General features: G+C 34.7%; 114 protein-coding genes and 1 pseudogene (2 of these 115 cut by a window edge). 67 read left to right on the top strand and 48 right to left on the bottom strand.

Annotated elements, in window-relative coordinates:
- Both BC962_RS01090 and BC962_RS01085 read left to right on the top strand, forming a co-directional pair.
- A protein-coding gene (locus BC962_RS01090) for a DUF5689 domain-containing protein (protein ID WP_121344091.1) crosses the window boundary here: on the top strand, positions 1 to 234 show its end. The gene continues 1161 nt to the left of window position 1, outside the view; only the last 234 of its 1395 coding nucleotides appear in the window; its start codon lies off the left edge, out of view; its stop codon occupies positions 232 to 234.
- A 344-nt stretch (positions 235 to 578) separates the two neighbouring features.
- Positions 579 to 1409 carry a hypothetical protein gene (locus BC962_RS01085; protein ID WP_121344090.1) on the top strand — a complete coding sequence of 277 codons (831 nt, stop codon included), beginning with the start codon at positions 579 to 581 and terminating at the stop codon, positions 1407 to 1409.
- A 237-nt stretch (positions 1410 to 1646) separates the two neighbouring features.
- Here the strand turns inward: BC962_RS01085 and hflX are convergent, their stop codons facing one another.
- The 12 genes from hflX to BC962_RS01025 form a co-directional block, all read right to left on the bottom strand.
- Positions 1647 to 2888: a GTPase HflX gene (gene hflX, locus BC962_RS01080; protein ID WP_121344089.1), complete on the bottom strand. Its 1242-nt coding sequence runs from the start codon at positions 2886 to 2888 to the stop codon at positions 1647 to 1649.
- 138 nt (positions 2889 to 3026) lie between these two features.
- The gene (locus tag BC962_RS01075) at positions 3027 to 3926 is read right to left on the bottom strand and encodes a DUF3078 domain-containing protein (protein ID WP_121344088.1); all 900 of its coding nucleotides are present in this window, start codon (positions 3924 to 3926) and stop codon (positions 3027 to 3029) included.
- Between the two features lie 4 nt (positions 3927 to 3930).
- Positions 3931 to 4443, bottom strand: a complete 513-nt coding sequence (locus BC962_RS01070) for a DUF2480 family protein (protein ID WP_121344087.1) — start codon at positions 4441 to 4443, stop codon at positions 3931 to 3933.
- Positions 4444 to 4475: 32 nt separating this feature from the next.
- Positions 4476 to 4799, bottom strand: a complete 324-nt coding sequence (locus BC962_RS01065; protein ID WP_121344086.1) for an SUF system Fe-S cluster assembly protein — start codon at positions 4797 to 4799, stop codon at positions 4476 to 4478.
- A gap of 1 nt (position 4800) precedes the next feature.
- Positions 4801 to 5223, bottom strand: a complete 423-nt coding sequence (locus tag BC962_RS01060; protein ID WP_121344085.1) for a SufE family protein — start codon at positions 5221 to 5223, stop codon at positions 4801 to 4803.
- A 38-nt stretch (positions 5224 to 5261) separates the two neighbouring features.
- Positions 5262 to 5693: a hypothetical protein gene (locus BC962_RS01055; protein WP_147405600.1), complete on the bottom strand. Its 432-nt coding sequence runs from the start codon at positions 5691 to 5693 to the stop codon at positions 5262 to 5264.
- A gap of 158 nt (positions 5694 to 5851) precedes the next feature.
- Positions 5852 to 7090 (bottom strand): aminotransferase class V-fold PLP-dependent enzyme, encoded by a 1239-nt coding sequence (locus BC962_RS01050; protein ID WP_121344083.1) that lies wholly within the window; start codon positions 7088 to 7090, stop codon positions 5852 to 5854.
- Between the two features lie 48 nt (positions 7091 to 7138).
- Entirely contained in the window at positions 7139 to 8455 is a 1317-nt protein-coding gene (gene sufD, locus BC962_RS01045) for a Fe-S cluster assembly protein SufD (protein WP_121344082.1), read from the bottom strand.
- Between the two features lie 51 nt (positions 8456 to 8506).
- On the bottom strand, positions 8507 to 9259 hold the full coding sequence (gene sufC / locus BC962_RS01040) for a Fe-S cluster assembly ATPase SufC (protein WP_121344081.1): 753 nt from the start codon (positions 9257 to 9259) through the stop codon (positions 8507 to 8509).
- A gap of 39 nt (positions 9260 to 9298) precedes the next feature.
- On the bottom strand, positions 9299 to 9673 hold the full coding sequence (locus tag BC962_RS01035; RefSeq protein ID WP_121344080.1) for a hypothetical protein: 375 nt from the start codon (positions 9671 to 9673) through the stop codon (positions 9299 to 9301).
- Positions 9674 to 9681: 8 nt separating this feature from the next.
- Entirely contained in the window at positions 9682 to 11127 is a 1446-nt protein-coding gene (gene sufB, locus BC962_RS01030) for a Fe-S cluster assembly protein SufB (RefSeq protein WP_121344079.1), read from the bottom strand.
- 67 nt (positions 11128 to 11194) lie between these two features.
- Positions 11195 to 11524 (bottom strand): HesB/IscA family protein, encoded by a 330-nt coding sequence (locus BC962_RS01025; protein ID WP_121344078.1) that lies wholly within the window; start codon positions 11522 to 11524, stop codon positions 11195 to 11197.
- 244 nt (positions 11525 to 11768) lie between these two features.
- Between BC962_RS01025 and thiL the strand changes: the two genes are divergently transcribed.
- On the top strand, positions 11769 to 12827 hold the full coding sequence (gene thiL / locus BC962_RS01020) for a thiamine-phosphate kinase (RefSeq protein ID WP_121344077.1): 1059 nt from the start codon (positions 11769 to 11771) through the stop codon (positions 12825 to 12827).
- On the opposite strand, the gene BC962_RS01015 is transcribed toward thiL, so the two are convergent.
- Both BC962_RS01015 and BC962_RS01010 read right to left on the bottom strand, forming a co-directional pair.
- Entirely contained in the window at positions 12824 to 13084 is a 261-nt protein-coding gene (locus tag BC962_RS01015; protein ID WP_121344076.1) for a hypothetical protein, read from the bottom strand. The genes thiL and BC962_RS01015 overlap by 4 nt on opposite strands.
- A 69-nt stretch (positions 13085 to 13153) precedes the next feature.
- Positions 13154 to 13915 (bottom strand): alpha/beta fold hydrolase, encoded by a 762-nt coding sequence (locus BC962_RS01010; RefSeq protein ID WP_121344906.1) that lies wholly within the window; start codon positions 13913 to 13915, stop codon positions 13154 to 13156.
- Between the two features lie 132 nt (positions 13916 to 14047).
- Here BC962_RS01010 and brnQ point away from each other — a divergent pair, with 132 nt between their 5' ends.
- On the top strand, positions 14048 to 15337 hold the full coding sequence (gene brnQ / locus BC962_RS01005; protein ID WP_121344075.1) for a branched-chain amino acid transport system II carrier protein: 1290 nt from the start codon (positions 14048 to 14050) through the stop codon (positions 15335 to 15337).
- Positions 15338 to 15544: 207 nt separating this feature from the next.
- Here brnQ and BC962_RS01000 read toward each other — a convergent pair whose 3' ends face one another.
- The 3 genes from BC962_RS01000 to BC962_RS00990 all read right to left on the bottom strand — a co-directional run bounded on the left by BC962_RS01000 (position 15545) and on the right by BC962_RS00990 (position 18185).
- Positions 15545 to 16837: an aminopeptidase P family protein gene (locus BC962_RS01000; protein WP_121344074.1), complete on the bottom strand. Its 1293-nt coding sequence runs from the start codon at positions 16835 to 16837 to the stop codon at positions 15545 to 15547.
- 137 nt (positions 16838 to 16974) lie between these two features.
- Positions 16975 to 17265 carry a chaperone modulator CbpM gene (locus tag BC962_RS00995; protein ID WP_121344073.1) on the bottom strand — a complete coding sequence of 97 codons (291 nt, stop codon included), beginning with the start codon at positions 17263 to 17265 and terminating at the stop codon, positions 16975 to 16977.
- Positions 17262 to 18185 (bottom strand): DnaJ C-terminal domain-containing protein, encoded by a 924-nt coding sequence (locus BC962_RS00990; protein ID WP_121344072.1) that lies wholly within the window; start codon positions 18183 to 18185, stop codon positions 17262 to 17264. Before BC962_RS00990 ends, BC962_RS00995 begins: the two co-directional genes overlap by 4 nt.
- A gap of 304 nt (positions 18186 to 18489) precedes the next feature.
- Here BC962_RS00990 and BC962_RS00985 point away from each other — a divergent pair, with 304 nt between their 5' ends.
- The 3 genes from BC962_RS00985 (at position 18490) to BC962_RS00975 (ending at position 21982) form a co-directional block, all read left to right on the top strand.
- Positions 18490 to 19152, top strand: a complete 663-nt coding sequence (locus BC962_RS00985) for a succinate dehydrogenase cytochrome b subunit (RefSeq protein WP_121344071.1) — start codon at positions 18490 to 18492, stop codon at positions 19150 to 19152.
- Positions 19153 to 19164: 12 nt separating this feature from the next.
- Positions 19165 to 21168, top strand: a complete 2004-nt coding sequence (locus tag BC962_RS00980) for a fumarate reductase/succinate dehydrogenase flavoprotein subunit (RefSeq protein ID WP_121344070.1) — start codon at positions 19165 to 19167, stop codon at positions 21166 to 21168.
- A gap of 70 nt (positions 21169 to 21238) precedes the next feature.
- A complete protein-coding gene (locus BC962_RS00975; protein WP_121344069.1) occupies positions 21239 to 21982 on the top strand; it encodes a succinate dehydrogenase/fumarate reductase iron-sulfur subunit in 744 nt (247 codons plus the stop codon).
- Between the two features lie 54 nt (positions 21983 to 22036).
- On the opposite strand, the gene BC962_RS00970 is transcribed toward BC962_RS00975, so the two are convergent.
- Positions 22037 to 22555 carry a DUF1440 domain-containing protein gene (locus tag BC962_RS00970; RefSeq protein ID WP_121344068.1) on the bottom strand — a complete coding sequence of 173 codons (519 nt, stop codon included), beginning with the start codon at positions 22553 to 22555 and terminating at the stop codon, positions 22037 to 22039.
- A gap of 104 nt (positions 22556 to 22659) precedes the next feature.
- Between BC962_RS00970 and BC962_RS00965 the strand changes: the two genes are divergently transcribed.
- The gene (locus BC962_RS00965; RefSeq protein WP_121344905.1) at positions 22660 to 23436 is read left to right on the top strand and encodes an amidohydrolase; all 777 of its coding nucleotides are present in this window, start codon (positions 22660 to 22662) and stop codon (positions 23434 to 23436) included.
- Here the strand turns inward: BC962_RS00965 and BC962_RS00960 are convergent.
- Together BC962_RS00960 and BC962_RS00955 are read right to left on the bottom strand one after the other, a co-directional pair.
- The gene (locus BC962_RS00960) at positions 23423 to 25033 is read right to left on the bottom strand and encodes an Ig-like domain-containing protein (RefSeq protein ID WP_121344067.1); all 1611 of its coding nucleotides are present in this window, start codon (positions 25031 to 25033) and stop codon (positions 23423 to 23425) included. The two genes, BC962_RS00965 and BC962_RS00960, sit on opposite strands and share 14 nt — an antisense overlap.
- Positions 25034 to 25078: 45 nt before the next feature.
- Entirely contained in the window at positions 25079 to 25759 is a 681-nt protein-coding gene (locus BC962_RS00955) for a ComF family protein (protein WP_121344066.1), read from the bottom strand.
- Between the two features lie 59 nt (positions 25760 to 25818).
- On the opposite strand from BC962_RS00955, the gene BC962_RS00950 reads away from it, so the two are divergent.
- From BC962_RS00950 to BC962_RS00930, 5 genes are all read left to right on the top strand, one after another.
- Positions 25819 to 26703, top strand: coding sequence for a hypothetical protein (locus BC962_RS00950; protein ID WP_245983950.1), 885 nt, complete (start codon positions 25819 to 25821; stop codon positions 26701 to 26703).
- A gap of 63 nt (positions 26704 to 26766) precedes the next feature.
- Positions 26767 to 28305, top strand: coding sequence for a glycine--tRNA ligase (locus tag BC962_RS00945; RefSeq protein ID WP_121344064.1), 1539 nt, complete (start codon positions 26767 to 26769; stop codon positions 28303 to 28305).
- Positions 28306 to 28438: 133 nt separating this feature from the next.
- A complete protein-coding gene (locus BC962_RS00940; protein WP_121344904.1) occupies positions 28439 to 31423 on the top strand; it encodes a GEVED domain-containing protein in 2985 nt (994 codons plus the stop codon).
- 95 nt (positions 31424 to 31518) lie between these two features.
- On the top strand, positions 31519 to 32298 hold the full coding sequence (locus tag BC962_RS00935; RefSeq protein WP_121344063.1) for an exodeoxyribonuclease III: 780 nt from the start codon (positions 31519 to 31521) through the stop codon (positions 32296 to 32298).
- Positions 32299 to 32338: 40 nt separating this feature from the next.
- Positions 32339 to 33373, top strand: coding sequence for an aldo/keto reductase (locus BC962_RS00930; RefSeq protein WP_121344062.1), 1035 nt, complete (start codon positions 32339 to 32341; stop codon positions 33371 to 33373).
- Here the strand turns inward: BC962_RS00930 and BC962_RS00925 are convergent.
- Genes BC962_RS00925 through panC form a run of 6 tightly spaced genes read right to left on the bottom strand, consistent with a single transcriptional unit; the run spans position 33370 to position 39318 of the window.
- Positions 33370 to 34503 (bottom strand): M23 family metallopeptidase, encoded by a 1134-nt coding sequence (locus tag BC962_RS00925; RefSeq protein ID WP_121344061.1) that lies wholly within the window; start codon positions 34501 to 34503, stop codon positions 33370 to 33372. The genes BC962_RS00930 and BC962_RS00925 overlap by 4 nt on opposite strands.
- A gap of 43 nt (positions 34504 to 34546) precedes the next feature.
- Positions 34547 to 35911 carry a DNA repair protein RadA gene (gene radA / locus BC962_RS00920; protein WP_121344060.1) on the bottom strand — a complete coding sequence of 455 codons (1365 nt, stop codon included), beginning with the start codon at positions 35909 to 35911 and terminating at the stop codon, positions 34547 to 34549.
- Between the two features lie 41 nt (positions 35912 to 35952).
- Positions 35953 to 37101, bottom strand: a complete 1149-nt coding sequence (locus tag BC962_RS00915; RefSeq protein ID WP_121344059.1) for an alpha/beta hydrolase — start codon at positions 37099 to 37101, stop codon at positions 35953 to 35955.
- Between the two features lie 36 nt (positions 37102 to 37137).
- Positions 37138 to 38103 (bottom strand): lysylphosphatidylglycerol synthase transmembrane domain-containing protein, encoded by a 966-nt coding sequence (locus BC962_RS00910; RefSeq protein WP_121344058.1) that lies wholly within the window; start codon positions 38101 to 38103, stop codon positions 37138 to 37140.
- Positions 38104 to 38106: 3 nt separating this feature from the next.
- Positions 38107 to 38457, bottom strand: a complete 351-nt coding sequence (gene panD, locus BC962_RS00905; protein WP_010227529.1) for an aspartate 1-decarboxylase — start codon at positions 38455 to 38457, stop codon at positions 38107 to 38109.
- Between the two features lie 9 nt (positions 38458 to 38466).
- The gene (gene panC, locus BC962_RS00900; RefSeq protein WP_121344057.1) at positions 38467 to 39318 is read right to left on the bottom strand and encodes a pantoate--beta-alanine ligase; all 852 of its coding nucleotides are present in this window, start codon (positions 39316 to 39318) and stop codon (positions 38467 to 38469) included.
- A gap of 101 nt (positions 39319 to 39419) precedes the next feature.
- Here panC and BC962_RS00895 point away from each other — a divergent pair, with 101 nt between their 5' ends.
- From BC962_RS00895 to BC962_RS00875, 5 genes are all read left to right on the top strand, one after another.
- Positions 39420 to 40232 carry a glycogen/starch synthase gene (locus tag BC962_RS00895; protein ID WP_121344056.1) on the top strand — a complete coding sequence of 271 codons (813 nt, stop codon included), beginning with the start codon at positions 39420 to 39422 and terminating at the stop codon, positions 40230 to 40232.
- Positions 40233 to 40246: 14 nt separating this feature from the next.
- Positions 40247 to 41836 (top strand): DUF4270 domain-containing protein, encoded by a 1590-nt coding sequence (locus tag BC962_RS00890; protein WP_121344055.1) that lies wholly within the window; start codon positions 40247 to 40249, stop codon positions 41834 to 41836.
- Between the two features lie 3 nt (positions 41837 to 41839).
- On the top strand, positions 41840 to 43690 hold the full coding sequence (gene glmS / locus BC962_RS00885) for a glutamine--fructose-6-phosphate transaminase (isomerizing) (RefSeq protein ID WP_121344054.1): 1851 nt from the start codon (positions 41840 to 41842) through the stop codon (positions 43688 to 43690).
- Positions 43691 to 43979: 289 nt separating this feature from the next.
- Positions 43980 to 45491, top strand: coding sequence for a F0F1 ATP synthase subunit beta (gene atpD, locus BC962_RS00880; protein WP_121344053.1), 1512 nt, complete (start codon positions 43980 to 43982; stop codon positions 45489 to 45491).
- An 84-nt stretch (positions 45492 to 45575) separates the two neighbouring features.
- Positions 45576 to 45863 (top strand): FoF1 ATP synthase subunit delta/epsilon, encoded by a 288-nt coding sequence (locus BC962_RS00875; protein WP_121344052.1) that lies wholly within the window; start codon positions 45576 to 45578, stop codon positions 45861 to 45863.
- A 162-nt stretch (positions 45864 to 46025) separates the two neighbouring features.
- Here the strand turns inward: BC962_RS00875 and BC962_RS00870 are convergent, their stop codons facing one another.
- Positions 46026 to 47798 carry a M61 family metallopeptidase gene (locus BC962_RS00870; RefSeq protein ID WP_121344051.1) on the bottom strand — a complete coding sequence of 591 codons (1773 nt, stop codon included), beginning with the start codon at positions 47796 to 47798 and terminating at the stop codon, positions 46026 to 46028.
- A 132-nt stretch (positions 47799 to 47930) separates the two neighbouring features.
- Between BC962_RS00870 and BC962_RS00865 the strand changes: the two genes are divergently transcribed.
- From BC962_RS00865 to BC962_RS00790, 16 genes are all read left to right on the top strand, one after another.
- The gene (locus BC962_RS00865) at positions 47931 to 50237 is read left to right on the top strand and encodes a putative monovalent cation/H+ antiporter subunit A (protein ID WP_121344050.1); all 2307 of its coding nucleotides are present in this window, start codon (positions 47931 to 47933) and stop codon (positions 50235 to 50237) included.
- A gap of 30 nt (positions 50238 to 50267) precedes the next feature.
- The gene (locus BC962_RS00860; protein WP_121344049.1) at positions 50268 to 50681 is read left to right on the top strand and encodes a Na+/H+ antiporter subunit B; all 414 of its coding nucleotides are present in this window, start codon (positions 50268 to 50270) and stop codon (positions 50679 to 50681) included.
- A 3-nt stretch (positions 50682 to 50684) separates the two neighbouring features.
- Positions 50685 to 51038: a Na+/H+ antiporter subunit C gene (locus BC962_RS00855; RefSeq protein WP_121344048.1), complete on the top strand. Its 354-nt coding sequence runs from the start codon at positions 50685 to 50687 to the stop codon at positions 51036 to 51038.
- Positions 51035 to 52567 carry a proton-conducting transporter transmembrane domain-containing protein gene (locus tag BC962_RS00850; protein WP_121344047.1) on the top strand — a complete coding sequence of 511 codons (1533 nt, stop codon included), beginning with the start codon at positions 51035 to 51037 and terminating at the stop codon, positions 52565 to 52567. The genes BC962_RS00855 and BC962_RS00850 overlap by 4 nt, the downstream gene beginning before the upstream one ends.
- Complete coding sequence (locus tag BC962_RS00845; protein WP_121344046.1) at positions 52557 to 53033, top strand: Na+/H+ antiporter subunit E; 477 nt, start codon at positions 52557 to 52559, stop codon at positions 53031 to 53033. Before BC962_RS00850 ends, BC962_RS00845 begins: the two co-directional genes overlap by 11 nt.
- A complete protein-coding gene (locus tag BC962_RS00840; protein ID WP_121344045.1) occupies positions 53030 to 53302 on the top strand; it encodes a cation:proton antiporter in 273 nt (90 codons plus the stop codon). The genes BC962_RS00845 and BC962_RS00840 overlap by 4 nt, the downstream gene beginning before the upstream one ends.
- Positions 53299 to 53718: a monovalent cation/H(+) antiporter subunit G gene (gene mnhG / locus BC962_RS00835; protein ID WP_121344044.1), complete on the top strand. Its 420-nt coding sequence runs from the start codon at positions 53299 to 53301 to the stop codon at positions 53716 to 53718. Before BC962_RS00840 ends, mnhG begins: the two co-directional genes overlap by 4 nt.
- Positions 53719 to 53903: 185 nt before the next feature.
- Positions 53904 to 55067, top strand: a complete 1164-nt coding sequence (locus BC962_RS00830; protein WP_121344043.1) for an aminotransferase class I/II-fold pyridoxal phosphate-dependent enzyme — start codon at positions 53904 to 53906, stop codon at positions 55065 to 55067.
- Positions 55064 to 55480: a putative signal transducing protein gene (locus BC962_RS00825; RefSeq protein WP_121344042.1), complete on the top strand. Its 417-nt coding sequence runs from the start codon at positions 55064 to 55066 to the stop codon at positions 55478 to 55480. Before BC962_RS00830 ends, BC962_RS00825 begins: the two co-directional genes overlap by 4 nt.
- Entirely contained in the window at positions 55473 to 56096 is a 624-nt protein-coding gene (bioD, locus tag BC962_RS00820) for a dethiobiotin synthase (RefSeq protein ID WP_121344041.1), read from the top strand. Before BC962_RS00825 ends, bioD begins: the two co-directional genes overlap by 8 nt.
- 22 nt (positions 56097 to 56118) lie before the next feature.
- Positions 56119 to 57384, top strand: coding sequence for an adenosylmethionine--8-amino-7-oxononanoate transaminase (gene bioA / locus BC962_RS00815; RefSeq protein ID WP_121344040.1), 1266 nt, complete (start codon positions 56119 to 56121; stop codon positions 57382 to 57384).
- A gap of 60 nt (positions 57385 to 57444) precedes the next feature.
- Positions 57445 to 58038 (top strand): SET domain-containing protein, encoded by a 594-nt coding sequence (locus BC962_RS00810; protein ID WP_121344039.1) that lies wholly within the window; start codon positions 57445 to 57447, stop codon positions 58036 to 58038.
- Between the two features lie 88 nt (positions 58039 to 58126).
- Positions 58127 to 59281 carry a beta-ketoacyl synthase N-terminal-like domain-containing protein gene (locus BC962_RS00805; protein WP_121344038.1) on the top strand — a complete coding sequence of 385 codons (1155 nt, stop codon included), beginning with the start codon at positions 58127 to 58129 and terminating at the stop codon, positions 59279 to 59281.
- Positions 59282 to 59379: 98 nt separating this feature from the next.
- Complete coding sequence (bioB, locus tag BC962_RS00800) at positions 59380 to 60471, top strand: biotin synthase BioB (RefSeq protein WP_121344037.1); 1092 nt, start codon at positions 59380 to 59382, stop codon at positions 60469 to 60471.
- Between the two features lie 12 nt (positions 60472 to 60483).
- Positions 60484 to 61377: a cupin-like domain-containing protein gene (locus tag BC962_RS00795; RefSeq protein WP_121344036.1), complete on the top strand. Its 894-nt coding sequence runs from the start codon at positions 60484 to 60486 to the stop codon at positions 61375 to 61377.
- On the top strand, positions 61349 to 62230 hold the full coding sequence (locus BC962_RS00790; RefSeq protein ID WP_121344035.1) for a cupin-like domain-containing protein: 882 nt from the start codon (positions 61349 to 61351) through the stop codon (positions 62228 to 62230). The genes BC962_RS00795 and BC962_RS00790 overlap by 29 nt, the downstream gene beginning before the upstream one ends.
- On the opposite strand, the gene BC962_RS00785 is transcribed toward BC962_RS00790, so the two are convergent.
- The 4 genes from BC962_RS00785 to BC962_RS00770 form a co-directional block, all read right to left on the bottom strand.
- Positions 62220 to 62702, bottom strand: coding sequence for a regulatory protein RecX (locus tag BC962_RS00785; protein ID WP_121344034.1), 483 nt, complete (start codon positions 62700 to 62702; stop codon positions 62220 to 62222). The two genes, BC962_RS00790 and BC962_RS00785, sit on opposite strands and share 11 nt — an antisense overlap.
- 8 nt (positions 62703 to 62710) lie before the next feature.
- Positions 62711 to 63127, bottom strand: a complete 417-nt coding sequence (locus BC962_RS00780; RefSeq protein ID WP_121344033.1) for an ExbD/TolR family protein — start codon at positions 63125 to 63127, stop codon at positions 62711 to 62713.
- A 123-nt stretch (positions 63128 to 63250) separates the two neighbouring features.
- Positions 63251 to 64789 (bottom strand): Rne/Rng family ribonuclease, encoded by a 1539-nt coding sequence (locus tag BC962_RS00775; protein WP_121344032.1) that lies wholly within the window; start codon positions 64787 to 64789, stop codon positions 63251 to 63253.
- A 295-nt stretch (positions 64790 to 65084) separates the two neighbouring features.
- The gene (locus BC962_RS00770) at positions 65085 to 65396 is read right to left on the bottom strand and encodes an HU family DNA-binding protein (protein ID WP_261376885.1); all 312 of its coding nucleotides are present in this window, start codon (positions 65394 to 65396) and stop codon (positions 65085 to 65087) included.
- Between the two features lie 123 nt (positions 65397 to 65519).
- Here BC962_RS00770 and mutY point away from each other — a divergent pair, with 123 nt between their 5' ends.
- From mutY to BC962_RS00735, 7 genes are all read left to right on the top strand, one after another.
- A complete protein-coding gene (gene mutY, locus BC962_RS00765; RefSeq protein ID WP_121344030.1) occupies positions 65520 to 66569 on the top strand; it encodes an A/G-specific adenine glycosylase in 1050 nt (349 codons plus the stop codon).
- 112 nt (positions 66570 to 66681) lie between these two features.
- On the top strand, positions 66682 to 67140 hold the full coding sequence (locus BC962_RS00760; protein WP_121344029.1) for a single-stranded DNA-binding protein: 459 nt from the start codon (positions 66682 to 66684) through the stop codon (positions 67138 to 67140).
- 21 nt (positions 67141 to 67161) lie between these two features.
- Positions 67162 to 68499, top strand: a complete 1338-nt coding sequence (locus BC962_RS00755; protein ID WP_121344028.1) for a gliding motility-associated protein GldE — start codon at positions 67162 to 67164, stop codon at positions 68497 to 68499.
- Positions 68500 to 68547: 48 nt separating this feature from the next.
- A complete protein-coding gene (gene gldD / locus BC962_RS00750; protein WP_121344027.1) occupies positions 68548 to 69108 on the top strand; it encodes a gliding motility lipoprotein GldD in 561 nt (186 codons plus the stop codon).
- Between the two features lie 126 nt (positions 69109 to 69234).
- Positions 69235 to 72195, top strand: a complete 2961-nt coding sequence (locus BC962_RS00745) for a SusC/RagA family TonB-linked outer membrane protein (protein ID WP_121344026.1) — start codon at positions 69235 to 69237, stop codon at positions 72193 to 72195.
- A 12-nt stretch (positions 72196 to 72207) separates the two neighbouring features.
- A complete protein-coding gene (locus tag BC962_RS00740; protein WP_121344025.1) occupies positions 72208 to 73536 on the top strand; it encodes a RagB/SusD family nutrient uptake outer membrane protein in 1329 nt (442 codons plus the stop codon).
- Between the two features lie 129 nt (positions 73537 to 73665).
- Positions 73666 to 74574, top strand: coding sequence for a DMT family transporter (locus BC962_RS00735; protein WP_121344024.1), 909 nt, complete (start codon positions 73666 to 73668; stop codon positions 74572 to 74574).
- A 31-nt stretch (positions 74575 to 74605) separates the two neighbouring features.
- On the opposite strand, the gene BC962_RS00730 is transcribed toward BC962_RS00735, so the two are convergent.
- Complete coding sequence (locus BC962_RS00730; RefSeq protein WP_121344023.1) at positions 74606 to 76672, bottom strand: M16 family metallopeptidase; 2067 nt, start codon at positions 76670 to 76672, stop codon at positions 74606 to 74608.
- Positions 76673 to 76691: 19 nt separating this feature from the next.
- A complete protein-coding gene (locus BC962_RS00725; RefSeq protein ID WP_121344022.1) occupies positions 76692 to 78017 on the bottom strand; it encodes a M16 family metallopeptidase in 1326 nt (441 codons plus the stop codon).
- Positions 78018 to 78210: 193 nt separating this feature from the next.
- Between BC962_RS00725 and BC962_RS00720 the strand changes: the two genes are divergently transcribed.
- The 4 genes from BC962_RS00720 to BC962_RS00705 all read left to right on the top strand — a co-directional run bounded on the left by BC962_RS00720 (position 78211) and on the right by BC962_RS00705 (position 79846).
- A complete protein-coding gene (locus BC962_RS00720) occupies positions 78211 to 78681 on the top strand; it encodes a DUF4199 domain-containing protein (protein WP_121344021.1) in 471 nt (156 codons plus the stop codon).
- A gap of 100 nt (positions 78682 to 78781) precedes the next feature.
- Positions 78782 to 79258, top strand: a complete 477-nt coding sequence (gene rplU / locus BC962_RS00715; RefSeq protein ID WP_121344020.1) for a 50S ribosomal protein L21 — start codon at positions 78782 to 78784, stop codon at positions 79256 to 79258.
- A 24-nt stretch (positions 79259 to 79282) separates the two neighbouring features.
- The gene (rpmA, locus tag BC962_RS00710; protein WP_121344019.1) at positions 79283 to 79543 is read left to right on the top strand and encodes a 50S ribosomal protein L27; all 261 of its coding nucleotides are present in this window, start codon (positions 79283 to 79285) and stop codon (positions 79541 to 79543) included.
- Between the two features lie 84 nt (positions 79544 to 79627).
- Positions 79628 to 79846 (top strand): putative signal transducing protein, encoded by a 219-nt coding sequence (locus BC962_RS00705; RefSeq protein ID WP_121344018.1) that lies wholly within the window; start codon positions 79628 to 79630, stop codon positions 79844 to 79846.
- A gap of 88 nt (positions 79847 to 79934) precedes the next feature.
- Here the strand turns inward: BC962_RS00705 and ahcY are convergent, their stop codons facing one another.
- Positions 79935 to 81251, bottom strand: coding sequence for an adenosylhomocysteinase (gene ahcY / locus BC962_RS00700; protein ID WP_121344017.1), 1317 nt, complete (start codon positions 81249 to 81251; stop codon positions 79935 to 79937).
- A 64-nt stretch (positions 81252 to 81315) separates the two neighbouring features.
- On the opposite strand from ahcY, the gene BC962_RS00695 reads away from it, so the two are divergent.
- From BC962_RS00695 to BC962_RS00655, 9 genes are all read left to right on the top strand, one after another.
- Entirely contained in the window at positions 81316 to 81963 is a 648-nt protein-coding gene (locus BC962_RS00695; protein ID WP_121344016.1) for a 4'-phosphopantetheinyl transferase family protein, read from the top strand.
- 3 nt (positions 81964 to 81966) lie between these two features.
- Positions 81967 to 82680, top strand: coding sequence for a geranylgeranylglyceryl/heptaprenylglyceryl phosphate synthase (locus BC962_RS00690; protein WP_121344015.1), 714 nt, complete (start codon positions 81967 to 81969; stop codon positions 82678 to 82680).
- A gap of 74 nt (positions 82681 to 82754) precedes the next feature.
- On the top strand, positions 82755 to 83015 hold the full coding sequence (locus BC962_RS00685; RefSeq protein ID WP_121344014.1) for a thiamine-binding protein: 261 nt from the start codon (positions 82755 to 82757) through the stop codon (positions 83013 to 83015).
- Positions 82999 to 83637 (top strand): nicotinamide riboside transporter PnuC, encoded by a 639-nt coding sequence (gene pnuC, locus BC962_RS00680; RefSeq protein WP_121344013.1) that lies wholly within the window; start codon positions 82999 to 83001, stop codon positions 83635 to 83637. Before BC962_RS00685 ends, pnuC begins: the two co-directional genes overlap by 17 nt.
- Complete coding sequence (locus BC962_RS00675) at positions 83592 to 84155, top strand: AAA family ATPase (protein WP_121344012.1); 564 nt, start codon at positions 83592 to 83594, stop codon at positions 84153 to 84155. The genes pnuC and BC962_RS00675 overlap by 46 nt, the downstream gene beginning before the upstream one ends.
- A gap of 2 nt (positions 84156 to 84157) precedes the next feature.
- Positions 84158 to 85708 (top strand): DUF4301 family protein, encoded by a 1551-nt coding sequence (locus BC962_RS00670; protein WP_121344011.1) that lies wholly within the window; start codon positions 84158 to 84160, stop codon positions 85706 to 85708.
- A 6-nt stretch (positions 85709 to 85714) separates the two neighbouring features.
- A complete protein-coding gene (gene arfB, locus BC962_RS00665) occupies positions 85715 to 86119 on the top strand; it encodes an alternative ribosome rescue aminoacyl-tRNA hydrolase ArfB (RefSeq protein WP_121344010.1) in 405 nt (134 codons plus the stop codon).
- A gap of 190 nt (positions 86120 to 86309) precedes the next feature.
- The gene (locus BC962_RS00660; protein WP_121344009.1) at positions 86310 to 86654 is read left to right on the top strand and encodes a hypothetical protein; all 345 of its coding nucleotides are present in this window, start codon (positions 86310 to 86312) and stop codon (positions 86652 to 86654) included.
- Positions 86655 to 86778: 124 nt separating this feature from the next.
- Positions 86779 to 88140, top strand: a complete 1362-nt coding sequence (locus BC962_RS00655) for a sigma-54-dependent transcriptional regulator (RefSeq protein ID WP_121344008.1) — start codon at positions 86779 to 86781, stop codon at positions 88138 to 88140.
- On the opposite strand, the gene BC962_RS00650 is transcribed toward BC962_RS00655, so the two are convergent.
- Positions 88130 to 90550, bottom strand: a complete 2421-nt coding sequence (locus BC962_RS00650; protein WP_245983947.1) for an ATP-binding protein — start codon at positions 90548 to 90550, stop codon at positions 88130 to 88132. The genes BC962_RS00655 and BC962_RS00650 overlap by 11 nt on opposite strands.
- Positions 90551 to 90878: 328 nt before the next feature.
- Here BC962_RS00650 and BC962_RS00645 point away from each other — a divergent pair, with 328 nt between their 5' ends.
- Positions 90879 to 93059 (top strand): TonB-dependent receptor, encoded by a 2181-nt coding sequence (locus tag BC962_RS00645; protein ID WP_121344007.1) that lies wholly within the window; start codon positions 90879 to 90881, stop codon positions 93057 to 93059.
- 110 nt (positions 93060 to 93169) lie between these two features.
- Here BC962_RS00645 and BC962_RS00640 read toward each other — a convergent pair whose 3' ends face one another.
- Positions 93170 to 93604, bottom strand: coding sequence for a hypothetical protein (locus BC962_RS00640; RefSeq protein WP_121344006.1), 435 nt, complete (start codon positions 93602 to 93604; stop codon positions 93170 to 93172).
- 263 nt (positions 93605 to 93867) lie between these two features.
- Between BC962_RS00640 and greA the strand changes: the two genes are divergently transcribed.
- The 3 genes from greA to BC962_RS00625 all read left to right on the top strand — a co-directional run bounded on the left by greA (position 93868) and on the right by BC962_RS00625 (position 95239).
- Entirely contained in the window at positions 93868 to 94344 is a 477-nt protein-coding gene (gene greA, locus BC962_RS00635; protein WP_121344005.1) for a transcription elongation factor GreA, read from the top strand.
- A gap of 95 nt (positions 94345 to 94439) precedes the next feature.
- A complete protein-coding gene (locus tag BC962_RS00630) occupies positions 94440 to 94829 on the top strand; it encodes an HIT family protein (protein ID WP_121344004.1) in 390 nt (129 codons plus the stop codon).
- Entirely contained in the window at positions 94829 to 95239 is a 411-nt protein-coding gene (locus BC962_RS00625; protein ID WP_121344003.1) for an acyl-CoA thioesterase, read from the top strand. Before BC962_RS00630 ends, BC962_RS00625 begins: the two co-directional genes overlap by 1 nt.
- On the opposite strand, the gene BC962_RS00620 is transcribed toward BC962_RS00625, so the two are convergent.
- The gene (locus BC962_RS00620; RefSeq protein WP_121344002.1) at positions 95236 to 96384 is read right to left on the bottom strand and encodes a sensor histidine kinase; all 1149 of its coding nucleotides are present in this window, start codon (positions 96382 to 96384) and stop codon (positions 95236 to 95238) included. The genes BC962_RS00625 and BC962_RS00620 overlap by 4 nt on opposite strands.
- Positions 96385 to 96493: 109 nt before the next feature.
- On the opposite strand from BC962_RS00620, the gene BC962_RS00615 reads away from it, so the two are divergent.
- From BC962_RS00615 to aat, 3 genes are all read left to right on the top strand, one after another.
- Positions 96494 to 97372 carry a flavin reductase family protein gene (locus tag BC962_RS00615; RefSeq protein ID WP_121344001.1) on the top strand — a complete coding sequence of 293 codons (879 nt, stop codon included), beginning with the start codon at positions 96494 to 96496 and terminating at the stop codon, positions 97370 to 97372.
- A 1-nt stretch (position 97373) separates the two neighbouring features.
- Positions 97374 to 97748, top strand: a complete 375-nt coding sequence (locus tag BC962_RS00610) for a DUF3127 domain-containing protein (RefSeq protein WP_121344000.1) — start codon at positions 97374 to 97376, stop codon at positions 97746 to 97748.
- Positions 97749 to 97924: 176 nt separating this feature from the next.
- Positions 97925 to 98563 (top strand): leucyl/phenylalanyl-tRNA--protein transferase, encoded by a 639-nt coding sequence (aat, locus tag BC962_RS00605; protein WP_121343999.1) that lies wholly within the window; start codon positions 97925 to 97927, stop codon positions 98561 to 98563.
- 14 nt (positions 98564 to 98577) lie between these two features.
- Here aat and BC962_RS00600 read toward each other — a convergent pair whose 3' ends face one another.
- From BC962_RS00600 to BC962_RS00565, 8 genes and pseudogenes are all read right to left on the bottom strand, one after another.
- Complete coding sequence (locus BC962_RS00600) at positions 98578 to 99513, bottom strand: endonuclease/exonuclease/phosphatase family protein (RefSeq protein WP_121343998.1); 936 nt, start codon at positions 99511 to 99513, stop codon at positions 98578 to 98580.
- Positions 99514 to 99534: 21 nt separating this feature from the next.
- Positions 99535 to 100101 carry a DNA-3-methyladenine glycosylase I gene (locus tag BC962_RS00595; protein WP_121343997.1) on the bottom strand — a complete coding sequence of 189 codons (567 nt, stop codon included), beginning with the start codon at positions 100099 to 100101 and terminating at the stop codon, positions 99535 to 99537.
- A 5-nt stretch (positions 100102 to 100106) separates the two neighbouring features.
- Entirely contained in the window at positions 100107 to 100823 is a 717-nt protein-coding gene (locus BC962_RS00590) for an energy transducer TonB family protein (RefSeq protein ID WP_121344902.1), read from the bottom strand.
- A gap of 37 nt (positions 100824 to 100860) precedes the next feature.
- Positions 100861 to 101562, bottom strand: coding sequence for a tRNA pseudouridine(55) synthase TruB (gene truB / locus BC962_RS00585; protein ID WP_121343996.1), 702 nt, complete (start codon positions 101560 to 101562; stop codon positions 100861 to 100863).
- Entirely contained in the window at positions 101552 to 102346 is a 795-nt protein-coding gene (locus tag BC962_RS00580; RefSeq protein WP_121343995.1) for an undecaprenyl-diphosphate phosphatase, read from the bottom strand. Before BC962_RS00580 ends, truB begins: the two co-directional genes overlap by 11 nt.
- Positions 102347 to 102352: 6 nt before the next feature.
- Positions 102353 to 102610: a DUF3098 domain-containing protein gene (locus BC962_RS00575; protein WP_121343994.1), complete on the bottom strand. Its 258-nt coding sequence runs from the start codon at positions 102608 to 102610 to the stop codon at positions 102353 to 102355.
- A 51-nt stretch (positions 102611 to 102661) separates the two neighbouring features.
- Positions 102662 to 103036 (bottom strand): annotated as a pseudogene (locus BC962_RS00570) (GxxExxY protein).
- Positions 103037 to 103109: 73 nt separating this feature from the next.
- The gene (locus tag BC962_RS00565; protein WP_121343993.1) at positions 103110 to 103988 is read right to left on the bottom strand and encodes a cell division protein FtsX; all 879 of its coding nucleotides are present in this window, start codon (positions 103986 to 103988) and stop codon (positions 103110 to 103112) included.
- Positions 103989 to 104102: 114 nt separating this feature from the next.
- Between BC962_RS00565 and BC962_RS00560 the strand changes: the two genes are divergently transcribed.
- The 6 genes from BC962_RS00560 to BC962_RS00535 all read left to right on the top strand — a co-directional run bounded on the left by BC962_RS00560 (position 104103) and on the right by BC962_RS00535 (position 113003).
- A complete protein-coding gene (locus tag BC962_RS00560; protein ID WP_121343992.1) occupies positions 104103 to 105041 on the top strand; it encodes a ketopantoate reductase family protein in 939 nt (312 codons plus the stop codon).
- Between the two features lie 83 nt (positions 105042 to 105124).
- Positions 105125 to 108343, top strand: a complete 3219-nt coding sequence (gene leuS / locus BC962_RS00555; protein WP_121343991.1) for a leucine--tRNA ligase — start codon at positions 105125 to 105127, stop codon at positions 108341 to 108343.
- A gap of 55 nt (positions 108344 to 108398) precedes the next feature.
- On the top strand, positions 108399 to 109013 hold the full coding sequence (locus tag BC962_RS00550) for a DUF4230 domain-containing protein (RefSeq protein WP_121343990.1): 615 nt from the start codon (positions 108399 to 108401) through the stop codon (positions 109011 to 109013).
- Positions 109014 to 109220: 207 nt separating this feature from the next.
- A complete protein-coding gene (locus tag BC962_RS00545) occupies positions 109221 to 109580 on the top strand; it encodes an MmcQ/YjbR family DNA-binding protein (RefSeq protein WP_121343989.1) in 360 nt (119 codons plus the stop codon).
- Between the two features lie 16 nt (positions 109581 to 109596).
- Positions 109597 to 111366: a MutS-related protein gene (locus tag BC962_RS00540; protein ID WP_121343988.1), complete on the top strand. Its 1770-nt coding sequence runs from the start codon at positions 109597 to 109599 to the stop codon at positions 111364 to 111366.
- A 257-nt stretch (positions 111367 to 111623) separates the two neighbouring features.
- A complete protein-coding gene (locus BC962_RS00535) occupies positions 111624 to 113003 on the top strand; it encodes a mannosyltransferase (protein ID WP_245983943.1) in 1380 nt (459 codons plus the stop codon).
- Here the strand turns inward: BC962_RS00535 and BC962_RS00530 are convergent.
- The 3 genes from BC962_RS00530 to speB form a co-directional block, all read right to left on the bottom strand.
- The gene (locus BC962_RS00530; protein ID WP_121343987.1) at positions 113000 to 113623 is read right to left on the bottom strand and encodes a lipid-A-disaccharide synthase N-terminal domain-containing protein; all 624 of its coding nucleotides are present in this window, start codon (positions 113621 to 113623) and stop codon (positions 113000 to 113002) included. The two genes, BC962_RS00535 and BC962_RS00530, sit on opposite strands and share 4 nt — an antisense overlap.
- Before the next feature lie 147 nt (positions 113624 to 113770).
- Positions 113771 to 114742 (bottom strand): deoxyhypusine synthase family protein, encoded by a 972-nt coding sequence (locus BC962_RS00525; protein ID WP_121343986.1) that lies wholly within the window; start codon positions 114740 to 114742, stop codon positions 113771 to 113773.
- Positions 114735 to 115343, bottom strand: partial view of an agmatinase gene (gene speB / locus BC962_RS00520; RefSeq protein ID WP_121343985.1) — the 3' portion only. It continues 270 nt past the right edge of the window; the window shows 609 of its 879 coding nt (coding positions 271–879); the start codon falls outside the window, past its right edge; the stop codon is at positions 114735 to 114737. The genes BC962_RS00525 and speB overlap by 8 nt, the downstream gene beginning before the upstream one ends.

Raw genomic sequence — 115343 nt, 5'->3', positions numbered from 1 at the left:
TCTGTTCTAATTTCAAAAGCATTTACTGGGAATCCTCGTACTACAGAATGGCAACTTCTGGATGCCAATATTCCCATAGGGCCAAGTAACCAATATGGGCCTAGTTTCAAAAAATCTATGATAGATATTTCCTGCTTGGAAGGAACCATTCATGTTGCATTTAAATATCTTGGTGCGGCACCAGATAAAACCACCACTTACGATATAGATAATATTCGGATAACTGGAAATTAAACCCTTATTGAATTCAAATTCTTGACATGGCACCTGAGTATTTATATTTCTATTTGAAATTTCATTAGTTGAGGTACTTTAAGATTAATATAAATACTTAAGTAGTTTATATATTCCATGGTATTTACATAGGTTATTATTAATTATTTGTTAGATTCGCAATCGAAGGACCTTACTCCCTACTTCATTTTGACTTTCCTCTTTTCAATTATCCTAACAGAGGGTAAATGAATAATATTTTAGAATCAAGTTATAACCAACTAAACTCACCAGAACGTGTCCCTACTCCACGCTATTTCCATTAACCAAGACTTTTGGTAGCAATGCAAAACAAATAAAATGACATGAAAAATTTTTTGAGATTGACAATTATAAGTTTGCTTCTTTTTGGATGTAAATCCTATGTACAAGTTTTCAATACGAATTCATCCATCAAAACAGACGAAAAAGGATTCTATATTTCGGAAAACGACTCCGTAAAAATAACTTACAGCTTTTGGAAAGCTAAAGGTCTTATGACTTTCTCAATTTTCAACAAATTGGATAAACCACTATACATAGATTGGAAAAAATCAGCTTATATCGATAATTCTGTCAAATTAAAATATTGGAACGACGAAGAAAAAAGTAAATCAATAAGTAGCTATGGAAGTTACCTTTATGATGGTCCATTATTGAAACCAGGTTACGCAGTTAGTGCTAGTAGGGGCGCTTCAGTTTCTTCTACTGTGAAAGTTGAAAGAATCACCTTTATACCTCCAGCCTCAAATTACAACAGATCCCAATTTTTTATCTTACCAATACCCTTTTTCAAAATTGACACGAAAGCACGCTTTGAAGAAGTTACTAGAAATGACAACTTGAAAAAGACTACAAAGGTTTATAAAGTTGATTACACAAAGGAAAATTCGCCACTTGTATTTAGAAATTTCCTAACTTTTTCTACAACTGAAGATTTTGAAACGGAATTCTATGTTGATAATGAGTTTTATGTAGATGAAATATTAGAAATGGACGAGAGGCATTTTGGGCAATATAGGAAGGACGAAACAAAAAAAGGTGGTTATGATATTCGTGATGAAAACGGTGAATTACTACTGTTTTCAGATTACGAAAAACCAAGTTCATTCTATTTGCTAATTCCTAAAGAAGGGAGTCTTAAAAAAAGAAAATAAAGCCAAGATTTTCGGCTCTCAACCAGGTTTGTTTTAGTCGGTAAGAAAAGTACTTCGATAACCGACATAAGTCATATTAGTAACCGTTATAATTTGCGTTTAATTTAACCTTCGCAATTTGTGTTCCTTCGCAAGATCAAATATTCGCAATGATATAGATAATATTCGGATTACTGGAAATTAAAAGACCTGCTACAATATTAGTAACAGGTCTCTTATATAAGTTGTAAATAAAATTTATTCTTCCTCTTGATCCTCGGTGATTTCCTCGGTAATTGCTTCGTATTCAGGGTATAAGAGATTGTTGTAAGGAAATCTTTTAATATGGATCTCTCTTACGGTTTCGTAAACTTTCTTTCTGAATTCTTCCATGTTGTCATTATTCAATGCAGAAATGAATAAGACGTTATCACCCATTCTATTCATCCAGGTACGTTTCCATTCTTCTAAAGAGTAATGGGCTTCAGTATGCTCTGTAATAAGATCATCTTCTTCTATTTTATCTTCAACAAAAGCATCTATCTTGTTGAAAACCATAATAGTTGGTTTGTTATTACTCTTAATATCTGCCAAAGTCTGATTTACAGATTCTATGTGATCTTCAAAATTTGGATGTGAAATATCTACAATATGTAATAAAAGATCTGCTTCTCGTACTTCATCTAATGTAGATTTAAAGGATTCTACTAATTGAGTTGGCAGTTTTCTTATAAAACCTACTGTATCTGTTAAAAGAAAAGGCAAATTCCTGATAACAACTTTTCTAACTGTAGTATCTAAAGTCGCGAATAATTTATTTTCAGCAAAAACCTCGCTTTTGCTTATAACATTCATTAAAGTAGATTTCCCAACATTCGTATAACCAACCAATGCTACCCGAACCAAAGATCCACGGTTGCCTCGTTGCACGCCCATTTGCTTATCTATAGTCTCCAATTTCTTTTTAAGCAAGGAGATCTTATCACGAACGATACGTCTATCTGTCTCGATCTCTGTTTCCCCTGGCCCACGCATACCAATACCACCACGTTGACGCTCTAAGTGAGTCCACATACCTGCAAGTCTTGGTAATAAATATTGATATTGTGCTAGCTCTACCTGAGTTCTTGAATTACTAGTTTGAGCTCTTTGTGCAAAGATGTCCAATATGAGATTCGTTCTGTCAAGAATCTTACAATTAAGGATCTTTTCTATATTCTTTTGTTGTGCAGGAGAAAGCTCATCGTCAAAAATAGCAGTTCCCACATTATTAGCTTCAATAAATTGCCTAACATCTTCTATCTTTCCAGTACCAATAAATGTTTTTGGATTTGGCTTTTCCATTTTCTGGGTAAAGCGCTTTAGAACTTCACCACCGGCAGTATATGTTAGAAATTCAAGTTCATCTAAATATTCATTTAATTTATCTTCACTTTGCTTTTGGGTAACAACTCCAATAAGCACCGCTTTCTCGTATGTTAAATCATTCTTTTCTATCATAATCACAAAGTTACACAATAGATCGTAACCTAAATCTTAGAGAGCATTATTCAACAAAAATTTAACTATCAGTTTTAATCAAAAAAAAGATCCGGAGCAAGAGTTGCTCCGGATCTAATAATATTTTTATTTCTAGTATTAAAACTTATGGTTGATCCCAAGTCCAAAAACTTCTCTAATTTGAAAAGCTCCAACCGTGTTATCGTCATAAATTGCTTGGAAGATCACGTTCGCCGAAAGATATTTGTTAATGCTCATATTCACATTCAACAAATAATCTATATCTACGTTTCCTGGTTTATCTAAGTAATTAGAATATAAATTTAAACTGTGTTCAGCAGTTACATTTTCAAATAAAAACATTTTAGCTTGCACACCAATGGCTGCGCCAAATTCGAATCTAGTAGATTTTCCTTGGTCTACACCAAAATAATCTCCATCTACATAGCCTGGTAATGAGGTAAATTCATCATCTACAAATATAAGTCTGGCAGTTGCTGGAGCTATATTCACACTTAAATACTCATTATATTTCCATAAAAGTCCCGGCCCCGTTTGCAAGTATCCTGGAGAAAGAAAATGAGTGGTTTCCGTTCTTATTGTTTCTCCTGTCTCTGCATCTTCACTAAAGTCATATCCTTTTGTAAATTGTGATCTGAAGTTTAAGAAATAAGAATAATACCATTTACTTTCTTGGATCTGTTTTCCTGCAATAGAATTAAACTCAATTCTATCACTGGTCTTTCTTGCGAATTCATCATCCTTTAATTTGGTAAGACCGTAATTTGCAAGGATTCTGTTGTCCCAAGTGAAACCATCCATTCTATAGTTGAAATCATAATTCAACGTTAGATTTCCAGCAATACTAGATGTACCTCCGCCAGTCCATTCTTTATTGAAGGCAGATTGATTTAGTAGAAGCTGAATATTTCCTGTTTTATTCCACCCATTAGGTGGAACTTCTGGTGCTGTGTCGTCTTGTGCTTTAACAGTAGAGGAAGTAATTAGCACTAATAATGCAAGTAATAATCTTTTCATAATATCAAACGTTTTTGTTTTTAAACAACGGAACGGAAGAACATGCTTCCCCATATAAAATACTTTTTGCAACAGGTTGCAATTTCTCTATCAATAATAAGTAGGCGTTTTGTGGTACAGGTTTATGAGAACAACCTTTTACAATTATTGGTTTTCCTTTAAGGTCTGAGACATCGAGATCTTTAATGATCTCTGTATAAAGAATTGTTTCTAAAGTGTCCAGATCTCCAGTAACTACTTTTTTTGCATAGGCTTGCAAATGTGTAGAAAGCAGCATATATGCCCAAGCCGGAATTATAGCGTCTGTAGAACAGGTTAGTGCAATATATTTATCTTGATATTGGCTCCAATCGTGTGCCAATGCTTTTTCTCTAAAAACGGTTTCTCGCAAAACTAAACCTTCTAATAACCAATCTTTGATATCAAATAATGCACGCTCTCCTTTCGGATAAAAATCTTCTAAATCGAAGGTTACTAGCTTGCTATTCGAAACTCTATTTATAATTTCTGTAGACATAGTTATTTTGAAAAATTAATTAGTGGCAGATATTAAAGCATCCCTAGTTCTAATTTAGCTTCTTCACTCATTAGCTCCTGTGTCCATGGTGGATCGAAGGTGATCTCAACCTCACAATCTTTAACAGAATCTAAGGTTTTCACTTTATCTTCAACTTCTCTTGGTAAACTTTCTGCAACTGGGCAATTAGGTGTTGTAAGGGTCATTAAGATCTTAACTTCATAATCTGTATTTACCATTACATCGTAAATAAGCCCTAATTCATAAATATCTACTGGGATCTCTGGGTCGTAAATAGATTTTAAAACTCGTACTATTTTTTCTCCTAATTCCTGAGTGTTTATTTCTGTTTCCATCTTAATCTAATTGCGTTTGATATGCGATTGCATACATTTTTAATTGCTTGATCATGCTTACTAAACCATTCGCTCTTGTAGGAGAAAGATGTTCTTTAAGCCCTATTTCATCTATAAATTTATTGTCTGCTTCTAAAATATCTGTAGGATGCTGATTAGAATATGCACGAACAAGGATAGCTACAATTCCTTTTGTTATAATTGCATCACTATCTGCGGTAAAAGCAAGCTTATCTCCTTCGAGATCGGCATGTACCCAAACTTTACTCTGGCAGCCTTTAATTAAATTCTCGTCTACTTTATATTTTTCATCTATTAAAGGCAACGACTTTCCTAGCTCGATCATGTACTCGTATCTCTGCATCCAGTCATCAAACATAGAAAATTCATCTACGATCTCTTCTTGTATTTCCTTTATTGTCATTCCAGTAATTTTATGCAAAAGTACGATAACATGAGTTGCTATTCAACTGTTTCTCCCAATCTTAGTATAGCTTTAACCAATGATTTTAACTGGGAAGGGGGATTGCCATGATCAAATGAATTTGATGTGTAAACCTTATCTCCAATCTTTATTGTTAGAATAGCGTGGGCTGCACCATCAAATGTTCTTTTATCGCTTGGGGGTTTTAATTGGTTGATGTTAGGAACATCAATTTCTTTCATTTTCTCTATTAAATTATCCCAATCTTTTGCGGTCATTTTTGCTGAAGCTTTGGTTTCTGTACCCAAATTTTTTACCGCTTTGATCTCTTCTTTATTCAACGTGTAATTAGCTCTTGAGCCTCGGGTCATCGTTTCATATGTGAAACTGATGTCTTTGTTCTGTTCATTATTTTGAGAACAGGTTTCAGCCATTAAAATTGGAAATAGGAGTACGAATATAAATTTCATTGGAAGTGGTTTTAAATTGAAAATCGTAAAAATTAAGCAGGTAAAATACAAAAACTTATAGCTACTATTTTAACCCAAAGATTAAAAGTTACAATTTTAGCAGATATCAATTTATAATAAGAGTGTAAAAATGGAAGTAAATCTATTTAAAGTTCTATCTACTGAAGCATCATTTTGGCCTTTTTAACAGCGGCTATAAAAAGATCTACTTCTTCAAAAGTATTGTAAAAAGAAAAACTAGCACGAACAGTACCAGGGATTTTATAGAAATCCATTATGGGTTGTGCGCAATGATGTCCAGTACGTACAGCAATTCCTAATTTATCTACTATAGTACCAATATCGTAAGGATGAAGCCCTTCAATATTAAAGGAGAGCACAGCGGTTTTATGTTTTGAAGTTCCATAAATTCGTGCTCCTTCTATTTCTAATAACTTCTCTGTTGCATATGCTAATAATTGCTCCTCGTAAGTCGCAATATTTTCAAAACCTATGGTATTCATATAATCCAATGCGGCACCAAAAGCGATCCCTCCACAAATATTTGGAGTTCCGGCTTCAAATTTATGCGGAAGATCTGCGTAGGTGGTTTTCTCGAAACTCACCGTAGCAATCATTTCGCCACCACCTTGGTAAGGAGGTAATTTATTCAGCCATTTTTCTTTTCCGTATAACATTCCAACTCCTGTTGGACCACACATTTTATGAGCAGAAACCACATAAAAATCTACGTCTAAAGCTTGAAGATCTGCTTTTATATGTGGAGCAGCTTGTGCTCCATCTACAAGAATTGCAGCGTCCACTTTATGGGCAGCTTCAATTATTTCTTCAATAGGATTAACGGTTCCCAGCGCATTAGATACATGGTTTACAAAAACTATTCTTGTTTTTGTTGAAATCAATTTATGAAAAGCATCCATGTCCAGTTCTCCTTCCTGGTTCATTGGGATCACTTTTAAAACAGCGCCAGTTTTTTCACATAGCATCTGCCAAGGCACAATATTAGAATGATGTTCTAATGCAGACACAATAACTTCGTCCCCTTTTTTTAGTTCTTGAGCAAAGCCATTTGCAACCAAATTAATACCATGCGTGGTTCCAGAAGTAAATATGATCTCGTGAGATTTGGCTACATTAAAATGCTGCTGAATTTTCTTTCTGGCAGTTTCATACTTATCTGTAGCTTCCTGAGAAAGACTATGAACTCCTCTGTGGATATTAGCGTTGTAATTGGAATAATAATCTACAATTACATCTATAACTTGTTGTGGAGTTTGTGAGGTCGCGGCATTGTCCAGATAGACTAAAGGATAGCCATTTACTTCCCTCTTTAAGATCGGGAAATCCAAACGGATGGTCTCTATATCTAATGGCAATTTATTTGCAACAACTTTCATATGCTTTCAATTTAAATCTTCAGAAATAATAATTTGAAGTTTTAAGAATTAAAGATCAAAACCTAAATTCACTCCTAATTTAAGCGCAATTTGATGTGTAATTCTCTTTTTGATCTCTGGGATCTTCACACTTTCCATCACATTATTAGCAAAGGCATACATTAATAATGCACGGGCTTCTTTTAATGGAATTCCTCTTGAACGCATATAAAATAAAGACTCTTCATCTAATTGTCCAATAGTACAACCGTGACTACATTTAACGTCATCTGCAAAAATTTCCAGCTGAGGTTTAGAGTTAATAGTTGCCTTATCGTCTAAAAGAATATTATTGTTAGATTGGAAAGCATTGATCTTTTGTGCTTCTTTATCTACCAAAACTCTTCCATTAAATACACCAGTAGAATTCTCGGCGAAGATTCCTTTATAATCCTGGTGGCTTTCGCAATTTGGAGAAGTATGATGAACAAGCGTGTTATGATCTACATGTTGCTTATCTTCAATTATAGTAATTCCTTTTAAAGTAGATTCAGAACGTTCTCCTTTTTGATAAAAGTTTAGATTGTTTCTGGTTAATTTTCCACCGAAAGAAAATGTATGCATAAAACAATAACTTTCTTCTTTCTGCTCCACAAAAGTATTATCTATTAAAGAAGCAGAATGTCTGTCATTCTGGATCTTATAATAATCTACAATAGCTCTTTTCTCAACAAAAACTTCTGTTACAGAATTAGTGAAAACAGGATGATCTGTTAAGCTCTGATGTCTTTCTATAATCTGAACCTGAGAATTTTCCCCAACTACAATAAGATTTCTAGGTTGCACCAATAATGCCGATTCATTACCTGTAGAAAAATTGATAATTTGAATTGGCATATCTGCCGATTTATTATCGTGAATATGAATAAACGCTCCTTCTTTAGAAAATGCAGTGTTTAAGGCATTTAATCCACTATTTTTTGGAACTATCTTGTTGAAATAATTCTCTATAATCGGCTTGTACTTAGACTTGCTTAATGCAGAAGACATTAAACAAACATCAATCTTATCGTGTGTGGTTTGCGATAAATGAGATGAGTAAATTCCATCTATAAAGATTAATTTATACGAATCTATATCGTGAATTAGATATTTTTTGATATCCTTATAATCTATAGCATCTTCCTTATTTGGAAATACGCTATAGTCATGTTTTAATACCGAATTTAAAGAAGTGTATTTCCAGGCTTCATCTTTTTTAGATGGAAAACCTAGAGTTTCAAATTCCTTAATGGCATCACTTCTTAATTGATGTATATCTGTATCCACATCGAAGGCTTCTTCAAAAGCCATAAAAGAGGATAATAATTTATCTTTTAATTCCATTGTGTGCGTTTCTTTATCTTGGTTAATACTCGGGTAACTTCAAAAATAGTCTTAAACCGTTTTTTCTGGTTTAACCCAATCATAACCTCTTTCTTCCAATTCGTAAGCCAATTCTTTTGTGCCAGATTTCACGATTTTCCCATCTACCATTACATGAACAAAATCTGGAACTATATAATCTAATAAACGTTGGTAGTGTGTAATTAATAAAACTGAATTATCTGCGCTTCTCAATTTATTTACACCATTGGCAACAACCTTAAGAGCATCGATATCTAAACCAGAATCAGTTTCATCTAAAATTGCCAACTTTGGGTTTAACATTGCCATTTGAAAGATCTCATTTCTCTTTTTCTCACCACCAGAAAATCCTTGGTTTAAAGAACGAGACAAGAACTTACGATCTATTTCTAATAATTCAGATTTATCACGAATCATCTTCAACAAATCCTTTGCTGGCATATCTGCTAAGCCTTGAGCTTTTCTATGAGCATTAATAGATGCTTTCATAAAATTTGTTACTGAAACTCCTGGGATCTCAACTGGATATTGAAAAGACAAGAAAATTCCTTTATGAGCTCTTTCTTCAGGGTCTAATTCTGAAAGATCTTCTCCTTCAAACAAGATCTCTCCGCCTGTCATTGTATACTCTTCCTTACCAGCAATAACAGAAGAAAGTGTACTTTTCCCTGAACCATTAGGTCCCATGATAGCATGTACTTCTCCTGGGTTAATTTCCAGATTAATTCCTTTAAGGATTTCTTTATCCTCTATGTTGGCCTGTAAATTCTTTATTTTAAGCATGTGTCTATTATATTTTTCCGAAAAAATCGGATAAATTATTTATTCGTTTTCTGTAATGGGTTTCGCCATTATTTCTAGCACTTCGGTTATTTCAATTAATTTTGAATAGCCTTCTGCTTTTACATTATCTTTTACTTGTCCTTTAACTTTTATTGGAACAATGCTATTTTCATCTTTTTTGAAAGCATTTAAACTGTCGGTTAACTGTGAAGCAACAGAATCCATTTTTACCTGATAAATGAATTTATCACCTTTTAAAACTGCCGATTTTCCCACAGAAATAAAATCCCCTTGATAAACAAGTATGCTATCAGCTACCTTTTCAGCAACCTGCATTTCTGGTTGCTTTTCAGGTTCATTGTCACAAGCTGAAGCAAGTAAAATAACGCTTATTAAAAATAGAAATTTCTTCATTCTTCAATTTATCCAACTGATCCCTCAAGGGATATTTCCAATAATTTTTGAGCCTCTACAGCAAATTCCATTGGTAGGTTGTTCAGTACTTCTTTACTAAAACCATTTACAATAAGAGCAATTGCTTTCTCTGTATCTATACCTCGTTGATTGCAATAAAAGATTTGGTCTTCCCCAATTTTACTCGTAGTTGCCTCATGCTCTACCTGAGCGGTTTTGTTTTTCACTTCAATATAAGGGAAGGTGTGCGCACCGCATTCATTCCCCATTAAAAGAGAATCACATTGTGAGAAATTTCGAGCATTGTCTGCTCTACTATTTATCTGAACTAATCCTCGATAAGAATTCTGGGATTTCCCTGCAGAGATCCCTTTAGAGATAATAGTACTTTTAGTGTTCTTTCCTAAATGGATCATTTTAGTTCCAGTATCTGCTTGCTGAAAATTGTTGGTTACAGCAATAGAGTAAAATTCACCAATAGAATTATCTCCTTTTAAGATACAAGAAGGATATTTCCAAGTAACAGCAGATCCAGTTTCAACTTGTGTCCAAGATATCTTTGCGTTTTTCTCGCAAATTCCACGTTTGGTCACAAAATTATAAACTCCACCTTTTCCTTCTTTATTACCAGGATACCAGTTTTGTACAGTAGAATATTTTATCTCTGCGTCATCTAGGGCGATAAGCTCCACAACTGCAGCGTGTAATTGATTTTCATCTCTTGAAGGAGCAGTACATCCCTCAAGGTAACTCACATAACTACCTTCATCTGCAACTAAAAGAGTTCTTTCAAATTGTCCTGTTCCTGCCTGATTTATTCTAAAGTATGTTGAAAGTTCCATTGGGCATTTTACACCTTTTGGAATGTAACAGAAAGAACCATCGCTAAATACAGCAGAATTTAATGCTGCATAAAAATTATCTTTTTGCGGAACAACAGTTCCAAGGTATTTCTTCACAAGTTCTGGATGCTCTTTAATAGCATCTGAAATACTCATAAAAATAATCCCCTTCTCGCCTAAAGTCTTTTTGAAGGTTGTTGCAACCGAAACAGAATCTACTACAATATCCATTGCAACATTATTCATCTTCTTTTGCTCATCTACAGAGATCCCTAGTTTCTTATACATCGCAAGTAGATCTGGATCTACATCGTCTAATGTTTTATTAGGATCTACAGTTTGCGGAGCCGAGTAATAAGAGATAGCTTGAAAATCTGGTTTTTTGTAATGAACATTAGCCCATTCAGGCTCGATCATTTTTTCCCATTCTCTAAAAGCTTCCAATCTCCAGTTCGTCATCCATTCTGGCTCATCTTTTTTCTTAGAAATAGCTCGAACGATATCTTCATTTAAACCAATAGGGAAAGTATCCGATTTAAAATCGGTATAAAAGCCATACTCATACTCTTTGGTTTCAAGCTCCTTCTTTAAATCGTCTTCAGTATATGCCATATTTGTATTTTGTAAAAAAGCAACAGGTTAATAAAACACCTATCCTTATTCTTTTTTTATTTTTAAACTATAGTGAAAAACTTTCACCACATCCACAAGTTCGTTGTGCATTCGGATTATTGAACACAAAACCTTTGCCGTTTAGCCCGCCAGAATATTCAAGAATTGTTCCTGCTAGATATAAAACACTTTTTTTGTCGACAACGATTTTTACATCATTATCTGTAAAAAGCTTATCGTTTTCCAGTTGGGATTTATCAAACTTCAATTCATAAGATAATCCTGAGCAACCTCCACTTTTCACACCAACGCGTACAAAGTCAATTGTTGCATTATAACCTTCATCGGTCATAAGCATTGCTATCCTTTTTTTTGCGTCTTCGCTTACCTTTATCATACTTAAAAGATTAGTCCTAATTTGCTGCAAATATACTACAAAACAAGCGGTTTACCATAGCAGCTAGATATGTTTTAAGAATAGGGATATAGGCAAGTCTAATGAGCTTATTCAGTTTTTTCAGTTGAATAAATCAATTATAAATATTGCTATTTTACGATATCTTAAAATCACAAATGCTATTAAAACAATGCTTTTTGAGAGAATATTCAGTTATTTTGCACATTCTAAAATTTAAAAGATCATGCTAGAAGATAGTCAACAAAGTAGAACAAAACTTTCAGAGTTAGGGGAATTTGGTTTGATAGACCTGTTAACCAAAAATCTAGATAGTAAATTACCATCCACTATCAAAGGAATTGGAGATGATGCGGCAGTTTTAAATTTTGAAGGGAAACAAGCTATTTTAACTACAGATCTTTTAGTAGAAGGAGTGCATTTTGATCTTGCTTATATGCCATTAAAACATTTAGGCTATAAGGCAGTGATGGTAAACCTATCTGATGTTTATGCTATGAATGGCGTCGCAACTCAAATTACTGTTGGAATTGCATGTTCTAACAGATTTCCGGTGGAGGCTTTAGAAGAATTATACTCAGGAATAGAGTTAGCAGCTAAATTATATAATATAGATGTAGTTGGGGGTGATACGACTTCTTCTACAAAGGGGCTTTTAATTAGTATTACTGCCATTGGTGTTGCAGATAAAGAAGATGTTGTTTATAGAACTGGGGCAAAACCTAATGATCTTTTAGTGGTTACTGGAGATCTGGGCGCTGCCTACATGGGTTTACAGATCTTAGAACGTGAAAAAGAGGTTTTTAAAGTGAATCCAAACTCACAGCCAGATCTTGATGCCTACACCTACTTAATTGAAAGACAATTGAAACCGGAAGCCAGAAGAGATGTTTCTGGATTGCTGAAATCTTTAGAGGTTAAGCCTACTTCTATGATAGATATAAGTGATGGCTTATCTTCGGAAATCATGCACTTGTGTAAAAATTCTAAAACTGGAGTTAACTTATTTGAAGACAAAATCCCATTAGATCCTTCTATGATTTCTGTTTGTGAAGAATTCGAAATAGATAGCACCACCATAGCATTAAGTGGAGGGGAAGATTATGAATTGCTGTTCACAGTGTCACAAACAGATTTTGAAAAGATCAAGGCAAATCCTAATTTTTCAATTATAGGTCATATGACTGAAGAAAATGAAGGAATGCATTTAATTACCAGAGGGAACACTAAAATTCCATTAATAGCTAAAGGTTGGAACGCTATGGAAAACGATGCAGAAGACTAGGAAGCATTTGCAAACTGACGCTGCTTTGTTCGGCGTCTTCTTTTGTAAAAATTTGCTAAATATTTATTTGTCTCTTTAAACTTCGGGGTTAATCTCGCCAAAAGACCATTGGCTGTATCTGTCATTTCCACTTTACACTTAGCGCATTGGTATTCGTGGATGTGATCTGTTACATTTTTAGACACCTTTAATTGATGTCCGAAGATGCTGCAATAGGCTTCTGCGAACGAAAAGGATTTTTTAGATTTGGTATTCATAAGCTTAATTTTCTTTGTTGCAAATTTAAAAGTATTAAAAAAAAGTTAATTATCGACGTAATGTGTTAATTAATCGATGAAATGCATTAATTCAATTAATTCTCTTTTGTTTTCTATAAACGAAAGATGACCACCATCGAGTGATAAAAAGCTAGAATTTGTTGCCTCCGCAATGGTCTGAATATCAGAAAATTTAAGTATAGGATCACTCATACCAGCAATTATATGTTTTGGTCCATTATAAAGAGTTAAAGTGGATGTAAGATCTGTACGAATTTTCATACCTTTTAATGCTGCGATAATTCCATCTTCAGAAAAATTTAAAGCCTCATTCTTTAATTTTTCGAGCTCTTTAGGAAAACAGGTCCTATTTTTTTCACTTAACAAATTGGAGATCGCCATACTCACATAGCTCTCTTTATTATTTTTTATAATTTTAATGGCTCGATCTCTGTTCTTTTTCCGGTCCTCATTGTCAGGTTCAGGAGTAGAATTTAGAAGCACAAGTCCTTTGGTTAGTATAGGGAATTTTTTACAGAATGCCAAACTTACATAACCACCCATAGAATGCCCAATTATGGTAACCTGCTCAGTCTTAAGTTGCTGTAAAACATTAAAGACTGCATCTGCCATTAAATCCATGCTGTGTACCTCTTCCAAACTACCTGATTTTCCATGACCGGGAAGGTCTATCGTAATCACTTGTCGTCTTTTTGATAGTTCTTCAACAAAAGGATCCCAAATAGAACTACTTTCTAAAAATCCGTGTAAAAGTAATAATGGATTTCCTGTTCCTATAGAACGGTAAAAGAGCTTGGTATTTTTATACATTTGCATCATTTCTATAATATATTATAATAATTTAATTGGCAATATGAAATTCGCCTTATCTAGTTATATTTTTCGATAGAAAAGTATTTATAATAATCTAAATAGAATCCCCAGTTACAAACATTTAAAGAAATGAAATTTAATAATGAAAGTTTAATTGTTGGCTTCGCGCTATTTGCATTATTCTTTGGAGCCGGGAACTTAATTTTGCCTCCATTCTTGGGGTTTCTAGCGGGTTCGGAATGGTATTTAGTGGCATTAGGTTTTATAATCTCGGCTGTAGGTTTGCCTTTGCTAGGGATTTTTGCACATGCAAGACTTCAAGGAAGTATGTTTAGTTTTGCTGAAAAGATCTCACCAATCTTCAGTATGATCTTTTGCGTCTTGATCTATATAATAGTTATAGCTCTCCCAAGTCCTAGGACTGCAGCTGTCACTCATGAGATTGCAATTGCTCCATTCTTCAACATTTCACCCCTTATAACGAGTATTGGTTATTTTTTGCTGGTTTTTATTTTTGTGATAAAACGCTCTACCGTAATTAATAATATCGGTAAGTACTTAACACCTGCAATTTTAATATTGTTGTTGGCTATAATTTTTTCAGGGTTTTTTACTGAATATAAACCTATGAGTACCAATTTAGCCGAGCTCCCAATCCTTTTAGGTTTCTTTGAAGGTTATCAAACCTTCGATGCTATCGCGGCCTTAGTCGTAGGAGGGGTAATTATAATTTCAGTGAAATTGAAAGGATATAGCTCTACAATAGAAATTCGTCAGCTAATTTCTAGCGCAGCCGTATTGGCTGGCTTAAGCTTATTATTGGTCTATGGAGGTTTAATTTTTAATGGAGCACTGGTAAATTCCGAATTTCCTCAAGATGTAACTAGAACAGAATTGTTATTGGGTATTAGTCTTCTTAATTTAGGTGGTGTTGCTCAGGTTTGCCTTGCTATCTTGGTAGCGCTTGCTTGTTTTACCACAGCTGTAGGAATTGTTACTGGAACTGCAGATTTCATGGCAGAAAGAATAAAAAAACCACATGTTTATTCCATTACGGTGATCATGGCTTGTGTTGTGGGTATTGCGGTAGGAGCTTTATCTGTAAATGCTATAATAGAAATTGCCCTGCCAGTTTTATTATTAATCTATCCTTTAACTATTGTATTGATCTTGTTAAATGTGATGCCTATTAATTTTAGAACGAAGTTTATAATGAAAGCTGTGGTGATTGCAACCTTGATTTTTAGTCTTCCCGATGCTTTAAAATATGTGATTTCTGAAGAGCTATTTGCTAATATTCAACTATATATACCATTATCTGAATATGGCTTAGGATGGGTGATTCCTGCAACTCTAGCTTTTTTCGGAAGTTATTTTTATGAGAAGAGTATTTCAAATCGCTCACCACAAACTGAGTAAGCTTTAAACTTTGCGAAGACATCTCGATCCCGATAGGTTTCGGAAAGATCGATGGGACAGGTTGAATATAATTGAGCAATTGAAATAATGTGATTTGTAACCCTGAGCGGAGTCGAAGGATCTTTGACAATTCTGAATATGCTGAAAAAAAAAGCCTGCCGAAAATTAAATTCCAGCAGGCTCATTTTTATAATAATTTATGGAACTCTAAGAATTCATAAGATCTTCTATCTCTTCAACTTCAATAGGAATGTTGCGCATTAAATTGAAAGGCTCTCCTTTTTCTTGAATCACAAGATCATCTTCTAATCTAATTCCGAAACCTTCAGCAGGGATATAGATACCCGGCTCTACGGTAAATACTTGATTCGCCTGCATTGGCTCTGTTAATATCCCGTAATCGTGAGTATCCAAACCAATATGGTGAGAAGTCCCGTGCATGAAGTATTTTTTATATGCAGGCCAGTCTGGATCTTCATTTTTTACATCAGCCTTATCTAATAATCCAAGACCTAGTAACTCTGAAGTCATTAATTTTCCTACTTCTACATGATAATCGGCCCAAATAGTTCCTGGAATAAGCATTTTTTGAGCTTCATTTTTCACTCTATTTACGGCATTGTAAACATCCTTTTGTCTTGCATTGAATTTTCCTGAAACAGGTATCGTCCTTGACATATCACTAGAGTAATTAGCATACTCTGCTCCTGTATCTAATAAAATTAGATCTCCTGCTTTACATTGCTGATTGTTCTCTACATAATGCAACACATTTGCGTTATTTCCACTAGCAATAATTGGTGTGTATGCAAATCCTTGAGAACGATTATTCAAGAATTCGTGCATCATTTCTGCTTCTATCTGGTATTCCCATACTCCTGGCTTTACAAAACCTAAAGTTCTACGGAAGGCTTTTTCGGTAATATTACATGCCTTCTGCATTTGATCTAATTCTATTTGATCTTTTACAGAACGCAATCTCTGAAGAATTGGATTACTCTTTGCAACTTGATGCGCAGGGTACTTTTGCTTACACCAATCTATAAATCTAGCTTCTCTTGTCTGTGTTTCCACATTTGCACGATAATGCTCATTAGTATTAAAATAAATAGTTTCACATTGTGTCATGATCTCGAAAAACACTTTTTCGAATTCCTTTAGCCAGTACACTGTTTTAATGCCACTAGTATCAAAAGCTTTTTCTTTAGTTAATTTTTCACCTTCCCAAACGGCTATATGGTCATTGGTTTCAGTAAGAAAAAGGATCTCTCTATGCTTCTTATTTGGAGCATCTGGAAATAAAACTAAAATGCTTTTATCTTGGTCTACACCGCTTAAATAAAAGATGTCTCGAGCTTGTTGAAACGGCATCGTGCTATCTGCACTTATCGGATAAATATCATTAGAGTTAAAAACCGCAAGGCTGTTTGGCTTCATTTTGGACATGAAGTTTTTGCGGTTCTTTGTATAAAGTGAGTTGTCTATTAAATCGTATTTCATAAAAATGTATTTAGATTTTGCCGAATAGAGAATAGAATCTAATTCTAATCAGCTTTGGAAAGTTCAAAAATAAAAAACATAAGTTCAAATGCTGTTAAACTAAGCGTAAAAGACTTTGGTTTTCTTTAACAATTGGATTATTCGTAAAGACCTAGTCTATTTCTAAGAGCCATATTTTCTTCCTTTAAATTACTAAGCTTAACCAATAAATGTTTAATGGCTTCAATTCCTTCGAGATTGATCTCTAGATCGTTGTGAAGTCGCAAAATTTTCTCGAATTCTGCCATCTTATCACAGTGAACATATTCTCTTTTTTCAATTGTGATCACTTCCAAAAGTCCGCTATTGTTCAAAGACCTAATAAAGGTGTGCTCTACACTATAGCGCTCGCAAAGTTCTTCGGTTGCAATTAATTCATCTAAGTTCATGAGCGTAATTTTTGTAATTCGGTATACAATTCCTTTTCTTTTGAAGATAAATTTGTTGGAACTTTAATGTTGTAAGTAATGAACAGATCTCCAAATTGTCCTTCTTTTTTATATTTAGGAAAACCTTTTCCTTTTAACTTTACACGAGTAGCATTTTGAGTTTCTGGTTTAATATTGAGTTTGACTTTTCCGTTAAACGTGTCTACTGTGATTTCTCCCCCTAAAATCGCAGTGTAAAAATCCAGATCTACCGTGCTGTATAAATTTTCTTTTTCTCTTTTAAATTTGGTGTTATTGACAATTTTAAATGTGATCAAAAGATCTCCTTTTGGTCCTCCCTGTGCTCCTGGGCCACCATGCCCAGCTATTTTAATGGTTTGTCCATTCTCCACTCCGGCGGGAATAGTAAGACGTATGTTTTTCCCATTTACGGTAAGAGTTTGTTTGTGGCTAGTGTAAACATCAGATAGATTTAGCTGTAGTTCTGCATTAAAATCTTGTCCTTTAAATTGTGGAGATCTTCCAGTGCCACGAGATCTGGCGCCACCTCCAAACATTTGTTCAAAAAAGTCTGAGAAGTTGTCATTATCAAAATTGCCAGAATACGCTTGGCCTTGACCTCCAAAACCTCCATAACCTCCAGATGCTCCACGCGCGCTTTTTCTTTGTTGTTTTTGTTGTTCAAAATGATCTGCATGTTGCCAATCTTTCCCGTACTCATCGTATTTTTTGCGTTTTTCAGGATCGCTTAATACCTCATTAGCCTCGTTTATCTGCTGAAAACGCTTCTTGGAGCTATCGTCATCTGGGTTGAGGTCGGGATGGTATTTACGGGCAAGTCTTCTATATGCCTTTTTAACATCTGCTTTTGTGGCAGATTTGTCTAATTCTAAGGTTTTATAATAGTCTATAAATTCCATTGAAATTGAAATAAGTATCGGTTTGATTTATGAGATACTGAAATTACTAAAAATGAATCGTACAATGAGTTAAGTTTATGTAAAAACCAAATTTTGATATGAGAATTTAATAGGAGTTCTAATAACAGAGCAAATCCAAACATTGATTTATTTCGCCAAGGCGCGCTATTGATGCAGTTGGTTCAACAATTACTAAAGTACTTGTATTAGTTCTAAATTGGTAGTGAAAAACTAGTTAAAGTTTGTGTGTAACTAATTTCAGATGTACTTTTGCTCTTAAAATTTCACAAAAATAATCAAACCAATGGGTGGATTACTTAAATCTTCAGTAGCAAAAAAGTTTGCTATGGCCTTATCGGGACTTTTCTTAGTCCTATTTTTAGCTCAACACTTTACTATTAATTTAACTTCGGTAATTAGCCCCGATACTTTTAATGAGATCTCCCATTTTATGGGAACCAATTTCTTAGTGCAGGCAATCTTACAGCCAGTGCTTATTTTTGGTGTGGTGTTCCATTTTATAATGGGTTTTGTATTAGAAATTCAAAACAGAAACGCTAGAGCTAAAAATTATGTGCGTTATAACGGTAGCGCAAATTCTAGTTGGATGTCTAGAAACATGATCTATTCTGGAGCGGTAGTATTGGCCTTTTTAGGACTTCACTTCTACGATTTTTGGGTACCAGAATTGGTTCATAAATATGTTGAGTCTCACCCAGCAGATGCCACAAGGTATTATGGTGAGTTGGTAGCGAAATTTGTAAGCCCTGTAAGAACTGGTCTTTATGTAATTTCATTCGTATTTTTAATGTTACACTTACTTCACGGATTTTCTTCCTCTTTCCAATCTATGGGAATTAGAAATAAATATTCTGAAGGAATAAGAAAATTCACTGTTGGATATGCTATCATAATTCCATTAGGATTCATTTTCATAGCCTTGTTTCATTATATTAATAACCTTTAAAAGGTAAGATTTATGTCAATTTTAGATTCAAAGATACCAAAAGGGCCACTAGAAGATAAGTGGAGCAACTATAAGAATAATATTAATCTAGTAAACCCCGCCAATAAACGTAATATAGATATTATAGTTATTGGAACAGGTTTAGCAGGAGGTAGCGCAGCAGCTACTTTGGCAGAACTAGGATATAACGTAAAAACATTTTGCTATCAGGACTCTCCAAGACGTGCGCATTCTATTGCGGCTCAAGGTGGAATTAATGCAGCAAAGAATTATCAAGGAGACGGTGATTCTAATTTTAGATTGTTTTACGATACTGTAAAAGGAGGAGATTACCGTTCTAGAGAAGGAAACGTTTACCGTCTAGCGGAAGTTTCAGGAAATATTATAGATCAATGCGTTGCTCAGGGAGTACCATTTGCAAGGGAATATGGTGGAATGTTAGATAACCGTTCTTTTGGAGGGGTATTGGTTTCACGTACGTTCTATGCAAAAGGACAAACAGGACAACAGTTATTACTCGGGGCATATTCAGCAATGAATCGCCAGATAAACCGTGGAAAGATACAAGCTTTTAACCGTCATGAAATGATGGACGTAGTTCTAGTTGGTGGAAAAGCCAGAGGAATTATAGCTAGAGATATGGTAACAGGAGCAATAGAGCGTCATTCTGCTCATGCAGTTGTTCTGGCCTCAGGAGGATACGGTAACGTATTTTTCTTATCTACCAATGCAATGGGAAGTAATGTAATGGCAGCGTGGAGAGCACACCGTAGAGGTGCATATTTTGCAAATCCATGTTATACGCAAATTCACCCAACTTGTATTCCTGTTTCTGGAGATCATCAGTCTAAATTAACACTGATGTCTGAATCTCTTCGAAATGATGGTAGAATCTGGGTTCCGAAGAAATTAGAGGATGCAGAAGCGATTCGTACTGGTAAGAAAAAACCAACTGATCTTTCTGAAGATGAAAGGGATTATTACTTAGAAAGAAGATATCCTGCTTTTGGAAACCTAGTACCACGAGATGTAGCTTCTAGAGCTGCAAAAGAGCGTTGTGATGCTGGTTTTGGAGTAAATAAAACAGGAGAAGCTGTGTATTTAGATTTTGCTAGTGCAATTGAGCGCTACGGAAAAGAGAAAGCATTTACTTCTGGACATAAAAACCCTTCCAAAGAGGAAATATATAAATTAGGTAAAGACGTTGTTGAGTCTAAATATGGGAACTTATTCCAGATGTATGAGAAGATCGTAGATCAAAATCCATATAAAACTCCAATGATGATCTATCCTGCAGTTCACTATACTATGGGAGGACTTTGGGTAGATTATAACTTACAAACTACCATTCCTGGATGTTATGCAACAGGAGAAGCTAACTTCTCAGACCACGGTGCAAATAGACTTGGGGCTTCCGCTTTAATGCAAGGTTTAGCAGATGGATATTTTGTACTGCCTTATACTATTGGAGACTATCTTGCTCAAGATATTAGAACAGGAAAGATTCCAACAGATACATCAGAATTCGATTCTGCAGAAAAAGAGGTTACAGATAAGATCAATAAATTGATGAATGCTGGTGGACAACATTCCGTAGATTCCTACCATAAGAAATTAGGTAAGATCATGTGGAACAAATGTGGAATGTCTAGAAACGCTGTAGAGTTAAAAGAAGCTATTCATGAAATAGCTGAATTACGTGAGGATTTCTGGAAGAATGTAAAGGTTCCAGGTACTGCAGATACTAAGAATGCCGAATTAGAAAAAGCAGGTAGAGTTGCAGATTTCCTAGAACTAGGAGAACTTTTCGCAAAAGATGCTTTACATAGAGAAGAATCTTGTGGAGGGCATTTTAGAGAGGAATACCAAACTCCAGATGGGGAAGCGCTTAGAGACGACGAAAACTTTAAGTATGCAGCAGCATGGGAGTACACAGGGAAACCGAGTGAAGCAATTCTTCATAAAGAGGAATTGATATTCGAAAACATTGAATTGAAAACCAGAAGTTATAAATAGTACAGAGCTTAAAGTGTTGAGAAATTAAAACTCAATACCCAATACTCACTACTCAATACTTTAAAAGATTATGAAGCTTACATTAAAAATATGGCGTCAAGAAAATGCCACAGCTAAGGGTAAAATGGTAGATTATACCATTGACGGAATAGACGGAGATATGTCTTTTCTGGAAATGCTAGATGTGCTTAACGAGGAGTTGGTTAATAAAGGTGAGCAGCCAGTAGAATTTGATCACGATTGTCGTGAGGGAATTTGCGGTTCATGTTCATTACAGATCAACGGAGAACCACATGGTCCAGATAAGTTGATCACCACTTGCCAATTACACATGCGTACTTTTAAGGATGGAGACACTATCGTTATAGAGCCTTTTAGAGCAAAAGCATTTCCTGTAATAAAAGATCTTATTGTAGATCGTACCGCCTTCGATAGAATACAACAAGCATATGGATATATTTCTGTAAATACTTCTGGAAATACTATAGATGCAAATACAATTCCTATTAAAAAGGAAAATGCAGACGATTCGTTTAACGCAGCAACCTGTATTGGTTGTGGTGCTTGTGTAGCTGCATGTAAGAATGCAAGTGCTATGTTATTCACTTCAGCAAAGGTTAGTCAATTCGCATTGCTTCCTCAAGGAGAAGTTGAAGCAGATAGACGTGTTTTAGCGATGGTAGAACAAATGGACAAGGAAGGATTTGGAAATTGTTCTAATACTGGAGCTTGTGAGATAGAATGTCCTAAAGGAATTTCTTTAGAGAACATTGCAAGAATGAACAGAGAATATTTAAAAGCAAGTGTGAAGTAAATTCATATTTGATACATAATAAAAAAATCCCGAAGTTCTGCTTCGGGTTTTTTTTTATAATCTATTTTGAGATCGTTTCATTCGTACATTTATAAAGCTTCTAACAACTTCAGTTGTAATTCCAAATGCAATATGGGCAAATAATTCATTTGCCTGCATTTTTATAGGAATATCAGTTGGTTTAGATTCTAATCCAACAAGAGGAAGAGATGTTTCATGTGTAGAAACCCAAGTAGTGGCTCCAAAAATAACTCCATCCGCGATATTCATAGCATCCTTATCTTTTTTACCATAACCGTAGGCCGCAGCGATACTTGCTCCAAATGGAAAGTTCACCAGTTGTTCTGCTAAAGCCTCGTTTTCTACACTTATAGGTGTTCCTGTGATCTTTGTAGAGAGATCATCCACTATTTTTAATTGAGCAGATTTTTGCTCTATCTTTCTAACTGGTAAAAAATGTTCTATCAAAGATTTAACCGCGGTTCCAGCTAGACCTCCAACAAATCCAGAAATTAAACCTCTGGAGGTATTAGACAGATAAGAGTCTTTTTGTAAAAAAGTATCTAGGTTCATAAGTGTTTCAGTTTGATGATAAAGCTATTTATATTCTCTTTTTCTTACAAGCTTTTAACACGTATTTAATAACGATCATTTTATTTTTTATAATTTTACTAGACATGAAAAATTTAAATATAGCCCTTATTCAAGCCGATTTATATTGGGAAAATTCCAATCAGAATTTGGAGCATTTTGCAGAAAAAATAGCTAAAATAAATTCGAAAGTTGATTTATTTATTCTTCCAGAAATGTTTAGCACTGGTTTTTCCATGAATGCTGAAAAGTTAGCTGAACCTCCAAATGGTCTTACTTTAAAATGGATGCAACGAATAGCAAACGAAAAGAGTGCAGCAATTACAGGTAGTGTTATTATTGAAGAAGATGGGAAGTATTTTAATAGACTCTATTTTGTTTTTCCAGATTCTACATATAAGGTATACGATAAACATCACACTTTTACTTTAGCTAAGGAAAACGAAACCTATACGGCTGGGAAAGAGCGTTTAATCGTTGAGTATAAAGGCTGGAAGATCTGTCCGCTAATATGTTATGATCTTCGATTTCCTGTATGGGCTAGGAATACTGTGGACTACGATCTTTTGATCTATGTAGCCAATTGGCCAAAAACTAGAATTCAAGCTTGGGATATACTTTTGCAAGCTAGAGCTATAGAGAATATGACTTATTGTGCTGGAGTTAATAGAACTGGCTTGGATGGCAATAATTATGAATATACTGGCCACTCTGCAGTTTATGATAGCTTGGGTCAAGCTATGTTCGATCATGAGTTAGAAACAGAATTCACGAAAGTAATAAGCTTAGATAAGGATCATTTAACTGAGTCTCGTGATAAATTAAAGTTTTTACAGGATAGGGATAAATTTACTTTAGATTAAAAGATTGGTTGATGTCCCAATTTGGTCTTACTTCTAACAATTCTGGAAAATAAATGATCTCTTCGGCATTAGTTTTCTTTAAATAGTTTCCAGTATCCCATTGGCCATTTGCATTAGAATCATAGATCACTCGAATAAGATATTGCCCTGGAGAAACTAATTCGAATGCGATGTTACTTTGATCTTCAGATTTTTTCTCAGCTTTAATCACCCCTTTTTCATCTGTTAATTGAACGATGATTGGGTAACTCTGAACATTCTGTAAACTCAAGCGAACATTCCCATAATCTGACAGTGTTTTTGTTTTCAATGTTTTTGAGATCGTATCGTTTTTCGAATCAAAAAAATCTAAGATCGCTCCAGGAAGTATTTTTATGAGATAAGTTTCATTTTCATTTTTTGGAAACTTGACGTGAACAGAATTCTCCAAATTCTTTAATTCTATAGTAAAAGCAACTTCGAGAGAATCCTTATCTAGTATCTTAATTAGAGAATCGTCTGTAGCTATTAATGGGGTATTTGCTTTAATTACAAAATCTTTATTGAATTCCAACGTTCCTGATGGTTCTGTAGAGATCATTAAAGAATCTGCTTTCATTTCAGAAATCCTCGCGATTAAACTCACCGTATCTTTTTGAGAATTGAAGTTAAATCTTAAACTATCCGTTTCTACAAAGGGTTTGTACCATAAGTATAAACTGTCTTTATCTATCACTTTAGTAAATCGATAATCAAATCCTGATGGAACCGTGTTTATAGGTTCTATTGAGAGACTGTCTAGATTTGCTTTTCCTTTATAACCAACTAATATTTTTTGTTTAGCTACTTGTTTAGGTCGTTCTGGTTTAAATGCATTGTTTTCTTTAAACAGTTGTAAATTATAAGAAGTGTCTGATGGCACAGAAATAGTTTCTTTTAAAAATGCTATTTTTTCCTTACCAGGATTGTATTTATAGTCATTATTTAGATCTCTAACAGCTACTAAATGATAAGTGCCTTCTTTAATATTGGTAAGTTCAAAACTTCTAAGACTATCTAATGTATTGGTAATATATCTAGGCGGGGTATTGTAAACTATAGAATCATTGTAAGTTGCGTCTGCATCATATAACATTACAGAAATAAAAGGATCTGCTTCTTTAAGTAGTGCATCAGAAACCGTTCCCGAAACCGACAAAGAATCTATATAATCTCCTGTAGAGAATACATATTTAAAGTATGGCAAAGTGTTACCTTCATTATTATCTACAACGCTATTTCCAAAATTAATAGCGTAGGTAGTGTTTTTCCTAAGCGTATCCTTTATCCTAATTCTAATATACTTACTTGGAGAACCCAGAGGTGTGATCTCTGGTTTATTCGCCATTGGAGGGGAGATAATGATCTGTTTTTGCGCATCGTCTAATTTAATATATTCATTAAAATAGATTCTGATCTCATCTTTATTGAAATTGGTTGAATAATTTTCAGGTGTTGCTCTTAAGAATTTTGGAGGTTCAACATCTAAATCCCCGCCTTGTGGAGTTCCTTTTTTTGCACATTGTATAAATGTGAGTGTAAGAAGCAGCAGTATTAATCCTGAAAAATATTTTTTCATTTAAACTGAAATTTTAAACAAAGAAACAATTATTTTTTGTTTTAATCATGCTGTAAAAGCCATAGTAGCGATGCTAATCTTTACATTTTCGGCTTCCAAGAGAACATCTGCGCAAGCTTCCAAAGTGGCGCCAGTAGTAATTAGATCGTCCACAAGTAAAATGTGTTTATTTTTAATTTTTTCTGAATTAACCAGTACAAAACTTTCTTCAATATTTCCCCATCTGGCAAACCTGGTTTTAAGAGTTTGGGTATTAGAGAAAGAAGTTTTTAATAGCACATCATCTTCATAATCTATTTTTAATGCTGAAGCGATCTCTTTTCCGAATTTTTCCACCTGATTAAAACCTCTCGCTTTAAGTTTCTTTTTATGTAGCGGCACAGGAATTACAAGATCTATATTTTTAAATGAATCTGATTTTACTATTTCTGCTCCTGTCCAAGCACCTAAATAAGCACCAATTTCTTGATGCCCTCTATATTTTAATCGATGTATTAGTTTCTGAACGCTACCTTTTTTCTTGAATGCTAAAAGGGAAGTAGCATTTTCTATAGGTACTCGTCCATAAAATACTTTTAATACAGGATTATCGTTATCTAAATGGAAATTGGTAATAGGAAGTTCATTTACGCATCTGGTGCACAGAATATTTTGATTCTTATGCAATTCAGTATCGCATATTTGGCAAATATTAGGATAAAATATATTGATTAAATCTTGAAACATTAGTTAATGTATTGTAATTTCGCTAATTAAACCATTAATTTACAAACTAAATCACATTTATGATGACCGAAACAAAAAGTAATACGGCCCTTAAGATTTTAACGGGAATTTTGGCCGTTGCCCTAGTGGCGCTAGGTATTTATACGGTTAAATTTTATAACGAAGAAAAAGAGAATAAGGCGATACTTCAAAAGGAAAAAACTGTTATTGAAGATGAGCTGAATGATCTTATCGTAAAATATGATGAAGCTATTGCAACCAACGAAGTAATGGACCAGGATATGGTAAATGCAAGAGAGCGTATTTCTAGATTGTTAGATTCTGTAAAAGATTCTGAAGCAAATCTTGTGTTGATCTCTAGATATAGACGAGAGATCGGAGCTTTAAAGAGTGAAAAAGATAGGTTATTTAGAGTGGTAGATAGTTTAAGTAATCAAACTCGAATGATGGCAATGACTATAGATAGTACTAATACAGTATTGGCTCAAAAAGTTCGTTTATCAGATTCATTACAAGTTAATAACCAAAGCCTTTCTACTAAAGTAGATAAAGCCTCACAATTAAAGATTACTTCTCTTAAAGGTGAAGGAGTAATAGTGAGGAATAGCGGGAAATTAGTAGAGAATGATAAGACACGTAGAATAGATCAAATAAGAACCTGTTTCACAATTAGTTCTAACGATCTTGCTCCTTCTGGAGAAAAAACCATGTATGTACAGGTTTATAATCCAGATAATGAGTTGGTAGGAGATCAAATTGCTGTAAAACATGAAGGTGGAGTAATGATGTATAGTGCAACTTCTACAGTTTTTTACGAAAAGGAAGAATTGGATGTATGTATACTTTCAAAAACTCAAGGAGATAAATTAATAGATGGTTCATATAAGGTTTATGTTTACGAAGGTGCTCAGCTAATTGGTACTTCATCTTTCAACCTTAATTAATAAAATAACAAATTATATAAACCGCCTTGAGATTAATCAAGGCGGTTTTTTTATTTTTGCGCTATGGCAAAACAAGAAGATTTATTTAAAAACGTGGTTTCCCATGCTAAAGAGTATGGATATATTTTCGCGTCTAGTGAAATATACGATGGTTTAAGTGCTGTTTATGACTATGGTCAGAATGGAGCTGAACTAAAAAAGAACATTAAAGATTACTGGTGGAAAAGTATGGTGCAACTGCATCAGAATATAGTTGGAATAGACTCTGCCATCTTAATGCACCCAAAAACTTGGAAAGCTTCTGGTCACGTAGATGCATTTACAGATCCTTTAATAGACAATAAGGACTCTAAAAAAAGATATCGTGCAGATGTTTTGGTAGAAGATTATGCCGAAAAATTGAACATTAAAGCATTAAAAGAAATTACTAAAGCTAAAAAACGTTTTGGCGAGGCTTTTAATGAAGAAGAGTTTGTTACTACCAATCCTAGGGTTGTTGGATATTTGGCAGATAGAAAAAGAATTCTTGAGCGTTTAGCTAAATCTTTGACCGATGAAGATTTGGATGATGTAAAGGCTTTAATTGAAGAATTAGAGATCGCAGATCCAGATACGGGTTCCCGAAACTGGACAGAAGTGCGTCAGTTCAATTTGATGTTTGGAACCAAAATGGGAGCTTCAGCAGAAACTTCTACAGACCTTTACCTAAGGCCAGAAACAGCTCAAGGGATCTTCGTGAATTTTGCTAATGTTCAGAAAACGGGAAGAATGAAAATTCCATTTGGGATCGCTCAAATAGGAAAAGCTTTCAGAAATGAAATTGTTGCAAGACAATTTATCTTTAGAATGCGAGAATTCGAACAAATGGAAATGCAATTTTTTGTACGTCCAGGAGATGAGATGAAATGGTATGAGCACTGGAAAGAGCAGCGTATTAAATGGCATTATTCCTTGAATTTAGGACAAGAAAATTATAGGTTTCACGATCACGAAAAATTAGCGCATTATGCTAATGCGGCAGCAGATATTGAATTCGATTTCCCATTTGGATTTAAGGAATTGGAAGGAATTCATTCTAGAACAGATTTCGATCTTAAAGCACATGAAGAATTTTCGGGTAAAAAACTTAGATTTTTCGATCCGGAATTAAATGAGAATTATGTGCCTTATGTAATAGAAACATCTATAGGTTTAGATAGAATGTTCCTATCTGTGCTTTCTTCATCATTAAAAGAAGAAACTTTAGAAGATGGTTCTACAAGAACGGTATTAAAATTACCAGCAATTTTAGCGCCTACCAAAGCTGCTATTTTACCACTTGTTAAAAAAGACGGTTTACCAGAGATGGCTCAAAAAATAATAGATGACCTTAAATGGGATTTTAAAGTTCAATATGACGAGAAAGATGCTATTGGAAGAAGATATAGAAGACAAGATGCTGCTGGAACGCCTCTATGTATTACTGTAGATCATGATTCTTTAGAAGATAATTCTGTAACTGTAAGATACAGAGATACTATGGAACAAAAACGTGTTGCGATCTCAGAATTACCTAAACTAATAAATGCTGAGGTAGATTTTAAGCACTGGATGAAAGATTAGTGAATTTTACACGTTTATATTTTATAAATAAAAGAGGCAATTAATATATTAATTGCCTCTTTTATTTATTTTATTTTTATAAATGACTATTTTTAATGTTAGAAATAACAAGAAGCTTTCCTGGAACCATAATATGATTAAAACTATACAATATTTCACTTTTTTCATTCTTCTATTTTCACTGCAAGTTTCAGCGCAAAAAAGAGAAACATCTGGGCCGGTTTATATAGATTCTGCCACGGCAATTCCAGTATCTGCAGTGTCTGCTAGAAAAATGAAGGCACCTTCAACCCAATATAAATTGGTGAATCCAAGAAATAGAGGAATTAATACAGTAGTTCCTGGTAAAGGCTTACCAAAAACGCAAGATGCTGCGCTTCAATCTAAAATGGGAAAATTGCCTGCCAAAACTCCAATTTTATCTTTTGATGCTGCGATAACAAGAGCTACACCCACAGACCCTACGGGAGCTGCAGGACCAAATCATTATGTGAATGGTTATAATTCTGCATTCTCTATATTCGATAAAAACGGAAATCAAATTGTTCCTCCAGCAGCACTTTCAAGCATTGGCGGAGAATTTACCAATGAAAATTTAGGAGATCCAATAATTGTTTATGATGAATTTGCAGATCGATTTTTGATCACTCAATTTAGCGATACACCAGAAAGTTTTTTAGTTGCAGTTTCACAAACATCAGACCCCGTGAATGGAGGTTGGGATACTTACAGATTTCCTACAAATGGGGCTTTGCCAGATTATCCAAAAATTTCGGTTTGGAGTGATGGATATTATGTAACTACTAATAAAAATTCGAATTCAGCCAGTACTAGTCAAGTGGTTTATGTTTTTGAACGCGATAAAATGTTAATTGGAGAAAGCGCTAAAGTAGTATCCTTCCCACTGCCAGGCGTAAGAACGAATGGTTTTTATAGCCCTGCTGGATTTCATGCTATGGGTGGGGAAATGCCGCCTAGAGGAAATTCACCAATTATTTTTTTACAAGATGATGCCTGGGCTGGTGTTTCTGAAGATCATTTAAAACTTTGGAATATTAATATAGATTGGAATACTCCAGAAAATTCTACAATTGCTGAATCTCAGGAACTAGGTACTAATAATGGAGTATCTCCATTTATAGCCACTTTTGATGGCGGTGCATTTTCTAATCTCGCGCAGCCTGGAAATGCTCCAGATTTGGATGTTTTGCAGGCTACGATGATGTACATGACTCAGTATAGACGATTTCCAACGTATAATACGGCAGTTATGAATTTTGCTGTAGACATAGATGCCACCGCAGCGGAACATGCAGGGATTCGTTGGTATGAACTTAGGCAACCTTCTGAAGGCGGTCCATGGTCGGTATATCAAGAAGGAACATATGCACCAGATAAAAGCGATAGATATTCTGGAAGTATTGGAATGGATAAAAACGGAAACATAGGTTTAGGTTTTACTGTTTTAGACGATAGTCCGGAAACACCTATTTATCCTTCTATTAGATATACAGGTAGATTTAACAACGACCCTAAAGGTGAAATGACCGTTAAGGAAGAGGTTATAATAAATGGGATTAGTGCCGATCCTTCCTCTAGATATGGAGATTATGCTCACTTAACAGTAGATCCTGCAGATGATCTAACTTTTTGGCATAATGGAGAATATTTTGATGGTCCAGATAGAAAGAACAGAGTGGGAGTTTTTAAACTTGCTCCAGATTTCACAAACGACGTGGGTATTATAGCTTTAGTAACGCCTACCAATGCTACTTTAACTTCCTCGGAAGTAGTAACTGTGACTATTAGAAATTTCGGAATTAGCTCACAAACAAATATTCCCGTTAGTTATTCAGTAGATGGAGGAACTGTTATAACGGAAACTTTTACAGGTACTATTCCTGGAACTAGCTCTGTAGATTTTACATTCTCTACAAATGCTAACCTTGGTACTATTGGTCAAAACTATACGTTTGTGGCTTCTACAAATTTAGATATAGATGAGAATGAAAATAATGATTCTCTTACTATAGAAGTAAAGAATCTATTTGCGAAGGATGTTGGTATCACTTCCATAGACTCTCCAAGAACAGGGCTCAATTTATCGGCTTCAGAACCGGTTACCGTTACAATTGAGAATTTTGGGGGAGAACCACAATCTAATATTCCTGTAGCTTATAGAATTGGAAATAACCGTAAAATTAATGAGGTGTTTCCTGAAACTATACCAGTTGGAGAAAATGCCGTTTATACTTTTTCTCAAACAGCCAACCTCTCTACTTCTGGTAGATATCTAATGTTCGCAGAAACTAGGTTAGAGGGAGATCAAGACAACACCAACGATTCTAAAACAAAATCTGTTGCAAATTTAAATTGCATTCCTGTCGGTTCCGACTGTGCTAGTTTTGGAGACGGGATTTCCTATTTTCAGCTTGGTGATATTTTAAATGAGCGTATTCCATGTACAAATGGCTATGCAGATTTTATAGGTTTCTCTACCGATCTAGATCGCTCAACCGGTACCTATACGGTTACAGTAAAAACACTTTTTGATAATCCGCAAGACGAAAAATTTTCTATGTGGATAGATCTAAACGATAATGGGGCTTTCGATGATTCTGAAATTTTGATCTCGGCCCAGAATCTTGCAGCTGCTAATACTGCTTTTTCATTCGATTTTACATTACCAAAGGATGCTCCTTTGGGACAGCATTTATTAAGAGTTCGCGCAGGTGATACTTCTTTTGGAGGAGATTTAAACAATCCTTGTAGCGTGATGGACTTTGGTACTACTCACGATTATACAGTAAGAATTACAGATTCTGATTTAAATATCGATGATTTTCTTCTGAATGAAGCAAGTCTTGAGATCATTGAACAAAATCCGGAAGCAAAAGATGGTGTTTACAGAGTATTCCTAGAAACTCAATTTAACCAACCATTACGGATTACAATTCATAATTTATTAGGTCAGAAATTGATCGAAAATCAAGTTGATAACACAAATGGGCAAGGATATTTATATGAAATAGATATGTCTTACGCAGCAAGTGGTGTTTATCTATTAAGAATTGGAACTCGGGATGTTGGTATTGTAAAACGATTTCTGGTTAAATAATTCAACAGCTATTCTAGTTTAAAATCACATTAATTCTATCTTCAAAATAATTGAGAGTATTTGCTATTCCTACTTTTTGAGAAATTTTAAAATTCATGAAAATAATATCCTATAACGTTAACGGAATTCGAGCAGCAATTAGAAAGGGATTTATAGAATGGCTTTCTGCCGCGAACCCCGATGTTGTTTGTCTACAAGAAATTAAAGCCTCCCCAGATCAATTGGATCTAAGTGTTTTTGAAAATGCTGGTTATAAATATAATTATTGGTATCCAGCACAAAAGAAAGGATATAGCGGTGTTGCGATTTTGAGTAAGCATAAACCAAAGCATGTAGAATATGGTACAGGAATAGATTATATGGATTTTGAAGGAAGAAACATCCGAGCAGATTTTGATGGATTTTCTGTAATGAGTTTATACCTGCCTTCAGGAACTAATATTAATAGATTGGAGTTCAAACTTCAATTCATGGCCGGTTTTCAAGAATATATAGATAATTTAAAAACGCAAATCCCAAATTTAATTATTTGTGGAGATTATAATATTTGCCATGAAGCTATAGACATACATGATCCTGTGAGGTTAAAAAATACTTCAGGATTTTTACCTGTAGAAAGAGAATGGATAGATGGATTTATGCAAAGTGGTTTTATAGATTCTTTCAGGCATTTTAATAAAGAAGCAGTAGATCAATATAGTTGGTGGAGTTATAGGGCTAATGCTAGGGAAAATAATAAAGGTTGGCGCATAGATTATAATTTGGTATCAAAGCCTATGGAAGAGAAGCTTAAACGTGCTGTGATACTTCCAGATGCAATGCATAGCGATCATTGTCCTGTATTATTAGAAATTGAATCTATTTACGCAAACTAAAATTCCTGAATCTTCTTCAATTAAACTTTAAACTTTTATAATGAAATATACGAGCCTCCCAAATTCCAATATTAAAGTCAGCAAAATATGTTTAGGCTCCATGACTTGGGGTGAACAGAACACCGAAAAAGAAGGTCATGAGCAAATAGATTATGCTTTGGAGCAGGGTGTAAATTTCATAGATACTGCAGAGATGTACTCCACTCCTGCAAATAAAGACACTCAGGGAAGTACAGAGAGGATCATTGGGACTTGGTTTAAGAATTCAGGAAGAAGGGAAGATGTAGTACTCGCAACAAAAATAGCTGGTCCAGGGAAAGCAGTGGCTCATATAAGGCCTAATCTAGGTTTTTCTAAGGCTGCGATGAATGATGCACTTTCTAAAAGTTTGAAGCGATTACAGACAGATTATATAGATCTTTATCAATTACACTGGCCAGAACGAAATTCTAATTTTTTCGGAAAAAGAGGATTTGTAAATGATCCAACTGAAGAATGGGAAGATAATTTTAAAGAGATCCTCTTCAATTTAAACGAGTTTGTGAGAGATGGTAAAATCAGAAAGATCGGACTCTCCAATGAATCTCCTTATGGAGTGATGCGATGCTTGGAAGAAGCGAGAAATGGTGCGCCAAAAATAAGCACAGTTCAAAACCCTTATAGTTTACTTAATAGGAAAGATGAAATAGGTTTAACTGAAATTTATCATCGGGAAGATGTTGGTTTATTTCCTTATTCCCCTTTAGGAATGGGTTCACTTAGCGGGAAATATTTAAAGGATAAAAATGCAAAAGGAAGATTAACCTTATTCCCTCAGTACAGTAGATATGGAAATGCCCAGGCAATAAAAGCTATCGAAAGATATGTGAAGATAGCAACAGATCATCAACTAAAACCAGCACAAATGGCCTTAGCTTTTGTAAATATGCAGCCGTTTGTTACCAGTAATATTATTGGGGCAACTACTTTAGATCAATTAAAAGAAAATATTGGGAGTATAGATATAGAACTTTCAGAAAAAATAATTCAGGAAATAAATGAGGTGCACGAACAAATTCCCAATCCTGCTCCCTAATTTATTGGACTAGCCAGAGAAGAATGAAGAAAAGATGAATTCTTAGAACTTGAGGTTTTAATATGAAACCATTCTTCGGTTTTTCCTAAAATATTTACTGTATCACCTGCGGAAAGTTTTTGAATAATTTTTGAATTTTTCAATGAACTGGAGTTGCGCAAATTTGCGACGTTATTAACCACTGCCAATTGGGCCTTGGGATAAAATGAACTTTCTACAGGAACCTTATATTCATTTTGCTTTATAAAATGGTAAGGATTAATTGCACCATTATAACCTTGATAAATACCGAAATGTAAATGCGGTGCAGTGGTTCTAGCATTTCCAGTATTTCCGACATAACCAAGTGTGTCTCCAGCCTTAACCTGATAATTTATTATTGGCGCTATACTATCTAAATGTGCATAATATAAAGATTGACCTCTTTTGGTATCTCGCAACCAAACTTGTTTTCCTCCCAAACCTTTCTCGCCGCTAGAAGTGATCCTTCCATCCACACTTGCAATTACCGGTGTCCCGCGTTTGGCAAAAATATCAATTCCTTCATGTGATCTTTTTCCTCCATCTCGTTGAGCACCCCAAAAACTTTGGGCATCCCTATTCTTGCCGCCGGAAACTGGGAAAAGATATACTGGAGACCTATTTATTTCAATATTAAAAAATGAACCAGCTTCAATTTCCGGCTGAATAACAATTTTATAAGAATTGTCTTCTTCAACTTCCAATTGCATAAACTGTTCTCCAAACTCTGAAGCTTTAATATTTTTAAAAATTGAGTCCTCCTTCGAGTAAACATCTATAAACGTAAGAGATGAGGTAGAATCTTGCTTAATTTTTATGGAAAGTAAATCTCCCCTATGTAGGTCCATTAGATAAGAATAAACTGAAAAACTTTTCGGGAAAAACTTGCCAGATTCACGGTAGGGCAAATTAATAAAAACACTGTTATTCTCTATTGCTTTAATTTTTTCTATCTCCCAGATTTTATATAAATCATCATTTATATTTAACTCTCTTTTATAGAACTCTTGGGCAGATGGCTTATTTATTAAATCTTTGGCTTTATTAATTTCAGAACAGCCTTCTAAAATAAGAATTAGTAAAAGAAGCCAAAAAAATCTACTATGCATTATATCAATTTTTCGAACTTTGAAGAGCAGTAATTATGCCATGTTATTCAAATAAATAGCTAACCACATCTTCAATTTTCGCTACTTTTTGGATTTTAATAGCATAGTTTGCTTTAGGAAGTTTAGTTTGAGTAGAGATCATAATACTGGAAAAACCTAGTTTTTCTGCTTCCAAGATACGTTGTTCTGCTCTTGGCACCGGTCTTATTTCGCCCGCCAATCCAATTTCAGCAGCAAAGCAAATATCTTTAGGAATGGCAATATCTTCATTAGATGAGAGTATAGCTGCAATAACTGCAAGATCTATCGCAGGATCGTCTACACTAATTCCTCCGGTAACATTGAGGAAAACATCTTTTGCTCCTAATCTAAATCCAGCACGTTTTTCCAACACCGCAAGAAGCATATTTAATCGTTTAGAATTGTAACCCGTAGTAGAACGCTGAGGGGTTCCATATACCGCAGAGCTTACTAATGCTTGTATTTCGATCATTAAAGGGCGCATGCCTTCTAAAGTGGCAGAAATTGCCGTTCCACTTAAGCCTTCATCATTTTTAGAGATCAAAATTTCTGAGGGATTGGAGACTTCCCTCAATCCGCTACCCAACATTTCATAGATCCCTAATTCATGAGTAGATCCAAATCTATTTTTATTGGCTCTTAAAATTCTATAGACATGGTTTCTGTCGCCTTCAAACTGTAAAACAGTATCTACCATGTGTTCCAATACTTTTGGGCCAGCAATGCTTCCTTCTTTGGTTATATGTCCAATTAAAATTACAGGCACTCCAGTTTCTTTGGCAAATTTTATTAGTTCTGCAGTACATTCCCGAACTTGAGATATGCTACCCGGTGAACTTTCTATATAATCGCTATGAAGGGTCTGGATAGAATCTACAATTACTATTTCCGGTTGTAAAGCCTCAATTTGCTTAAATATATTCTGGGTTTTGGTTTCTGTGAGAATATAACAATTAGCAGGATTGGGGTTAATTCGTTCTGCACGCATTTTAATTTGCTGCTGACTTTCTTCTCCCGAAACATATAAAGTCTTATGGCTTAAATGAAGGGAGATCTGTAGTAACAAAGTACTTTTCCCAATACCTGGTTCTCCTCCTAATAAAGTAAGAGATCCGGGAACAATTCCTCCACCTAGAACCCTATTCAATTCAGCATTATTGGTATCTAATCTTATTTCTGAAGAAACTTCGATCTCTGCGATTTTTAAAGGTTTAGAAACCTTTTTAGCTTCCCTAACAGTTGGAGATTTCCAGTCTATTTTATCTGGAGTTTGAATTACTTCTTCTACCAGTGTATTCCACTCTTTACAGGCAGAACATTGTCCCTGCCATTTAGAATGTTGAGTGCCACAATTCTGACAATAAAATGTGGTTTTTACCTTTGCCATAATTCAATTGAAATGAAAATTTGATCTTTGCTTAGAAGCGGTTAATATCCGAAATCTTGCTTGATTTTGTCTGCTTTATCAAGCATAAAATCTGTTGTTAAAAAAGAAATAGGTTCTTGTCCATAGCCTTTTTGATAACTCCGCATGGCTTTCTTGGGGCTTCCCGTTTCTTCCTCAAATCGAGCTTCAAAATAAGTAGCTAGCATAGTTTTAGGATAATGCTTTTCTGCAAGTTTGGAGAGATCATGTAATTCTTCCCATTTTTCAGTTTTTTCTATGGCATTATAAACTGCCATAAAATCGTTTAGTCTAATTTGTTTATTAACATGAAATAAGGTCTGGATAGTCTCATATTTTTCAACTAAGTAGTCATAAGAAGAAACGGAAGTTTGTAGAAGGGTTCTATTATAATCGAAAATAGAAATAGGTCCGTATACCTCGAAGATTTGTTCTATAGCTTTTGGAATGGCATTTCCAGCTAAGGTATAATGAGAACCTTTTGGGAAATTATCGAAATTATATTTTAGATTTTTATTTTCTATAATTTTTAACTGGTTGTCGAAACTCAAAATATCCTCTTTTAACGATGGGATATCCTCTTCAGCAGTGGCAAGGTAATACCAGATCTTACTTTCAGATTTTGTTAAGGCTGCTGCAACTCTATTCGCCATTTCTGGTGCTAGATCGGGGCTTATATTAATATATCCTTGAAAAAGAGGGTTTTCTTTAAGCAAATAATAATTAATGAAATTAGAGGTGTAGTCATGTCCCATTATAACTCGAAACGGAGCTGTCCGGTATTGAGAGTCTAAATAGGTCATTAATTCCATACCTATAAATTCAAAAAATTTCGCGCCATTTTCTGAAGGGAGAAATCGTTCGCTGTCATAAAACGCATCTGAATCTCTAGTATCGCTTTGATTAATTCCTACAACAATCATCTCAGGAATATCTTCCCAATATGAATAGAAATCTACATTTCCGGCAACTGGTTCGAATAAATAGTCACCATCTAAAACTATGAGTACGGGATAAGATTTTTCCTTATTTTTCTCGTAATTTCTAGGGAGTTGAATTTTTAATTCTCTTTCTTCGCCTAGTTTTAAAGAGGTTAAGGATTTGTAAACAGTTTGTGCTGTAAATAGGTTAGGGGCAATTAACAGACAAATTAAAAGTAGTTTTTTGTGCATACATTAAGTTTAAATTGTCAGCCACAATATAGGATTTTATTTTTTACGGTTATAAATGGGAAGAAATAAGAAAGATAATCCTCCTACAATTATAATAAGTAAAGTTTGTGTTCCCCAGGTGATCCAACCAAAAGCTTCTCCCCCTTGTTTGCTAATTCCAAAAAGCATGAGACTTGCTCCAATTGCTATGGGATATACTCCAATTCCACCATTGGTGGCAGAAATTGCAAAGGAACCCACTACAAAAGCTAATAATACTACTCCAAAGGAAAGGTTTGAAGTTTCAGGCACTGTAAATATTAGGGCATAGAACATGCAAATGTACATGAGCCAAATGAAAAGTGTATGAAATATAAAGGCTCCTTTTTGCTTCATTTTAAGGATGCTTCGCATTCCTTCTAGGAGACCTTTAGCGAATTTTTTAATTTTTTTGAAGATCTTAATTTTAGAATTTCTAATCAACTTTAAAACAAAGACCCCAATGGCTAAAAGGCCTAAGAGAATAGCAATCGTGAAAAACGGATTGATGTTGTTGTCTTCAAAATACGCAAGTAAATTTTCTGTTTGGAGGATCATTGCAGCTGCTATTACCAGTAATAGCATCATGAAATCGGCAATCCTTTCAGAAATAATTGTTCCAAAAGCTTTTTCAAAAGGCACATTTTCATAACTAGAAATAGTGACTCCTCTTAGTACTTCCCCAGATCTTGGAATCCCAAAATTTGCAAGGTAAGCAACCATAACCGCCATAAAACTGTTTGCGAATTTTGGCTTATAGCCTAATGGTTCGAGCAGAAATTTCCATCTATACGCTCTTGAAAGATGCGATAATAAGCCACATATCAAGGAGATCATTATAAAAATTGGGTTCGCCGATTTAATATTATCTAAAAGCTCTTCCCTTTCTACAGGAGTGGAATTTCTAATTGAAAACCAGATCAAAAAAACTCCCAGCAAAAGCGGGAGTATGATCTTTAAAATTTTGATGGTGGTTTTCTTCAAGAATTAATTTAAAAGATTGTTTTCTTCATTAGGGAAAACCAAGGCGGGCTTAAAAGATTTAGCTTCCTCTAACTCCATAATGGCATATGTAATAAGAATAAGTATATCTCCTTTTGCAACTCTTCTCGCTGCGGCACCGTTAAGAGTTATCTCTCCAGAATTCCTAGGACCAGGGATTGCGTAAGTTTCTATACGCTCTCCATTATTATTATTTACAATTTGAACTTTTTCGCCTTCAATAATGTTAGCAGCATCCATAAGATCTTGATCTATGGTAATACTCCCAATATAATTAAGATCGGCGCCCGTGCATTTTACGCGATGGATTTTAGATTTTACTACGTGAATCAACATATAATTTATTTAATAATTTAAGGCTATATTATCTATAAGCCTAATGTCTTCCGAATATACCGCGATAAAGGCGCGAACTTTTTGATTGATAATTTTATTTGATATTGGCTTTAAAGTCTCACTATCTGCAATTTCAAAATATTCTAATTTAAAATATGGGTTAGCTTTAAATTCATTTTCTACCCAATTTGTTATCTGATTTACACTTTCTATGCCAAATTTATTTTTAGCTTTTAAAAGCGTTTCATGAATAAAAGAAGCTTTATTTCGAATTTCTGTACTTAGTCGTTCATTTCTAGAGCTCCTTGCTAAACCGTTGCTTTCCCGATATATAGGGCAACCAATTACTTCTACGGGAAGATCGTGATGCTGAACAAGTTTTTTAATTATTTGTAGTTGTTGATAATCCTTTTCGCCAAAAAAAGCCTTGTCGGGCTTTACAATTTCAAAAAGCTTTTTCACTACCGTTCCAACTCCGTCAAAATGTCCGTTTCTATATTTTCCTTCCATTTCATATTCCAAACCGTCAAATTGAAAATGTTCAGAAATCACTTTATCATTGTAAAGCTCGGCAGCAGTTGGAGTGAAAATAATTAGATTTAGGTTCAATTCTGCTAATTTTTGAGTGTCAGAATCTAGAGTTCGAGGGTAATTATCGAGATCTTCAGCGTTATCGAACTGGGTAGGATTAATAAAAACACTCACTACAACCACATCGCAAACGGCAGCTGCTTGTCTAACTAAAGACAAGTGCCCATCATGCAATGCGCCCATTGTAGGCACGAAGCCGACGCTGGAATCTTCAAATTTTAATTTAGAAATAACCTCTGTTAAGGTCGCTTTCTCTTTAATAATCTGCATTTTATTATAAAATTAACAGCGTGCAAACTTAATATATTACTGGCAAACTGCATAAAATTTCGTAATTTTGCGTGTTTTTTATTCGCAAAAGCAAAATATTTATGAAAGATAAGAGGATATTATACGTATCATCTGAAGTTATACCTTACTTGCCCGAAACCGATATATCATCTATGTCTTTTGAAGCTGCTAGAATGGTAAATGGTTTAGGAGGTCAAATCAGGATTTTTATGCCACGTTATGGCAACATCAACGAGAGAAGGCATCAGTTGCATGAAGTGATTAGATTGTCTGGGATGAATTTGGTGATTGATGATTTGGATATGCCATTGATTATTAAAGTTGCATCTATTCCAAAAGAGAGAATGCAGGTTTATTTTATAGATAACGAGGATTATTTCAAAAGAAAAGCAACACTTACAGATGAGGAAGGGAATTTATTTCCAGACAATGATGAGCGAGCAATTTTCTTTGCAAAAGGAGTTATAGAAACAGTTAAGAAATTAAACTGGTCTCCAGATATAATCCACGTTCATGGATGGTTGTCTTCATTATTGCCGCTGTATCTAAGAAACTACTACGGAAACGAGCCATTATTTTCTGGCGCAAAAATTGTTACCTCTGTGTACAATCAAAGTTTCGATGAGTCGTTAGATACAAGTATGCATAAGAAAATTCTTTTTGATGGGTTGGAGACAGAGAATGTTAAGCATTTGAAAAAACCAACGTATGTTAATTTGATGAAAACTGCAATAGATAACTCTGATGCAGTAATAATTGGTGGAGATGATATTCCAGCAGAATTATCAAAATACCTAAAGAAATTAGAAAAACCAGTTTTGGATTATAAAACTCCTGAGGAATTTTCTACGGCTTATCAAGATTTTTACAACACTCAAGTTTTATCACAATAAGTAATTTATACCGAATGATTTTTTTGAAAAGAGCACGTCTAGCCCCAATAGCATTGCTGTTGGTTTTGGCATTTACCTCATGTGATAACGATTATAATACCATTGGTGGCCGGCTTATTGGTCAGTTTGATTCCATCCCATCATACGAGGCTGGAGTTTCTGGTTATAGCGCTAAGCTTGGACCAGTGCAAACAAATGCGCTTCCTGTAAATTTATTAGGAGTTTATAATGACCCAGTTTATGGGCAACAGGTAGCGAACGTTTTAACACAATTATCTCTAAGTAGTAACAACCCACAATTTGGAACACAAGCTGTTGTAGATAGTGTGGTATTAACTCTTCCATATTTTAGTACCGAGTTAGAAACCTTAGAAAACGGAAATATTTCTTATCAGTTAGATTCATTATTTGGTAGTTCTCCTTATAAATTAACGGTTAGTAGATCTAATTTTTACTTAAATAATTTCGATCCAGATGCCGATTTTGCAGCTGCTCAGAAATACTATTCAAACCAAGGATCAACATTCGAGAATAGTTTAATTGGAACTCCTTTATATACAAATGAAAATTTTGTTCCATCAGAGCTAGGAGTTGTTTATGAAGTAATTAATGAGCAAGGTGAGCTTGATACTATTAATGCTTCACCAAGGCTTAGAGCTAATTTACCAGTACAATTCTTTCAAGATAATATTATTAATAAGGAAGGTTCTTTAGAACTTTCTAACAATAATAACTTCAATAATTTTATAAGAGGGCTTTATTTTAAAGCAGAGCCAGTAAATTCTAAAGGGAATATGCTGTTGCTTAACTTCGCTAATGCAGACGCTGGAATAACAGTTTATTATACTTCTCAAGTAGAAGATTCTTCAGATTCTGATGAAGATGGTGATACTACAGATTTGATAGCGCGACCTTCTTCATTTAAATTGAGTTTCGGGCCAAATACGGTGAACACGTTTTCTCAGGATTTCCCAGAAGGAATAACTTCAGAAATTTCTCAATCGAATGCAGAGATTGGAGCAAAGAATTTATTTTTAAAAGGAGGCGAGGGAACAGTTTCAGTTATCGAATTATTCGAAGATGAATTGGAATTAGAAGAGTTGAGAACAAAAAACTGGCTGATAAATGAAGCTAATTTAACCTTTTTTGTAGATCAGGAAAGAGTGCAGAGTGTTGATTCTGAACCAGAAAGAATTTATTTATACAATTTAAAAACTAACGAACAATTGTTCGATTACTTAGTAGATCCTAGCTTAAGTGCAGAAAATCCATTAAACTCTCTAATCTCACATTCTAGTAGATTAGTTAGGGATGACAGCGGTGCAGGAGTGAGCTATAAAATAAGAATTACAGAGCATGTAAAGAATATTTTAAACAAAGATTCTACCAATGTGAAATTAGGATTGGTAGTTACAAAAAACATTAATCTAGTGTCGAGCTCCGCTTTAAAAACCCCGGTAGCGATTGATACTGATAATAAAATTACAAGAGTTCCAAGAGCGGCAGTAATTGAGCCTAAAGGAACTGTCTTACATGGGAATTTATCTCCTGATGTGGATAAGAGAATAAAATTTAATATTTATTATACAGAAACAAACAATTAGAATATGTGCGGAATTGTAGGTTATATAGGGCATAGAGAAGCTTACCCTATAGTGTTGAAAGGATTACATAGATTAGAGTATCGAGGTTATGATAGTGCGGGAATTGCATTATTTGATGGAAATGAACTTAATCTTTGTAAGACTAAAGGTAAAGTAGCAGATCTTGAAGCAAAATTTAATGCTACGACTTCTACTAGTGGTCATGTTGGTATAGGACATACAAGATGGGCAACTCATGGGGTTCCTAATGATGTAAATTCACATCCACATTATTCTAATTCAGGGAATCTTGTAATTATTCATAATGGGATCATAGAGAATTATTCTTCTCTTAAGAAAGAATTAATTAAGAGGGGTTACACATTTCAATCTGATACAGATACGGAAGTATTGGTGAATCTTATTGAAGATGTGATGATCAATGAAGATGTTATGCTAGGGAAGGCGGTTCAAATTGCCTTAAATCAAACTGTTGGAGCCTATGCAATTACCGTCTTTGATAAAAGAAAACCCAATGAACTTGTGGTTGCTAGATTAGGTAGTCCATTAGCCATTGGAATTGGTGAAAATGAATTTTTTATTGCCTCTGATGCTTCTCCTTTTATAGAGTTTACAAATAATGCTATTTATCTTGAAGATGGAGAAATGGCTGTAGTAAGGCTTGGTAAAGAAATTAAAGTAAGAAAGATACAGGATGACTCTTTAGTAGATCCATATATTCAGGAATTACAACTGAATTTAGAGCAGATCGAAAAAGGAGGTTATGAGCATTTTATGCTAAAAGAGATCTATGAGCAGCCTAATGCTATTACAGACACCTATAGAGGTAGAATGTTAGTAAATGAGGGTATCATTAGAATGGCCGGGGTGGATGACAATATTGAACGTATTTCAAAAGCAAAGAGAATTCTTATTGTTGCTTGTGGAACCTCATGGCATGCAGGTTTAGTTGCAGAATATATATTTGAAGATCTTGCAAGAATCCCTGTTGAAGTAGAATATGCTTCAGAATTTAGATACAGAAATCCTGTTATCAATGAAAATGATGTAGTAATTGCTATTTCTCAGAGTGGAGAAACTGCAGATACTATGGCAGCAATAAAGTTAGCTAAGGAAAAAGGTGCTTTCGTTTTTGGAGTATGTAATGTTGTAGGCTCTTCAATCTCTAGAGAAACTCATGCAGGAGCTTATACTCATGCAGGACCAGAAATAGGTGTTGCTTCAACTAAAGCATTTACTACGCAAATTACAGTGCTTACTTTAATGGCGTTAAAATTAGCGAAACATAGAGGAACGATATCTGATACAGATTTTAGACATCATTTACAGCAGTTGGAAGCAATCCCTGCTAAAATCGCTAAAGTTTTAGAAACTACTAATGAACATATTAAGGATATCGCCTTTAAATATAAAGAAGCTACAAATTGTCTTTATTTAGGAAGAGGTTATAATTTCCCGGTTGCATTAGAAGGAGCCTTGAAGTTAAAAGAGATCTCTTATATTCATGCTGAAGGTTATCCTGCTGCAGAAATGAAGCACGGACCTATTGCATTGATAGATGAGCAAATGCCGGTAGTAGTAATAGCCACTAAAATGGGTCATTACGATAAGGTTGTTAGTAATATTCAAGAAATTAAATCCAGAAAAGGAAAAATAATTGGAATAGTTACGGAAGGTGATGAAGAAGTGAGGGATATTGCAGATTACGTAATTGAAATTCCAGATACTATAGAATCATTAACTCCTTTATTAACTACCATTCCTATGCAATTGCTTTCTTATCATATTGCAGTGATGCTTGGTAAAAATGTGGATCAACCAAGAAACTTGGCGAAGTCTGTTACCGTAGAGTAATTTATAGTATTAAATAATTTTTAAGATCCTCTTTTCTAAATGAAAAGGGGATTTTTTTTGTTAAGTTCATATTGTAAGACAACTTCCTGAAAACATTGTTTTTAGGCTATTTTCTCAAGATTTTACTTCAGAATTAAATATTTTAAAAAAGTTGAGAAAAAGTTGAGCCTTAGGCTATATGATTTTATAAAGAAAAAACTATATTTGCAGCCTGAAAATAGGTTTAGATAAAATCAATTTTATCCAACTTATTTTAAAGATTTCAATATTAAACATAAAGAATTAGATAATGTCTAAAATCACAGGTAAAGTTGCACAAATTATAGGCCCTGTAGTTGATGTAGTTTTCAACTCAGATAACGCTGATTTGCCAAATATTTACGATTCCCTAGAAATTACCAAAAAGGATGGTACTCTTTTGGTTCTTGAAGTACAATCACATATTGGTGAGAATACAGTAAGAACTGTAGCTATGGATTCTACAGATGGATTAAGTAGAGGTGTAGAAGTTGTTGCAACAGGAGCTCCAATTCAAATGCCAGTAGGAAAAGATGTTTATGGGCGTTTGTTCAATGTGATAGGTGATCCTATCGATGGATTGGATGTTTTGCCAAAAGCTGGTGAAGCTGGTATGCCAATTCACCGTGAGGCTCCAAAATTTGAAGACTTATCTGTATCTACAGAAGTACTATATACAGGAATTAAAGTAATCGATCTAATCGAGCCTTATGCAAAAGGTGGTAAGATTGGTTTATTTGGTGGAGCCGGAGTAGGTAAAACCGTATTAATTCAGGAATTAATTAACAATATTGCAAAAGGTCACGGTGGACTTTCAGTATTTGCTGGAGTTGGAGAAAGAACTCGTGAAGGAAATGACCTTTTAAGAGAGATGTTGGAATCTGGTATTATTAAATACGGAGATGAATTCATGCACTCTATGGAAGAAGGTGGATGGGATCTTTCGAAAGTAGATAAAGCTTCTTTGAAAGAATCTAAGGCAACTTTCGTATTCGGACAAATGAATGAGCCACCGGGAGCACGTGCACGTGTTGCACTTTCTGGACTTACAATTGCTGAATATTTCCGTGATGGAGCAGGAGAAGGACAAGGGAAAGATGTACTTTTCTTCGTAGATAACATTTTCCGTTTTACACAAGCGGGATCTGAAGTATCTGCACTTCTTGGACGTATGCCATCTGCGGTAGGATACCAACCTACATTAGCAACAGAGATGGGTGCGATGCAGGAACGTATTACTTCAACAAAAAATGGATCTATTACATCTGTACAAGCGGTTTACGTACCTGCAGATGATTTAACAGATCCAGCACCAGCAACAACTTTTGCTCACTTGGATGCTACAACAGTACTTTCTCGTAAAATTGCAGAGCTTGGTATTTATCCTGCAGTAGATCCTTTGGAATCTACTTCAAGAATTCTTACTGCTGGAATTTTAGGTGATGAGCATTACAATTGTGCACAACGAGTTAAAGAATTGTTACAACGTTATAAAGAATTACAGGATATCATTGCTATTCTTGGGATGGAAGAACTTTCTGAAGAAGATAAGCAAGCGGTATATAGAGCGAGACGTGTACAACGTTTCTTATCTCAGCCATTCCACGTTGCAGAACAGTTTACTGGACTAAAAGGAGTTTTGGTAGATATTAAAGAAACCATCAAAGGATTTAACATGATCATGGATGGGGAATTAGATAAATATCCAGAGGCTGCATTTAACCTTAAAGGTTCTATTGAAGAAGCTATCGAGGCTGGAGATAAAATGTTGGCTGAATCGTAAAATAGTAGTGAGCATTGAGATGTTAGTATTGAGAAATAATTCTTTAACTCACATCTCAATACTCAATACTCAATACTAAAAAATATGTATTTAGAAATAGTTACTCCAGAAGCAGTTGTATTTGGCGCCGAAGTCTTGTCAGTTAGAGTTCCAGGAATGGATGGCGAATTTCAGATGTTAAATCATCATGCTGCAATTGTTTCTCTTTTGGTAGAAGGAGAAGTGAAGATAGATTTAACTGCAGCCACTCCGGAAATGCTAAAAAGTCTTCCTTCAGCTTTTAGAAAGGAAGCTAACAATGTACTTTTCTACCCTATTAAAGGTGGCGTGCTGGAAATGAAAGATAATAAAGCGATCGTATTAGCTGATTAATTAGCTATTAAATTATATTTAAAAAGCCTGTTGAATTTCAACAGGCTTTTTTGTGTTTTGTAGTTTTTTGAAAACAAATTTCGACAAGCTCAATTTGACAATAGATCTGTCACCCTGTCCCGATAGCTATCGGGACTGTTGAAGGATTTGGTTGATTGAATTTTATTTCGTGGCTAACCAAGATTCTCTCGCTTTTACCGCTTTTTTGTCGGCATTCTCATCGATGCTAATGGTATAAGTTGGATCCATAGTGAGTGTAACTTTGGTTTCCCCTTCTTTGGCATCCCTTGTATAAGATATATTCAATTCAGTTCCAGGTTTGCTTTCATTAATGATTGTTTCCCAATCTTTCATGGAAGAAATAGCCTTTCCATTTACAGAAGTAATAATATCTCCACTGCTTAACTTTGCTTTATAAGCAGCGCTACCAATTTTAGGATTGCCGCTTATTTCTACTAAATTTTCATTCTTTTTTAATGATGCTCCAAAGTATCCTTTTTCAGAATCCTGCTTAAATTTTAAACCAACCGATTTAAAAAGTTCAGCGTACTTAGGCATTTCACTTTTGTAGATGTAATTCCCAAAGAAGTTATCTCCAATTTCTGCACCTGCATATTTATTTAGACTTTCATGAAGATCTTCTATTGTATAAGAAACCTCTGATTTTCCGAAGGTATTCCAAACCTGCTTCATGAAATCGTCTAGATTTAATCCCTTGCTTCTAAGCTCAAGATCTAATGCTAAACCAAGAACGCTTCCGTAGGAATAATAGGAGATAAAAGTGTTTTCTCTATTTACTGGATCTACAGAAGTTGCAGCATCTACAAACGGGGCTTGATAGCTCATCTCTATCGGGTTAAAAAATTGGTGTGCAGGAGAATTCCAAACATAGTTAAAAGTGCCATTGAGACTCTTTATATACTCTTCTGCAGTCAAGACTTTTGCTCTGTGAAGGATTAGGTTGGTGTAATAACTCGTAAAACCTTCAGCAAACCATAAAGAACCGGACATGTTTGCTTTAGAAAAGTCAAATGCTTCCAAATCGTTTGGTCTTATGCGCTCTACGTTCCAAGAGTGGAAAAACTCATGAGAAACGGTGCCTATATTTCCTTTCATCCCACCTTTTGCTAGTCCTTCGGTATCGGTTAGAATTGTGCTATTTCTATGCTCCATTCCATCTCCAGAAACATTTGGTAGATAACAGGCTATAAATGTATATTGTCCATAATCGTAATCTGGTAATTCTCCAAACACCTGTTTTTCCTGTTCTACAATTCGCTTAACTTGATCAAAATACTCATCAAATTCAGCATCAGTACCATCGTGATGTAATGCAAAGCTAATATTCTTTCCATCCATCTTGAATTCTCTTAAACTGAAATCACTCAACTCTGTTGGGCTATCCATGAAATAATAAAGATCTGGTGCCATATAGGTGTTTGCCTTTGTTGGCTTGAGTTGGGTTGCAATTTTCCAACTTAAATCTTCAGGCATATTGAAGGTTATTTCTATGGGTCTATGTTGAAGTTCTTCTGCATACATAAAAGTTGCAGGCATATTTAAATGCGCATGGGTGTTGTCTATTTGGGAATACGTACCATCTGCACGATTGCCAAAAAGAATATATTCTACATTCACGGTTCCGTCATGGCCTGTGATATTCCAGGAATAAGGATCTTTTCTGGTCACTTCCAGTTTATTTCCTTTACTGTCTTTAGCCACGAAGCCATAAACGTTCTTCGCAAATTCATGAACAGCATATCTTCCAGGGGATGATCTACTCATGGAAACAACAAGCTCATGAGATTTTACATTAGGAAAAGTTGCTTTAATCCTAGCTTCATGATGAGTGGCATTTTCAAAAGAGATCTCATATGAGTTGGTTTGAGCAAAAGATAAAGTTGAAATAAAGAAGAGTAAAATGAATTTAGGCATAGTTTATTATTGATTTAGGCTCTAAATTAAGAAAAATAAAAATTGATGTTATAGTTATTAAACTAAATCCGACGTTCTTATTCCTCAATAATAACTATTATATTTGCCGGACACTGAATTTTGAAGTTGCTCATGCTAATAGCTATACTCTTAGGTTTTATTTTTTCTCTTTTTCTGGTAATTACCGGGAAGTTTTTTAAAGGGAAATTTTCCATCCTTGCAGCAGGGGTCCCATTGGCGCTCTTTATTTATTTCACTCAGTTCATTAGCAGAATTTCTAATGGAGAGGTAATAACTCAATTTCATTCTTGGATTCCAGCTTTTGGTGTAAATCTCGGATTTACCTTGGATGGACTTTCACTTTTGTTTTCATTAATGATCACCGGAATTGGTTTTCTGGTATTTGTATATACTTCAGCATATTTAAAAGGTCATAAATATCTTGATAGATTTTATGGCTACTTATCTATGTTCATGGCAGCGATGCTAGGCCTTGTACTTTCAGACAATCTTATTTCCCTTTTCGTTTTCTGGGAATTAACCAGTATCACATCGTTTTTCTTGATTGGATTTAATAATACTAGCCGAGAATCTAGAAAATCAGCTTTAATTGCATTAGCAATTACTGGAATTGGAGGTCTTTCCTTATTGGTGGGCGCTTTATTCTTAGGATCTATAACTGGAACATATAGCATTGCGGAAATGTTAACAATGAATCCGGAGATAGCTTCTAATCCATATTATATATTAATTGTGCTCCTGATTTTTGGAGCTGCTTTTACAAAATCTGCACAATTTCCTTTCCATTTCTGGTTACCTGGAGCTATGAAAGCGCCAACTCCTGTTTCTACTTATTTGCACTCTGCAACCATGGTAAAAGCAGGGATATATCTTCTTATGAGGTTAACGCCTGTTTTGGGAGATCATGAATTTTGGAATACTACCTTAATAATTGTTGGAGCGGTCACTATGGTTTACTCAGCCATTCATACTCTCTTCAGGACAGATCTTAAAGGTGTTTTAGCATATTCAACCATTTCAGCATTAGGGATTTTAGTGTTTTTAATAGGTCAAGGTACCGTTGAAGCACTTACCGCTGCGGCTGTATTTGTTATTGTGCATGCCTTATATAAAGCTACACTTTTCCTAGTTACGGGAATTATAGATCACCAAACGGGAACAAGAGACACTACGGTTTTGCGTGGACTAAGAAAGGTTTTATTACCAGTTGCGATCGCAGGTTTTTTAGCTGCACTCTCTAGTGCAGGAATTCCGCCAACTATTGGGTTTATTGGTAAAGAACTCACCTATGAGTCTACATTTCATTTTGGTAACATGGCAATCCTATTAATGGGATTAATTGTGATCACTAAGATATTGTTGCTTTATGCTGGTTTTGTTGCTGGAATAAAACCATTCACAGGAGTTCTTCCTGAAAGATTTGAGAATACAAAAATGCCAAGTTTTTTAATGTGGCTCCCTCCGGTGCTTTTAGCACTTGGCTGTATAGTTTTCGGGATTTTCCCCGGGCTAATTGAAGGTTCTCTCGTAAAACCTATGGTTAGTTCTATGGGATTGGACGGGAAAGAAATTCATTTAAAATTATTTCACGGTTTTAATATTATTTTATTGCTTAGTGTTATTACTATAGCTGCCGGAACAGTGCTTTATTTTATGATTGAGCCAACAAAAAAACGGGAAAATTGGGTAGCTAAATTTGAGAAAATATCTCCACAAACCGTTATCACGAATTCGTGGACTAATTTTATTAAATTTTCCAATGGCTGGACCAATTTGTTTCAGAATGGATACTTAAGGAATTATGTATCCACAATAATGATATTTCTTATCGCTTTAACTGGCTATTCTTTATTCAGCAAAGCAAACTTTGCGGTAGATTTTAATTCCTTTTCACCCATTACGGTTTATGAAGCTGCAACATCTGTAGTAATGCTTATAGCAATTGGATATACTGTATTTACAAGGTCTAGATTGGCTGCGGTGGCATCAATGGGAATTATTGGTTATGCCATATGTATCTTATTTGTAATTTATAGCGCTCCAGATCTAGCAATGACCCAGTTTTCTATAGATACTCTTACTGTTATTCTTTTTGTTTTAGTACTTTATAAATTACCGAAGTACTTAAAATTGTCAGATTATAAGATGAGGATTCGTGATGGTATACTTTCACTAGCCTTCGGAACTATAATAACCTTGCTGATTTTAGAGGTTTTAGCTGAGCCAAAAAGTAGTGAAGTAAGTGATTATTATGCTGCAAACGCATATATTCTGGCACACGGAAAAAATGTAGTAAATGTGATTTTAGTTGATTTTAGAGGATCAGATACTATGATAGAGATATCGGTTCTAGCAATTGCTGCTATTGGAGTATTTGCATTGTTGAAATTAAGATTAAAAAAATCTGATCAGCGATAATTGAACTGAAATAATTAAAAACGATTAAAGATGAAAACAATAATTTTAAGAACGGCATCTACCTACCTGTTACCGGTATTGCTGTTGTTTTCAATATTTATACTTTTAAGAGGACATTATTCTCCAGGAGGAGGATTTGTAGGCGGATTAATTGCATCTATCGCTTTTGTTCTACATTCATTTGCTAGAGGTTTAGATAATACAAAAGAATTACTTAGAATACATCCCGGTTTTTTAATGCCAGTAGGTTTAGCATTGGCTTTTTTAGCTGGAGTAACGCCCGTGTTGTTTTTCGATTTGCCATTTATGACAGGATTATGGTATCCGGAGCATTTACCTGTCTTAGGTTCATTAGGTACAGCATTATTCTTTGACCTTGGAGTTTACTTGGTAGTTGTTGGGGTAACTTTAACTATAATATTTACAATTTCAGAATCTGCTTAAACTATGGAAATACTTTTAGCGATAATGATCGGAGTTTTATATGCAGCAGGTATCTACATGATTTTACGTAGAAGTCTGGTTAAGTTAATACTCGGAATAATAATTTTAGGGAATGGAGCAAATTTGCTCATATTTCTACTTGGAAGAGTAGTAAAAGGAAGTCCCCCAATTATACCTGCAGATTCAGATGTATTTCAATCTGTATATGCCGATCCTGTTCCACAGGCACTTATATTAACGGCAATTGTAATTAGTTTTGGATTGCAATCTTTTGCTATTATTTTGGTGAAAAGAGCTTATAAAGTGGTTAAAACAGACGATTTAGATGAAATGAACGCAATAGATAAAGATTCATGACACAACAGTTAGTATTATATCCCCTATTGCTTCAAATGTTTTTAAGCATCCTTTTGATGTTTTGTTGGAGAAAGATCTCGTGGCAACGCGTGATAAGTATTGTAGGAAGCATCATTAGTGTTGGGGTTTCTATTTGGTTATTCAGTTATATCTGGGAAAATGGAACACAAATCGTTCTCGCAGGAAATTGGAAACCGCCATTCGGAATTATATTCGTTGCAGATACACTTTCGGCCACATTAGTATTGTTAACAGCGATCTCGGGGCTTGCAGTAGCGAGTTTCTCATCGGCTTCTGTGGTTGCAGCCAGATTAAAATTTGGTTATTTTCCTATCTTTCATTTCCTGCTTTTAGGTTTGAATGGAGCATTCTTAACAGGAGACATTTTCAATTTATATGTTTGGTTTGAGATCATAATAATTTCCTCTTTTGTACTTATTACTCTTGGTGGAGAAAAAGCACAATTGGAAGGTTCAGTAAAATATTTTACACTTAATATTTTGGCATCTATGATCTTTCTTACTGCTATTGCAGTATTGTATGGGTTAACAGGATCGCTAAATATGGCCGATCTGGCCTTAAAAGTTGCAGCAATAGAGAATCGAGGATTGGTGGAGATCACTGCGATATTATTTCTGGTCGCCTTCGGAATTAAGGCTGCTGTATTTCCTCTTTACTTTTGGTTGCCAGATTCCTATCATACCCCGCCATCTGCAGTCGCGGCAATTTTTGGAGGCTTATTAACCAAAGTTGGGGTCTATGCCCTTATTAGGGTTTTTACTTTGATATTTGTGGGGGACATGTTCTTAGAAAATATCATATTAATAATTGCGGTACTCACACTGTTTAGTGGAGGCCTTGGGGCATTAGTACAGAATAACCTTAGAAAAGTATTTTCATATTTAATTATATGTCATATTGGTTATATGATAGCAGGTTTAGGTTTGTTTACTGAAGTTGCCATAGCAGGAACAATATTTTATTTAATCCATGACATCATAGTAAAGACGAATCTTTTTATGGTGGGAGGATTGATTTTTAGAATACGAGGAACAAATAGCATTCGAAACTTAGGAGGCTTGTATGCAGATCATCCAATGTTAAGTTTGTTAATAGCGATCCCGTTATTCTCATTAGTGGGAGTGCCCCCTTTGTCTGGGTTCTGGCCAAAAATTTCTTTGATTATCGCTGCCTTCGAATCGGAGCAATGGTGGGTTGTAGGAGCGATCATTTTTGCCAGTTTAATTACACTTATTGTTATTGCGAAAGTTTGGGCAAGCGTTATTTGGAAAGAAAAGAAAGAATTACCGGTAAGATTGAATTTTAGATATTTTGATAAGTTAAAAACTATTAGAAAGGCTCAAATGATTGCACCTATGATATTTTTATCATTGGTATCTTTGTATATTGGATTTGGAGCAGAGCATATACAGCAAGTGTCTTCTCGGGTTGCTGGTGAACTGATGGATAATACGCAATATATTGAAGCAGTACTGGGAAAAGAACAAATTATAGATCATGAAGAATAGATTTTTATCCAACATAATTTTAATGGGTATTTGGGTAGCTCTTACGGGAGATTTTACCTTCGCTAATTATTTGTTCGGATTTGCATTTAGTTTCTTCACCATGAGAATGATCACTACAGGATCTGGAAATGCAAAATATTTCAAGATCCTACCAAAGGTGATCGCGTTTGTATTCTTCTTTTTATATGAACTTATAAAAGCGAATGTGCAAGTGGCATACGAGGTAATGACACCTCATTATAACATGAGTCCTGGAATTGTGAAAATTCCGCTTTCAGCAAAGACGAATGTAGAGATCACTCTTCTTGCAAATATGATAACACTAACTCCTGGAACTCTTAGTTTAGATGTTTCAGATGATCGCAAAGTATTGTATGTGCATTCTATGTATATAACTTCAAGAGAGAAATTTATAGATAGTATCAAGAACGGATTTGAAAAACGTATACTAGAGATATTAAGATGACATTACACGAGTTTATATTTTACATCGTAACTCCTATTCTATCAATTTCGGTATTGCTTATTCTATATAGGTTTTTAAAAGGCCCGAGTATTGTAGACAGGATTATAGCTTTAGATCTAATTATAACTACAGGAATTGGGTTTATTGCCGCATATAGTATACTAACCAATAGGCCATCTTTTTTAGATGTTGCAATGATCTTGGCGCTAATCGCATTTTTAGGCACTGTAGCCTTTTCGTATTATATTCAAAAAAGAAACAAAAAATGACAGATATTTTTGTTGCAATATTTTCCCTTTCCGGCGCTATATTTATTCTGTTAGCAAGTATAGGATTAATTAGAATGCCAGATTCCTACCTAAGGATTTCTGTTACTACTAAGGCAGCGACTTTGGGCATAGGATTATTGCTTTTAGCAGCAGCAATACATTTTCAGGATTTTTCTATTACTACGAGAGTCCTGGCTATTATTCTTTTTATTCTCCTTACCGCTCCTATAAGTGGACATTTAATTGGAAGAGCTAGTTATTTTTCTGGCGTGAAATTGTGGAAGCATTCTATTATGGACGATATGGATGGAAAATACCATAAAGCCACTCAGGAATTAAAAAGTGAAGATGTAGAGGAGTTAAAGAAGCTCGATAAAATTGAAAAAAAATTGGTCAAGAAAAAGAATTCTAAATAAACCAGATCTTTTTAATTTAGTTCTCTTTTTTTCTTCTGAATACCTTTTCGTTTAAAAACCCAAAAAGAATAGTTTATTGTGATAATTATCACACAAACCACTGCTAATTCTTTAAGCGTTTCTAAAGTTGCCAAACATCCATCGACAGCAGTAAGTTAGATTTTTGAATGTCGTAATTTAGCACGATGCATAAATTCCCTTTAAAATTAGAGAAAAGCCTTGAGAAAAGAAAGCAGCAAAATGCTTTCAGAGAGCTGGGATCTTCAAATAATTTAATAGATTTTGCTTCTAATGATTATTTAGGATTTGCAGCAAATTCAGAATTATATTTTAAGACCCAGAAGATTTTGGAGGAATGTAATATAGTCCAAAATGGGGCAACTGGATCGAGGTTGCTTTCTGGAAATCATAAATTATATCCACTAGCTGAAGAGCAAATAGCCAATTTTCATAAAGCTGAATCTGCTTTGATATTTAATTCTGGTTACGACGCGAATATTGGATTTTTCTCTGCAGTTCCACAAAAAGGAGACCTCATTTTATACGATGAATTTGTACACGCTTCTATTAGAGATGGCATAAAAATGAGCAACGCAAAAGCTTATAAATTCAAACATAATGACCTTGAAGATCTAAAGAAAAGATTGAATTTGGTTGCTTCAGAAAAAAACTCTGATATATATATTGTTACAGAATCCGTATTTTCTATGGATGGAGATAGCCCGGATCTTAAAGCTTTCGCAAATTTTGCCGAAACGGGAAATTATCAATTGGTGATAGATGAAGCCCATGCGGTAGGAGTATCGGGAAATACAGGAACAGGGCTGGTTCAGGATTTAGGATTAGAGAGAATGGTGTTTGCCAGAATTGTCACTTTTGGAAAAGCACTTGGTGTGCATGGGGCTGTTATTTTAGGGAGCGAGCTTTTAAAACAATTTTTAGTGAATTTTAGTAGAAGTTTTATTTATACCACCGCGCTTTCCCCGCATTCTATTGCCGCAATTATCGCTTCTTATGAGGGATTAAACAAATTCGATTTCAATGAAATTAATTCAGAATTAAAAAGTCTTCAGGAGAACATCTTGTTTTTTAAAAATGAAGTAAGTAGACTAGAGCTTCAGAGCTTCTTCATATCTAGCGAATCTGCAATTCATTCTTGTATTGCTTCTGGGAATGATGAAGTTAAAAGTATTGCGACTCAAATTCAGAATAAAGGATTTAATGTAAAACCTATTTTAAGTCCTACCGTTCCAAAAGGTTTAGAGCGTCTTAGGTTTTGTTTACACAGTTACAATACTAAAGAGGAGATTAAGGATCTTCTTGAACTATTAGCTACTTTTATAAAATGAAAGAAACCTTCTCTAAAATTGCCGTATTTCAATATTCATCTGAAGCGCAAATAATCAAATCTAGGTTGGAAGCAGAAGGGATTGAAGTTTTTTTATACGATCAATTTACGGTAGATACAGATCCTTTGGTAAGTAATGCTATTGGAGGAGTAAAACTGAAGGTTTGGCAGGAAGACGAGAGTAAAGCTTTGGAAATTTTAAGCAGCATAAGTGATTATTCTCTAGATGAAAATGGGCAAGAAATTGAGTGTCCAGTTTGTGGAAGCTTAAAAGTGGAGCTTTTTACGAATGTTAGAGGAATTAAATCTATGTTCTTTTTCCTATTCTCATTTTTAACCGCTGCCTTGCCAATATATACACGTTACGAATACAGGTGCGAAACCTGTAAACATAAATTTAATTTAAATGAATAATACTTTTTTTATAACCGGTATCGGGACAGATGTTGGTAAAACAATTACCGCAGCTATTATTACTGAATCTTTAAAAGCAGACTATTGGAAGCCAATTCAGGCAGGAGATCTAGAGAATAGTGATTCCATAAAGCTTGAAAGTCTAATTTCTAATGAGGAAACTTTTTTCTACCCTGAAGGAGTTAAATTAAATTCTCCTATGAGTCCGCATGCGGCTGCAGAAATAGATGGAATTAATCTAATAGCTAAAAAGATAAAACGTTCCCAAACCTCCAAAGATCTTGTTATTGAGGGAGCAGGTGGTTTATTAGTGCCAATAAATTCGAAAGAAACCATTGCAGATCTTATTCTTCCTACAGATAAGATCATTCTAGTTTCAAGGCATTATTTAGGGAGTATTAATCACACCTTACTTACTATTGAAGTGCTAAAAAGTAAAGGATTCCACATCGCTGGGATTATTTTTAACGGAGATGAAAATAAGAGTACTGAAAATGTGATCTTGGAAATGACGGGAATTAAATTTATTGGAAGAATAGATAATGAACCTTATTTCGATAGAAACGTGATCAAGGAATATGCAGATCTATTCCGTGATAATTTTAATGCACTTTAAAAAATCTCCAAAGTATTAAGAAATGACATTATCTGAAAGAGACAAAAAACATCTTTGGCATCCATTAACTCAGCATAAAACTTCACTAGACACCCTTGCAATTATTAAAGCTGAAGGTGTGAAACTCTGGGATGAGAATGGGAAAGAATATATAGATGGGATTTCCAGTTGGTACACTTGCATGTATGGACATTGCAATGCCTACATTACAAATAAAGTTGCTGCACAAATGCAAAAACTGGATCAGGTGGTTTTTAGCGGATTTACACATGAGCCTGCGATACAACTTTCTGAAGAGTTAATTAAGATCTTACCTACAAATCAAGAAAAATTATTTTTTAGCGATAATGGTTCTACTTCTACGGAAATAGGAATTAAGATGGCTTTACAATATCATTTTAACCTAGGAAATGAGAGAAAGGTAATGTTAGCTTTTGAAGAAGGCTTCCATGGAGACACTTTTGGAGCCATGTCTGTTTCGGGACTTTCGGTATACAACGGCGCTTTCGAACATCATTTTTTGGAAGTGGTTCGTATTCCTGTTCCTACTGGTGAAAATAATTTGGATGTTCTTCAGAAGTTAGAGGAGTTAATAGAACAGCACGCACTTGCAGGCTTTATATATGAGCCTTTAGTACAAGGTGCTGCAGGAATGAAAATGCATGATGCAGCTGGCTTAAACGCCATCTTGAAAATTTGCCGAGAACATGAAATTATTACCATAGCAGATGAGGTCATGACAGGCTTTGGGAAAACAGGAAAGAATTTCGCTTCAGAATATTTAGAAGAACAGCCAGATATTATCTGTATGTCTAAAGCTTTAACTGCCGGACTTTTGCCTATGGCGATCACTTCTTGCTCCATGAAGGTCTATAACGCATTTTATGATAATGACATTGCAAAAGGTTTGTTTCATGGTCATACTTATACTGCAAACCCGTTGTCTTGTACTGCAGCTTTGGCTGGAATAGACTTATTGAATTCAGAAGAAATCCAACAAAATATTCAGCAGGTTATACAGTCACATTCTAATTTCCTAAAGGAGATCAAAGATCATCCAAAAGTGATGAATTCAAGACAATTGGGAGTTATTTTAGCTTTTGAACTGAATGTGGAAATGGAGCGCTACGGGAATCTAAGGAATAAACTTTTTAAGCATTTCATGGAAAGTGGAGTCTTTTTAAGACCTCTTGGTAATACCATTTATATCTTGGCACCTTATGTTATCTCGAAAAAAGAGTTGCAAAAAATCTACGATTCTATCCTTGCTGCCTTAGAGATTTTTTAACTATTTTTTGAAATATTTGAGTAGTTATTATTCCTAAATTCGTTTAGTTATAATCACACTATGATACATCCAGACACAGAGGTAAAATTTATAAGTGAAGAAATTGGGTACGGAATTGTAGCCACAAAACTAATCCCTGAAGGCACCATAACTTGGGTTCAGGATGAACTGGATCAAGTATATACACCAGAGCAAGTAGCCGAAATGTTACCCTATACACAGGAGATGATAGATAAGTTCACCTTTAGAAACAATAAAGGAAATTTCGTGATGTGTTGGGACACGGCAAAATATGTAAATCATAGTTTTAATTCCAACTGCATTTCTACGGCATACGATTTTGAAATCGCTATTCGCGATATTCAGGTGGGTGAAGAACTAACCGATGATTATGGGTATTTAAATGTGAGTGAGGCTTTTAAAGCAAAAGATGAAGGCTCCCCTAGAACCACTGTTTATCCAGACGATCTTTTAAATTTTCATAAGGAATGGGATACTAAATTAGCAAGTTCTTTTAAAAAACTGAATAAAACTCCACAGCCTCTGGAAAGACTTTTATCTCAGAATATTAGATCTATAGTGAAGCAGGTTTTAAAGGGGGAGAAAGAATTAGATTCTATATTGAAACTTTATTATTCTGAAAAAGTGAAGTAAGTACATTACTTAATTTTTCCATTAACTTTAAGAGAATAAACTTACATAAATCTTTTCAAGACCCTATTTTTGCTGAAAATTAGAAGAATTGAAGAATCCTGTTTATATTAATTCCATCGCTTCCATTTCTCCACTAGGAACTTCAAGAGAAGAGATCTGGAATAATTATAAAACCGATGAGCATTTTATAGAAAAACAAGATTTTTCTGGCAGTGATGCTTTCGCTGCAACTTTAACCTCCAAACAAAAAAAGGAAGTAGAGGCATTAAGAAATTCTGAATCCAGATTTAAAAGTTTAGATAACTCCGTATTATTTTCTATTTTTTCAGCTAGAAGCGCATTTAAAGAAGCTGGCTGGACAAAGGAGGATACGGTGGGAATAAATATTGGTAGCTCTCGCGGTGCAACTCAACTTTTTGAAAAGCATCATAAAGAATTTATACAAAATGGAAAGGTTGAGGTTTTAGCTTCTCCAAGTACCACTTTGGGAAATATTTCCTCTTGGGTGGCGCAAGACCTTAGAACTTCTGGTCCAGACATCTCGCATAGCGTAACTTGTTCTACTGGCTTACATGCTGTTTTAAATGGCGTGGTTTGGCTTCAATCTGGATTCGCGGAGAAGTTTATGGTAGGAGGAAGTGAGGCTGCTCTAACCCCTTTTACGATCGCGCAGATGAAAGCGATGAAGATCTATGCCACAAAAGATCAGAAATATCCATGCCAAGCCTTAAATATGGAAAAAATACGCAATACAATGGTGCTGGGAGAAGCAGCAGGAGTGGCTTGTATCTCTAATAATGCTGAAAATAGCCTTGCTAAGATCTCCGGTATTGGATATGCTACGGAAGAATTAAAACACTCGGTCTCCATATCAGCAAATGGCACTTGTTTTCAGAAATCTATGAAAATGGCGATTAAAGATTTAGCATTGAGTGAAATAGATGCGGTTGTAATGCATGCTCCAGGAACAATCAAGGGAGATGAAGCAGAAATCTATGCAATAAAAGAGGTTTTTGGAAACGAACTACCAGCCTTGACTTCTAATAAATGGAAGATTGGTCATACATTTGGAGCCTCAGGGATCTTGAGTATGGAATTGGCCATTTTAATGTTACAGCATAATGAGTTCATACCAGTTCCATTTTCAAGCATAAGTAAAGCACCAAAAAGATTGAAAAATATCCTAGTAAATGCCGTTGGCTTTGGTGGGAATGCTGTTTCAATATTAATAACAAAAACTTAATTAATTCGGACTAACTTCTGTTAGCCAGATAAAAACTTTTAAAAGTAACTAACTAAGAAAGCTTAGTTTTAGCTATTTTTGATTTCAAATCTATTTTCATGACTATCAAACACGACTGGACCAAGGAAGAAATTCTTGAAATATATAACAAACCCTTTATGGATTTGCTTTACGAAGCAGCTTCTATACATAGAGAAAATCACGATCCAAATGTAGTTCAGGTTTCTACCTTACTTTCCATAAAAACAGGAGGATGCCCAGAAGATTGTGGGTATTGCCCGCAAGCAGCAAGATATCATACCGATATTAAAGGGAATGATCTTATGAGTGTGAACCAAGTGAAAGCTCAGGCTTTAAGAGCAAAGGCTTCGGGAAGTTCCCGAGTTTGTATGGGTGCAGCTTGGAGAAATGTGAAAGATGGCGAGGAATTCGATTCTGTTTTAGAAATGGTAAGAACCATCAATAAACTAGAAATGGAAGTTTGTTGTACGTTGGGAATGATCACTGAAAACCAGGCGCAGCGTTTAGCAGAAGCTGGACTGTATGCCTATAATCATAACTTAGATTCTTCAGAAGAATATTATAAAGAAGTTATTTCTACAAGAGGGTATCAGGATAGATTAGATACTATTGGAAACGTTAGAAAAACCAATGTTACAGTTTGTAGTGGTGGGATTATTGGGATGGGAGAGTCTAACGACGATCGCGCAGGAATGTTAGTTGCATTGGCAACTTTGAGTCCGCAGCCAGAATCTGTGCCAATAAATGCTCTTGTTCCAGTAGAAGGTACGCCTTTAGAAGAGCAAGCCCCAGTTTCTATTTGGGACATGGTAAGAATGGTTGCTACAACTAGAATTGTAATGCCAGAGACCCAAGTAAGACTTTCTGCAGGAAGAACACAAATGAGTAGAGAAGGACAAGCAATGTGTTTCTTTGCAGGTGCCAACTCTATTTTTGCTGGAGATAAATTATTAACTACACCAAACCCAGATGTTGGTGAGGATATGGAAATGTTTAAAGCATTAGGGCTTCAACCACAAAAACCATTTGTAAAGAAATCACAACCGGAAAGTGTAGAAGCTACAGAATCTAAATTCCAGAACCTTGGAGAAAAACCTAAATGGTCCAGACCGAGTCATAAAATTGAAAGAAATCTAGAAGCTCAGAAGAAATCTAAAACCAGTTTATAATTCCCTTATAATGTGCAGCTCAACTTAAAACCCATACCACGAGTTAAAGCGATAGATAAGGATACTTTTTTAAATGAGTATTTTTTTCCGCAGCAACCTTTAGTTATGGAAAATTTAAGCAAAGATTGGCCTGCAACAAAGAAATGGGATTTCGAGTATTTTCGAAGTAAAGCTGGAGGGATCGTTGTGCCATTATATGACGGAACTCCAGCTAGGGGAAATGAAAAAAGTCATAAGCCTGCTAGAAAGATCAAAATGTCCGGATATATAGACATTTTAAAGGCTGGTCCAACAGATCTTAGGATGTTCTTTTTTAATTTGCTTCAGAATTGCCCAGACCTATTAAAAGATTTTAAGTATCCTGAAATTGGCGTTAAATTCTTTAAAAAACTTCCGGTGCTATTTGTAGGTGGGGAAGGAGCAAAGGTTTTAATGCATTATGATATGGATCTAGCTAATAATTTTCATTTCAATTTCGCAGGGACCAAGAAGTTTATTCTTTATCCGCCTTCAGAAACTAAAAATCTTTACAAGGTGCCTTATTCTATTGTAAGTATGGAAGCAATAGATATGGATGATCCAGATTTTAAAATTTACCCAGCTTTGGCAAAAGCAAAAGGTTATGAGGTTCTCTTAAAACATGGAGATACCTTGTTTATTCCAAGTAAGTGGTGGCATTTTGTTAAATATGAAACTCCTTGCTTATCTTTAACCCTTAGATCGTTACCAACGAAGCCAGCTAAAATTTTAGAGGTATTGAAAAATGTAATTTTAATTAGAAATTACGACAATCTAATGCGGAAAATTAAGGGCCAGAAATGGATAGACTATAAAAACACACGTGCAGTAGAGAATACGCATAAAAATGCAGGAATTGATGATGAGAGAAAGACTTCAGTTAGTTGAAATACCACGAGTAAAGAATATTTCTAAGGCAGATTTTTTAGAGAGATATGTGAAACCGCAAAAACCTGTGGTTATAGAGCATTTAATAGAAGATTGGCCTGCCTATAAAAAATGGTCGTTGGAATATATAGAGGAAGTTGCAGGTGAAAAAATAGTGCCTTTGTATGATGACAGACCAATAAGTTCTGAGTATAAATTCAACGAGCCACATTTAAAGATGAAGATGAGCGAATATATTGCGCTCTTAAAATCTAAACCCACTAATTACAGGATCTTTTTGTATCATTTAATGAAAGAGGTACCTGCCTTGCAAAAAGACTTTAAATTCCCAGATATGGGACTGCGTTTTTTAAAGCAGTTGCCTATGTTATTTTTTGGAGGAGAAAATTCTAAGGTTTTTATGCACTATGATATAGATTTTGCTAACATCCTTCATTTTCAATTCCACGGAAAGAAACAATGCATCTTGTATCCTCCTTCACAAAGTAAATTCCTTTATAAAGTTCCACATGCTTTGATCTCCAGAGAAGACATCGATTTTTCTAATCCAGATTTTGAAAAATTCCCGGCTTTAAAAGAAGCAGAGGGCTATGTTACTCAACTTAATCACGGAGAGACCTTATATATGCCTGAGGGTTATTGGCATCAAATGACCTATTTGACCCCGGGATTCTCTATGAGTTTACGTGCGACTTCCAGAAATATCACTAATTTTTCTAAGGCAGTTTATAATCTGGCATTCATGCGCTATTTTGACAATTATATGCGGAAATTAAGAGGCCAGAAATGGATAGATTACAAGAATGAGCAAGCTATAGTAAATACACATAAAAAGAACAATATTAAAACTTAAGTTGTTCTGTTACTTCCAAAATTATAGGAAATTCGTAACCTTTTTGATGTAAAAATGAGATTAGTTTTTGTTTCTTTTTATAGGAGTTTGCTTCTTTTATAAGCGGTAATTTCTTTTCTGCCAATTCGTTTAAAGTCGAATAATATTCTGAAGGATCTATTTCTGTAAAAGCAATTTTAATAAGAGGTGCAGAGATCTCGCGTTGTTTTAACTCCTGCTTGATCTTGATTCTCCCCCATTTTTTAATTCTGAATTTACCCCGAACAAAACTACGGGCAAAGCGTTCCTCATTCAAGAAATTCTCTCGCATTAATTGTATAGTGATCTGCTCACATGCTTCGGGAATCATTCTCATTTCCCTTAATTTTTCTTGAACTTCCTTTTGAGATCTATCTCTATAAGCACAAAACTGCATTAGTTTTATTGTGGCTTCTTTTATGGTGTAGGATTTCTCTGAGGCATTGGCTTTCATAAAAGATTCTAGTTAATTCTTAATGCTTTTAAATTGAGTTTATTTAATTTATCTATCCAATCGGAGCCATCTAGTTTATTTGCGTTTAAATCTAGGAGATATTTTTGAGTATGGGTATTTATGGGTTGGTAGGCTTTGAGAAGTAATTGATCTACATCCATAATAATTCCATGACGCAAACTTCCATCGGCAAATATCCTATAAGTAACTCCTTCGTATTTGTTTGCGGGCGTATTCCTAACTAATTTTTTAATAGTTTGGTCTATTTCAACCTTTTTCGTCAGAGTTTCTTCAATATAAATATTCTTGTTTGCATCTATTAAAATGTTGACGATCAAATTTTTAGGTAGTTTCTCATTACTTTGGGCAAAACTAGAGAAGCAAGCGCTTATTAGGAGAATAAGAAGAAGTTTATTAAATTTCATTTAGTTTAATTTTTTCCGGAAAGATAGGAAAAGAAAATACTGTTTAAAATTTAGCTTATGGATTTTGAAACTTAAACATAAAAAAACCGCCTATCAAATAAATGATAGGCGGTTTTCAAAATTTTAGTCTAAAACTTCCCCGTTTTTGTCGTGAAAGTGATATTCCATGTACGTGTAAGCGTCTCTTGGTAAAATTTTTACCCAGCGCTTATGGTCAAAAAACCATTGGGAGCGGGGTGATGGAAAGCCTCTGGTTAAAAAGGCTGCAATAAATGGATGCGCACTTAAGGTGATTTTTTTATGATTCTTCTTAATCAGCCTTTCTAGGTCGGTTTTTATTTTATCAATAACTATAATAGGAGCCTCAATCTCTCCTACTCCGTTCGGGTTTTCTTCACGGGTCTTGATGTTAGTTTCCGGCCTAACGCGTTGTCTTGTAATTTGTATTAACCCAAACTTACTTGGGGGTAATATTTTGTGTTTAGCACGATCATCGCTCATTTCTTCGCGTAAATGATCATAGAGTGCTTTTCTGTTTTCGGCCTTATTCATGTCTATAAAGTCGACCACAATAATTCCACCCATATCACGTAATCGCAATTGTCGGGCTATTTCTGTGGCGCTTATAAGATTTACTTCTAAGGCTGTCTCTTCCTGGTTTTTAGCTTTATTGGAACGGTTTCCACTATTCACGTCTATAACGTGCATGGCTTCTGTGTGTTCAATAATCAGGTAAGCTCCTTTGCTCATCGATACGGTGCGACCAAAGGAAGTTTTTATTTGTCTTTCGATACCGAATTTTTCAAAAATTGGAACATTGGACTGATACAGCTTAACTATAGATTCTTTGTTGGGAGCAATTTCTGCTACATAATCTTTTAGTTGAGTATAAAGTTCTTCATCGTCTACCATGATAGAGGTGAAGGAATCGTTAAAGATATCTCTCAAAATGGAGGATGCCCTATTTAATTCTCCCAATACCTTGGAGGGATGTGGTGCTTTATACAGCTTTTTACACATTGCTGTCCAGCGACTCATTAAATTCTGAAGATCTCTGTCTAGCTCTGCTACTTTTTTGCCTTCTGCTACGGTTCTAACAATTACACCAAACCCTTTAGGTTTAATGCTTTTTACCAATCTTTTAAGTCTGTCTTTTTCCTCTTTACTTTCAATTTTTTGAGAAACTGAAACTCTATTGGAAAAAGGGACTAATACAATATACCGGCCTGGTAAAGAAAGCTCAGAGCTTATCCTTGGGCCTTTTGTAGAGATTGGTTCTTTCATTACTTGAACCAGTAACGACTGATTTGATTTTAGGACTTCAGCAACGCTTCCGTCTTTATCAATATCTTGTTCAAAAGTAAAATTCTGTAAAGAATAATCTTTTAATTTACCTGTGCTTACACGTTTTACGAATTTTAACAAAGTGAGGACTTGAGGTCCAAGATCATGATAGTGTAAAAAACCATCTTTTGTGTAGCCAACATTTACAAATGCAGCATTTAATCCTGGAACAGCTTTCCTGATCTTGGCAATAAAAATATCGCCTACAGCAAAGTTGCTATCGTCTTCTTCTTTGTTTAATTCGACTAGTTTTCCATCTTTAATTAAGGCAAAATCTATAGCAGAGGAACCTGATCTAATAATCAATTCTTTGTCCACTCTTTTAGATTTTTATCCCGGAAATCGGGATGGATTAAACAATAAATTTTCACAGGGTATTAAGCCTGAAGAAACCGGAATTTAAATAATGATCAAATTCGGTTTCAATTTCAAAGAACGTTTTTTACTAAAAAAAAAGTAGTGAAAACACTACTTTTTCTTATGGCGGTTAGCTCTACTTCTCTTTTTACGCTTGTGAGTAGCTACCTTATGTCTTTTTCTTTTTTTACCACTTGGCATAGTGTACTTTTTTTAAATTAATAATAATATACTATCAAACTCCCTATTACAGGAATTATTCTTTTACTTCAACATTAGTTTTAACACCATCTACAAAAACACGAGCAGGTTTAAATGCAGGGATATTGTGAGCTGGAATCTTTATTGTAGTATTCTTAGAGATGTTTCTACCAGTTTTTTCAGCTCTTGTTTTAATAACAAAACTTCCAAATCCTCTTAAGTAAACATTATCTCCACTTTCTAAAGAAGTCTTTACTTCTTCCATAAATGTTTCAACAGTAGCTTGTACATCACCTTTTTCCATTCCTAACTTCTCGGAAATCTTCGCTACGATATCTGCTTTCGTCATTTTCGTACTATTTAAAATTATAATTGGGGTTCTTAATTTTCAAGGGGGCAAATATAAGAATTAAATCTCCAATATTTCAATCCTAATTCATTAAATAGTAACCAAATAAAGAATTATTATTGCAGCCAAACAATGACATTCATGATTTTTCATAAAATACTGATTAATTGGTACTTAGGTAATAAAAGAGATTTGCCTTGGAGAAAAATTAATGATCCTTATCGCATTTGGCTGAGTGAAATCATGCTTCAGCAAACAAGAATAGAGCAAGGTTTACCTTATTATTTAGCGTTTACAGAGGCATTTCCTACAGTTTTCGACTTGGCAAATGCTTCACAAGATGAAGTTCTTAAATTGTGGCAAGGTTTGGGTTATTACTCTAGAGCCAGAAATCTACATGAAACTGCGAAGTTAGTTTCAGAAGAACTAGGAGGTAAATTTCCAGATAATTACAAAGATCTATTAAAACTGAAAGGTATTGGAGACTATACTGCCAGCGCTATTGCATCTATTTGTTACAATGAAGTTACTCCTGTAGTAGATGGAAATGTATATAGAGTGTTGGCTAGATATTTTGATGTTGATACTCCAATTAATAGTAGCGCTGGGCAAAAAGAGTTTAAAGCTTTGGCTGCCGAATTAATAGATGAGGAAAATCCTGCAATTTATAACCAAGCGATCATGGATTTTGGCGCTTTGCAATGTAAACCTCAGAACCCGCTATGCGAAACCTGTCCGCTTTCTAATAGCTGCTTGGCTTTAAAAAACAATAAAATCTCGCTGCTACCCGTTAAGTTGAAGAAAGCAAAGATTAAAAAGAGATACTTTAATTACTTGGTTTTTCTTTCAGAAGAAAATGAAACTATCCTTGAACAAAGACTGGGAAAAGGTATTTGGGAAGGCTTGTATCAATTCCCATTATTGGAGTCTAAGTCTTTAATTGATACAGAAGTTTTAGTTACCGACTCACATTATTTCTCTGTGGGCGCAGATCATCAGCAAAAGATCAGTTTATATAATGAGACACCTATAGTTCATAAATTATCACATCAGCATATTTACACTCGATTTTGGATCGTTGAAAAAGGGGAATTAAATGGGGATACAATTCCTTTGTCCAAAATTGAAGAGTATCCTGTTCCTGTCTTGATCGCCAATTTCATCAATGAATTTGAACTAAGCGACTATTAACTTCAAATTCAAAAGATTTTAAAGTAGGAATATTGATATGAATAAGTGGGCATACTAAATAAATTTCTTTATTTTTAAATTATAAAATTTGCTAAATATTAAATAGAATATAATGACGGGTACACTTAATAAAGTAATGCTGATTGGGCATACAGGGGACGATGTGAAAATGCATTATTTTGAAGGAGGCGGGGCTATTGGACGTTTCCCATTAGCTACTAATGAAGTTTACACAAATAAGTCTACCGGGCAACGTGTGGAAAATACAGAGTGGCATAATATAGTAGTACGAAATAAGGCCGCAGAAATCTGTGAGAAATACCTTAAAAAAGGGGATAAGGTGTATGTTGAAGGCAGGTTGAAAAGCAGAAAATGGACAGATGATAAAGGAATCGAGAGATATTCGGTTGAAATTCAATGTACAGATTTCACATTTTTGACTCCTAAGAATGAAACTGCAGCAAATCCAGCACAAAATTCAGCTTCAGCAAAACCCGATTCCAATACTAAAAATGATACTTTTGCCAATCAAACTAAAGGCAATGAAGAAGAAGATGATTTGCCTTTCTAAGTCTAACTAAAACATAAGCATTTGGATCCAGATCCTCCCAGTTTAATTTTATCGTTTATAACACTAGAATTTTCGCAGGTATTAAGTCTTATTATACTTGTTGCACTATTAATTTGCTCTGCACTTATATCTGGTGCAGAGGTTGCTTTTTTCTCTCTTACACCTTCAGATTTTCTTGGAGAGACCGGTAAAAGAACAAATGCTCAAAAAATCGTTACAAGACTACTAGAGAAGCCTAAGAAATTGCTGGCTACTATTTTAGTGGCTAATAACACTATAAACATTGCTATAGTGTTACTATTTGATACAGTAACAGATGAGTTCTTTGGGAATATGAATGCTGTTTTCTTGGGGATAAATTTCAAGTTTATTATTGAAGTTGGAATTGTAACCTTTCTTATTTTGCTTTTTGGCGAGATCTTGCCGAAAGTTTATGCAAGTAGAAATAATGTGAAATTCAGTAATTTAATGGCTTATCCATTAAATGTTTTAGACTTTTTAATTTCACCGCTTAGCACTCCTATGAGAGCAGTGACCATTTATATTCATGATAAACTAGGAAAGCAAAAAGGGTTTTTAAGTGTAGATCATCTTTCGCAAGCATTAGAAATGACAAGAGATGAAGATACTACCCATGAAGAGCAGAAAATTTTAAGAGGGATTGTTTCTTTTGGAAATACCGACACCAAGCAGGTAATGCGCCCAAGAATGGATATTTTTGCTTTAAAAGAGAGCCAAACTTATAAGGAGATTATTCCAGAAATAGTTAGTAATGGGTTTTCTAGGATTCCTGTTTATAAGGAAAATATAGATCAGGTAAGCGGTATTCTATATGTGAAAGATCTTTTGCCATTTTTAGATCGAAAAGATTTTGAATGGACCTCACTATTGCGAGAACCTTATTTTATTCCTGAAAACAAAAAATTGGATGATCTCTTAAACGAGTTTAAGGATAAAAAAATTCATTTGGCGATCGTTGTAGATGAATATGGAGGAACCAGTGGATTAGTATCTCTTGAAGATATAATTGAAGAAATTGTAGGTGATATTAGTGATGAATTTGATGATGAAGATCTTGTTTTCTCTAAGTTAGATGAATCTAATTTTATATTTGAAGGTAAGACTCCTTTAAAGGATTTTTATAAGATCATAAAATTGGATGATTCTTCAAATTTTGAAGAAAACAAAGGGGAATCCGATACGCTTGCAGGCTTTTTGCTAGAGATCTCGGGAAGCTTTCCTAAGCGTAATGAAAAGATCATTTTTCAGAACTATCACTTTACAATAGAGGTGATAGACGATAAAAGAATAAAGCAGATCAAATTAAGTATTGAGTCAGAAAAATCTTCAGAAGATTAGACTTAGGTCTAAATATTAATACTCATAATTTGTTTCACAATTTTCAAGATGAAAAGAATAAGTATCATATTATTAATTCTCTCGGTTTTTATTTCATGTAAAGATGAAGTGCTTCCTAAACCGAAAGCATTCTTGAGTCTTGAATTTCCTGCCGCCAACTACGTAGAAACAAATTTAGATTGCCCATATAGTTTTGAGATTAATTCTATGGCAAGCATTGTAAGATCAAAAGGCTCAGTACCTTGTTGGATAAATCTTAATTATCCAAAACTGAATGCTTCTGTTTTTATTACTTATCAGGAAGTTCACAATAACCTAGATTCTTTATTGATGGACTCTCAAAAGCTACCTTTACAACACACTATTAAAGCAGATTTTATAGAAGGAGATGTTTATGTGAATCCAGAACATAAAACCTATGGAATGTTTTATGAAATAGATGGAGATGCTGCTTCTCAAGCGCAATTTTATGTTACAGATAGTGTTAAACACTTTATGACAGGCTCTCTATATTTTAATCAAAAACCTAATTTTGATTCTATAATGCCTGCAGCTTCCTACATTAAATCTGATATAAAAAGATTAATGGAATCCTTAAAATGGAACTAGGGTTTACGCTAAGCCTTTATTTTTCAGTGTTTTAACATTTTAAATGGTTTTTTTTATTTAATTTAACTTTTCCTTGAATCTTCTATTTGACCATGTTTTTGGCATTTATTAATTAAAACCAAAATTATGAGGCACAACCAACTTTCTAGCATCAACTTGATGCTCTTTCTGTTTATTTTTCCAGTGGCGGTTTTCGCCCAAGAAACTTTAACAGGTAAAACAATTAATGAGTCGACGGGGGAAGCCGTTCCTTTTGTAAATGTTATTCAAAAAGGCACTTCCAATGGTACAACAAGTGATCTAGACGGAAATTTTTCGTTATCTGTTGAATCCTTACCTGCAACCTTAGTATTCTCGTATATAGGTTATGAAACTCAGGAGCGAGTAGTCACCCAAAATTCACCTATTAATGTGAGTTTTGTTGAAGCAGCAGCTGCCTTAGATGAGGTAGTGGTAACTGGACTCGCTACGTCTATTAAAAGAACCAATTCTGCCAACGCAGTAGCTTCTATATCTGCAGAAGAACTAATTGGAACAACGCCACCGCCAACTTTGGATGGAGCTTTCTATGGTAAATTTGCAGGAGCTGTTGTGAATGCCAACTCTGGTGCACCAGGAGGTGGACTTTCTATAAAACTAAGAGGGGCTACTTCTATACAGGGAAATACGCAGCCTTTATATATTATAGATGGAGTTTATGTAGATAACTCTTCTATTGCAGCCGGACTTAATACAGTTTCTGCCGCGGCATCTGGAGGAAGTGCTTCTAATCAAGATAACCCAACAAATAGAATTGCAGATATCAATCCTGAAGATATTGCGAATATAGAGATACTTAAAGGAGCTTCTGCGGCAGCCATTTATGGTTCGGGAGCAGCAGCTGGTGTAGTAATTATCACCACAAAACGAGGGAAAGCTGGAGAAACAAAATTCAGGTTTTCGCAATCTATGGGTTGGACAGAGGCAATTAATCTTTTAGGAGTTAGAGATTATACAGAACAACGTGTTCTAGATAGTTTTGGCGAAGCAGATAGAGCTGCATATGTTGCAGCAAGAGATGCTGGAACACTTGTAGATTATGAAGATGAAATATACGGAGAGAAGGGATTAATTAATATTACCAACTTTAGTATGAGTGGTGGAAGTGAAAAAACCAGGTTTTTTGCGGGTGTGACTTACAATGATGAAGATGGGATCGTTAAAAATACTGGATATGAAAAAACTTCTCTGCGTTTAAACCTAGATCATACTCCAACCGATTTCCTGAAATTATCCTTGAGTTCAAATTTTATAAACTCTTCTTCAGACAGAGGTTTCTTTAATAATGACAATTCAGGAGCAACTATAGGGATCGCGTTAACAGCTACAAGACCCTGGGACGCATTATTTCCAAATGAGAACGGGATATATCCAGACCATCCAAATAACACCTCAAATCCATTGCAAACCCGAGATTTAGTTAAGAATAATGAAACGGTAAACAGAATTATCATGGGAGGTTCTGCAAACTTAGATATCTATAAAGCAGATAATTCTAACCTTGAGTTAATATTGAGAGGAGGACTTGATTATTACGGGCAGAAAACAAGGGCTCTATTTCCAAAAGCATTGCAGGGACAAAAGCTTATAAATGGTGGATTGAATGGGGTTTCTGTACAAGGAGATACCCAAAATAAAAACTACAATTTATCGGGTTTCTTAGTGCATAATTATTTTACAGATAGTAATATAAATTTTAGAACTCAATTAGGTATTACACGAGAATATTTCGATCAGAACACCGAACTTATAACTGCAACTGGTTTAGTTGCTTCAGAAACAAATGTAGATCAGGCTGCAAACACAGGGTCAGACCAAACAAGATTGTTACAGGAGAACTCAGGTATTTTTGCGCAAGAAGAGGTTAATTATAAAGATATGTTTATTGCCACTTTAGGGGTAAGGGGTGATAAATCTTCTAATAATGGAGACGCAACAGAGTTGTTTTATTATCCCAAAGCTTCTTTAGCGGTGAATTTAAATGAATTCGAATTTTGGAATAGCAATTCTATATGGAATCAGTTTAAACTTCGTGTAGCCTATGGAGAAGCAGGGAATTTCCCACCATTTGGCGCTTTATTCACCTCTTATGATGCTTTTTCAACAGATGGAGTATTGGGGATAAGTTTAGTAGGGATTCGTGGAGATGCAAATTTAAAATCTGAACGGCAAAAAGAATTAGAATTTGGTACAGATGTAAACTTTTTGAATGGAAGAATAGGTCTTTCAGCAACTTACTATGTAAAAACGGTTGATGATTTAATTTTACTTGCAGATCTAGAACCTTCAACAGGATTTACTAGACAATATGTTAATGCTGGGAGTTTAGAAAATAAGGGAATTGAGCTTTCTCTTGATACTAGACCTATAGTAACAGAGGATTTCCAATGGGATCTAGGAATTAATTTTTTCAAAAACAAATCTAAAATCACCGAGTTAAGAGTGCCGCCATTTAATCTTGGAGCTTTTGGTGCAGGTTTAGGTTCGTTTAGAATTGAAGAAGGCAAAAGTGCTACCCAAATAATTGGTTCATTTCCAGAAGGATTGAGAGTGGTTGGAGATGCAGAGCCAGACTTTCAGATGGCATTCAATAATAATTTAGAATACAAGAACTTCCAGTTTACGATGCTATGGCAATGGAAACAAGGCGGGGAAAATGTTAATTTAACTACTTTATTAACCGATTTAAACCAAACTAGTCATGATTTTGATGATTTTGGAGCTGACCCAGATGGCGAATTGCCAAATGGTCAATTTAGACCCGGAGCAAATGCAAGTGTGCATACAGAAGATGCATCTTATGTTCGATTAAGAGAGGTTGGATTGTACTACACCATTCAAAGTGAAACCCTAGAGGCAATTTTAAATGGTAGTATAAATAGTATTAAATTAGGATTTTCTGGAACCAACTTAATAAATATTTTCGATTATAATAGTTACGATCCAGAAGTGTCAAATTTTGGAGGAGGATCCATATTTACAGGGGTTGATGTCTTACCGTTCCCATCTTCAAAAAGGTTTTTATTTAACTTATCTGTAAACTTCTAAAAAACTAAAACTATGAAAACATATATAAATAAAATTCTATTGCTCAGTTTAGTAATTGTTTCTATCACTTCCTGTGAAGTGCAGGAATTTTCAGATTTAAATAATGCTGAGGTGGATGCTTTTGAAAATAATTTAAATAGAGGAGATTTGCAGGATTTAGTTGGAGGTATTTTGTATAGTTCCAGACTAAGATTGGGTACTTATTTTGATGATACCGGAGTTTTGGGACGTGAATATTATCGATTTTCAGCTTCAGATCCTCGATTTACAAGTGATATGCTTGGTAAAGAAGATCTAACATTAGATAATAATACATTTTATATTACCGCTCCTTGGGGTTCTAGATATAGAACTGTGAAAAACGCTAATTTAATTTTAGGCTTTTTAGAAGGTCAAGATCTTTCTGCACAATTTACAGAACAGGAAATAACAGCTACTAAAGGTTTTCTCAAAACATTTATCGGCTATGAATTACTTCTGAATTTGAATTTAACATACCAAAATGGAATTCGTGTAGATGTTGCAGATGAAAATAATTTAGGCCCATTTTTATCTTATGATGCTTCATTATCTGAGATTAGAACAATTTTAGAAGATGGGGCATCAGACCTTGAAAGTGGAGGTTCAGATTTCCCCTTTATCCTTTCTAATGGGTTTAATGGATTTGAATCACCTTCATCGTTCTTGAAATTTAATAAGGCTATTTCAGCTAGAGTTGCAGCTTATCAAGGAGATGATTCAGGAACTTTAGCCTTTTTAGAGGATTCTTTCTTAAACTTGAGTGGCGAGGATTTAGACACTGGGGTATATTACAATTTCTCATTAGACCCAAAAGATATTGTAAACCCATTATTTGTCTCTATAGATGGAATAACTTCTGCTAACTCAAGAGTTGCACAATCTTCTTTTGTTACAGATGCAGAGTCGGGTGATAATCGCTTAGGCAAGGTTGTAGAGTTGGATGCACCTCTTAGTCAGGACGGTCTTTCTGGAAACTATGCTGTTTTTAGATATACATCACTAATAGATAATATCCCGATTATAAGAAATGAGGAATTAATTCTTTTATACGCAGAAGCCAATATTACGCTTAATCCGGATGAAGCAGTGAATGCGCTGAATATAATTCGAGAAAGCGCAAATCTTAACCCTTACACCGGGCCTACAGATTCAGAATCTTTAATTGATGAAATGTTGAAGCAAAGGAGATATTCTCTTTATGCCGAAGGTCATCGATGGATAGATGTGAGAAGATATAATAGGTTAGATGAGCTACCTATAGATAGGGAGGGTGACGATGTGTTTACTCAATTCCCAATTCCTCTAACGGAGAATCAATAAAATAGGTTTAATAATTTAAAAGGTCTGAAATATGAATCTCTCATATTTCAGACCTTTTCTTTGTTTAGCATTTTAAGCTTGGGGGTTTTATAGTACTTTCGCGAGCTCTAATAATACTATATCTACCCTATGCCGCTAAAAAACCTTAAATGGATCTATTTGATCTTATTATCTTTAGTTTGGGGAAGTTCCTTCATTCTTATTAAAAAGGGACTTATAGGGCTTAGCGCATTACAACTAGGGTCTTTTAGAATAATTTTCGCTTCGTTATTTCTGGTGTTAATTGGCTTTAAAAGTATTAGTAAGCTTAGTATATCCCAATGGAAATGGATCTCAATTTCAGCATTTATAGGCTCTTTCTTCCCAGTATATCTTTTTGCATTTGCTGAAACTGAAATTGATAGTGCAGTGGCTTCTATTTTGAATGCTACCACACCATTAATGACCTTAATTTTTGGAGTCTTATTTTTTAAAATGGCTTTTACCCAGAATAAGGTATTAGGAGTTGTAATAGGATTACTTGGAACCCTGGGATTAATATTTAGTGGAGCACAGGTAAACCCAGATCAGAATTATCTTTATTCTGGTTTGGTAATAATTGCTGCAGCTTGTTATGCTTTAAATGTGAATATTATAAAGCGATATATGCATGGTATATCTGCCTTAGGAATAACTGCAGGGAACTTTTTGGTTTTACTCTTGCCATCTTTTGTAGTATTACTTCTAACAGGTTTCTCTTTTGAAGAAATATTTAGTAATGAAGTGATATCAACTTCAATAATTTACGTGCTAATATTAGGAGTAATAGGTACTGGAATTGCGATGGTGATCTTTAACCGACTTATTCAAATCTCAGATCCAGTGTTTTCAACTTCTGTAACTTACACTATTCCTTTAGTGGCATTAGGCTGGGGTTTTCTAGATGGAGAAGTATTTAGTGGATTTCAGCTAATATCTATGCTTATTATTTTACTGGGTGTTTTTCTGGTAAATAGATCGAAAAATTTATATACTAAAAACAAAAAAGCCGACCAATAATGGCCGGCTCTTTCAACATTAATAAAAAAGATTATTCCATAAAATCTTCATCAGATACTCCTTCATTCACCTTAAGGGTTTGCACCTTAAAATCGAATGTTTGAGGTCCCATTGATTGAGAGATCGTAAATGGAAATTTAATTCCGCTTACTTCTTGATAGTTACTGTAAGAAACAGGAACTTCCATAGTTTGATCTCCTTGAGATACTTTATTTACAGACTTAACTTTTAATCCACTTTCTACATCGTAGTAAGCAGTTTTATCTTCACTTAAAGCTACAGCGTAAGCATCTTTACCGTCTACTGGTTCGATACCCATAACTTTAGCGTTTTTTGAATCTAATTCTGGAAAAGGATTAGCATCTGCTTTAGCAGACATTAATTGCTTTTCTGTAAAGTCTATTTTTTGTCCTTGTGCTACTGTAAATCCAGTTTCTCCATTATATACTTGCTTGCTTAGAACATTCCCGCTCATAGCGATTTTTTGAGAAGATTTTCCATTAGCAGTTTTTACTTCAAGATCTAATTTTTGTCCTTGAATTTCTGCTTGAGCAACCATCATTACACTTTCTGCTTTAGATACCGCTTCTTTTCCACCAATCGCTTTAATGTAATTAGAGAAAATACTTTCAGCATTAACTGAAGCATCTACAGCTTTATTGAATTCTGGCTTATCTACCTTATTACCTTCCTTATCAAAATAAACAACTGGAATTTTCTTTCCGTTATAGTTTATTTTTTCTAAGTTTTCTACCACATCACTTCCTTTACCAACAACTACAATTCTAGAGTTATCTGCAAGAAAATATTTTTTAGCAACTCGTTGTACATCTTCTGCAGTAACTGCATTGATGTTTTTTAAGTAATCTTCATAAAAGTCGTCATCAAGATCTTCAGTTTCTACATCTAAAGCCAATCTAGCAATAGTAGCAGGCTGTTCTAAAGACAACACGAAATCTCCAGTATACTTAGCTTTTGCATTAGCAAGTTCACTATCAGTAACCTTTTCGTTTCTTATTTTATAAACCTCATCTAAAAATGCAACTACAGAACTATCTGTTACAGCATTTCTAACGCTTGCACTTGCAACAAAGGTTGCAGCAGTATATTTATCATTTCCAGTTCTAGAATATGCTCCGTATGTATATCCCTTGTCCTCTCTCAAATTTAGGAACAAACGAGCTTCTCCACCGCCTCCAAGAATTTTGTTAGCTACCAAAACAGCGAAATAATCTTCATCTTTTTGTTTTAGGTTTATTGTGTTCACTAAAGCAATTTCACTTTGAACTGCATTAGGCATATCTACAAACTGAATTTGAGTTTGTTCTAAATTAGAAACAGTTGGCATTTTATATTCTGGTAAAGCTTTCTTTTTCCAATTAGAAAAATTTTCTTTTACCATTTTCTTTACTTCATCCTCATCTACATCTCCAACAATAACCAAATACGCATTTTGAGGGACGAAATAAGTGTTGTAAAAAGATTGTGCATCTGCCAAGGTTAATTTTTCAACAGTAGATTGGGTAGCAAATTCACCGTACGGGTGATTTTTCCCGTATGCTAAGGCAGATCTTACTCTTCCGGCATTAAAGGCTACATTTTTCTCGTTAGATTTTATACCTTCAATTTCACGGTCTTTAACCTTAGAAAATTCTTCTTCTGTGAATTTTGGGTTTATAGCACCATCTGCCATCAGTTTTAAAACTTCTGGAAAATACTTAGATAAAGTATTTGCATTTGCACCACTAGAATAAAAATTTAATCTAGCTCCTAAGAAATCAACACGTTCATTGAAATCGTCTTTAGACATGTTTTTAGTTCCGGTACCAAGTAATTGTCCCGCTAAGCTAGAAACACCTGCTTTTCCATCTTCAAATATTGGTGGATTGTCTAACCTTAAAGACATAGAAACCCTTGGAAGTTTATGATTTTCTACCACCATTACCTTAAGACCATTGTCTAAAGTAAAGCTTTCAGGTTCTTCTATATTTATTTTTGGGGCAGGCCCTGCTTTTGGTTGCTTACTTCTATCTATTTGTGCATGCACACTAAAGGATAGAAACAATAAGGCTGCAAAAGCTATTATATTATTTTTCATATTGATCGTTTTATATATTTTATTGTTTTGCTTCTTCAGCTTTAGGTAAGTATTCTACAACAACTCGCTGATTTGGTTTTAAATACTCGCTAGCCACTCTTTTAATATCCTCTCTAGTAATAGATCTATAGATATTAATTTCTTCGTTAACTAAATTGGTATCGCCATATAATAAATAGCTAGATGCCAATGAGTTTGCTATTCCAGCAACGCTAGAGTTAGAGTTTACATATCCGTTTTCAGCTTTATTCTGAAGTTTTTGAAAATCTTTTTCTGAAATTAGTTCTGTTCTAATTTTAGCAATTTCTTCTTCCATTTCTGTATTAAGCATCTCAAGAGTAGCTTCACCTTGTGGAATTGCAAAAATTAAATACATTCCATAATCTTCTTGTTCTAAGTTAAAAGCTTGTACTGCAAGGGCTTGTTTTTGCTCATCTACTAACTTTTTATAAAGTTTAGAGCTATTACCATCACTTAGGTAATCTGAGATCATATTTAAAACATAAGAATCTTTTTCAGTAAAAGCAGGTGTTCTATATCCTAAAACTGTAGCAGGTAACTGAATATTTGCATCGTAAGCTGTAGCATTAATTTGCTGCTTAATAGGCTCTTCTTTTGCATAATCTCTAGTTACAGCTTCTCCTTTAGGAATTGGACCAAAATAATCTTTGATCATTTTCTTAGTTTTGGAAATATCTATATCTCCAGCAACAACTAAAACTGCATTATTTGGAACATAATATTTCTCAAAATATTGCTTAAACTCTTCCAACGTTGAAGCGTCTAGATCTTCCATGTACCCAATATTTGGATGTTTGTATGGGTGGTTTACAAATAAGTTTGAAGATACTGCTTGCAATAAGTTTCCATAAGGAGAATTATCTACACGCAATCTTCGCTCTTCTTTTACAACTTCGTTTTGAGTGTCTACACCTTTTTGTTTAATAATAGGATGCATCATTCTTTCAGATTCCATCCAAAGTCCTAGTTCTAAATTGTTAGATGGAAAAACTTCGTAATAATAAGTTCTATCATTAGAGGTGTTAGCATTGTTGCTTCCTCCATTACTACTTACTATTTCGAACCATTTTCCGTTTGGAATATTCTCTGTGCCTTCAAATAATAGGTGTTCAAAGAAATGGGCAAATCCTGTTTTTCCGTTTTGTTGGTCTTTTCCACCAACATGGTACATTACAGAGGTTGTAACCACGGGTGCGGTATTGTCTTGATGTAAAACAACGTGAAGGCCGTTATCTAGATCATATTCTGTAAATTCAACTTCTTGTGCAAATCCGGTTGCTCCCAGAAGCAGTGCACACGCTGATAATTTAATTTTGTTGATCATTTTTTTAATGGTTTTTATTAATGTGCTATATAAGTATTACAAAATGCACATTTGTTACGTAAAAAACCTTAAATCTTGTTGTCTTATATTAAGTTTAATAGAAAAAGCTAACTAATTGTTAAAATTAACAGCTTATTATGGAGAATACTGCGTGATTTTTTCGAACTTTACTTTTATCACAAAAGATTTGAAGATGAAAAAAATTAAAGTTCCTATTAAATATGGGATTGCAATTTCCGCAGGCCTAATTGCTTACTTTTTAGTGCTTTCCTTGTTCGACGCACATAAAAACCCTTTTTTTAGTTTATTCAATGGGGTAATTATGGCTTTTGGAATGTATGAAGCTATCAAGAATTATAGACTAGAAAGTGGAACTAAGTTTAAATATCAAAAAGGATTTATGGTGGGACTTTTTACCGGGTTTAATGCAACCATGATCTTCACAATTTTCTTCGGAATTTATTCTACTGAATTAAATCCTAACTTCCTTAATGAACTGCTCACAATGTGGCGCAGTGATTATTCCACCAGCGTGGGCATAATTTTATTTGTAGTGGCAATAATGGGTTTTGCCACTAGTTTTGTACTTACCCTTGCCTTTATGCAGCTTTTTAAAGATTCCTGGAATACTTCTGACGGTAAAAAACATACATTAGGAAATTAAACAAAGACTTTGTGAATTAATTATTTAGAAGTATATTTGCACCCGCTTGTGGAAATTTCGCAAGTGGTTTATTTTAAAATAATTAACTAATAAATACGCTATGTACGCAATTGTAGAGATAGCAGGGCAGCAATTTAAAGTTGCAAAAGACCAAAAAGTATTTGTAAACCGTTTAGCGGGAGAAGAAGGAGACAAAGTTTCTTTTGATAAAGTTCTTCTTTCAGGCGATGGTGACAATATTACTTTAGGCGCCCCAGCTATAAACGGAGCTTTGGTAGATGCTAAGATCACCAGACACGTTAAAGGAGACAAGGTTATTGTCTTTAAAAAGAAAAGAAGAAAAGGATACCGTGTGAAGAATGGTCACCGTCAATCCTTAACTGAAATTTCTATTGTTGGAATCACACTTCCAGGTGGAAAGAAATCTTCTTCAGAGAAATCTGAAACTAAAAAAGAAGACTCTTCTAGTGATTTAAGCAATAATACTGTAGCTGAATTAAGAGAAATGGCTAAGGAAAAAGGTGTTGAAGGGTATTCTTCAATGAAAAAAGCGGAATTGATCGCTGCCTTAAGTTAATTAATAGATTAAAAACGAAATAAGATGGCTCACAAAAAAGGTGTCGGTAGTTCCAAGAATGGTAGAGAATCAGAATCAAAACGCTTAGGTGTTAAGATTTTTGGTGGTCAAGCAGCTATTGCAGGAAATATCATCGTTAGACAAAGAGGATATACACACAATCCAGGAGAGAATGTGTATGGAGGGAAAGATCATACTTTACACGCTAAAGTTGATGGTCTTGTAAAATTCACAAAAAAGAGAAATAACAAATCTTACGTTTCTATTGAACCGTTTGAAGCATAGTTGATCTTTGAATTGATATAAAAGCCCTTTCTGGAAACAGAAAGGGCTTTTTTTGTACATTTAATTTCCGTTAAATGTAAAACCATGAATTTTATTACAATCCTTAATTCTCCTCAGTCATTTAAAATAGGGATTATTAAAAACCTGTTTGATATGGAGAATATTCAATACAGAGTATTGGATGAATTTACAAGTAATGCTGCAGGAGTTGCAGGCCTTGGCATTAATGGTGTACGAATACAAGTAATAGAAGAAGATCTAACTCGAGCTAAAAAGCTCTTAGAGGATGTAGAATTCGATTAGCAAAGCAAGTAGTTAAAGCTGAAATAATAAAAGCTCCCTCATAAATTAATATAAGGGAGCTTTTTTAATATATAATGTGCCTATGGCCCTAGTATCTGTAATATTCCGGTTTGAACGGTCCTTCAACAGTTACTCCAATATATTCTGCTTGTTCAGTAGACAATTCTGTTAACTCTACTCCAATTTTTTCTAGGTGAAGTTTAGCAACTTTTTCATCTAAATGCTTAGGAAGCATATAAACTTCATTCTCGTAGTTCTTAGAATTTTTCCAAAGCTCGATTTGTGCTAGAGTTTGATTTGTAAATGAATTACTCATTACGAAACTTGGGTGTCCAGTTGCACAACCAAGATTTACCAACCTACCTTCTGCAAGTAAAATAATATCTTTTCCGTTAATTGTATATTTATCTACCTGTGGTTTGATGGTATCTTTTGTGTTACCATGATTTTCATTTAGCCAAGCAACAGCGATTTCATTATCAAAATGACCAATGTTACAAACGATGGTTTTATCCTTCATTGCTTCAAAATGCTCTCCTCTTACGATATCTTTATTCCCGGTAGTTGTAATAACAATATCTGCAGTTGGAAGTACAGTTTCCAACTTCTTAACTTCAAATCCATCCATTGCAGCTTGTAAAGCACAAATAGGGTCGATCTCTGTAACAGTAACAATAGATCCAGCTCCTTTAAATGAGGCAGCAGTTCCTTTTCCAACATCACCGTAACCACAAACAATAACTCTTTTACCAGCAAGCATGATATCTGTAGCTCTTCTCACAGCGTCTACAGCGCTCTCTCTACATCCGTATTTATTATCGAATTTAGATTTAGTTACAGAATCATTAATGTTAATAGCTGGCATTGGAAGGGTACCATTTTTAACTCTCTCATATAATCTGTGTACTCCAGTTGTAGTTTCTTCAGAAATACCTTGAACGCCACCTGCTAATTCTGGATATTTATCTAATACCATGTTGGTAAGATCTCCCCCATCATCTAAGATCATGTTAAGTGGCTTACGGTCTTCACCAAAAAATAAAGTTTGCTCTATACACCAGTTAAATTCTTCTTCGTTCATTCCTTTCCAAGCATAAACAGGAACACCTGTAGCTGCAATAGCTGCTGCTGCTTGATCTTGAGTAGAGAATATATTACAAGAACTCCAAGTTACCTCAGCACCTAAAGCGGTAAGAGTTTCAATTAAAACTGCAGTCTGAATAGTCATGTGTAAACATCCTGCAATTCGAGCTCCTTTTAAAGGTTGCTCAGCTCCAAACTCCTCACGAAGGGACATTAAGCCTGGCATTTCTGCTTCAGCTAATTCAATTTCTTTTCTCCCCCAATCTGCTAGGGAAATATCTTTAACTTTATAGGCCGTATAAGGCACCGTTTTAGTCGACATATTATTATATTTGATTTTTAGCAATTTTTCAGTCGCAAAAGTACATAATATCTAACAGAATTTCATGTCACTTTACAAAACAATAACAGTTGATGAGGGCACTAAAGTGCTCATTTGGAAGATCGAAGAATCTTTGGAATGGCTTTGTGACGGTATAGAATTAACCAATAATTGTCAAACGCGGGTGGATGGAATGAAGTCTGAGATCCATAAACGTGGGTTTATGAGTATTAGACATTTATTTGCAGAAATAGGATATACAGATCATGATCTATATTATGATGAGAATGGAAAGCCACATCTTAAAGATGGTAAATGTATATCTATCACACACTCCTTTAATTTTACCGCTATCATTATTTCTGAAGACGAAGTTGGGGTAGATATAGAAAAACAGCGGGATAAAATTTTAAAGATAGCAGAAAAATTCACACCATTAAAAGAGTATCATACCTTGGCTAATGAAGATGCCCTTATAAGAAAATTAACCATTGTTTGGGGCGCAAAAGAATCTATTTACAAATTATATGCGCATCCCGGTTTAGGGTTTTTGCAACATATTAATATTGCCGATTTCGATTTCGACGATAAAAAAACAACAGGAAAAGTTTATTTTAAAGGAAAAAATTCAGATTATAATGTTCACTTCTTAGAGTTCGAAGGCTTCACCTGTGTGTATGTAAAATTATCTAAAGTAGCTGTTAAAAAATAAGCTATGCTCACAGCCACAATTTATGAAAACCTGTCACTTTTAAAGAATTTAAACCAAAAACAACTTACGGTTCTAATAGACCCCGATAAATTTGAGGAATCTATTGCTGAAAAGTTCTTTGATGATCTACCAAATTCCATCACCCATATATTTGTTGGGGGAAGCACTGTAGAAGCTAATAAAACTGAAAGAACTGTAGCTGCAATAAAACTTTTTTCTGATCTCCCTATTATTATTTTTCCTGGAGACTATACCCAGATAACTGAAAAAGCCGATGCTATACTTTTTTTAAGTTTGCTATCTGGACGAAACCCGGAATATTTGATAGAACAACAAGTGAAGTCGGTTACTTGGCTAAAAAACTCTAATCTTGAAATTATCCCGACGGGATATATTTTAATAGATGGAGGTAATGAAAGTGCAGTGCAACGAATTAGCAAAACGCAACCTATGCAACAAGATAATGTAGAGGCTATCGTAAATACTGCTTTGGCAGGCCAGTTCTCTGGAAAACAATTAATTTATTTAGAAGCTGGCAGTGGTGCAATAAAGCACGTTTCTTTAGAGATAATCCGGGAAGTGAAAAAAGCGCTCTCTATTCCATTGATTATAGGTGGCGGAATTAAGACGGCTGAACAACTAGAAAACGTTTACAAAGCAGGGGCAGATATGGTAGTTATTGGAACGGCTTTCGAAAAGGGGGATTTTCATTACTAAGCATTTTATAAACTTCTATAAATTCCAGCCATTCCTAGGAATATATCTAACTTTGAATTTATAAAAATTAATACATGAAGATTTCCGTAGAACTTACACTTACCCCTTTACAAGATAATTTTGAACCAGCGATCATAGATTTTATTAAGAAATTGAGAGCTTCTGGTTTAACTGTTTTAGAGAATCCTTTAAGCACTCAGGTGTATGGAGATTACGATAAAGTAATGGAAGTTCTAAATAAGGAAATGAAGATCGCATTAGAATCTGTAGAACGTGGGTTAATGTATATAAAAATTGTAAAATCTGACAGAAGCGAATATGCAGCCGATTTTTGATTTTTTCTTCGAACAATATTATGAGTATCCAACTTTATTTATATATCTAGAAGTTATTGCAGTAATTTTTGGATTCCTGTCTGTGTGGTACTCTAAGCAAGAAAATATTTTGGTGTATCCTACAGGAATTATAAGCACGCTTATTTTTGTTTATCTCTTGTGGAAATGGGAATTGTTGGGTGATATGATGATTAATGCGTATTATTTTTCAATGAGCATTTATGGCTGGTATATTTGGACGAGGAAAGTGGATGCAACCCATTTTACTCCAGTAACTAAAATGTCAAAAAAGGAGCATATTTGGTCTGTTTTAATATTTATTGCTACCTTATTATTTGTTTTTGGAGTCTATGAGTATTTTGAAAAATGGAATAACTGGACTGCATATATAGACACTATTACTACAGCTGTATTTTTTGTTGGAATGTGGTTAATGGCAAGAAAGAAGCTTGAAAACTGGATTTTTTGGATTATTGGCGACATCATTTCGGTGCCACTTTATTTTTACAAAGGCTTAACCTTAACTAGTTTTCAATATTTATTATTTACAATCATTGCCATTTTTGGTTATTTCGCATGGAAGAGAAGCTTAAACAAAAACCTGCATCCTGTTTTAAAGTAGTTTTGTTTGGACCAGAATCTACCGGGAAAACAACTATGGCAAAAAGACTTGCAGCTCATTTTGAAACCGAATGGGTTGCAGAATATATGAGAGAATACCTTCAGGAGAAGTGGGATTCTAAAAAGGAAGTGTGTGAACCTGAAGATCTTATTAAAATTGCTGAAGGTCAAATAAAACATGAAAACGAAAAAGCAATTATTGCTAATAAAATACTTTTTTGCGACACAGATCTTTTGGAATTAACAGTCTATTCTAAAGCTTATTACGATGAATTTTGTGAGCCTAGCATTCTTAAACATGCGTTAAACAATTGGTATGACCTTTACTTTTTAACTAATATTGACGTTCCTTGGGTTCCAGATGATCTTCGGGATAAGCCCCATGACAGAGAAGCCATGTTTAATAAATTTAAAAGCTCCCTACGCTTTCATAATAAACCTTATGTTGAATTAAAAGGTGATGAGAATGAACGGTTTGAAACAGCAGTTTCAGCAATTAACAAATTATTAAAGTCATAAAATTGAAATTCAGTAAAAAAGATATCGCCCAAATTCAAAACAAGGGACTTAGTTTAAAAGTTATAGAAGATCAAATCGCTATTTTTAAACGAGGTAATAAACCTGTTAAGATATTGGCAGCTGCTACTTTGGGAAATGGAATTAAGCAAGTGAGCAAAAATCAAGCTGATAAGTTCGTTGGTATTTTTGAAGATCTAAAACACAATTTAAAACTTCTTAATTTTATCCCAGCATCTGGTGCAGCTACTAGGATGTTTAAAGAACTTTATATTTTTGTTGAAAATTTTAATCCAGAAAATGATTCTTTGCAGGAATATTTCAGCAGAAATGAAAGCAAGAAACTGAAGCGTTTTTTAGACGAGCTACCTAAATTGCCTTTTTATGAAGAAACCCTTACTTCCGCAATCAATAATTTTCCAGATTTTAATAATGTCTCGATAGATAATCAAAAATATTATTTAGTGAGATCTATGTTATTAGAGCCTGGACTAGAGCTCGGGAATTTTCCAAAGGGATTAGTTCCTTTTCATAAATATAAAGAACATACAGCTACCGCTTTTGAAGAACATCTTTACGAGGCAGGGACTTATGCGGAAAAAAATAATAAAGCCAATCTTCATTTCACTGTTTCTAAAGAACATTTAGATAAATTTCAGAATGAATATAATGAGATAAGAACACGGGTAGAGGAGCAAACAGGAACTTTTTTTCAAATTGGTTTTTCTTTTCAGGACCCAAAGACAGATACTATTGCAGTAGATCCTTCTAATGAAGTTTTTAGAACTTCTAGCGAGGAACTTTTTTTTAGACCTGGAGGTCATGGTGCACTTATTGAAAATCTAAATAACTTAGATGCCGATGTGGTTTTCATCAAAAACATTGATAATCTAGTTACGGCATCTAATAGAGAGGAAGTGGCATTTCATAAAAAAATGCTAGCAGGAAATTTATTAAAAATTCAGCAGGAGTGCTTTTACTACTTGGAAATTTTAAATGCTAGGAATTTTACGGAGATCAGTTTACAGCAAATCATTCAATTTTCCGAGGATCAATTAAGACTTAGTGTATCAAGCAATTTTGAATCACTTTCAGAAGAAGAGCAAATTCAAAAATTAATACTTCTATTAAATAGACCTTTGCGTGTATGCGGAATGGTTAAAAATGAGGGAGAACCTGGAGGAGGCCCATTTTTGGTGGAATTTTCTAATGGGGAATCTTCTCTTCAAATAATTGAAGGAGCCCAAATTGAAACTAATGATCCGCAACAAAACGAAATCGCACAAAATGCTACTCATTTTAATCCGGTAGATCTAGTATGTGGATTAAGAAATTATAAGGGAGAAAAATTCGATCTTAATGAATTTGTAGATCCAGAGATGAGTTTTATTACAACTAAGACTAAAGATGGAAAGGAGCTGAAAGCATTGGAACTTCCTGGTTTATGGAATGGAGCTATGGCAAAGTGGAACACAATTTTTGTAGAGGTACCAGTTTCTACATTTAATCCTGTTAAAACCGTGGCAGATCTTTTAAAACCAAGCCATCAGGCTTAATAAAGCATGCCTAATCTAGCAATATTATTTAATGAAGTTTCATTTAAAGCAGTTCGGAGTTCCGGTGCTGGGGGACAACATGTAAACAAAACATCTTCTAAAGTAATTCTCACTTTTAACGTAGAACAATCCTCTGGTCTTTCAGAAGAAGAGAAACAACTTTTAAGTAAAAAATTGCAAAGTAGATTGACCCTCAATAATGAGTTGATCTTGGATTGCAGTGAGACTAGAAGTCAGCATAAAAACAAGGAGCTAGTATTAGAAAAATTTAAGGAGCTAATTTTGCAAGGACTTACTAAACCTAAAAAGAGAAAAAAGACCAAACCTAGTAGAGCTTCAAAATTTAAACGTCTTCGTAAAAAGAAAATGCATTCAGAGAAAAAGATCAATCGGCGTAAACCAGACCTTTGAATTTCTTGAACAACTGTGGAAAATATCCCCAAAACTGCAATAATATTCTACACTTTACTATCTATTTTAACATCACAGATATCTATAAAATCAAGATTTAAAGCCTATTGCGTTAATTTTTGCTTAAATGGTATAATTATTCGTTAAGGATAAGTACTAAAACTTAATATTAATTTTAAATCGGATTCTTATGAAAAAGCTAGGTTTAACATTGGCAGCGATTGGGTTATTTTTTACTGCTGCGCAAGCACAGGTAGAAGGTGAAGTGCAAACGGAGGTAGAAGTAGAAAATGAATTAGTGGTTGCGGGAGATGAATTTGAGAAAATGGAAGTTTCTGATCTACCAGAAACAGTGGCTTCGGTTATTATAACTGAATTTCCAGAGGCTATTACTACTAATGCTTTTGTGAAGCAAGATGATGAAAAGGTAATTTATAAAGTTAAATTGGATATTAAAGGACAATTAAAAAAGGTCTATTTAGATGCAGATGGAAACTGGATAAAAATGGAAGATAAGAAAGAGGAGTCTAACTAACCAACCAATCTTTCTAAATGAAAAGAGCTGACATTGCGGTCGGCTCTTTTTTTGTTTTAATATGTACGTCTTTAAAAGAACCATAATTCGTAAATTTGCGAGATATTAAAATCTAAGCCGAATTATGGTATCTATTCTTATAGTTGAAGACGATGTGGCATTTGCAACAATGTTAAAGACCTTTTTTGAAAAAAGGGATTATAAGGTGGACACTTCTTTTTCTGCCGCAGAAGCTTTTAAAAAAATGAAAGCTAGTTCATTTGAAGTTATTCTTACCGATGTAAGATTACCAGACAGTGATGGCTTGGAGGTCTTGTTAGAAGTTAAATCTAATTATCCAACAGCACAGGTTATTGTTATGACCAATTATGCTGAAATTAATATGGCCGTTAAAGCCATGAAAAATGGAGCTTTCGATTATGTTTCCAAACCTTTTAGGCCAGAAGCAATTCTTCAAACCATTGAAAATGCTTTAAATCAAAAGACTTTAAATGGTAATAAGATCGCTCAGGAGGAAGATCTTCCGAAGAAAAAACAAAAAATAAAAGTATCTGAGTCTTCTACAGATTTCGTGAAAGGAGTAAGTGATGCGGCAATAAAACTTAATGATTATATAGAGCTTGTAGCGCCAACCAATATGTCTGTCCTAATCATGGGCGAAAGTGGAACTGGAAAAGAGCAAGTTGCTAAAAGTATACATAATAAGAGTAAAAGAAAAGGCGCTCCTTTTATTGCAGTAGACTGTGGTGCAATTCCAAAAGAGATCGCCTCTAGTGAGTTCTTTGGACATGTAAAAGGATCTTTTACAGGAGCTATCCAGGATAAAACAGGGCATTTTGAAGCCGCCAATGGCGGAACTTTGTTTTTAGATGAAATTGGTAATTTAAGCTATGGTTTGCAAGTGCAACTGCTAAGAGCTTTGCAGGAACGTAAAATTAAGCCTGTAGGAAGTAACCATGAAATAAAAGTTGATATTAGAGTTGTTACTGCTACAAATGAAGATTTAGCAAAAGCAGTAAAAGAAGGGAATTTTAGAGAAGACCTTTATCATAGATTAAATGAATTTTCGATTAAAGTTCCAGCTTTGCGTGAGAGGCGTGAAGATTTAATGCTATTTGCAGATTATTTTCTGGATCAAGCAAATGAAGACTTGGAAAAAGAGGTGGTTGGATTTAGCGATGAGGCTACTGAAGCTTTTAAAAATTATAGTTGGCCGGGTAATTTACGTGAATTAAAGAATATGGTGAAGAGAGCCGTATTGCTAACACAAGCTAATATCATCCCACTTAAAGTATTGCCTCATGAGATCTCTGTTGCAAAAAGCAGCGATGAATCTTATGGTTTGTTCAAGAATAAAAACGAGGAGTCTTTAATTTTAGATGCATTGGAAAAGGCACAGGGAAATAAAAGTAAAGCTGCAAGACTTCTAGATATAGACAGGAAGACGCTTTACAATAAACTGAAGCAGTACGATATTAAACTATAATTTCTCTTTCTAACTTCGCTAAAAGCGCTTCAATATCTGTTATCAGTCCTTGGATCTTTTGATCTTCAAAATATTCTGGCACTTCCTTTTCCAACTGCTGCAATTGAAACACGATATTACGAGTATTTAACTGCTTATACATGGGTAGCATTTTATGTGCTATTGCAGGGATTTTATGCTTATTCTTATTTGTAATAGCTTTATTTATCTCAGCAATGTTCTTTCTGCTAGCATCTACAAAAACTTTTAAAATAGTATTCAATGCGTTTTTATCGTCTCCTGCAAAAAGTAGGATTTCTTCTAAAGAAAATTCTTCGGAGCTTTCTTCTGAATTGATTTTAATACCTGAATTAGTTTCTAATTCCAAATTTAAAACATCTCCAATCTTTTGAAGTAATTCTTGTGGTCTATAAGGTTTTAATAAACTCCCAGAGAAACCAGCTTCTAAGTAATCGCTGTCGGTAAGTGTCGTTCTTCCAGAGGCAGCAATTACAGGTATATGTTTTAATTTGATTTTAGATTGAATTGCTTTAAGCAATTCAAAACCGTCCATGCTAGGCATTTGTATATCTGTAAGTACTAGATCGTATTTTTTTTGTCTTAATTTTTCCAAAGCCTCATTTCCATCTTGTGCAATATCGCAGTTCATCCCAATAGATTTTATAAGTTCTCTGGAAAGTGCCAATTGAGAGGATTCGTCATCTACGGCGAGAATATTTTTACCGTTTAAATGCGTATTTCTTGTAAGAGATTCTGGAACAGTTTCTAAGTTGTTTTTCAGTTTTATAACAGGAATTTTCAGAATGAATTCACTTCCTATTCCAGGCTCACTTTCCAGTGAGAGTTCCCCGTTCAATAATTTTGTAATTCGTTTTGATATTGCTAGACCAAGTCCCGTTCCACCATATTTTTTTTCTATTTGGCGATGTTCTTGAGAAAACTCTTCAAAGATCTCTTGCTGCTTATCTTTTGAAATACCTAGTCCAGTATCCTTTATTCTATATGTTAGAATATACCTATCTTCAATTTGTTTTTCTAGGCTAACAGATACTGTGAGGTTTCCTTCATCTGTAAATTTATAAGAGTTATTTATTAGGTTAGAAAGTATTTGTTTGATCCTGAATGGATCACTTAAGACATTTGTATCTGCACTTTCTTCGGCTTTTACTATTAGTTGTAAATTTTTAGGATCGTCTTCGGGAATAATATTATAAAAAGTTTCTTCCAATAAATTTTTTGCATTGAAGGGTAATTTTTCGATCTGCATTTTGCCAGCATCCAATTTGGATAGATCTAAAAGATCATTGACTAAATGAAGAATGAATTCTGAACTTTTCTTCAGATGTCCCAGATAATGTTCTTGTTTGTTGTTAAGTGGTGTTTTAGCAATCAATTCTGTATAACCTAACACAGTGTTAAGAGGAGATCTTAAATCGTGAGTAATAGTTGCCATAAATTGCTCTCGCCTAATCATTAAAGACTCTGTAAAGGCTTTTGCCTCCTCTAATTGAATTCTATACCTCTGACTTCTAGAAACATCCCTAATTATAAGAAAGAGAAAAAACAGTACAATAAGTACACTTGCACCTCCTACAAAAAGAAGTATTTGAGATACTTCACTTAGCATTTCTTGAGACCTCTTTGCCCTGTTAAGGGTTGTAGCTCTTTCTTCTTGCTCTACAGATGCTAATAAATTCCTTAATTGATCATTTAGGATAAGATCATTATCTAATAATTCATTTTCCTTTTTATTGATTATTGCACGAAATTTTTGATTTTCACGTTCCAATTCATTCAATACTTTTTTTACTGAAGTCACTAAAGAATCTGCACTTATGCTGGAAAGCTGTTCGTTATTATCGTCTTTCGAGAATTCTAGTAACCTAATTAAAACTCTTCGCTGGTGGGGTTCTAAATTTGCAAAACGTTTATCGTAATTTTGATCTTTAAAAGATTCGTCTACTTTTTCTAATTCCTGGATCACTTCAGTATAAAAACTCGTATTTCTATCTCTAGAACGCAGTTTTAATAATTCCTCTAAATTTTCACTTTTAAGCGATAATAAGTTGGAAATACTATCCAATTCAACTTTCATTACTGAATCTGCATAAGTTGTTTTAAGAACATTAATGCTTTCCTGAATGCCATCTATTTGGCCGCTATATCTATTTAGATCTGTAGTGTCACCAGTTTGAATGAATTGCCTACCTGTACTTTCTGTTTCATAGAGAGCAGTAGCTATTTCACTTACCAGAACTAGTTGTTGGTTGTTTTGATCGTTGGATTGATTTATTGAAGAAAATTTAACCACTTGCGCATAAGTAAACCATACCGCGATAGCAGCTACCGCAGCTACCATTAGATACCCAATAATCACCTTAAAAGTTATGGAGCGCTTCGTGTTTTGCATTAGGAAATTATCGCTAAAATTACGCCAATTCTTTTAAATTTCGGTATTGATGTAGGAAATCAAAAAAACCTTATTACATTTGCCAGACATCTCAAAGGGGTGCTGTTTAAAGATTTATTTCTGAAAAATAGCTGAGATTATACCCAACGAACCTGGGCAGGTAATGCTGCCAAGGGATAAAGATACTCGAAAGAGTATCAAAAAGTATAGACCCCCTTTATAGATCTTAAGATAGATTTATTAAGGGTTTTTTTATACGCGAATTTTCGCACTAATTTTAAATCAAGAATAATCGCCCCTTTTATTCGTAACAACACTATTGTAACGAATGAAACATTTATTTCTATTACCTACTGCCCTTTTAATAACCGTATTAGGTTATTCTCAACAAAAAATTGACACCATAAGAAAACCCGTAGAAATACTGGATGAAATCTTAGTTCAAGCTATAAGGGTGGATGCAGATTCTCCTGTAACTCACTCCGATCTTTCCAAAGAAGAGCTTGAAAAACGTAATTTGGGACAAGACATCCCTTACCTTTTAAATTATTTACCCTCTGTAGTAACCACATCAGATGCTGGTGCTGGTGTTGGATATACCTATATTAGAGTGCGTGGGAGTGATGCTTCAAGGGTAAATGTTACTTTAAACGGAATTCCATTTAACGATTCTGAAAGTCAAGGTTCTTTCTGGGTTAATTTGCCAGATTTTGCATCTTCTGTTCAAAATCTTCAATTGCAACGAGGAGTTGGAACTTCTACAAATGGCTCTGGAGCTTTTGGAGCAAGTTTAAATTTGCTTTCCGATGCTGTTTCCGAAGAAGCTTACGGGGAAATTTCTAATTCCGTTGGTTCATTCGGGACTAGAAAACATAATGTGAAATTGAGTACCGGTTTGCTTAAAGATCATATTGAGATCTCAGGAAGATTGTCTAAAATAGCCTCCGATGGATATATAGACCGCGCTTCATCCGACTTAAAATCCTACTTTTTACAAGCAGCTTATGTAGATGATAATACATTAATAAAAGCCATCACCTTTGGTGGGCATGAGGTAACCTACCAATCATGGGAAGGAATAGACAAGGAAACCTTAGAAAATGATAGAACTTTTAATCCTGCAGGAATGTATTCAGATCCTGATGGTAACACCCAGTTTTATGATAATGAAGTAGATAATTACAAGCAGGATCATTATCAGTTTCATTGGAACGAACGTTTCAACAATAACTGGTCTACAAATCTTGGTTTAAATTACACCTACGGAAGAGGATATTTTGAACAGTATAAAGAAGATGAAGATTTTGAAGATTATAATTTTTCACCTATAGAAATTGGTGCTGAAACTATTAATTCTACAGATCTTATTAGACGCAGGTGGCTAGATAACGATTATTATGTGGTGAATGCGAATGCAACTTATAAGAACTCGAAATTGGAAGTTACTTCTGGAGCGTTTTATAGTCATTATAAAGGAGATCATTTTGGAGAGGTTATCTGGGCTAGATATGCTAGTGATTCGCAGATAAGAGATAAATATTATTTTAGTGATGCAACAAAAAATGAATTTACCGTATTCTCCAAAGCTACTTTTAAGCTCGATAATAAATGGCAATTCTTTATTGATGTTCAGGGGAGGTTTATAGATTATACTACCGGTGGGATCACCTCAGATCTTGTTGGGATAGATGTAGATAAAAACTTTGAATTCTTCAATCCTAAAGCAGGGATCACTTATCAGCTAGATTTAAATAATCAATTTTATGGGTACTACGGAAGGGCAAATAGAGAGCCAACAAGGAATGACTTTGAAGAAGGAATTAGTACTGCTGAAAAATTAAATGATTTCGAATTAGGTTGGAGATATAGTAAACCGAACTTTAAGGTGAACTCTAATGTTTATTTTATGGATTACAAAGATCAATTAGTGCTTTCCGGAGCTTTAAATGATGTGGGATCTCCGCTAAGAACTACTAGCGGGAACAGTTATAGATTAGGATTAGAAGTAGATGCAGATTGGCAACTATCTAATAAATGGAGATTGATGCCAAACATTGCAATAAGTACAAATAAAAATAAAGACTTCGTTGCTTCCATAGACGGTTCATTAGTTGAGCTTGGAAATACTAATATTTCATATTCCCCAGAAATCGTAGCCTCTAATATGTTGGTCTTTTCACCTAAGGAGAATTTGCAAATAGGTTTGCTCTCTAAATTTGTAGGAGAGCAGTATATGGGTAATATAGACAGTGAAGCTTCTAAGTTGGATAGTTTCTTTGTAAACGACCTAAATGTAGTTTATGAAGTAGAAAATATTCCAGTTTTTAAATCTATCGTTTTAAGCGCTTTAGTAAATAATATTTTTAATATGAAATATGTTTCTAATGGATATTTTTATACCTACGATGATGACTTTTCTACTCCTGGAGTGATCACAACCATAGAAGGAGCAGGTTACTACCCTCAATCTGGCATTAATTTCTTGGCTGGGGCAACTTTAAAATTTTAAAGATCATTAAGGATAGAAGCTGTAAGATCTAATTCTTAGGTCTATCCAAACAAAAAGTCTCCGTTCTAGTATAGAATGGAGACTTTTTATATTTCTGTTGAAACCAGGCCCTAGTTGTATACTTCTAAGGTGTTTCCATTTTTACTTACTCTATAGGGTTTCATAGTGTACTGGCCGCTGCCGTTGGTAAGCTCCCCCGTTAGAATATTATAACTGTTCCCATCATCACAATCGCATTTAGCAATTACCCCTTGTACTCTTAGCGTTGAACATTCACCTAAAGGATGGTTTGGATCGCTTAACTCAAAAGCGGTGAATTGATTGTTATTAATATTATATACAACTACCCCGTTGATCCCAGAATTGTAAGTAGAATAACTGTTTCCTGGAAAATTTAAATTATTGTATTCTGGAAAGTCAAGATCAAGATTTAACCTAAAACTCACATTTACTAAATTGGGATTATCTATTCTATCGTCCGCATTAGTGCTACAAGAATTTAACACTAAAAGCAACATGAATAGACTACAAACTTTTTGGATCATTTTAGAGGAATTTTGGGCTTAAGAATTATATTGTTTTCAAAATTTAAATTTATTATATTTGTGTATATAAATCCCGTCTTATGTGGGATTTTTTGTATTTATTAGCAAGATTTTAAAATTTAAACACATATAAATAGGCCTAAGTTAGGTTCTCCAAACCCTATTACTTTTGGAGTTTGGAATATATAAAATCACAATACAGTTATAGGTAATGAGAAGTGTGGGGTTAATTCCTGTAACTACTATTGATAAACGAAAAAATTATGAGTAACGTATCTTATTATACAATTGAAGGCTTGAAAAAGCTGAAAGATGAACTTAATCAGTTAAGAGATGTGGAGCGTCCTAAGGCTTCTCAAGCCATTGCTGAAGCTCGTGATAAAGGGGATTTAAGTGAGAATGCAGAATATGATGCAGCAAAAGAAGCTCAAGGATTATTAGAGATGAGGATTTCTAAAATGGAAGAAGTGGTTTCTAATGCTCGTGTTATAGACGAATCTCAGTTAGATACATCCAAAGCTTTAGTTCACTCGTTGGTTAAAATTAAGAATACTACCAATGGATCTGAAATGACCTATAAGCTGGTAGCTCAAAGTGAAGCCGATATTAAAACTGGTAAGATCTCTGTTGAATCACCTATTGGAAAAGGTTTATTAGGGAAAAAAGTAGGAGATACTACAGAAATTAGTGTGCCTAATGGAACAATGAAATTTGAGGTACTTGAGATCTGGAGAGAATGATTTTAAGTATGAATAAAGAACATATAAACCTTTTCTGTGGCTTGTAATAAACGCCATGAAAAGGTTTTTTAATTTCAATAAATAATATAATAATTATGTCTACAGTTTTTTCTAAAATCATCAGCGGAGAACTTCCTTCTTACAAAATTGCCGAGACCGATAAATTCCTCGCTTTTTTAGATATTAATCCTAATGCAAAAGGACACACTTTATGTATTCCCAAAGAGGAAGTAGATAAATTATTTGAATTAGATGACGAAACCTATGCAGGTTTAATGAAATTCTCTAAAAAAATTGCAATGGCACTAGAAGAGGCGGTTCCATGTAAACGAGTGGGAATGGCAGTCATTGGCTTAGAAGTGTCTCACGTACACGTTCATTTAATCCCATTAAATAAAATGAAGGATATGGATTTTGGTAATAAACTTAATTTCTCTCATGACCAATTATCGAGATTGGCAGAAGAGATCAAGGAGAATTTATAATGAATTATTCAGATTATAAACTTAGTATAGACTTAAGAATAGATTGGAGTGATCTGGATATGTATAAACATGTGAATAATCTCACGTTTATTAGATTTATGCAGACGGGAAGAGCACTATTCTGGGAGGCAACCGGGCTTACTAAAATTTATGAAGCTACGCATAGAGGCCCAATGATGGTTTCAACCCACTGCGATTTTAAAAAGTCTTTATATTACCCTGGAAATGCAATTGTAAAAACAAAGCTAGCCTTTATTAAGAATAGCAGTTTTGGTTTAGATCATATTATTTTGAATGAAGATATGGAAGTTTGTGCTGAGGGTCGGGATATCGCGGTTTGCTTCGATTTTAATTTAAATAAAACCTATACTATCCCAGATAATCTCAGGGAAATAATGAAGAAATACTAAATCTTTCTCAGGGCTATTTGAAAGGTTGTGCCCTTATTAAGCTCACTTTCATACACCTTGATCTTTCCATTATGATATTCTTCTACAATTCTTTTAGAAAGCGATAATCCAAGTCCCCATCCTCTCTTTTTAGTAGTGAATCCTGGGTTAAAAATAGTTTGATATTTGCTTTTCGGGATCCCCTTTCCGCTATCTTTTATATAAATATAAACCCAATGTAGATCTTGCTTTATTTCTATATCCAAATTCCCCTTTCCTTTCATAGCATCAATAGCATTACGTACTAAATTCTCTATGGTCCAACTAAAAAGAGATTCATTTAGATTCACATAAATAGGGGTATTTGGTGTAGTAAGTTTAAAGTTTATGAGTCGGGAACTTCTTGTGAAAAGGTAGTTATAACTCTCCTTGGTTGCAATAATTATATCAGTTTCGATGAGAATAGGGGTAGATCCAATTTTAGAAAATCTATCTGTAATGGTTCTTAATCTTTCAATATCCTTTTCAATTTCAGATATATAAGACTTATTAACATTTTCTTCTTTTAGAATCTCTGTCCATCCTATTAAAGAAGATAATGGGGTGCCTATTTGATGCGCAGTTTCTTTTGCCATCCCAGCCCATAATTTATTTTGCTCGCTAGATTTAGTGGTGGTGTAGAAGAAATATACTACCCCTATAAATAAAAAGATGATCAGCAAGATCCCGGCGGGATAGTACTTGATTTTTGTAAGTAGTGGCGAATCTCCATAATAGATCTTGTGAACCTGATTTTTACTTAAAACCATTTCTATAGGTTCATTTTCAGATTTTAATGCCTCAAAATAGTCGTCAAGCTTCTTTTTATTTCCTCTTGTTTCTATTGGAATGTTTAATCCGTCTACGATCTCCCCTTTTTCATTTATCCAAATAGTAGGAATAGTGGTATTGGTATTAAGAATTTTTAAAGTAAGATCTATATCTGTATCCCCGCTGGCCTTGTCTAAAAAGGCTTGTGCGGCGGTCCATAATTCCATTTTATCTCTCTCATCTTGTTTTAAGCGTTCAAAAAAAATGGACGTGTTCCATAAAATAAGTGCTACAATAAGTAGGGAAGAAAAAATAATGAACCAACGTGCAAAGTTTCGTTCGTTTGTAAAATTCATGAAGCCTTAATTAGAAGGATTTAAATATAACCGTTTTCTGTTAATATTATTGTTGAAATACGGTTTTTCATTGCTAAGGCTATTCGTTACCTTTGTGAAAAATTGCTGAATGCTATCTATAGATCCAAAGGAAATTAGTACTGGGAAAAGACATCAATATTTACTAGGAGCAATAGGGCCCAGACCTATTGCATTTGCAAGTACAATAGACGAAAATGGAAGGCCAAACTTGTCTCCATTCAGCTTTTTTAATGTGTTTAGTGCAAACCCGCCTATCTTGATCTTTTCTCCCGCTAGAAGAGGTAGAGATAATACAGTTAAGCATACTTACTTAAATGCAAAAGCTACCAAGGAAGTGGTGATTAATGTCGTAGATTATAAGATAGTACAACAAATGTCTCTATCTAGCACAGAATATCCTGAAGGGGTTAATGAGTTTGAAAAAGCTGGTATTACCATGTTGCCTTCAGATAAAGTGAAGCCATTTAGAGTAGCCGAATCTCCTGCGCAATTTGAGTGTAAAATATTAGAAGTTAGAGAGCTCGGGGAAGAAGGCGGAGCTGGTAATTTAGTGATCTGTGAAGTGGTTAAAATGCATTTTGATGAAGCTATTTTAGATGCTGAAGGTTTTATAGATCAGCATAAAATAGATCAGGTTGCTAGAATGGGAGGAAATTGGTATACTCGCGCCAAATTAGGAATGTTTGAGGTGCCTAAGCCATTATCAACTCTTGGTATAGGTGTAGATCTTATTCCGCAGGAAATTAGAAATAGTAAGGTTTTAACTGGGAATGATCTTGGTAAACTGGGGAATGTAGAAGTTTTACCTTCCGAAGAAGAAATTAATGAATTTTTAACTGAGGATATTGATGCCTCGAGCTTGGTGAAATCTGGAGATCTTAAAAAGATACATTTACAAGCACAAGAATATTTAGAAAAAGAAGATCCGGCAAAAGCTTGGAAAATATTATTAGCAAAATCAAATTAAAATGGAAGTAGAAGGAAAAATAAAAATGATTGGTGAAACCCAAACATTTGGAAGTAACGGATTTAGAAAAAGAGAAGTTGTTGTAACAACTGAAGAGCAGTATCCACAACATATTATGGTGGAATTTGTACAAGATAAAACAGATCTTTTAAATAACTACCAAGTTGGGCAACCAGTTAAGATCGGTATCAATTTAAGAGGAAGAGAATGGGTGAATCCTCAAGGAGAAACCAAATATTTCAATTCAATTCAAGGTTGGAGAATAGAGAATTTGCAAGCTGGTAATGCAGCTCCAGGGCAAACTCCTCCTCCAGCAGATCAATTTGAGCCTGCTCAAGATCTTAAAGATGAAGATTACGACGATTTACCTTTCTAGGTAAATAGTACTGTTAGTTAAAAGCTGTTTGAAGTTTATGTTTTGGTTACCCTTTCCCGAATTTTTTTGGGATCTTTATAATTAATAATAGAGAAATGTGGAGCTAAAATGAATATTTCGAACAGCTTTTCTATTTAATATATTTCAATTAATTTTCAATATCTAATCATATTAAATTGAGTTCTTCAATTCCATATCAAAAATTTCCTTCTGTGGAATTTGCAAACCCAGACGGGCTTTTAGCTATGGGAGGAGACCTTTCTGTAGAACGACTGTTAGATGCATATAATCACGGCATCTTTCCTTGGTATAATGCATCGGAGCCTATTCTTTGGTGGAGTCCAGATCCTAGAATGGTTTTATTTCCGGAGAATTTAAAGGTTTCTAAAAGCATGAGCCAGCTATTTAAAAAGGAAACTTTTCAAGTCACTTACAATCAAGATTTTCTTAAGGTTATAGAGAATTGTGCAGCTATTAAAAGAGAGGGGCAAAACGGAACTTGGATCACCGAGGAGATCAAGGATGCGTATTTAAAATTGCATCATTTAGGAATTGTGCAATCTGTAGAGGTGTGGCAAAATAAGGAATTGGTTGGTGGACTTTATGGTATCTATTTGAAAGAGAAAAAAATATTTTGTGGGGAAAGTATGTTTGCCAAAGTGAGCAATGCTTCAAAATATGGGTTTATAAGTTATGTTAGAAAACTGAAGGCCGAAGGGGTTAGGTTAATAGATTGCCAGATCTATACAGGACATTTAAATAGTTTGGGAGCTAATGAAATTCCTAGGAAAGAGTTTTTGGAATATTTGAAATAAGAATTTCAGAAAAATTAAATCCCGATCTCAAGATAAATCGGAAGATGATCTGATCCTATATTTCGTTGTGGAGACTGAGCGAGAACATCCAAGCCTTTACTAACTAAACAGTGATCTAAAGTCGTTCTTAAAGGATAGAAGTTCGCTGGCCAAGTAGTTCCTACTCCAAAACCATTTCTAGAATCTTTTAGTTCACTTTTAGATAATAAGTCTTTGAAATGAGATGAAAACGAGGAAGTGTTTAGATCCCCTATCAATATAAAATTATCTGAAAAGCTTGCTCTTCTACCTGCTATATTCTTCAGTTGTTCATTTCTTAAATTAAAAGTTTCAGAATTTATAGGTGGCAGTGGATGAGTAGCTACGACGGTAAGAGGTTCATTAGAATAAATAAAGTTAGCAATAATGGAGGGTTTGATGTTATTATCAAAATAAGTCACTGAAGATTCCATTTTGATTTTGCTAAGCATTGCAATCCCAAAGTTATCTATTCTTACTTCTGATGCATTATAAGGAAAAAATTGATAGAGACTCTTTAATTCTTGATCCCACTTTGGAGTGAGTTCCATAAATACTAAAACATCTGGATCTTTTTCTTTAATCAATTCTAATACACTTGCTAGATCGGTATTGGAAGACAGTAAGTTTATAGAGAGAATAGAAATTTTATTATCGAAATTTTCAGAAACTGGCTCAGGAGAAATGTATAAGGGAAGTACCTCTTTTGCATTCCATACGAATAGAAGTACAAGGATTATTAAAAGAATCCTTTTTTGGTAAAAGACAATAAATAGTATGAAAAACAAGAACAGCACTAATAAATATTGAACCCGAAAATGAGACATTAGATCTATCCACCAAATATTTGGAAAAAATGTTGGTAATAAAGTGAAGAATGCCGTTCCAGTTAAAAGTACAAATAGTAAGTTTTGAATGAATTTGGATTTCATTATGAGTGTTATATTCACTGTTTAAACTTCCTTATACCTAAAACAATCTACTTCATGATCGTTGATCATACCTGTGGCTTGCATATGCGCATAAATTACCGTAGAACCCACAAATTTGAACCCGCGTTTTTTAAGATCTTTACTTAGAGCATCGCTAATTTCTGTAGTTGGAGGAGCTTTTTTATAGTCGACAACAGCATTTGTTATTGGCTTCCCATCTACAAATCCCCAAATGTATTTGCTAAAACTTCCAAACTCTTCTTGCACTTTCATGAATAACTGCGCATTATTCACTGTAGCCCTAACTTTTAATTTATTTCGAATTATTCCGGCATCTTGTAAAAGTTCTTGAATTTTCTCTTCAGGATATTCTGCGATCTTTTTATAATCGAAGGCATCAAAAGCTTTTCTAAAATTCTCTCTTTTCCGAAGAATCGTGATCCAACTTAATCCTGCCTGAAACGTTTCTAAGACTAAAAACTCAAAGATAGTAGCATCATCATAAACGGGAACGCCCCATTCATTATCATGATAAGACTCATAAAGCGCATCTCCTTCGCACCAGCCACAACGTTTTTTCTCACTCATACGGCTTATGGCTTAAAATTATAAGTAATTGTACCAGGTTGGGAAGAACGTCCCGGCATCGAGCTAAAATAGGCCTGATTAGCGTATTGCTCTGCCTGGTCTGTCAAACATTCGTTGTTAGTTGAAGAACTACCTTTATTAACACTTGTAGAAACAACCCTTCCGTCCTCGTTAACAGTAATATTAATAACCACTTTTCCAGATCTATCACATGTATATATAGGATTTGGAATTTCTATGGCGGTACGTCCTCTTAAGGAATATGAAATAGAACTATTATCTATTCCACCTTTCTGAGTTGAAATTTTTTCTGAAGATGTATTCCCGTCAGATTGTTTTTTCGGTTCTTTCTTTTTTGCTGAAGCGAGATTGTAACTCCCAACAGTATTAGAAGCATTTTCATCTGAAGATTCTAATTGAGCAGCACTGTTCTTCTGAAAGATCTCGTTTAGTTGCTCATTAAAATTGGCATCTCTAGATTCTTGATTTTGATTGAAGGCTTGATGAGTTGCAATATTCTCTTTAATTCTTGTAGGCACTAATTCTTCTGGCTCTTTTTCTTCCTCTTTGGCTTCTTCAACTTTAAAACTATCGAGATCTACTAATAGCTCTCGTTCTTTTTGAATATTATTGGAGAGACTTAAATTATATAAACTCAATAATAATACGGCAAAAAACAACAGCGTGATGATCAGGGCTTTATGTCTGTCAAAAAAATCCATAGAATTTAAACTTCGAAAAACTTTAATTATTCTGCGATCAAGGTAGCAATTTTTCAAAAGAATCAAGATCCAAGGAATCTACTACATTAAAAGTGCCAATTTTAGTTCTTCTTAACGCAGAAAGATGAGCTCCAGATTCTAGCGCTTTCCCAAAATCATGGGCAAGGCTTCTAATATAAGTTCCTTTGCTGCAAGTCACTCTAAAATTAACTTTTGGCATCTCAATATTCGTTATCTCAAAAGCTGAAACAGTCACTTTTCTGGATGGAATTTCTACATCTTCCCCATTTCTAGCATATTCGTAAAGTCGTTTTCCATCCTTCTTCAATGCTGAAAATACTGGAGGGATTTGTGAGATCTCCCCAAGGAAATTTTTAGTAGCCTCTTTAATATTTTCTTCAGAAATATGAGTGGTGGGAAAAGTTTCGTCAATTTCTGTTTCTAGATCATAGGAAGGTGTTGTGCCTCCTAGAGTAAAGGTGCCGGTATATTCCTTTTCCTGACCTTGTAATTCTTCTATTCGTTTTGTGAATTTTCCGGTACAAATGATTAATAAGCCAGTAGCCAAAGGATCTAATGTTCCTGCATGACCAACTTTTATTTTTTTTATTTTACAGCTTTGGCGAATAAGCCAACGCACCTTGTTTACCAATTGAAAGGAAGTCCATCCCAAAGGTTTATCAAACAATAGTATTTGCCCTTCTTTGAATTCTTCCGGAGTGATGATTTTAGTTTGCATATCCAAATCCTATTGCAATTATACCAACGATCAAGCAATAAATTGCGAAATAAGATAATTTGCTGTTCTTAACTAATTTTATCATCCAAGTACATGCAACAAGTCCTGCTAAGAATGCGGCTACAAAACCAATTATTAAAATTGAGGAATCTGTAGTGCTTTCAGAAAGATCACCACTAAGGATGTCCTTAGCGATCTTCCCTAATATCAATGGCACAACCATTAAAAAAGAAAACCTTGCAGCTTTTGCTTTATCATTTCCCAGTAAGACCGAAGTAGAGATCGTTGCCCCAGATCTCGAAATCCCTGGTAGAATTGCAATTGCTTGAGATATTCCTATTACAAAAGCATTGCGATAGCTTACAGGTTTTTCAGTGTTTTTGGCTTTATCTGCTAACCACAATAAGAGGGCAGTTATAATCAGCATAAAACCAACCAACAGTAAACTCCCTCCAAATAAAACTTCTAGTTCATCTTCAAATAAAATTCCCACTAATGCAGCTGGGATCATAGAGAGAATGATCTTTAATGAAAACTGAGTCTCCTCGTTCCATTTAAATTGAAATAGACCTTTAAAGATCTCTAAAATATCTTTCCTGAAAACTACAATGGTACTAAGTGCTGTTGCAAAATGCAATACTACGGTGAAGAGTAAAGATTCGCTAGGAATGCTGTCATCGCCAAGAATGGCTTTTCCAAGTTCTAAATGCCCGCTGGAAGAAACAGGTAAAAATTCGGTAAGTCCTTGAATGATCCCAAGGATTACTGCGTCAAATTCGTTCAAAGTAAATTATTTTTTGTTGGGATTCAATAAGATGGCGTAAACTTCTATTCCAAAACCAATCAGTACCAAAGCAGGTGCTAATCTAATTCTTCGGAAATTATAAATATCTGGATTAAATACATTCGGATCTGTGCTACCTCCTCCAGACATTAAGATAAAACCAAGGGCAATTACTGCTAATCCTATAAACATAAAGGTGTAATTCTTTTTTCCGAAAACAAAGTTCAGATCTTGTTTATGATATGGTTTTTTGTTTTTGTTCATCAATATCTTTTTAAAATTAACTCAACTTAGCCACGAATTCACGAATATTCTCTATAATAAAATTCGTTGATGCATTAGTTTATCTGCCTCAAAATTAGCTAAAATCGCCAACTTATTTCCAGAGATCTTCAAATAGTTTAAACATTGGGCAGTATGCCTATCGTTTTAATTGGTTGTGGATTTTATTTCTAGAATTATTTTATCATAAACAACAAAATCTGCAAATTAGTGATGTGGGAGAATAATATCTTTATAACGTATCTTATATTGTTTTTCTCTTTCAAAAGGAATACTCTTCAATTTCAATTCATACTGAATAGCATCTGAATAAACGGCTTCTAAAAACCCTCCTCCTAGTTCATTATGAACATCAAATAAAACACCTACTAACTGGTAGCTTTCTTCTTTGTACAAAATGTTTCCCATTTTGAAATTTTTAGTTGATTGTATTCGTAATCAGCAAAAAAAAATATTCGTGAATTCGTGGCAATTATATATTTTAATAATACAATTCATCTGTTTTGAGATTCAGGAATCTTGAGGTTGCGAAAAAGGTGCTTAACCAAGTAATGAGTGCTCCCATTAAAAATATCCCTAAAAACAAGGCGGTTAATAATTTTTTATCGCTCAGCAGCTCTAGTTCAGGAAAGCTATTATTCAAATAATAAAGTACTCCAGCCATTCCAATTAAAGCCAATACTGCTCCAATAATACCTAATTTCACACTTTGCCAAATAAATGGTCTACGGATAAAGCTTTTTGTAGCTCCCACCATTTGCATAGTTTTTATTATAAATCTCTTGGAATATACAGCGAGTCTAATGGAGCTGTTAATTAGAAGAACTGCTATAAAAGTGAAGATGCCACTAATAACTAATATCCAGAAGCTTATTTTTTTAACATTGTCATTTAGAAGAGAGATCAAAGGTTTATCATAAACCACTTCATCTACATAATTTTTAGCAGTTAAATCTTCAGCAATTTTATCTATTTGATCTGAAGAGACATAATCTGCTTTCATGTGAATGTCTATAGAATTTTGTAAAGGGTTATAACCCAAAAATTCCATAAAATTCTCTCCAATCTCCTTGCTATGCTCTTCTGCTGCTTCTTCCTTAGAAACAAACACGCTAGACTTGGTATATTCAGCTAACGCCAAGCTCTTTTTTAATTGTTCTATCTCTACATCTTTCGCTGTATCTTTAAGATAAACGGTAAGCGCTATCTGTTCCTTAAAATGATCGGCCACTTTCTTAGTGTTTAGTACCAAAAGGCCTAAAAGACCCAATAAAAACAGCACTAGCGAAATACTTATAACTACAGAAAAATAAGACGAGATCAATCGGCGTTTTTGATACCTTTCAAAAGATGTACTCATATAGTAATTATAGATTTTGGTGTAAAAATAAGAAAGTTAATCATTCACTTTCTTTAAAACGTTCAAACTTTCCAAATTATTCTTATTAGATTAAATTAGACGAAAATTACAACTATGAGAATATTGATATATGGCGCAGGTGGAATAGGTGGATATTTTGGCGGTAGATTAGCACAAGCAGGTAACTCGGTTAGTATTATAGCCCGAGGAAAACATCTTGAAGCAATTAAAAAGAATGGTTTAGAGGTAGAAAGTATTAATGGGAATTTTACAATAACGCCTAGCTTAGCCACAGATAATTTAAAGGAAGTGGAAACCCCCGAATTGATAATCTTAGGAGTGAAATCATGGCAAATCCCTGATGCAGCCACGGAGTTGAAGTCTATCATCAATGAAAACATGATGCTGCTTCCACTTCAAAATGGGGCTAGTAATATTGAGAATTTGATGAAAGTTTTACCTGAAGCCAATATTCTAGGAGGGCTATGTCATATTGTGAGTTTTATGTCGGCTCCAGGAAAAATCACTCATGTAGGTTTTGAGCCCAAGATCACTTTTGGAGAATTGGATAATTCCAAATCTACTAGAGTTAAAAAAATAGAAAAGGTGTTTACAGAGGCCAACATCACCAATGTAATCCCAGACGATATATCACTTGAGGTTTGGAAGAAATTCTTGTTTATAACAACGATAAGTGCTTTAGGCGGACTTACTCGGGTTAATCTTGGGAAAATGAGAGAAAGCGAATATTTGATGGATCTTATGAGGAAGACTGCCGAAGAAATTAAAATGGTAGCCAATGCCAAAGGAATTGCTTTAAATGATGAACACATAAAAGCTGCTTTTGAGGTAATAAATAAGCTAGACTCAAAGACAACTGCCTCTACACAACGCGATATTATGGAAGGAAAACCATCAGAATTGGATAATTTTAATGGATATATCGTGAAGGAAGGAAATCGACTTGGCGTTCCAACTCCAGTGAATCAATTTATCTACGAATGTTTGCTGCCAATGGAAAAGCAAGCAAGAATGCTGGCAGAATCTATATAAAATAGGACTTATAAAGAAGTTTAAAATTGTAAATTTGCGCGCATTACAGTTAAATATTACTGCGTAATCAGAAAATATATAGGATGAGTTACCATTTTAATGAGATTGAAGCCAAGTGGCAAAAATATTGGGCAGAGAACCAAACTTTTAAAGCGAAAAATAAAAGTGATCTGCCAAAATTCTATGTGTTGGATATGTTTCCTTACCCGTCTGGAGCAGGATTACACGTTGGGCACCCTCTAGGATATATCGCCAGTGATATTTATGCAAGATTCAAACGCCATAAAGGTTTTAATGTATTGCATCCACAAGGATATGATAGTTTTGGTTTGCCTGCAGAGCAATATGCTATTCAAACTGGGCAACACCCGGCTATCACTACCGAGGATAATATTAAAAGATACCGCCAACAACTGGATCAAATTGGTTTTTCATTCGATTGGAGCAGGGAAGTACGAACCAGCGAACCAGATTATTACCGTTGGACACAATGGATCTTTATTCAACTTTTTGATTCTTGGTATGATAAAACTGAAGATAAAGCTCGAGCAATATCAGACTTAGAACTCCTTTTTTCTTCGGAAGGAAATACTAATGTTAATGCTGTTTGTGATGATGAGGTAGAATTCTTTTCTGCAGATGAATGGAACGCCTTTTCTTCTGAAGAAAAACAACAAATTCTTTTAAAATACAGACTTACCTATTTAGCTGAAACCGAAGTTAACTGGTGCCCGGAATTAGGTACCGTGTTGGCAAATGACGAAATTGTAAATGGAGTATCTGAACGTGGAGGATTTACGGTAGTTCGAAAAAAGATGACGCAATGGAGCATGCGTATTTCTGCATATGCTCAACGCTTATTAGACGATTCTGAAGCTTTAGATTGGCCACAGCCCCTTAAGGATTCGCAAACCAATTGGATTGGAAGATCTAAAGGAGCGCTAGTTAAGTTCCCCATCCTAACCTTCCCCGAAGGGAAAGGAAACTCAAAACCCGGTTATATGACTGGTGGAAATAACTCTCATTTGTTGCTTGAAAAAGCGAAGAAAATGAGAGATAATCCGACAGATGCGGAAAAAATACTTTGGCAGCAATTAAAAACTAAGAAATTAGGGTCAAAATTTAGACAACAACATTTAATCGCAGATTTCATAGTCGACTTCGTTTGCTTATCAAAAAAACTTGTGGTAGAAGTAGATGGTGGGATTCATCTTTCTCAAGAAGAGAAGGATATGGAAAGGTCTAGGATTTTAAATGATCTTGGATTTAAAGTTATTCGTTTTAAAAATGAAGAAGTAATAGGAAATATTGATTCTGTTTTAAAACAAATAGAGAATGAATTATCCAATTACCAAGTTTCCCCTCAGGGGGTTAGGGGGATAGATGTTTTCACTACGCGTCCAGACACCATTTTTGGAGTTAGCTTTATGACGCTGGCACCAGAGCATGAATTGGTTCAGGAAATAACTTCTTCAGAACAAAAAGAAGCAGTTTCAGCATACATAGAAAAATCGGCTAAGCGAAGTGAGCGTGAGCGAATGGCAGATGTAAAGACCATTTCCGGAGTATTTACGGGCGCTTATGCAATTCATCCTTTAAGTGGCGAGAAAATCCCTGTTTGGATCGGGGATTACGTGTTGGCAGGTTATGGAACAGGAGCAGTAATGTCGGTTCCTTGTGGAGATCAGCGGGATTACGATTTCGCAAAACATTTTAGTTTGCCTATCCCTAATATTTTTGAGGGAATAGATATTTCTGATGAGGCATACGCAGAGAAAGATGGAACTAAGATCGCGAATAGTGATTTCCTAAGTGGATTAAGCTATAAGGAAGCAACGCAAAAAGCAATAGATGCCCTGGAAGCAGTTAATGCGGGAAAAGGAAAGATCAATTATAGATTACGTGATGCAGTATTTTCCAGACAGCGTTATTGGGGAGAGCCATTTCCTGTATATTATGTTAATGGTTTACCACAAATGATAGCAGAGGAACATTTGCCACTAAAGCTACCAGAAGTAGAAAAATATCTTCCAACCGAAGAAGGGGAGCCGCCATTAGGTCGCGCTACAACTTGGGCGTGGGATTCAAATAAAAATGAGATTGTTTCTAATGAATTGTTAGATGCTTCTAAGAATATTTATCCTTTAGAATTAAACACAATGCCGGGTTGGGCAGGGAGTTCATGGTATTTCTTTAGATATATGGATGCCGATAATGAGGAGAGATTTGCTTCAGAAGTAGCTCAGAAATACTGGGAAAATGTAGATCTATATATTGGTGGAAGTGAACATGCTACCGGTCACTTATTATATTCCAGATTTTGGACGAAATTCTTATACGATCGCGGAATGGTGACGGTAAAAGAACCTTTCAAAAAACTCATCAACCAAGGGATGATCCTTGGAATGAGCGCAATGGTTTATAGAATTGAAGGAGAGAACACCTTTATTTCTAAAGGATTAATAGAAGGTAGATCTGTACAACCTATTCATGCAGATGTGGCTATGATAAATTCATCAGATGAATTAGATATAGAGGCTTTCAAAAATTGGAGACCGGAGTTTGCAGATGCTAAATTCATACTAGAGAACGAAAAGTATATTGTTGGCAGAGAAGTGGAAAAAATGTCTAAGTCCAAATACAATGTGGTAAGTCCAGACGAGATCTGTTCTCAGTATGGCGCAGATACTTTGCGTATGTACGAGATGTTCTTGGGACCATTAGAGCAAGCTAAACCTTGGAATACAGCCGGAATTACTGGGGTTCATAATTTCTTGAAGAAAATGTGGAAGTTATACCATAACGATGAGGTGTTTGCTGTTTCAGAGGAAAAAGCTTCAGCCGATTCTTTGAAAACTTTGCATAAAACCATTAAAAAGGTAACTGAAGATATAGAAGAATTCAGTTTTAATACTTCAGTATCCACATTTATGATCTGTGTGAATGAGTTAACTGCTCAAAAATGCGATCAGCGCGAGGTGTTAGAACCTTTGGCAATATTAATTGCACCTTATGCTCCACATATTGCGGAAGAGCTTTGGAGTAAATTGGGTCACGATTCCTCTATTACTACAGCAGAATATCCTGTTTTTGAGGAAAAATATGTAGTAGAAAGCACCAAGGATTATCCTATTTCTTTCAACGGAAAAATGAGGTTTATTATGGAGTTACCTCTAGAACTTGGGAAAGATGAAATTGAAAAAGCGGTTATGGCAGATGAGCGCACCCTGAAACAATTAGATGGAAGAGCTCCTAAGAAGGTAATCGTTGTTCCGGGGAAGATCGTGAACATTGTTGGTTAGATTGTAGTTTTCTGTAAGCTTTAAATTATAAATGGCTTTTAGTTATATTTGAAATATGGAGTATCTTTTTATAGGACTTGCCGCTGGAGCCATTTTGGCCTATTTTCTATTTTCAAAGCTAAATAGCCAGAAAAATAGATCGAGGTCAGATGAGCAATCTATTATTTTGATGGATAAGATCAAGAGTGTCTGCAAGTTTATTTCTGTTGAAGGAGATTTTTCTGAGATCTATCATTATGAAAATCTAAAAGACAAGTACGTGAGCTTGCTTTTAGGGAAGAAAAAAGCGATCATTCTTATTACAGCGAAAGCTCATGTGGGTTTTGATTTAAGTAAAATCCGAATGGATAGTGATATAGAAAATAAGAAGATCATTCTCACCAATTTCCCTAAACCCGAGTTGCTAACGGTAGAGACCGATTTTAAATATTACGACAAGCGTGAAGGTTGGGCAAATCCTTTTACTACCTCAGATCTAACCGATATTAGTAGAGATTCAAAAAAACATATTGTAGACAAGATCCCTCAAAGCGGCTTGCTTGAAAAAGCAGAAAAAGAGGCTTTAGGGACTATTCTTCTAATGGAAAAGATCGTAGAAACCATCGGGTGGAAATTAGATTATTCAGCTTTAGAAGTAGCTTCAGAAGTGCCCGCGAAGATCTCGAAATAGTTTTATCAATCTGTTCCGATAGCTATCGGGAAGTCGAAGTTTGCTTCTAGGGAAGTGATTTATTGGCAATTTATAAAATATAGATCCCTCCTACCGTCGGGATGACAATCTATAATAGGAGGTTACAAATAACAATGTCATTTCGAGCGGAGTCGAGAAATCTCAGTATTTCTGCAAGGCTAAAAGAGCAAAATAATCTTAGAAATTATGGACATAGAAACTTATAGAGATTATTGTCTTTCCAAGAAAGGGGTGACCGAGGGTTTGCCTTTTGGACCTGATAATCTTGTTCTTAAGTTGATGGGAAAGATATTTACCATTGCTTCTTTGGATGAGGTACCATTAAGAGTAAATTTAAAATGCGATCCTGAAAGAGCAATTAGTTTGCGGGAAGAGCATCCAGAAAACATTCTTCCTGGATATCATATGAATAAAGCACACTGGAATACCTTGGTATTAGACGGCAGTCTTCAAAAAACACTTATCTTCGAGCTCGTAGATCACTCCTATAATTTGATACGTGAAGGTTTAACTAAGAAACTAAAACAGGAGCTGGATCTACTATAATTATAGCTATAAGTTCATGACAGCATTCGATTTTTATACTCAAGAAAAGGCAACCCAACAAAAGCATTTATTAGACGCAAACAGGCAAATTAACTTGTCTAGCATGTTGCGTCTAATTCTTTTTCTGGGAACTGCTTTTGGTATCTATTACTTTTATCCAGACTGGAAGATCGCTGCCTTAATTGGAGTGGTGGGATTTGGGATCTTTTTATTTTTGGTTTCGCGCCATTCAGATCTTAAGTACAAACGCAATAAAATAGATGAACTTGTAAAACTCAATGAAACGGAGCTGGAAGTTCTAAACAGGAATTTTTCTCATTTAGCAACCGGAAAAGAATTCGAAGATCATGATCATCCTTTTAGCCAAGATATAGATCTTTTTGGAAAAGGATCTTTCTTCCAATATTTAAACAGAACTTCCTTAAAAGACGGAAAGAAAAAGTTAGCCAGTATTCTTACCGAAAATTCTATAGATAATATAGATGAAAAGCAAGAAGCTATAAAGGAATTGGCCGATAAAGCAACATGGAGACAGGAGTTTTCTGCAGTTGCCAAGTTGGTTAAAACTGAAACTAACTCTTCCAATGTGCTTGCTTGGTTAGCCAGTTACAAAACATTTGTTCCTAAATTTATGTTTTATCTAAGCTGGGTCTTTACTGCAATTTCTATATTACTTATAGCTGGGTATTATACCCAAATGGTAAACGGATGGTTAGTCTTTGCCTGGTTTTTAGTAGGCTGGGGAATTACGGGGGTTTATGTGAAGAAGATAAATGTGATGGCAAATAATGTTAGGAAAGTACAAGATACATTTCATCAATATTATCAGTTGTTAGGAATGATCGAGTCTATTAGTTTTAAATCGGAGATCTTAAAAAAGCAACAATTAGCTGTAAAAGCGGAAGCGACAAAAGCGTCTAAATTATTGAAATCGTTTTCCAAAGCCATCGATGCTTTAGATCAGCGAAATAACGCCATTTTCATTGCTGTTGGAAATGGATTTCTCTTATGGGATCTTAGACAAACACTTCGACTTGAAAAATGGATAATTTCGAATCATGAAAATGTAAAAACATGGTTTGAGGTGATAGAATTTATAGACGCTTACAACAGTCTTGGAAATTTCGCATTTAATCATGCACATTATAGTTTCCCAGAGATCCATAAGGACAAGTCTATTATAAAAGCCACAAAATTAGGTCATCCATTGTTGAATCCTGAAAAGAGAGTAGACAATGATCTGCTTATAGAAAATGAACATTTCATGATCATTACTGGGGCGAATATGGCAGGGAAAAGTACGTTTCTAAGAACCGTTTCGCTTCACATTGTTATGGCTAATATTGGACTTCCTGTTTGTGCAGAAGAAAGTGAGTACACGCCAATCAAACTTATAACAAGTATGAGAACCACAGATTCACTGAGCGATGATGAGTCTTATTTCTTTTCTGAATTAAAGCGCTTACAGTATATCGTAAATGAAATTCAGGAAGATAAATATTTTATCATATTAGATGAGATCTTGAAAGGAACAAACAGCACAGATAAGGCGATAGGCTCTAGAAAATTTATTCAGAAATTGGTGAAATCCAAGTCTACTGGTATTATTGCTACTCATGATCTAAGTTTATGTGAAGTTTCAGATGAATTGAACCAAGTAGAAAATCACTATTTTGATGCAGAGATCGTTAATGATGAGTTGTTTTTCGACTATAAGTTCAAAGAGGGAGTTTGCCAGAATATGAATGCTTCCTTTTTGCTGAAGAAAATGAACATCGTAGACTAGTCGCATTGCGACTTTTATTAATTTCTAACTTTAAAGGGGGTAGTCACATCCAGCGTCCCGATAGCTATCGGGATCGAGATGTTTCGACAGTTTGGTTTAAAACTTAAATAGCAGTCTTCGACAAGCTCAGACTGACAGCATTATTTATAATTTTTATAACCAGAATGTCATGCTGTCCCGATAGCTATCGGGATGTCGAAGCATCTATTATTTCAGAATCTAAATTTTCCGTTTCTTTAAAGAATTATATTTCCTGAATGAAGAAATTTTTCCAACTGCATAAAATGTCACTGTTGCTTATTGCAACTACTGCGGTATTTTACTTTTCTTTTGCATACGACTTGGAACGCTCTGATTTTATAAAACTCATTGGCCTTTACTCTGGCGCATTCTTTTTAAGTTGGAAGCTTTATAAAATTGAAAAAGTAAATTTTTGGTTTCTTGCTGGTATTGCCTTGCTATTTAGAGCTCTCTTTATCGGGGCGATGCCCAATTTATCTCAAGACTTCTATAGATTTATTTGGGATGGAAGAATGATCGCAGCAGGATTTAATCCTTATTTATATTTGCCGGAGAATTTAATCGAATTGGGGACGGCTCCAATCGCTCAAGCCAAAGAATTGTTTAATGGAATGGGAGCGCTTAATGCAAGTCATTATACTAATTATCCACCTTTAAATCAGTTGTTGTTTTCATTAGCAGGTGCTGTGGCTGGGAAAAGTATAGTAGGTTCTGTAATAGTTTTACGAATGTTGATTATTGCGGCAGATATTGGTGTTTTATACTTCGGAAGAAAATTGCTGATGGAGCTCAAATTGCCAGAATCCAGAATATTTCTTTATCTGCTTAATCCATTTATTATTATAGAACTCACAGGAAATCTTCATTTTGAAGGGGTAATGGTTTTCTTCTTGGTTTGGAGTTTGTATTTACTTCAGCAAAAAAAGTGGATAGGAAGTGCGATCATTTTTGCTTGTTCGGTTTTACTGAAGTTAGTGCCACTCATGTTCTTGCCATTATTCTTTGGTTATTTTATTTATGAAAGAAAGAATATTCAAAACAAACCGAATGATGCGAAACTTGGTTTAGCTAAGTTGGTAGGATTCTATTTAATTGTTGGAATTACGGTTGCATTAGGTTTTTTGCCAATTCTGTCTGGAGCATTTATAGAAAATTTTATGGCTACGATTGGCCTCTGGTTTCAAAAATTCGAATTTAATGCTAGCTTCTACTATGTCGTACGTTGGGTAGGATTTCAAGTTAAGGGTTATAATATTATAGAAACGGCTGGAAAAGTGCTCCCATTGGTCACAATCACGATGTTGGCCGGTTTGTCGCTCTTTAGAAAAAACAATTCCCTTGAAAAGTTGATAACAGCGATGCTTTTTGGCTTTACAGCTTATTTATTTTTTTCTACAACGGTACATCCATGGTATTTGGCAATTTCTTTAATGCTTTCTATTTTCACAAACTATAAATATATATATGTTTGGAGCTTTCTGGTGATCTTAAGTTATAGTGCGTACACTGCACACGGATTCCAAGAAAACCTGTGGCTAGTAGCTCTAGAATATCTGATAGTATTTTCAGTATTTGGTTGGGAACTTTTCAGTAGAAAAAAATTAGAAAAGATTTAATTGTTGTTCTTTTTAATCAAGAATAAATTTCTAATATAAACAATGGCTCCAAAGAAGTGAGCTGCTAATAGTACGGGATCTTTTCTGAAAATAGCATAGGTAAAAATAAGTGCAGAGCCAGTAAGGCTCAAGATCCAAAAACCTTTAGGTAAGCTGGATTTATTGTGTTTTTCAGAATAGATCCACTGGTAAATAAATCGGCAGGTATACACCAATTGTCCAATAATTCCCAAGAGAATTAGCCAAAGAGCTATGTTTTCATTCTGCAGAAAATCACTCCATTGTTTTTCACTATATAAAAGCAAATAACCAGCAATAAGAACAGGAGCGAGAAATACCGTTATCTTAAAGATCAATCTGGAACTTTTCCATTCCTCTTGGAGCTTTAAGTTCCTAAAATAAACACCGTAGATCAATATTTGGCCAATCATAATTGGTAAATCGTCCCTAAGATATCCATATATAAATAGGAGGATGGCGGCCAGCAAACTCAGTTTCCAATAAAGAGTGGGAGTTTTTACTTTTTTAGCCTTTTCAGAAAGTAGCCATTGTGTAATTAATCGGGTAGAGAAGAGCATTTGTGCCAGAAATCCAATGCTGTATATAATCCAAGTATTCATTTAATAATCTGATAAAAATATGCTCAATAAAAAACTGCTTATTAAAAGAGGGTCTTCGGAAATGATGAAAAACCATTAGTTCTTCAAAAATAAGATTCCGAGTGACGCAACTTCTAATAAGCAGCTTAAATGTTTCTTAAAACTCGATTACATATCTAGTAAATATGCAAAAATCAATGGAGCTACAATGGTAGCATCACTTTCTATAATGAATTTTGGAGTATTAATATCTAATTTTCCCCAAGTTATCTTCTCATTAGGAACCGCTCCAGAATAAGATCCGTAACTGGTTGTAGAATCAGAGATCTGGCAGAAATAATTCCAAAAAGGAGTGTCTGTACGCTCCATGTCTTGATATAACATTGGCACCACGCATATTGGGAAATCTCCCGCAATACCTCCACCAATCTGGAAGAAACCAATTCCTTCTTTAGAATTTTCTGTATACCAATCAGCTAGAAAGGTCATATACTCGATCCCAGATTTCATCGTACTTGCTTTTAGCTCGCCTTTTAAAACGTAAGAAGCAAAAATATTTCCCATGGTACTATCTTCCCAACCCGGAACAACCATTGGAAGATTTGCTTTTGCAGCAGCAAACATCCAAGAATCCTTAATATCTATTTCGTAGTATTCTTCTAATACTCCAGAAAGTAATAGTTTATACATGTATTCATGCGGAAAATAACGCTCTCCGGCAGCTTCAGCATCTTTCCAGATCTTCACGATATGCTCCTGAATTCTTCTAAATGCTTCCTCTTCTGGAATACAAGTATCTGTAACTCTATTCAAACCTTTTTCTAAAAGATCCCACTCATCTTGAGGTGTAAGATCTCTATAGTTAGGCACTCTTTTATAATGAGAATGCGCAACAAGATTCATTACATCTTCCTCTAAATTGGCACCTGTACAAGAAACAATTTGCAATTTATCCTGACGGATCATCTCTGCAAATATTTTTCCTATTTCGGCAGTACTCATTGCACCAGCAAGAGAAACCAACATTTTAGAACCACCAGCTAATTGCTTTTCGTATGCTTCAGCGGCATCTACAAGAGCAGCGGCATTAAAGTGTAAATAGTACTTTTTAATAAATTCTGAAATCGCTCCTTTACTCATCGTCGTCTTCGTCTGGGTTATGATTTAAATATTTGAACTTATAGCTCAACATTTTATAATATAATTTTGCAGCAAGAAAATCTGAAGATTTATCCACATCGTTAGGACAAAGCTCTACAATATCAAATCCTACCACATTTTTCTTTTTAAAGATCATTTTCAGGAAATCTAGAGTTTCATACCAAAGTAATCCTCCTGGTTCTGGGGTTCCTGTAGATGGCATAATAGATGGATCAAAAGCATCAAGATCTATCGTGATAAATACATTTGGCGTCATTTGTCCAATAGCATCCTCTGTCCAGTTTTCATAAAGATCATCACCAAAATACACTTGGTTTTCATCCATATGATCTAGTTCAGAAACATCCATAGATCGAATTCCTACCTGTACAAGATTGGTCGTTTTACTCGCTTCGTGAAGCGCACAAGCATGATTGCATTTAGAACCTTCATATTCTGGCCTTAGATCTGCATGAGCATCTAGTTGCACTACCGTAAGATCCGGAAAAGCTTCATTAAACGCTCTAATTGTTCCAATACTTACAGAATGTTCACCACCAAAAATTGTTACAAATTTTTCTTGATTTATGTAATTTTTAGT

It is taken from the genome of Gillisia mitskevichiae (assembly GCF_003634585.1).
Lineage (GTDB): Bacteria > Bacteroidota > Bacteroidia > Flavobacteriales > Flavobacteriaceae > Gillisia > Gillisia mitskevichiae.
This window is presented reverse-complemented; position numbering and strand designations above follow the sequence as displayed.

Coding starts and splice junctions, on each gene's coding strand:
- BC962_RS00915 (WP_121344059.1), bottom strand. CDS start 37,101: ATGCACAAAAAACTACTTTTAATTTGTCTGTTAATTGCCCCTAACCTA.
- BC962_RS00945 (WP_121344064.1), top strand. CDS start 26,767: ATGGCAAAACAAGAAGATTTATTTAAAAACGTGGTTTCCCATGCTAAA.
- BC962_RS00780 (WP_121344033.1), bottom strand. CDS start 63,127: ATGAAATTTAATAAACTTCTTCTTATTCTCCTAATAAGCGCTTGCTTC.
- BC962_RS00930 (WP_121344062.1), top strand. CDS start 32,339: ATGAAATATACGAGCCTCCCAAATTCCAATATTAAAGTCAGCAAAATA.
- BC962_RS00685 (WP_121344014.1), top strand. CDS start 82,755: ATGAAGATTTCCGTAGAACTTACACTTACCCCTTTACAAGATAATTTT.
- BC962_RS00565 (WP_121343993.1), bottom strand. CDS start 103,988: ATGAGTACATCTTTTGAAAGGTATCAAAAACGCCGATTGATCTCGTCT.
- BC962_RS00980 (WP_121344070.1), top strand. CDS start 19,165: ATGTCAATTTTAGATTCAAAGATACCAAAAGGGCCACTAGAAGATAAG.
- BC962_RS00935 (WP_121344063.1), top strand. CDS start 31,519: ATGAAAATAATATCCTATAACGTTAACGGAATTCGAGCAGCAATTAGA.
- BC962_RS00785 (WP_121344034.1), bottom strand. CDS start 62,702: ATGAAAGCCAATGCCTCAGAGAAATCCTACACCATAAAAGAAGCCACA.
- BC962_RS00840 (WP_121344045.1), top strand. CDS start 53,030: ATGACATTACACGAGTTTATATTTTACATCGTAACTCCTATTCTATCA.
- BC962_RS00975 (WP_121344069.1), top strand. CDS start 21,239: ATGAAGCTTACATTAAAAATATGGCGTCAAGAAAATGCCACAGCTAAG.
- BC962_RS00970 (WP_121344068.1), bottom strand. CDS start 22,555: ATGAACCTAGATACTTTTTTACAAAAAGACTCTTATCTGTCTAATACC.
- panD (WP_010227529.1), bottom strand. CDS start 38,457: ATGTTGATTCACGTAGTAAAATCTAAAATCCATCGCGTAAAATGCACG.
- BC962_RS00850 (WP_121344047.1), top strand. CDS start 51,035: ATGACACAACAGTTAGTATTATATCCCCTATTGCTTCAAATGTTTTTA.
- BC962_RS00620 (WP_121344002.1), bottom strand. CDS start 96,384: ATGAATTTTACAAACGAACGAAACTTTGCACGTTGGTTCATTATTTTT.
- pnuC (WP_121344013.1), top strand. CDS start 82,999: ATGCAGCCGATTTTTGATTTTTTCTTCGAACAATATTATGAGTATCCA.
- BC962_RS00875 (WP_121344052.1), top strand. CDS start 45,576: ATGTATTTAGAAATAGTTACTCCAGAAGCAGTTGTATTTGGCGCCGAA.
- BC962_RS01035 (WP_121344080.1), bottom strand. CDS start 9,673: ATGAAGAAATTTCTATTTTTAATAAGCGTTATTTTACTTGCTTCAGCT.
- BC962_RS00610 (WP_121344000.1), top strand. CDS start 97,374: ATGGAAGTAGAAGGAAAAATAAAAATGATTGGTGAAACCCAAACATTT.
- BC962_RS00845 (WP_121344046.1), top strand. CDS start 52,557: ATGAAGAATAGATTTTTATCCAACATAATTTTAATGGGTATTTGGGTA.
- BC962_RS00640 (WP_121344006.1), bottom strand. CDS start 93,604: ATGATCCAAAAAGTTTGTAGTCTATTCATGTTGCTTTTAGTGTTAAAT.
- BC962_RS00690 (WP_121344015.1), top strand. CDS start 81,967: ATGCTCACAGCCACAATTTATGAAAACCTGTCACTTTTAAAGAATTTA.
- sufD (WP_121344082.1), bottom strand. CDS start 8,455: ATGGAATTAAAAGATAAATTATTATCCTCTTTTATGGCTTTTGAAGAA.
- BC962_RS00560 (WP_121343992.1), top strand. CDS start 104,103: ATGAGAATATTGATATATGGCGCAGGTGGAATAGGTGGATATTTTGGC.
- BC962_RS00985 (WP_121344071.1), top strand. CDS start 18,490: ATGGGTGGATTACTTAAATCTTCAGTAGCAAAAAAGTTTGCTATGGCC.
- arfB (WP_121344010.1), top strand. CDS start 85,715: ATGCCTAATCTAGCAATATTATTTAATGAAGTTTCATTTAAAGCAGTT.
- BC962_RS00865 (WP_121344050.1), top strand. CDS start 47,931: ATGCTAATAGCTATACTCTTAGGTTTTATTTTTTCTCTTTTTCTGGTA.
- BC962_RS00895 (WP_121344056.1), top strand. CDS start 39,420: ATGAAAGATAAGAGGATATTATACGTATCATCTGAAGTTATACCTTAC.
- BC962_RS00855 (WP_121344048.1), top strand. CDS start 50,685: ATGGAAATACTTTTAGCGATAATGATCGGAGTTTTATATGCAGCAGGT.
- BC962_RS00705 (WP_121344018.1), top strand. CDS start 79,628: ATGAATTTTATTACAATCCTTAATTCTCCTCAGTCATTTAAAATAGGG.
- rpmA (WP_121344019.1), top strand. CDS start 79,283: ATGGCTCACAAAAAAGGTGTCGGTAGTTCCAAGAATGGTAGAGAATCA.
- BC962_RS00990 (WP_121344072.1), bottom strand. CDS start 18,185: ATGGAATTTATAGACTATTATAAAACCTTAGAATTAGACAAATCTGCC.
- BC962_RS00955 (WP_121344066.1), bottom strand. CDS start 25,759: ATGTTTCAAGATTTAATCAATATATTTTATCCTAATATTTGCCAAATA.
- BC962_RS00740 (WP_121344025.1), top strand. CDS start 72,208: ATGAAAACATATATAAATAAAATTCTATTGCTCAGTTTAGTAATTGTT.
- BC962_RS00745 (WP_121344026.1), top strand. CDS start 69,235: ATGAGGCACAACCAACTTTCTAGCATCAACTTGATGCTCTTTCTGTTT.
- BC962_RS00550 (WP_121343990.1), top strand. CDS start 108,399: ATGGAGTATCTTTTTATAGGACTTGCCGCTGGAGCCATTTTGGCCTAT.
- BC962_RS00735 (WP_121344024.1), top strand. CDS start 73,666: ATGCCGCTAAAAAACCTTAAATGGATCTATTTGATCTTATTATCTTTA.
- truB (WP_121343996.1), bottom strand. CDS start 101,562: ATGCAAACTAAAATCATCACTCCGGAAGAATTCAAAGAAGGGCAAATA.
- greA (WP_121344005.1), top strand. CDS start 93,868: ATGAGTAACGTATCTTATTATACAATTGAAGGCTTGAAAAAGCTGAAA.
- sufB (WP_121344079.1), bottom strand. CDS start 11,127: ATGGCATATACTGAAGACGATTTAAAGAAGGAGCTTGAAACCAAAGAG.
- BC962_RS00590 (WP_121344902.1), bottom strand. CDS start 100,823: ATGGATTTTTTTGACAGACATAAAGCCCTGATCATCACGCTGTTGTTT.
- BC962_RS01070 (WP_121344087.1), bottom strand. CDS start 4,443: ATGTCTACAGAAATTATAAATAGAGTTTCGAATAGCAAGCTAGTAACC.
- BC962_RS00730 (WP_121344023.1), bottom strand. CDS start 76,672: ATGAAAAATAATATAATAGCTTTTGCAGCCTTATTGTTTCTATCCTTT.
- BC962_RS00660 (WP_121344009.1), top strand. CDS start 86,310: ATGAAAAAGCTAGGTTTAACATTGGCAGCGATTGGGTTATTTTTTACT.
- BC962_RS00830 (WP_121344043.1), top strand. CDS start 53,904: ATGCATAAATTCCCTTTAAAATTAGAGAAAAGCCTTGAGAAAAGAAAG.
- BC962_RS01000 (WP_121344074.1), bottom strand. CDS start 16,837: ATGAAATACGATTTAATAGACAACTCACTTTATACAAAGAACCGCAAA.
- atpD (WP_121344053.1), top strand. CDS start 43,980: ATGTCTAAAATCACAGGTAAAGTTGCACAAATTATAGGCCCTGTAGTT.
- bioD (WP_121344041.1), top strand. CDS start 55,473: ATGAATAATACTTTTTTTATAACCGGTATCGGGACAGATGTTGGTAAA.
- radA (WP_121344060.1), bottom strand. CDS start 35,911: ATGGCAAAGGTAAAAACCACATTTTATTGTCAGAATTGTGGCACTCAA.
- BC962_RS00630 (WP_121344004.1), top strand. CDS start 94,440: ATGTCTACAGTTTTTTCTAAAATCATCAGCGGAGAACTTCCTTCTTAC.
- BC962_RS01085 (WP_121344090.1), top strand. CDS start 579: ATGAAAAATTTTTTGAGATTGACAATTATAAGTTTGCTTCTTTTTGGA.
- BC962_RS00790 (WP_121344035.1), top strand. CDS start 61,349: ATGATGAGAGAAAGACTTCAGTTAGTTGAAATACCACGAGTAAAGAAT.
- BC962_RS00870 (WP_121344051.1), bottom strand. CDS start 47,798: ATGCCTAAATTCATTTTACTCTTCTTTATTTCAACTTTATCTTTTGCT.
- BC962_RS00600 (WP_121343998.1), bottom strand. CDS start 99,513: ATGAAATCCAAATTCATTCAAAACTTACTATTTGTACTTTTAACTGGA.
- BC962_RS00595 (WP_121343997.1), bottom strand. CDS start 100,101: ATGAGTGAGAAAAAACGTTGTGGCTGGTGCGAAGGAGATGCGCTTTAT.
- BC962_RS00760 (WP_121344029.1), top strand. CDS start 66,682: ATGACGGGTACACTTAATAAAGTAATGCTGATTGGGCATACAGGGGAC.
- BC962_RS00530 (WP_121343987.1), bottom strand. CDS start 113,623: ATGAATACTTGGATTATATACAGCATTGGATTTCTGGCACAAATGCTC.
- BC962_RS00960 (WP_121344067.1), bottom strand. CDS start 25,033: ATGAAAAAATATTTTTCAGGATTAATACTGCTGCTTCTTACACTCACA.
- hflX (WP_121344089.1), bottom strand. CDS start 2,888: ATGATAGAAAAGAATGATTTAACATACGAGAAAGCGGTGCTTATTGGA.
- BC962_RS00545 (WP_121343989.1), top strand. CDS start 109,221: ATGGACATAGAAACTTATAGAGATTATTGTCTTTCCAAGAAAGGGGTG.
- BC962_RS00720 (WP_121344021.1), top strand. CDS start 78,211: ATGAAAAAAATTAAAGTTCCTATTAAATATGGGATTGCAATTTCCGCA.
- BC962_RS00625 (WP_121344003.1), top strand. CDS start 94,829: ATGAATTATTCAGATTATAAACTTAGTATAGACTTAAGAATAGATTGG.
- BC962_RS00615 (WP_121344001.1), top strand. CDS start 96,494: ATGCTATCTATAGATCCAAAGGAAATTAGTACTGGGAAAAGACATCAA.
- BC962_RS00725 (WP_121344022.1), bottom strand. CDS start 78,017: ATGATCAACAAAATTAAATTATCAGCGTGTGCACTGCTTCTGGGAGCA.
- mnhG (WP_121344044.1), top strand. CDS start 53,299: ATGACAGATATTTTTGTTGCAATATTTTCCCTTTCCGGCGCTATATTT.
- BC962_RS00655 (WP_121344008.1), top strand. CDS start 86,779: ATGGTATCTATTCTTATAGTTGAAGACGATGTGGCATTTGCAACAATG.
- BC962_RS00645 (WP_121344007.1), top strand. CDS start 90,879: ATGAAACATTTATTTCTATTACCTACTGCCCTTTTAATAACCGTATTA.
- BC962_RS01015 (WP_121344076.1), bottom strand. CDS start 13,084: ATGAATACCAAATCTAAAAAATCCTTTTCGTTCGCAGAAGCCTATTGC.
- BC962_RS00965 (WP_121344905.1), top strand. CDS start 22,660: ATGAAAAATTTAAATATAGCCCTTATTCAAGCCGATTTATATTGGGAA.
- sufC (WP_121344081.1), bottom strand. CDS start 9,259: ATGCTTAAAATAAAGAATTTACAGGCCAACATAGAGGATAAAGAAATC.
- brnQ (WP_121344075.1), top strand. CDS start 14,048: ATGAAATTTAATAATGAAAGTTTAATTGTTGGCTTCGCGCTATTTGCA.
- bioA (WP_121344040.1), top strand. CDS start 56,119: ATGACATTATCTGAAAGAGACAAAAAACATCTTTGGCATCCATTAACT.
- BC962_RS00825 (WP_121344042.1), top strand. CDS start 55,064: ATGAAAGAAACCTTCTCTAAAATTGCCGTATTTCAATATTCATCTGAA.
- BC962_RS00535 (WP_245983943.1), top strand. CDS start 111,624: ATGAAGAAATTTTTCCAACTGCATAAAATGTCACTGTTGCTTATTGCA.
- BC962_RS00940 (WP_121344904.1), top strand. CDS start 28,439: ATGATTAAAACTATACAATATTTCACTTTTTTCATTCTTCTATTTTCA.
- ahcY (WP_121344017.1), bottom strand. CDS start 81,251: ATGTCGACTAAAACGGTGCCTTATACGGCCTATAAAGTTAAAGATATT.
- BC962_RS00525 (WP_121343986.1), bottom strand. CDS start 114,742: ATGAGTAAAGGAGCGATTTCAGAATTTATTAAAAAGTACTATTTACAC.
- BC962_RS01050 (WP_121344083.1), bottom strand. CDS start 7,090: ATGAAAGTTGTTGCAAATAAATTGCCATTAGATATAGAGACCATCCGT.
- BC962_RS00675 (WP_121344012.1), top strand. CDS start 83,592: ATGGAAGAGAAGCTTAAACAAAAACCTGCATCCTGTTTTAAAGTAGTT.
- bioB (WP_121344037.1), top strand. CDS start 59,380: ATGACTATCAAACACGACTGGACCAAGGAAGAAATTCTTGAAATATAT.
- glmS (WP_121344054.1), top strand. CDS start 41,840: ATGTGCGGAATTGTAGGTTATATAGGGCATAGAGAAGCTTACCCTATA.
- BC962_RS00860 (WP_121344049.1), top strand. CDS start 50,268: ATGAAAACAATAATTTTAAGAACGGCATCTACCTACCTGTTACCGGTA.
- BC962_RS01010 (WP_121344906.1), bottom strand. CDS start 13,915: ATGTATAAAAATACCAAGCTCTTTTACCGTTCTATAGGAACAGGAAAT.
- BC962_RS00890 (WP_121344055.1), top strand. CDS start 40,247: ATGATTTTTTTGAAAAGAGCACGTCTAGCCCCAATAGCATTGCTGTTG.
- BC962_RS01065 (WP_121344086.1), bottom strand. CDS start 4,799: ATGGAAACAGAAATAAACACTCAGGAATTAGGAGAAAAAATAGTACGA.
- BC962_RS00810 (WP_121344039.1), top strand. CDS start 57,445: ATGATACATCCAGACACAGAGGTAAAATTTATAAGTGAAGAAATTGGG.
- BC962_RS00925 (WP_121344061.1), bottom strand. CDS start 34,503: ATGCATAGTAGATTTTTTTGGCTTCTTTTACTAATTCTTATTTTAGAA.
- BC962_RS00540 (WP_121343988.1), top strand. CDS start 109,597: ATGACAGCATTCGATTTTTATACTCAAGAAAAGGCAACCCAACAAAAG.
- BC962_RS01055 (WP_147405600.1), bottom strand. CDS start 5,693: ATGAAATTTATATTCGTACTCCTATTTCCAATTTTAATGGCTGAAACC.
- BC962_RS01025 (WP_121344078.1), bottom strand. CDS start 11,524: ATGATAAAGGTAAGCGAAGACGCAAAAAAAAGGATAGCAATGCTTATG.
- BC962_RS00950 (WP_245983950.1), top strand. CDS start 25,819: ATGATGACCGAAACAAAAAGTAATACGGCCCTTAAGATTTTAACGGGA.
- BC962_RS00695 (WP_121344016.1), top strand. CDS start 81,316: ATGTCACTTTACAAAACAATAACAGTTGATGAGGGCACTAAAGTGCTC.
- BC962_RS00995 (WP_121344073.1), bottom strand. CDS start 17,265: ATGAACTTAGATGAATTAATTGCAACCGAAGAACTTTGCGAGCGCTAT.
- BC962_RS01075 (WP_121344088.1), bottom strand. CDS start 3,926: ATGAAAAGATTATTACTTGCATTATTAGTGCTAATTACTTCCTCTACT.
- leuS (WP_121343991.1), top strand. CDS start 105,125: ATGAGTTACCATTTTAATGAGATTGAAGCCAAGTGGCAAAAATATTGG.
- BC962_RS00650 (WP_245983947.1), bottom strand. CDS start 90,550: ATGCAAAACACGAAGCGCTCCATAACTTTTAAGGTGATTATTGGGTAT.
- gldD (WP_121344027.1), top strand. CDS start 68,548: ATGAAAAGAATAAGTATCATATTATTAATTCTCTCGGTTTTTATTTCA.
- mutY (WP_121344030.1), top strand. CDS start 65,520: ATGATTTTTCATAAAATACTGATTAATTGGTACTTAGGTAATAAAAGA.
- BC962_RS01060 (WP_121344085.1), bottom strand. CDS start 5,223: ATGACAATAAAGGAAATACAAGAAGAGATCGTAGATGAATTTTCTATG.
- BC962_RS00575 (WP_121343994.1), bottom strand. CDS start 102,610: ATGAACAAAAACAAAAAACCATATCATAAACAAGATCTGAACTTTGTT.
- rplU (WP_121344020.1), top strand. CDS start 78,782: ATGTACGCAATTGTAGAGATAGCAGGGCAGCAATTTAAAGTTGCAAAA.
- thiL (WP_121344077.1), top strand. CDS start 11,769: ATGCTAGAAGATAGTCAACAAAGTAGAACAAAACTTTCAGAGTTAGGG.
- panC (WP_121344057.1), bottom strand. CDS start 39,318: ATGCAGATTATTAAAGAGAAAGCGACCTTAACAGAGGTTATTTCTAAA.